The sequence below is a fragment of the Herbaspirillum sp. 1130 genome (assembly GCF_017833835.1).
Classification (GTDB): domain Bacteria; phylum Pseudomonadota; class Gammaproteobacteria; order Burkholderiales; family Burkholderiaceae_D; genus Herbaspirillum; species Herbaspirillum huttiense.
In genome coordinates this window covers 745,753-861,095 of record NZ_JAFICQ010000002.1, presented here as the reverse complement: position 1 = coordinate 861,095, position 115,343 = coordinate 745,753, and the positions used below count along the sequence as shown (strand labels likewise).

The 115,343-nt window shown below is 62.3% G+C and carries 101 protein-coding genes and 3 pseudogenes (2 of these 104 only partly in view); 32 read left to right on the top strand and 72 right to left on the bottom strand.

The window, feature by feature from the left end:
• The 11 genes from JOD78_RS12665 to JOD78_RS12615 all read left to right on the top strand — a co-directional run.
• Nucleotides 1-1,408: the 3' portion of an aldehyde dehydrogenase family protein gene (locus tag JOD78_RS12665; RefSeq protein ID WP_209567827.1), read on the top strand. It extends 974 nt beyond the left edge of the window; the window shows 1,408 of its 2,382 coding nt (coding positions 975-2,382); its start codon lies beyond the left edge, outside the window; it ends in the stop codon at nt 1,406-1,408.
• Nucleotides 1,409-1,598: 190 nt separating this feature from the next.
• Nucleotides 1,599-2,051: an RbsD/FucU family protein gene (locus JOD78_RS12660; RefSeq protein WP_039789135.1), complete on the top strand. Its 453-nt coding sequence runs from the start codon at nt 1,599-1,601 to the stop codon at nt 2,049-2,051.
• Nucleotides 2,052-2,053: 2 nt separating this feature from the next.
• Nucleotides 2,054-3,016, top strand: coding sequence for a ribokinase (gene rbsK / locus JOD78_RS12655; protein WP_034331986.1), 963 nt, complete (start codon nt 2,054-2,056; stop codon nt 3,014-3,016).
• Between the two features lie 25 nt (nt 3,017-3,041).
• A complete protein-coding gene (locus JOD78_RS12650) occupies nt 3,042-4,049 on the top strand; it encodes an ABC transporter permease (protein ID WP_134221499.1) in 1,008 nt (335 codons plus the stop codon).
• Between the two features lie 50 nt (nt 4,050-4,099).
• Complete coding sequence (locus JOD78_RS12645) at nt 4,100-5,107, top strand: substrate-binding domain-containing protein (RefSeq protein WP_034331985.1); 1,008 nt, start codon at nt 4,100-4,102, stop codon at nt 5,105-5,107.
• A 90-nt stretch (nt 5,108-5,197) separates the two neighbouring features.
• Complete coding sequence (locus JOD78_RS12640) at nt 5,198-6,760, top strand: sugar ABC transporter ATP-binding protein (RefSeq protein ID WP_209567829.1); 1,563 nt, start codon at nt 5,198-5,200, stop codon at nt 6,758-6,760.
• A 9-nt stretch (nt 6,761-6,769) separates the two neighbouring features.
• The gene (locus JOD78_RS12635) at nt 6,770-7,822 is read left to right on the top strand and encodes an ABC transporter permease (protein WP_204724950.1); all 1,053 of its coding nucleotides are present in this window, start codon (nt 6,770-6,772) and stop codon (nt 7,820-7,822) included.
• Nucleotides 7,823-7,999: 177 nt separating this feature from the next.
• On the top strand, nt 8,000-8,560 hold the full coding sequence (locus JOD78_RS12630; RefSeq protein WP_039789139.1) for a DUF3455 domain-containing protein: 561 nt from the start codon (nt 8,000-8,002) through the stop codon (nt 8,558-8,560).
• Nucleotides 8,561-8,654: 94 nt separating this feature from the next.
• Nucleotides 8,655-9,203, top strand: coding sequence for a sigma-70 family RNA polymerase sigma factor (locus JOD78_RS12625; RefSeq protein WP_209567831.1), 549 nt, complete (start codon nt 8,655-8,657; stop codon nt 9,201-9,203).
• Nucleotides 9,200-9,907 (top strand): anti-sigma factor, encoded by a 708-nt coding sequence (locus JOD78_RS12620; protein WP_134137231.1) that lies wholly within the window; start codon nt 9,200-9,202, stop codon nt 9,905-9,907. Before JOD78_RS12625 ends, JOD78_RS12620 begins: the two co-directional genes overlap by 4 nt.
• 212 nt (nt 9,908-10,119) lie before the next feature.
• The gene (locus tag JOD78_RS12615) at nt 10,120-11,676 is read left to right on the top strand and encodes an EAL domain-containing protein (protein WP_245202101.1); all 1,557 of its coding nucleotides are present in this window, start codon (nt 10,120-10,122) and stop codon (nt 11,674-11,676) included.
• Between the two features lie 15 nt (nt 11,677-11,691).
• Here JOD78_RS12615 and JOD78_RS12610 read toward each other — a convergent pair whose 3' ends face one another.
• The 12 genes from JOD78_RS12610 to JOD78_RS12555 form a co-directional block, all read right to left on the bottom strand.
• Nucleotides 11,692-12,186 carry an aspartyl/asparaginyl beta-hydroxylase domain-containing protein gene (locus JOD78_RS12610; protein ID WP_204724947.1) on the bottom strand — a complete coding sequence of 165 codons (495 nt, stop codon included), beginning with the start codon at nt 12,184-12,186 and terminating at the stop codon, nt 11,692-11,694.
• 70 nt (nt 12,187-12,256) lie between these two features.
• Nucleotides 12,257-12,712 carry a hypothetical protein gene (locus JOD78_RS12605; protein ID WP_209567833.1) on the bottom strand — a complete coding sequence of 152 codons (456 nt, stop codon included), beginning with the start codon at nt 12,710-12,712 and terminating at the stop codon, nt 12,257-12,259.
• A gap of 70 nt (nt 12,713-12,782) precedes the next feature.
• Entirely contained in the window at nt 12,783-13,259 is a 477-nt protein-coding gene (locus JOD78_RS12600; RefSeq protein ID WP_209567835.1) for a hypothetical protein, read from the bottom strand.
• 145 nt (nt 13,260-13,404) lie between these two features.
• A complete protein-coding gene (locus JOD78_RS12595; protein WP_209568289.1) occupies nt 13,405-13,680 on the bottom strand; it encodes a hypothetical protein in 276 nt (91 codons plus the stop codon).
• Nucleotides 13,681-14,047: 367 nt separating this feature from the next.
• Entirely contained in the window at nt 14,048-14,485 is a 438-nt protein-coding gene (locus JOD78_RS12590) for a hypothetical protein (protein WP_209567837.1), read from the bottom strand.
• Nucleotides 14,486-14,524: 39 nt separating this feature from the next.
• On the bottom strand, nt 14,525-14,845 hold the full coding sequence (gene imm45, locus JOD78_RS12585; RefSeq protein WP_209567839.1) for an Imm45 family immunity protein: 321 nt from the start codon (nt 14,843-14,845) through the stop codon (nt 14,525-14,527).
• A 166-nt stretch (nt 14,846-15,011) separates the two neighbouring features.
• Complete coding sequence (locus tag JOD78_RS12580) at nt 15,012-15,251, bottom strand: hypothetical protein (protein WP_209567842.1); 240 nt, start codon at nt 15,249-15,251, stop codon at nt 15,012-15,014.
• 214 nt (nt 15,252-15,465) lie between these two features.
• The gene (locus JOD78_RS12575; protein WP_209567843.1) at nt 15,466-15,945 is read right to left on the bottom strand and encodes a hypothetical protein; all 480 of its coding nucleotides are present in this window, start codon (nt 15,943-15,945) and stop codon (nt 15,466-15,468) included.
• A 663-nt stretch (nt 15,946-16,608) separates the two neighbouring features.
• Nucleotides 16,609-17,004 (bottom strand): hypothetical protein, encoded by a 396-nt coding sequence (locus tag JOD78_RS12570; RefSeq protein ID WP_209567846.1) that lies wholly within the window; start codon nt 17,002-17,004, stop codon nt 16,609-16,611.
• Between the two features lies 1 nt (nt 17,005).
• Nucleotides 17,006-17,302, bottom strand: coding sequence for a hypothetical protein (locus tag JOD78_RS12565; protein ID WP_209567848.1), 297 nt, complete (start codon nt 17,300-17,302; stop codon nt 17,006-17,008).
• A 68-nt stretch (nt 17,303-17,370) separates the two neighbouring features.
• A complete protein-coding gene (imm45, locus tag JOD78_RS12560) occupies nt 17,371-17,703 on the bottom strand; it encodes an Imm45 family immunity protein (RefSeq protein ID WP_209567850.1) in 333 nt (110 codons plus the stop codon).
• Nucleotides 17,704-17,765: 62 nt separating this feature from the next.
• Complete coding sequence (locus JOD78_RS12555; protein ID WP_245202100.1) at nt 17,766-17,921, bottom strand: hypothetical protein; 156 nt, start codon at nt 17,919-17,921, stop codon at nt 17,766-17,768.
• On the opposite strand from JOD78_RS12555, the pseudogene JOD78_RS12550 reads away from it, so the two are divergent.
• A pseudogene (locus JOD78_RS12550) lies at nt 17,911-18,305 on the top strand (transposase); the annotation flags it as partial. The gene JOD78_RS12555 and the pseudogene JOD78_RS12550 overlap by 11 nt on opposite strands.
• 319 nt (nt 18,306-18,624) lie before the next feature.
• On the opposite strand, the gene JOD78_RS12545 reads toward JOD78_RS12550, so the two are convergent.
• The 13 genes from JOD78_RS12545 to JOD78_RS12485 all read right to left on the bottom strand — a co-directional run bounded on the left by JOD78_RS12545 (nt 18,625) and on the right by JOD78_RS12485 (nt 38,333).
• Nucleotides 18,625-26,259 (bottom strand): hemagglutinin repeat-containing protein, encoded by a 7,635-nt coding sequence (locus JOD78_RS12545; protein WP_348534265.1) that lies wholly within the window; start codon nt 26,257-26,259, stop codon nt 18,625-18,627.
• A 168-nt stretch (nt 26,260-26,427) separates the two neighbouring features.
• A complete protein-coding gene (locus JOD78_RS12540) occupies nt 26,428-26,985 on the bottom strand; it encodes a toxin-activating lysine-acyltransferase (protein ID WP_209567854.1) in 558 nt (185 codons plus the stop codon).
• Between the two features lie 5 nt (nt 26,986-26,990).
• Complete coding sequence (locus JOD78_RS12535) at nt 26,991-28,679, bottom strand: ShlB/FhaC/HecB family hemolysin secretion/activation protein (protein WP_245202099.1); 1,689 nt, start codon at nt 28,677-28,679, stop codon at nt 26,991-26,993.
• 429 nt (nt 28,680-29,108) lie between these two features.
• On the bottom strand, nt 29,109-30,074 hold the full coding sequence (locus tag JOD78_RS12530) for an NAD-dependent epimerase/dehydratase family protein (RefSeq protein WP_209567858.1): 966 nt from the start codon (nt 30,072-30,074) through the stop codon (nt 29,109-29,111).
• Nucleotides 30,071-31,054 carry a fumarylacetoacetate hydrolase family protein gene (locus tag JOD78_RS12525; protein ID WP_209567860.1) on the bottom strand — a complete coding sequence of 328 codons (984 nt, stop codon included), beginning with the start codon at nt 31,052-31,054 and terminating at the stop codon, nt 30,071-30,073. The genes JOD78_RS12530 and JOD78_RS12525 overlap by 4 nt, the downstream gene beginning before the upstream one ends.
• A 3-nt stretch (nt 31,055-31,057) precedes the next feature.
• Complete coding sequence (locus tag JOD78_RS12520; RefSeq protein WP_121044800.1) at nt 31,058-31,639, bottom strand: cupin domain-containing protein; 582 nt, start codon at nt 31,637-31,639, stop codon at nt 31,058-31,060.
• 84 nt (nt 31,640-31,723) lie between these two features.
• On the bottom strand, nt 31,724-32,539 hold the full coding sequence (locus JOD78_RS12515) for a cyclase family protein (RefSeq protein ID WP_034331966.1): 816 nt from the start codon (nt 32,537-32,539) through the stop codon (nt 31,724-31,726).
• Nucleotides 32,536-33,690, bottom strand: coding sequence for an MFS transporter (locus JOD78_RS12510; RefSeq protein ID WP_204724936.1), 1,155 nt, complete (start codon nt 33,688-33,690; stop codon nt 32,536-32,538). The genes JOD78_RS12515 and JOD78_RS12510 overlap by 4 nt, the downstream gene beginning before the upstream one ends.
• 78 nt (nt 33,691-33,768) lie before the next feature.
• On the bottom strand, nt 33,769-34,899 hold the full coding sequence (locus JOD78_RS12505) for an FAD-dependent oxidoreductase (RefSeq protein ID WP_134221491.1): 1,131 nt from the start codon (nt 34,897-34,899) through the stop codon (nt 33,769-33,771).
• Nucleotides 34,896-35,267 carry a Rieske 2Fe-2S domain-containing protein gene (locus JOD78_RS12500; RefSeq protein ID WP_209567862.1) on the bottom strand — a complete coding sequence of 124 codons (372 nt, stop codon included), beginning with the start codon at nt 35,265-35,267 and terminating at the stop codon, nt 34,896-34,898. Before JOD78_RS12500 ends, JOD78_RS12505 begins: the two co-directional genes overlap by 4 nt.
• A gap of 27 nt (nt 35,268-35,294) precedes the next feature.
• Nucleotides 35,295-36,221, bottom strand: coding sequence for a VOC family protein (locus JOD78_RS12495; protein WP_209567863.1), 927 nt, complete (start codon nt 36,219-36,221; stop codon nt 35,295-35,297).
• Between the two features lie 47 nt (nt 36,222-36,268).
• The gene (locus tag JOD78_RS12490) at nt 36,269-37,429 is read right to left on the bottom strand and encodes a prolyl oligopeptidase family serine peptidase (RefSeq protein WP_034331960.1); all 1,161 of its coding nucleotides are present in this window, start codon (nt 37,427-37,429) and stop codon (nt 36,269-36,271) included.
• 49 nt (nt 37,430-37,478) lie between these two features.
• Nucleotides 37,479-38,333: a transporter gene (locus tag JOD78_RS12485; RefSeq protein ID WP_209568271.1), complete on the bottom strand. Its 855-nt coding sequence runs from the start codon at nt 38,331-38,333 to the stop codon at nt 37,479-37,481.
• A gap of 365 nt (nt 38,334-38,698) precedes the next feature.
• Here JOD78_RS12485 and JOD78_RS12480 point away from each other — a divergent pair, with 365 nt between their 5' ends.
• Nucleotides 38,699-39,622, top strand: coding sequence for a LysR family transcriptional regulator (locus tag JOD78_RS12480; RefSeq protein WP_209567865.1), 924 nt, complete (start codon nt 38,699-38,701; stop codon nt 39,620-39,622).
• Between the two features lie 92 nt (nt 39,623-39,714).
• On the opposite strand, the gene JOD78_RS12475 is transcribed toward JOD78_RS12480, so the two are convergent.
• The 8 genes from JOD78_RS12475 to JOD78_RS12440 form a co-directional block, all read right to left on the bottom strand.
• Entirely contained in the window at nt 39,715-41,460 is a 1,746-nt protein-coding gene (locus JOD78_RS12475) for a DUF2326 domain-containing protein (protein WP_209567867.1), read from the bottom strand.
• Complete coding sequence (locus tag JOD78_RS12470; protein ID WP_209567869.1) at nt 41,447-41,713, bottom strand: ABC-three component system middle component 6; 267 nt, start codon at nt 41,711-41,713, stop codon at nt 41,447-41,449. Before JOD78_RS12470 ends, JOD78_RS12475 begins: the two co-directional genes overlap by 14 nt.
• Nucleotides 41,697-42,629: an ABC-three component system protein gene (locus tag JOD78_RS12465; protein WP_245202132.1), complete on the bottom strand. Its 933-nt coding sequence runs from the start codon at nt 42,627-42,629 to the stop codon at nt 41,697-41,699. The genes JOD78_RS12470 and JOD78_RS12465 overlap by 17 nt, the downstream gene beginning before the upstream one ends.
• A gap of 269 nt (nt 42,630-42,898) precedes the next feature.
• On the bottom strand, nt 42,899-45,283 hold the full coding sequence (locus tag JOD78_RS12460; RefSeq protein ID WP_209567873.1) for a TonB-dependent receptor: 2,385 nt from the start codon (nt 45,281-45,283) through the stop codon (nt 42,899-42,901).
• Nucleotides 45,284-45,389: 106 nt separating this feature from the next.
• Nucleotides 45,390-46,373 (bottom strand): FecR domain-containing protein, encoded by a 984-nt coding sequence (locus tag JOD78_RS12455; RefSeq protein ID WP_209567875.1) that lies wholly within the window; start codon nt 46,371-46,373, stop codon nt 45,390-45,392.
• A complete protein-coding gene (locus tag JOD78_RS12450; protein ID WP_034331954.1) occupies nt 46,363-46,875 on the bottom strand; it encodes a sigma-70 family RNA polymerase sigma factor in 513 nt (170 codons plus the stop codon). The genes JOD78_RS12455 and JOD78_RS12450 overlap by 11 nt, the downstream gene beginning before the upstream one ends.
• 170 nt (nt 46,876-47,045) lie before the next feature.
• The gene (locus tag JOD78_RS12445) at nt 47,046-48,191 is read right to left on the bottom strand and encodes a branched-chain amino acid ABC transporter substrate-binding protein (RefSeq protein ID WP_121044503.1); all 1,146 of its coding nucleotides are present in this window, start codon (nt 48,189-48,191) and stop codon (nt 47,046-47,048) included.
• A 627-nt stretch (nt 48,192-48,818) separates the two neighbouring features.
• Nucleotides 48,819-50,930, bottom strand: coding sequence for a TonB-dependent siderophore receptor (locus JOD78_RS12440; protein ID WP_209567877.1), 2,112 nt, complete (start codon nt 50,928-50,930; stop codon nt 48,819-48,821).
• Between the two features lie 385 nt (nt 50,931-51,315).
• Between JOD78_RS12440 and groES the strand changes: the two genes are divergently transcribed.
• Together groES and groL are read left to right on the top strand one after the other, a co-directional pair.
• Complete coding sequence (groES, locus tag JOD78_RS12435; protein ID WP_008115200.1) at nt 51,316-51,606, top strand: co-chaperone GroES; 291 nt, start codon at nt 51,316-51,318, stop codon at nt 51,604-51,606.
• Nucleotides 51,607-51,749: 143 nt separating this feature from the next.
• Nucleotides 51,750-53,390: a chaperonin GroEL gene (gene groL / locus JOD78_RS12430; RefSeq protein ID WP_209567879.1), complete on the top strand. Its 1,641-nt coding sequence runs from the start codon at nt 51,750-51,752 to the stop codon at nt 53,388-53,390.
• A 253-nt stretch (nt 53,391-53,643) separates the two neighbouring features.
• Here groL and JOD78_RS12425 read toward each other — a convergent pair whose 3' ends face one another.
• The 3 genes from JOD78_RS12425 to JOD78_RS12415 form a co-directional block, all read right to left on the bottom strand.
• Nucleotides 53,644-54,852 carry a porin gene (locus JOD78_RS12425; RefSeq protein ID WP_204724929.1) on the bottom strand — a complete coding sequence of 403 codons (1,209 nt, stop codon included), beginning with the start codon at nt 54,850-54,852 and terminating at the stop codon, nt 53,644-53,646.
• Between the two features lie 227 nt (nt 54,853-55,079).
• On the bottom strand, nt 55,080-55,337 hold the full coding sequence (locus JOD78_RS12420; protein ID WP_121044516.1) for a type II toxin-antitoxin system YoeB family toxin: 258 nt from the start codon (nt 55,335-55,337) through the stop codon (nt 55,080-55,082).
• On the bottom strand, nt 55,334-55,576 hold the full coding sequence (locus JOD78_RS12415; protein ID WP_034333913.1) for a type II toxin-antitoxin system Phd/YefM family antitoxin: 243 nt from the start codon (nt 55,574-55,576) through the stop codon (nt 55,334-55,336). The genes JOD78_RS12420 and JOD78_RS12415 overlap by 4 nt, the downstream gene beginning before the upstream one ends.
• Nucleotides 55,577-55,996: 420 nt before the next feature.
• On the opposite strand from JOD78_RS12415, the gene JOD78_RS12410 reads away from it, so the two are divergent.
• The 3 genes from JOD78_RS12410 (at nt 55,997) to JOD78_RS12400 (ending at nt 58,538) form a co-directional block, all read left to right on the top strand.
• Complete coding sequence (locus tag JOD78_RS12410; protein ID WP_204724928.1) at nt 55,997-57,034, top strand: methionine ABC transporter ATP-binding protein; 1,038 nt, start codon at nt 55,997-55,999, stop codon at nt 57,032-57,034.
• Nucleotides 57,024-57,677 (top strand): methionine ABC transporter permease, encoded by a 654-nt coding sequence (locus JOD78_RS12405; RefSeq protein ID WP_209567880.1) that lies wholly within the window; start codon nt 57,024-57,026, stop codon nt 57,675-57,677. Before JOD78_RS12410 ends, JOD78_RS12405 begins: the two co-directional genes overlap by 11 nt.
• A 63-nt stretch (nt 57,678-57,740) precedes the next feature.
• Entirely contained in the window at nt 57,741-58,538 is a 798-nt protein-coding gene (locus JOD78_RS12400) for a MetQ/NlpA family ABC transporter substrate-binding protein (RefSeq protein WP_121044522.1), read from the top strand.
• 153 nt (nt 58,539-58,691) lie between these two features.
• On the opposite strand, the gene ylqF is transcribed toward JOD78_RS12400, so the two are convergent.
• Together ylqF and JOD78_RS12390 are read right to left on the bottom strand one after the other, a co-directional pair.
• Nucleotides 58,692-59,648, bottom strand: coding sequence for a ribosome biogenesis GTPase YlqF (ylqF, locus tag JOD78_RS12395; protein ID WP_083859647.1), 957 nt, complete (start codon nt 59,646-59,648; stop codon nt 58,692-58,694).
• A 140-nt stretch (nt 59,649-59,788) separates the two neighbouring features.
• Nucleotides 59,789-61,219: an MFS transporter gene (locus JOD78_RS12390; RefSeq protein WP_245202098.1), complete on the bottom strand. Its 1,431-nt coding sequence runs from the start codon at nt 61,217-61,219 to the stop codon at nt 59,789-59,791.
• A 190-nt stretch (nt 61,220-61,409) separates the two neighbouring features.
• Here JOD78_RS12390 and JOD78_RS12385 point away from each other — a divergent pair.
• Nucleotides 61,410-62,317, top strand: a pseudogene (locus JOD78_RS12385) (LysR family transcriptional regulator).
• A 115-nt stretch (nt 62,318-62,432) separates the two neighbouring features.
• On the opposite strand, the gene JOD78_RS12380 reads toward JOD78_RS12385, so the two are convergent.
• Nucleotides 62,433-63,374 carry a histone deacetylase family protein gene (locus JOD78_RS12380; protein ID WP_034333926.1) on the bottom strand — a complete coding sequence of 314 codons (942 nt, stop codon included), beginning with the start codon at nt 63,372-63,374 and terminating at the stop codon, nt 62,433-62,435.
• A gap of 215 nt (nt 63,375-63,589) precedes the next feature.
• Here JOD78_RS12380 and mltB point away from each other — a divergent pair, with 215 nt between their 5' ends.
• The 3 genes from mltB (at nt 63,590) to JOD78_RS12365 (ending at nt 68,219) form a co-directional block, all read left to right on the top strand.
• Complete coding sequence (gene mltB / locus JOD78_RS12375) at nt 63,590-64,753, top strand: lytic murein transglycosylase B (protein WP_209567882.1); 1,164 nt, start codon at nt 63,590-63,592, stop codon at nt 64,751-64,753.
• Between the two features lie 99 nt (nt 64,754-64,852).
• A complete protein-coding gene (locus JOD78_RS12370; RefSeq protein WP_209567884.1) occupies nt 64,853-67,024 on the top strand; it encodes a TonB-dependent siderophore receptor in 2,172 nt (723 codons plus the stop codon).
• A gap of 22 nt (nt 67,025-67,046) precedes the next feature.
• A complete protein-coding gene (locus JOD78_RS12365; RefSeq protein WP_209567885.1) occupies nt 67,047-68,219 on the top strand; it encodes a phosphotransferase in 1,173 nt (390 codons plus the stop codon).
• A gap of 125 nt (nt 68,220-68,344) precedes the next feature.
• Here the strand turns inward: JOD78_RS12365 and JOD78_RS12360 are convergent, their stop codons facing one another.
• Nucleotides 68,345-68,887 (bottom strand): YaeQ family protein, encoded by a 543-nt coding sequence (locus JOD78_RS12360; protein WP_034333929.1) that lies wholly within the window; start codon nt 68,885-68,887, stop codon nt 68,345-68,347.
• Nucleotides 68,888-69,053: 166 nt separating this feature from the next.
• Here JOD78_RS12360 and JOD78_RS12355 point away from each other — a divergent pair, with 166 nt between their 5' ends.
• On the top strand, nt 69,054-69,653 hold the full coding sequence (locus JOD78_RS12355; RefSeq protein WP_051156686.1) for a DUF1415 domain-containing protein: 600 nt from the start codon (nt 69,054-69,056) through the stop codon (nt 69,651-69,653).
• A 338-nt stretch (nt 69,654-69,991) separates the two neighbouring features.
• Nucleotides 69,992-70,342, top strand: a complete 351-nt coding sequence (locus JOD78_RS12350; protein WP_209567888.1) for a hypothetical protein — start codon at nt 69,992-69,994, stop codon at nt 70,340-70,342.
• A gap of 215 nt (nt 70,343-70,557) precedes the next feature.
• On the opposite strand, the gene cysM is transcribed toward JOD78_RS12350, so the two are convergent.
• Entirely contained in the window at nt 70,558-71,460 is a 903-nt protein-coding gene (gene cysM / locus JOD78_RS12345) for a cysteine synthase CysM (protein WP_209567889.1), read from the bottom strand.
• A gap of 263 nt (nt 71,461-71,723) precedes the next feature.
• On the opposite strand from cysM, the gene JOD78_RS12340 reads away from it, so the two are divergent.
• On the top strand, nt 71,724-73,376 hold the full coding sequence (locus JOD78_RS12340; protein WP_209567891.1) for an isovaleryl-CoA dehydrogenase: 1,653 nt from the start codon (nt 71,724-71,726) through the stop codon (nt 73,374-73,376).
• A gap of 10 nt (nt 73,377-73,386) precedes the next feature.
• Here the strand turns inward: JOD78_RS12340 and JOD78_RS12335 are convergent, their stop codons facing one another.
• Entirely contained in the window at nt 73,387-75,237 is a 1,851-nt protein-coding gene (locus tag JOD78_RS12335; protein WP_209567893.1) for a hypothetical protein, read from the bottom strand.
• A gap of 201 nt (nt 75,238-75,438) precedes the next feature.
• Here JOD78_RS12335 and JOD78_RS12330 point away from each other — a divergent pair, with 201 nt between their 5' ends.
• Nucleotides 75,439-75,807: a hypothetical protein gene (locus JOD78_RS12330; RefSeq protein ID WP_209567895.1), complete on the top strand. Its 369-nt coding sequence runs from the start codon at nt 75,439-75,441 to the stop codon at nt 75,805-75,807.
• Here JOD78_RS12330 and JOD78_RS12325 read toward each other — a convergent pair.
• Nucleotides 75,801-76,631, bottom strand: a complete 831-nt coding sequence (locus JOD78_RS12325) for a helix-turn-helix transcriptional regulator (RefSeq protein ID WP_209567897.1) — start codon at nt 76,629-76,631, stop codon at nt 75,801-75,803. The genes JOD78_RS12330 and JOD78_RS12325 overlap by 7 nt on opposite strands.
• 88 nt (nt 76,632-76,719) lie before the next feature.
• On the opposite strand from JOD78_RS12325, the gene JOD78_RS12320 reads away from it, so the two are divergent.
• The gene (locus tag JOD78_RS12320; protein WP_121044808.1) at nt 76,720-77,961 is read left to right on the top strand and encodes an MFS transporter; all 1,242 of its coding nucleotides are present in this window, start codon (nt 76,720-76,722) and stop codon (nt 77,959-77,961) included.
• Nucleotides 77,962-78,065: 104 nt separating this feature from the next.
• On the opposite strand, the gene JOD78_RS12315 is transcribed toward JOD78_RS12320, so the two are convergent.
• The 9 genes from JOD78_RS12315 to JOD78_RS12275 all read right to left on the bottom strand — a co-directional run bounded on the left by JOD78_RS12315 (nt 78,066) and on the right by JOD78_RS12275 (nt 87,417).
• Nucleotides 78,066-79,886: a methyl-accepting chemotaxis protein gene (locus JOD78_RS12315; protein WP_034338452.1), complete on the bottom strand. Its 1,821-nt coding sequence runs from the start codon at nt 79,884-79,886 to the stop codon at nt 78,066-78,068.
• A 541-nt stretch (nt 79,887-80,427) separates the two neighbouring features.
• Nucleotides 80,428-81,711, bottom strand: a complete 1,284-nt coding sequence (locus JOD78_RS12310; RefSeq protein WP_209567899.1) for an MSMEG_0569 family flavin-dependent oxidoreductase — start codon at nt 81,709-81,711, stop codon at nt 80,428-80,430.
• A gap of 49 nt (nt 81,712-81,760) precedes the next feature.
• Nucleotides 81,761-82,048, bottom strand: coding sequence for an MSMEG_0570 family nitrogen starvation response protein (locus JOD78_RS12305; RefSeq protein ID WP_121044553.1), 288 nt, complete (start codon nt 82,046-82,048; stop codon nt 81,761-81,763).
• Nucleotides 82,041-83,237 carry an MSMEG_0565 family glycosyltransferase gene (locus JOD78_RS12300; protein WP_209567901.1) on the bottom strand — a complete coding sequence of 399 codons (1,197 nt, stop codon included), beginning with the start codon at nt 83,235-83,237 and terminating at the stop codon, nt 82,041-82,043. The genes JOD78_RS12305 and JOD78_RS12300 overlap by 8 nt, the downstream gene beginning before the upstream one ends.
• Complete coding sequence (locus JOD78_RS12295; RefSeq protein WP_209567903.1) at nt 83,238-84,239, bottom strand: sll0787 family AIR synthase-like protein; 1,002 nt, start codon at nt 84,237-84,239, stop codon at nt 83,238-83,240.
• Nucleotides 84,236-84,796, bottom strand: a complete 561-nt coding sequence (locus JOD78_RS12290; protein ID WP_121044559.1) for an MSMEG_0567/Sll0786 family nitrogen starvation N-acetyltransferase — start codon at nt 84,794-84,796, stop codon at nt 84,236-84,238. The genes JOD78_RS12295 and JOD78_RS12290 overlap by 4 nt, the downstream gene beginning before the upstream one ends.
• 1 nt (nt 84,797) lies before the next feature.
• The gene (locus JOD78_RS12285; RefSeq protein WP_121044812.1) at nt 84,798-85,880 is read right to left on the bottom strand and encodes an MSMEG_0568 family radical SAM protein; all 1,083 of its coding nucleotides are present in this window, start codon (nt 85,878-85,880) and stop codon (nt 84,798-84,800) included.
• Nucleotides 85,837-86,919, bottom strand: coding sequence for a Nit6803 family nitrilase (locus JOD78_RS12280; protein WP_039790018.1), 1,083 nt, complete (start codon nt 86,917-86,919; stop codon nt 85,837-85,839). Before JOD78_RS12280 ends, JOD78_RS12285 begins: the two co-directional genes overlap by 44 nt.
• A gap of 15 nt (nt 86,920-86,934) precedes the next feature.
• Nucleotides 86,935-87,417, bottom strand: coding sequence for an MSMEG_0572/Sll0783 family nitrogen starvation response protein (locus JOD78_RS12275; protein WP_006463016.1), 483 nt, complete (start codon nt 87,415-87,417; stop codon nt 86,935-86,937).
• A 443-nt stretch (nt 87,418-87,860) separates the two neighbouring features.
• Here JOD78_RS12275 and JOD78_RS12270 point away from each other — a divergent pair, with 443 nt between their 5' ends.
• Together JOD78_RS12270 and JOD78_RS12265 are read left to right on the top strand one after the other, a co-directional pair.
• Nucleotides 87,861-89,255, top strand: a complete 1,395-nt coding sequence (locus JOD78_RS12270; RefSeq protein ID WP_121044561.1) for a PLP-dependent aminotransferase family protein — start codon at nt 87,861-87,863, stop codon at nt 89,253-89,255.
• Nucleotides 89,256-89,436: 181 nt separating this feature from the next.
• The gene (locus tag JOD78_RS12265; RefSeq protein ID WP_121044564.1) at nt 89,437-90,651 is read left to right on the top strand and encodes an HD-GYP domain-containing protein; all 1,215 of its coding nucleotides are present in this window, start codon (nt 89,437-89,439) and stop codon (nt 90,649-90,651) included.
• Nucleotides 90,652-90,698: 47 nt separating this feature from the next.
• Here the strand turns inward: JOD78_RS12265 and JOD78_RS12260 are convergent, their stop codons facing one another.
• From JOD78_RS12260 to glpD, 9 genes are all read right to left on the bottom strand, one after another.
• Nucleotides 90,699-90,848, bottom strand: a complete 150-nt coding sequence (locus tag JOD78_RS12260; protein ID WP_166675037.1) for a hypothetical protein — start codon at nt 90,846-90,848, stop codon at nt 90,699-90,701.
• Between the two features lie 146 nt (nt 90,849-90,994).
• The gene (glpK, locus tag JOD78_RS12255) at nt 90,995-92,476 is read right to left on the bottom strand and encodes a glycerol kinase GlpK (protein WP_209567905.1); all 1,482 of its coding nucleotides are present in this window, start codon (nt 92,474-92,476) and stop codon (nt 90,995-90,997) included.
• A 211-nt stretch (nt 92,477-92,687) separates the two neighbouring features.
• Nucleotides 92,688-94,433 (bottom strand): ABC transporter substrate-binding protein, encoded by a 1,746-nt coding sequence (locus JOD78_RS12250; RefSeq protein WP_199725120.1) that lies wholly within the window; start codon nt 94,431-94,433, stop codon nt 92,688-92,690.
• A 108-nt stretch (nt 94,434-94,541) separates the two neighbouring features.
• Nucleotides 94,542-94,826: a DUF2160 domain-containing protein gene (locus tag JOD78_RS12245; RefSeq protein ID WP_039790026.1), complete on the bottom strand. Its 285-nt coding sequence runs from the start codon at nt 94,824-94,826 to the stop codon at nt 94,542-94,544.
• A 2-nt stretch (nt 94,827-94,828) separates the two neighbouring features.
• Nucleotides 94,829-95,647, bottom strand: coding sequence for a carbohydrate ABC transporter permease (locus JOD78_RS12240; protein WP_088754752.1), 819 nt, complete (start codon nt 95,645-95,647; stop codon nt 94,829-94,831).
• Nucleotides 95,640-96,530, bottom strand: coding sequence for a sugar ABC transporter permease (locus JOD78_RS12235; RefSeq protein WP_121044573.1), 891 nt, complete (start codon nt 96,528-96,530; stop codon nt 95,640-95,642). Before JOD78_RS12235 ends, JOD78_RS12240 begins: the two co-directional genes overlap by 8 nt.
• Nucleotides 96,531-96,533: 3 nt before the next feature.
• Nucleotides 96,534-97,622, bottom strand: coding sequence for an ABC transporter ATP-binding protein (locus tag JOD78_RS12230; RefSeq protein WP_209567907.1), 1,089 nt, complete (start codon nt 97,620-97,622; stop codon nt 96,534-96,536).
• A gap of 1 nt (nt 97,623) precedes the next feature.
• A complete protein-coding gene (locus JOD78_RS12225; protein WP_209567909.1) occupies nt 97,624-98,724 on the bottom strand; it encodes an ABC transporter ATP-binding protein in 1,101 nt (366 codons plus the stop codon).
• 49 nt (nt 98,725-98,773) lie between these two features.
• Nucleotides 98,774-100,306 carry a glycerol-3-phosphate dehydrogenase gene (gene glpD / locus JOD78_RS12220; RefSeq protein WP_209567911.1) on the bottom strand — a complete coding sequence of 511 codons (1,533 nt, stop codon included), beginning with the start codon at nt 100,304-100,306 and terminating at the stop codon, nt 98,774-98,776.
• 402 nt (nt 100,307-100,708) lie between these two features.
• On the opposite strand from glpD, the gene JOD78_RS12215 reads away from it, so the two are divergent.
• The gene (locus JOD78_RS12215; RefSeq protein ID WP_034331224.1) at nt 100,709-101,467 is read left to right on the top strand and encodes a DeoR/GlpR family DNA-binding transcription regulator; all 759 of its coding nucleotides are present in this window, start codon (nt 100,709-100,711) and stop codon (nt 101,465-101,467) included.
• A 214-nt stretch (nt 101,468-101,681) separates the two neighbouring features.
• Nucleotides 101,682-102,707, top strand: coding sequence for an alcohol dehydrogenase AdhP (gene adhP / locus JOD78_RS12210; protein WP_121044585.1), 1,026 nt, complete (start codon nt 101,682-101,684; stop codon nt 102,705-102,707).
• Nucleotides 102,708-102,793: 86 nt separating this feature from the next.
• Here adhP and JOD78_RS12205 read toward each other — a convergent pair whose 3' ends face one another.
• The 5 genes and pseudogenes from JOD78_RS12205 to JOD78_RS12185 all read right to left on the bottom strand — a co-directional run.
• On the bottom strand, nt 102,794-103,102 hold the full coding sequence (locus JOD78_RS12205; RefSeq protein ID WP_134137283.1) for a HigA family addiction module antitoxin: 309 nt from the start codon (nt 103,100-103,102) through the stop codon (nt 102,794-102,796).
• A 119-nt stretch (nt 103,103-103,221) separates the two neighbouring features.
• The gene (locus JOD78_RS12200) at nt 103,222-104,727 is read right to left on the bottom strand and encodes a DASS family sodium-coupled anion symporter (RefSeq protein WP_134137285.1); all 1,506 of its coding nucleotides are present in this window, start codon (nt 104,725-104,727) and stop codon (nt 103,222-103,224) included.
• Between the two features lie 156 nt (nt 104,728-104,883).
• Nucleotides 104,884-106,218, bottom strand: coding sequence for a DUF3100 domain-containing protein (locus tag JOD78_RS12195; RefSeq protein ID WP_121044595.1), 1,335 nt, complete (start codon nt 106,216-106,218; stop codon nt 104,884-104,886).
• Between the two features lie 87 nt (nt 106,219-106,305).
• Nucleotides 106,306-107,820 carry an aldehyde dehydrogenase family protein gene (locus JOD78_RS12190; protein WP_121044598.1) on the bottom strand — a complete coding sequence of 505 codons (1,515 nt, stop codon included), beginning with the start codon at nt 107,818-107,820 and terminating at the stop codon, nt 106,306-106,308.
• A 14-nt stretch (nt 107,821-107,834) separates the two neighbouring features.
• Nucleotides 107,835-108,716: pseudogene (locus tag JOD78_RS12185) on the bottom strand (NAD(P)-dependent oxidoreductase); the annotation flags it as partial.
• 249 nt (nt 108,717-108,965) lie between these two features.
• Here JOD78_RS12185 and JOD78_RS12180 point away from each other — a divergent pair.
• Complete coding sequence (locus tag JOD78_RS12180; RefSeq protein ID WP_034341250.1) at nt 108,966-109,880, top strand: LysR family transcriptional regulator; 915 nt, start codon at nt 108,966-108,968, stop codon at nt 109,878-109,880.
• 16 nt (nt 109,881-109,896) lie between these two features.
• Here the strand turns inward: JOD78_RS12180 and JOD78_RS12175 are convergent, their stop codons facing one another.
• The 6 genes from JOD78_RS12175 to JOD78_RS12150 form a co-directional block, all read right to left on the bottom strand.
• The gene (locus tag JOD78_RS12175) at nt 109,897-110,658 is read right to left on the bottom strand and encodes an ABC transporter ATP-binding protein (RefSeq protein ID WP_121044605.1); all 762 of its coding nucleotides are present in this window, start codon (nt 110,656-110,658) and stop codon (nt 109,897-109,899) included.
• A gap of 1 nt (nt 110,659) precedes the next feature.
• The gene (locus JOD78_RS12170; RefSeq protein WP_051057714.1) at nt 110,660-111,919 is read right to left on the bottom strand and encodes an SfnB family sulfur acquisition oxidoreductase; all 1,260 of its coding nucleotides are present in this window, start codon (nt 111,917-111,919) and stop codon (nt 110,660-110,662) included.
• Between the two features lie 94 nt (nt 111,920-112,013).
• The gene (locus tag JOD78_RS12165) at nt 112,014-113,330 is read right to left on the bottom strand and encodes an ABC transporter substrate-binding protein (RefSeq protein ID WP_121044608.1); all 1,317 of its coding nucleotides are present in this window, start codon (nt 113,328-113,330) and stop codon (nt 112,014-112,016) included.
• A 46-nt stretch (nt 113,331-113,376) separates the two neighbouring features.
• A complete protein-coding gene (locus JOD78_RS12160; protein WP_121044610.1) occupies nt 113,377-114,432 on the bottom strand; it encodes a branched-chain amino acid ABC transporter permease in 1,056 nt (351 codons plus the stop codon).
• A 1-nt stretch (nt 114,433) separates the two neighbouring features.
• Complete coding sequence (locus tag JOD78_RS12155; RefSeq protein ID WP_121044613.1) at nt 114,434-115,330, bottom strand: branched-chain amino acid ABC transporter permease; 897 nt, start codon at nt 115,328-115,330, stop codon at nt 114,434-114,436.
• A protein-coding gene (locus JOD78_RS12150; protein WP_209567913.1) for an ABC transporter ATP-binding protein crosses the window boundary here: on the bottom strand, nt 115,330-115,343 show its 3' end. The gene runs 874 nt beyond the window's last position; 14 of the gene's 888 nt are visible here — the last part of the coding sequence; its start codon lies beyond the right edge, outside the window; the stop codon is at nt 115,330-115,332. Before JOD78_RS12150 ends, JOD78_RS12155 begins: the two co-directional genes overlap by 1 nt.

Below are 115,343 nucleotides of genomic sequence, written 5' to 3'. Positions count from 1 at the left end.
CAAGGTCGGCGCACCGCTGGACAAGTGCAGCGACATGGGTGCGCTGATTTCCCCGGTGCAGCTGGAACGCGTGCGGCGCCTGGTCGAACAGGGTGTGCGTGAAGGTGCGCAGTGCCATCAGGTGGCCCTCGATGTGCCGCCCGGCGGCTGCTTCTATCCGCCCACGCTGCTGACCGGCGTGCATCCCGCTGCCACCGTGGCCACCGAGGAAATCTTTGGCCCGGTGCTGGTAGCGATGAGTTTCCGCACCCCCGACGAAGCCGTGCAACTGGCCAACAACAGCCGCTATGGACTGGCCGCCAGCGTCTGGAGCGAGACCATCGGCCTGGCCCTGGGCGTGGCCCCGCAGCTGAAAGCGGGCGTGGTGTGGATCAACAGCACCAACCAGTTCGATGCGGCCGTCGGTTTTGGTGGCGTGCGCGAATCCGGCTATGGCCGCGAGGGCGGACGCGAAGGCTGCTACGAATACCTCAAACCGCGCCATCGCCTGAACCGCGCGCAACGCAATACTGCATCGGCCACGCCGGCCGGCGCACGCAAGGACTCTCCGCTGCAAGGCGGCCTGGTCGACCGCACTGCCAAGCTTTACATCGGCGGCAAGCAGGTCCGTCCGGATGGCGAAGTCTCGATGGCTTGCCACGCGGCCAGTGGCGAACGTCTGGAAGACGTGGGCCAGGGCAACCGCAAGGATATCCGCAACGCTGTCGCCGCTGCCGTCAAGGCCGGTGGCTGGAGCAGCGCGACTGCCCATCGCCGCGCCCAGGGGCTGTATTACATCGCGGAAAATCTGTCAGCGCGCGCCGATGAATTCGCGCGCCGCATTGCCCTCACCACCGGGGTCTCCACCGAGGCCGCGCGGGCTGAAGTGGACGCCGCGATCAAACGCCTCTTCAGCTATGGCGCCTGGGCCGACAAGTACGACGGTGCCGTGCACCAGCCACCCCTGCGTGGCGTGGCCCTGGCCATGCCGGAAGCCATCGGCGTGGTCGGCGTGGTCTGTCCGGAAGAACAGCCGCTGCTGTCCTTCATCAGCCTGGTGGCGCCGCTCATCGCCATGGGCAACCGCGTGGTGGTAGTCCCCGGCCAGCAGGCAGCGCTCGTGGCAACCGATCTGTATCAGGTGCTTGATACATCGGACCTGCCCGGCGGTGTCATCAACATCGTCACCGGCAAGAGCGCCGAGCTGCTCACCGTACTGGCCGAGCATGACGAGGTCGATGCCCTGTGGGTACGCGGACCGGCCGAGTTCTCGGCGACGGCCGAGCGGCTGTCCGTCGGCAATCTCAAGCGCTGCTTCGTGGATCACGGCGAGGTCACCGACTGGCACGATGCTGCGCAAGCTGAAGGCAGCGAATATCTGCGCCAGGCCACGCACGTCAAGAACATCTGGATTCCTTATGGCGAATGACAACCTTGTGCTTCAGCGCAATACGGTTTTCCTGACGAAGTCCTGACGATATGCTGACTAATAAACCGAAAGAAATTAAATCTTGAAATATTAGTTTTTTACGGTGAACAATCAAGCTGAACAAGGACTCCCAAGCAACAAGATTTAGATTTATTCTATAAGCATACTTATAAAATCCACAGGAGACGACATGCTTAAAAATCTGCATCCTTTATTGAACGCCGATGTGCTCTACGCCTTGCGCGCGATGGGCCACGGTGACGAACTGGTCTTGTGCGACGCCAATTTCCCGGCCGACTCGGTGGCCCGACAGACGGTGCTGGGCAAGGTGCTGCGCATCGATGGCGTGGGCACCACCGAAGCTGCGCGCGCCATCCTCTCGGTACTGCCGCTGGACAATGCCGTGGAGCAGCCGGTGCGGCGCATGGAGATCATGGGCGAACCTGCCACCATCCCGCCGGTACAGCAGGAACTGCAACAGGAAGTCAACCAGGCTGAAGGCCGCGAACGTCCGCTCGGGTCCATCGAGCGCTTCGCCTTTTACGAAGCGGCCAAGAAAGCGTATTGCGTGATCGCCACCGGCGAGCGCCGCTTCTACGGCTGCTTCCTGCTCAAAAAAGGTGTGTTGCCACCGGAGGCGTGAGCATGACTTCCCTCTCGCACAAGACCGGCGTGGCCGTGCTGGGCATCTACGTGGCCGACCTCGCTTTCCGCGCACCCGGCATGCCCGGCCTGGGCCAGACCATCGCCGGCACCGGCTTCGCCATGGGGCCCGGCGGCAAGGGCTCCAACCAGGCCGTGGCCGCTGCGCGCGTCGGTGCGCCGGTGCGCTTCATCTCGGCCATCGGCAAGGATTCCTTCGGTGACTTCGCGCTTTCGCTGTGGCGTCAGGAAACCATCGCCCCGCACGTGCGCGTGATCGAGGATGCCCCCACCGGGGCAGCCTTCATCTACGTCAACGATGCCAGCGGCGACAATGCCATCATCGTGGTGCCGGGTGCCGCCTCGCAACTGTCCACCCAGGATGTGGAACGCGAACACCAGGCCATCGAAGCGGCCAGTGTCTTCGTCACCCAGCTGGAGCAGCCGCCCGAGGCCGCACTCACCGGCCTGCAGATCGCCCGTGCGGCAGGCACCACCACCGTCTTCAACCCGGCCCCGGCACTGGACTTCCCGCCGCAGATCTATGGCCTGTGCGATTTCATCACCCCCAATGAGCATGAAGCGGCCCTGCTGACCGGTATCGAAATCCACACCGTCGACGATGCCCGCCGCGCTGCCGACGTGCTGCTGGAACGCGGCGTGGGCTGCGCCCTCATCACGCTGGGCGCGCAGGGTGCCTTGCTGCACAGCCGCTCGCAATCGCTGCATCTGCCGGCCCTGTGCGCAGGCACCGTGGTGGAGACCGCCGGCGCGGGCGATGCCTTCAACGGCGCGTTCGCCGCCGGACTGGCCGAAGGCATGAGCGCAGAGCAGGCCGCGCGGCTGGCCACGGCGGTGGCAGCCATTTCGGTCACCCGCCCCGGCACCGCCCCGTCCATGCCCAGCCGCCAGGAAGCGCTGGCGCTGCTGCAGGCCAACGCCGGTGCGCTGGCGCAGGCGCAATGACATTCCCCCGCAAGGTGAACCGACCATGAAACTGAAGATCTCCGACCCGCAACTGCTGTTCCTGCTGGTCATCAACCTGGCCATCCTGCTGGTGGCCACCGTGTTCTCGCGCGGCGACTTCCTGGACCTCTACAACTTCCAGTCCATGGCCAGCCAGCTGCCTGAACTGGGCCTGCTGGCCATCGGCGTGGCGCTGGCGATGATCTCGGGCAATGGCGGCATCGATCTCTCCGGCATTGGCCTGGCCAATCTGGCCGGGGTCGTGGCCGCAGCCACCATGCCGCTGCTGGTGGCCGCGCCCGATGCGGCACCGTGGACGTATACCCTGGGCTTCATCGCGGTGGCACTGGTCACCGGACTGGTGGGCGGTGCGCTCAACGGCTGGCTGATTTCGCGCGGCAATCTGACGCCGATCCTCTGCACGCTGGGCACGCAGATGATCTTCACCGGACTGGCCGTGGTGCTGACCAATGGCTCCAGCCTGCGCATCAGCGTGGTCGATCCGATCTCGGCCATCGGCAATGAATCGGTGCTGGGCGTGCCGATCCCCTTCATCATCTTCGTCGCGCTGCTGCTGGGCGTGGGCTGGCTGATGCGCTACAGCCTGTTCGGCATCAAGCTCTACCTGCTGGGCACCAATGCGCGCGCGGCACGTTACGCGGGCATCTCGCAGAATCGCCTGCGCTTTGCCACCTACACCTTGAGCGGCGTGCTGGCCTCGGTGGCCGGCGTCATCATCGCCGCACGCACTGCCAGCGTGAAGGCCGACTATGGCAACTCCTACCTGCTCATCGCCATCCTGATCGCGGTGATGGCCGGCATCCGTCCGCAAGGCGGCTACGGGCGCATGGTCTGCCTGTTCTTCTCGGCGCTGGCGCTGCAGCTGCTGTCCTCGACCTTCAACCTGCTGGAGATTTCCAACTTCTTCCGCGACTGCGCCTGGGGCTTGCTGCTGCTGTGTTTCCTGGCCTCGGCGCGGGTCAGCTGGCGTGATTTTTTCCCGAATTCAAAGGCGCAATTGCGCAAGTCTTGAACAGCACCCCGCCTGTCAAGATCCATCCACATAGTGGGGAAACTGGAGACATGATGAACAAGAAATCGGCTTGCGTACTGGGTTCGGCTCTGGCAGCCATCGGCTTTGCCAGCGCGCTGCAGGCGCAGAACAAACCCATCGATATCGTCACCGTGGTCAAGATCACCGGCATCAGCTGGTTCAACCGCATGGAAGTGGGCGTCAAGGAATTCGCTGCCGCCAATCCCGGCGTGACCACGCGCCAGATCGGCCCGGCCCAATCGGACGCCGCCCAGCAGCAACGCCTGGTGGAAGACCTGGTGGCCAAGAAGGTCGATGCCATCGCCGTGGTGTCGATGGATCCGCCCACTCTGGAGCCGGTCTTGAAGCGCGCCCTGGATCGTGGCATCAAGGTGGTCACCCATGAAGCCGACAACCAGAAGAACACTCTGGTCGATATCGAAGCCTTCGACAACACCGCCTATGGCGCCCGCCTGAATGACCGGCTGGCCGCCTGCATGGGCGAGACCGGCAAGTGGTCGTCGCTGGTCGGTTCGCTGGGCAGCCAGTCGCAGGTGCAATGGGCCGATGGCGGCGCTTCCAATGCCGCCAAGAAGTATCCCAAGATGACCCTGGTCGATGCCAAGAACGAATCGGCCAACGATGCCGAGAAGGCCTACGCCAAGGCCAAGGAAATCCTGCGCAAGCATCCTGACATCAAGGGCTTCCAGGGTTCGTCGTCGCTCGACGTGCTGGGTATCGGCCGCGCCGTGGAAGAGGCCGGCCTGCAGGGCAAGGTCTGTGTCTATGGCACCGGCCTGCCGAGCGAAGCGGCCAAGTTCCTGGAGTCGGGTGCCGTGGGTGGCATCGCCTTCTGGGATCCGAAGGATGCCGGCCTGGCCATGAACAAGGCCGCCATGATGCTGGTGCAGGGCAAGAAGATCACCGACGGCATGGACCTGGGCATTCCCGGCTACAACAAGGTCAGCGTCAAGAAGGGTCCGGGCGTGGGCGTGATCGTCACCGGCCAGGCCTGGGTCGAAGTGGACAAGAAGAACTACAAGCAGTACGCGTTCTGATCGCGGCCTGATCAGACCCACCGGACATCCGCCGCGCGCCCGCATCATCATCCCGGCCACGGCGGATGTCCTTCGTCATCGCGTTGGACTATGAGCACTCACGACACTTCCCGCCCCGACGGCGCGCCTGCCCAGGAATTCCTGCGGCTGCAGGGTATCCACAAGCGCTTTGCCGGGGTGCATGCCCTGCGCGGCATCGATCTGACCATCCACGCCGGCGAGATCTATCACCTGCTGGGCGAGAACGGCTGCGGCAAGAGCACCATGATCAAGATCATCGCCGGGGCCCAGCCGCCCAGCGAAGGAGAAATCTTCATCCAGGGCGAACGCGTGGCCGAGCTCACGCCACTGGCCTCGCTGTCGCTGGGCATCGAGACGGTGTATCAGGATCTCTCGCTGCTGCCCAACATGAGCGTGGCCGAGAACGTCGCCCTGAGCGCCCAGCTGGTGCGCCATCAGGGGCGGCTGGCACGCCTGTTCGATCGCGGCGCCCTCAACGACACGGCGGCGCGCGCCCTGCGCGCGGTCAACCTGCCGGCCACGGCGGCGTTTCTCGATACGCGCGTGGACGAGCTGCCCATCGCCACCCGCCAGTTGATCGCCATCGCCCGCGCGATTGCCACCAGCGCGCGCATGGTGATCATGGATGAACCGACTACCTCGCTCACCCAGAAGGAAGTCGATGCGCTGGTCAAGGTCATCAACGGCCTGCGCGCCAATGGCGTGGCCGTGCTGTTCGTGAGCCACAAGCTCGATGAATGCTTTGCCATCGGCGGCCAGGCCATCGTTTTCCGCGATGGAGAAAAAGTCGCGCAAGGACCGATCCAGACCTTCACCAAGGCCCAGTTGGGCCAGCTGATGACCGGCAAACAGTTGAGCGAGGAGCGCTATCGCGTCGACGCCCAATTGCAGAAGACCCGCCTGGAAGTCACGGCCCTCACGCGCCGCGCCACCTTCGAGGACGTCAGCTTCACGTTGCATGAAGGCGAGATCCTGGGCATCACCGGCCTGCTTGATTCAGGCCGCAATGAACTGGCCCTGGCGCTGGCCGGGGTCGAACCGGCGCATGGCGGACAGATCGTGCTGGACGGACAGCGACTGTCGCTGCGCGCGCCCGGCGATGCGATCACGCATGGCATCGGCTACGTACCCGAGGATCGCATCAGCGAAGGCCTGTTCCTCGACAAATCGATTCGCGACAACATCATCACCACCATCCTGCGCAAGATGCGCGGCAAGTTCGGCGCACTCGATGCGGCGGCCTGCCAGCGCTTCTCGGTGGACACGGTCCGGCAATTGCAGATCGCCACCCCGGACGTGGATCGTCCGGTGCAGTCGCTCTCCGGCGGCAACCAGCAGCGCGTGCTGATCGGCCGCTGGCTGGCCATCAATCCGCGCGTGCTGATCCTGCACGGGCCGACGGTGGGCGTGGATGTGGGTTCCAAGGACATCATCTACCGCATCATCCAGGACCTGGCAAAACAGGGCATGGGCGTCATCCTCATCAGCGACGACCTGCCCGAGCTGCTGCAGAACTGCGACAACCTGCTGCTGATGAAGCGCGGACGCATCGTGCGCCGCTTCGAGGTGGAGGGCTTGTCCGAGAGCGACCTCGCGCACGACCTGGTCTCCGAACAAAGCCACGAACATTGAGAACCGAGCATGGATGCAAGCACTTTGACCCGCCAGAACGCCCACACCGACACCAGTCCCGCCCTGCCCCCGCGCAGCGCGGCAGCCAGCCTGGGTGCGCTGCTCAAGAAAAACCCTTCGCTGTTCACCTTCGTCCTGATCCTGCTGGTGGTGGTGACGGTGGCCCTGATCAATCCCGCCTTCTTCCAGCTGGCGGTGCTGTTCGACATCGTGCGCGCCTGCACCACGCTGGGCCTGTTTGCGCTGGGCGTGATGATCGTGCTGGCCGCCGGTGGCATCGACGTCTCCTTCGCGGCCATCGCGGCGCTCACCATGTATTCCATCACCAAGGTGGTGATGACGTATTTCCCGGAGACGCACATTGCCGTCATCCTGCTGGCCGGTGCGGTTGGCGGCACCGCGCTGGGTGTGCTCAACGGGCTGCTGGTGGACTGGCTCAAGGCACCCTCGCTGATCGTCACCATCGGTACCCAGTATCTCTATCGCGGCATCCTGCTGACCTTCGTCGGGACCGTGTTCTTCATGAACGTGCCGCATGCCATGGATCAGTTCGGCAAGCTGGCCCTGGCGCGGCATGACACGGCCAGCGGCCTGCACGCCGTGCTGCCCGCCACCGTGCTGGTGCTGGTGCTGGCCAGTGCGCTGACCTGGTGGCTGCTCAACAAGACCCTGATGGGGCGCGCCGTCTACGCCGTGGGCGGCAGCCTGGCCATCGCCGAACGGCTGGGCTACAAATTGCGTTCGGTGCATCTGTTCGTGTTCGGCTATGCCGGTTTCCTGTCCGGACTGGCGGGCATCGTGCACGTCTCCAGCACGCGCCTGGCCAATCCCTTCGACCTGGTGGGCAGCGAGCTGGATGTGATCGCCGCCGTGGTCCTTGGCGGTGCGCGCATCACGGGCGGCCATGGCAGTGTGGTGGGTACCCTGCTGGGCGTGCTGCTGGTGACCCTGATCAACAACGTGCTGATCCTGGCCGGCGTGCCCAGTACCTGGCAGAAAGCCATCATCGGCGGCTTCATCGTGCTGGCGGGTGCGGTGTTCGCGCTGCGGCGGGAGAAGTAGAATTTCCCGTTAAAAATACTCACCAATTCTCCCGCCCATCTTTTTTAAAAAATATTTTCAGATCACTGCATCCAGATCGGCTCCTCGCGGGTAGTACCTCATGTCAGCCCCGTTGTCGCGCATGCGGCGGCGGGCTGCACGAGACGACCATTCATTTCAAGAAACAAGGAGCCCATCATGCAAACTGCCATCCTGTCTACCCGTTCCCTCCGTATCGCCCTGCCCCTGGCCGCGGCCCTCACGCTGGCGGCCTGCGCGCCCATGTCGACCATGTATTCGCAGGACAGCCTGCCGGACGCCGTCAAGGTCCCGGCCGGCAACAAGGTGGTCCTGCAGACCGTGGGCGTGGGTGAGATCCTCTATGAGTGCCGCGCCAAGAAGGACATGCCCGGCCAGTTCGAATGGACCTTCGTCGGCCCCGATGCCGTGCTCAAGGATCGCAGCGGCATGCAGGTCGGCCGCTACTACGGCCCGCCGGCCACCTGGGAGAGCAGCGACGGATCCAAGGTGACCGGTGCGCAGGTCGCGGTGGCCCCGGCTGGCACCGGCAATATCCCGCATCAGCTGGTCAAGGCCAATCCGGCTACCGGCATGGGTGCGATGACGCAGACGACCTATATCCAGCGCGTCGCCACCAAGGGTGGCGTGGCACCGGCTGATCGCTGCGACATGGGTTCGGCGGGTGCCAAGCAGAAGGTGGGCTATCAGGCCGACTATATCTTCTGGAAGGCTTCCTGATGCGAGCGTAATCCAGGCCATAACCTCGCTATAATCCAGGTCACCCCGGCCGGACGTTCCGGCCGGGCAACCTGCGCCCGGAGCCTGATTTCGCGTGACTGACGTCCCCGCCTCCTTCGATCATGAAGCCGCCCTGCTGGCCTGCGCGCGCGGCGAGCGCCGTGCATTGCAGGCGCTTTACGAACACGAGGGCCGCTATCTGCTGGGGGTGGCCTTGCGCATCGTGCGTGATCGCGCACTGGCCGAGGACGTCCTGCATGACGCCTTCCTCAATCTGTGGAACCGCGCCGCCAGCTTCGACCCGGCGCGCGGAGCGGCACGCGGGTGGATCTACACGGTAGTACGCCATACGGCACTCAATCGCATCCGCGCCATGCAGCACGAAGTCGCCGCCGGTGATGACATGGAAGAACTGGCCGACCGCGCCGAGCCCGCCGTGGATGCACCCGAGTGGCAAGCCGATCTCGGCCGGCTGGACGAGTGCCTGGGCCAGTTGAGCGATGCCAAACGCGCCAGCATCGTCTACGCCTATGTCGATGGCTGCACCCATGGCGAAATCGCCGAGCGCCTGCAAGCGCCGCTGGGATCGGTGAAGGCATGGATCAAGCGCGGCCTGGCCGCGCTGCGGGAGTGTATCGGATGAATGCATCACACGATGAACTGCAATGGCTGGCGGCCCAGTACGTGCTGGGGACGCTGCCGCACGCACAGCGCCAGGCGGTGGAGCAGCGCCTGGCCACGGACGGCGCACTGCGTGCCGCCGTCGATGAATGGGAAACCAAGCTGCATCCGCTGACCGCACTGGCCGAACCGGTGCAGCCCTCGGCCAGCCTGTGGCAGCGCATCGAGCGCAGCCTGCCCATGCCGGCCCCGGTACGTCAGCGTGGCGGCTGGCATGCATGGTGGGAGAGCGTGCAATTCTGGCGCTGGAGTACCGGCGCGGCGCTGGCCTGCTCGGTGCTGCTGGCCGTGCTCATGCTGCGTGCCGAGCCGCCGACGCGTGCGCCGGCCTACATGGTGGTACTGGTGGCGCCGCAGGACAAGGCCCCCGGCTGGGTGGTACAGACCGGTGGCAGCGGCCGCCTCAACCTGATCCCTCTGGGCGTGGCCACCGTGCCGCAGGAGAAGGCGCTGCAATTCTGGACCAAGGGGGCCAACTGGAACGGCCCGGTCTCGCTGGGCATCGTCAAGCCTGGCAAGACCCAGGAAGTCCCGTTGGACAAACTGCCACCGCTGCAGCCGGACCAGCTCTTCGAGATCACCCTGGAGCCGGGTACCGGCTCGCCCACGGGCCGTCCGACCGGCCCCATCCTCTACATCGGCCGCGCGGTCAAGGTCACTTCCTGAGACCGGCGCGATGGCGCATGGCGTGAGCCAATCCGCGTGGCAGCGAGGACTGGCGAGATTCGTGGATGGCGCGCATCAGTTGCGATGCGCGTTCGTACCGCGCGCTGGGAAATCGCCGCAAAACACGATGCAAAACAATCGCCAACGAAAAAAACCGAATAAGGAGACGCGGTTTTAAATTAAGCTTGCGCGAAATAATTACTGTCTCAGCAATGAATCGCAAAGTCTTCCGGCGCGTTTCCTCCTGGAAAATTCTCCTCTGGGCCTGCACCAGCATGGTCGGAGGCGTCTTTCTGGCGCAGCTCGCGCTGACCATTTCGGAGATCCGCCACATCGACGCCTCGTCGATGCAGGCCTTGCAGCGTGCGGAAGACGCCGGACGCGCCACCGCCGATGCGCTGCGCCGGGCCGAAGCGAGTCCCTTCGAGATGTGCTCGGAGGGCGACCTTACCATCCTGCGCAACATCACCTATGCCAACAGCTATGTGGCCGACCTGGGCCGCATCGAGCAGGGCGTGGTGCGTTGTACGGCGCTGTGGGGCAAACTGGACAAGCTCACCCGCCTGCCTGAGCCGCACTATCATGCGCGCGGCGGCTTCAGCGTGTGGAGCCATCAGGAAGTGCTGCAGACGCATTACCAGACCAACCTGGTGGCCCTGAACCGCAGCCTGGCCATCGCCTCGCCCTCGACCTTCGATCTCAATCGTTTCTATCAGGATGTATCGCTGCGCATCACCAACGGCAACGGCACGCACACCTATGCCGAGCGCGACGGCCTGCGCTACAACCCGGCCGGCGCGATGGACCTGCTGCCCGGCATCGACATCACCGAATGCAGCCGCGACATGGCCCTGTGCGCCCAGGCGAGCGCGCGCCTGCACTGGTTTGCGCTGGCCCAGCCCTTGAGTTTTGTGGCGCTGCTGGCGGGCAGTTTCCTGCTGGGTGCGCTGGCCTACCTGATGCATCTGCGCCTGCGCCGCAATCAGGGTGTGGTGGAGAAGCTGCGCGAGGGCATCGCCAATGACGAGATCGTGCTGCTGTACCAGCCCATCGTCTGCGTGCGCGACCTGAGCCTGAAGGGATACGAAGCGCTGGCGCGCTGGCGCCCGGCGGATGAACCCGAGATCGGCCCGGAAATCTTCGTCCCGCTGGCGGCGCAAAACCGGCTCAGCACGGCGCTCGCGAAGGTGGTACTGGCGCGTGCGCTGCGCGAGATGCAGGATCTGCTGCAGGCCGATCCGATGCTGGTGCTGGCGGTCAATACCGAGGTGGCCGACATCGAGGATGCGGACTTCATCGAGTTCGCGCTCGAACTGACGGCGGCCACGCCGGGCCTGCGTCCGCAATTGCATCTGGAAGTCACCGAGCGTGCCGACATCCGTTCGGCCACTTTCACACAGAACATCGAGCTGTTGCGCCAGGCGGGCTTTGCGATCTGGATCGATGACTTCGGTACCGGCAGTGCCAATCTGTCGCATCTGTCCTATGCGCAGTTCGACGGCATCAAGATCGACCGGCTTTTCACCAGTGCCTTGAGCACCGGTTCACCGCTGCGCTCGGTGGTCCCCAACCTGCTGCGCCTGGCCACCGAGCTGGAGCTGAAGGTGGTCATCGAGGGCATCGAGACGGAAGAGCAATTGCAGCTCATACGCAGCATCGCGCCGCAGATTCATGCACAGGGCTGGCTGTTCAGCAAGGCGATGGAATTGCGCGAAGTGCTGCAGCAGCGGCAGCCTTATACGCTGGAGGAGTTCGGCCTGGCGGCGTGAGCGGGATGCTTGCGCTCAAGGGCTGCGGCCGTCTTTCCAGACATCGACGATGAGCACGACGCGGTCGCTGTCATCCTGATTGGCGGCGGCGTGGATCCGCAGGTCATCGAACACCACGATCTTGCCTTCGCGCGCCACGTGGCGTTGTCCTTCCACTTCCAGCCAGGCACCCGGTGGGCAGATCAGGCCCAGGTGTACGCGCCAGACTCCCTCGACGGCTCCCCGGTGCGGCAGGATCATGGCCCCCGGCCGCAGCACGGAAAACCCGGCCATGAAGAGCCCGGGAATCTGGCGCACGATCGTGTGCGTAACGGGGCACAGCATTTCGCCGGGCATGCGCTGGTCGGGGTAATGCACGCCGAGCACATCCCAGAGGCCGTTGTGCAGATCTTTTTCCGGCCACTCGACGACGCGATGTGCGGCTTGCAGGTATTCGTCGCGGATGCTTTGCCAGTGTTCTTCAAGAGGGCGCAGGTGGGGGTGGGATGCGATGTACTGGAAGGGTGGCATGAGGGGGAAATGGACGGGTGTTGATTCGCGATCTGGGTGGGGTGAAGCGGATTCGTCGTGCAGGGATTGATCAGTCTGTTGAATCTCGGGGCAAGCGTCGCCTCTGCTTTTTGGACAGCTTCACCGGCGGGTAGAGCGCCTCAACGCGTGCGATTTCTGCCAGTTCCTCGGGGGTGTGGAAGGAAACTGGCTCTGCCCATTCACCATCCCGGATGATCGGAAACCAGCCGGGATAGCTCGTCTCAAAAAAGGATAGGTCAAGGATGTTGTAATTGTCCTTATCGATTCGCCGCAACGTCACCATCGCAAAGCCATAGTGCGTATAGGCGCCTCCCCCGCCTGCGGGTGCTCGCTGATCGATCTTCTCCGAATCCCAATCATGAATGAAGCCTGTGGCTTCCGGCAACGGATCGTGAAACGACAGTTCGAGCTTGCCGCCGCCCTTTTTGCAGAAGCAGGGGATATTCGGCTGGCGCAGCATCGATTCAGTGTTGAGGTTGTCAGGGAGGAGGATGGTGAGATACATGGTCTTTATCTGCAAGGACATGGCAAAACAGCAGTCGCTATCAATACGGCCGATGCTCGTCAGCTTTACGTTATAACGACGAATTCTGCTCAGGCATCAGGGTCACTGCGTAGACGCGCATATCGTCTGAAAACTCGAATCGGACAAGATGGTCCGGCATCTCGTAGCGCATCCACGGGCGAACAAATCCAATCAGGGAGTCCAGGTAGCCACCGCCATGCTGCTGGGGTCTGCCCCAGTGTGCCTTGACGGCGTTGTGGTCCAAAGATGCCGTATCAAATCCGGCGAGCTTTCCTTGATACGATTTGTATTCTTCATTGCCCTGGATAAGGAAATGGGCAAAAGCAAAAATCCCGCTCCGAAATCCACATTCCACTCCCGTCTCAAAAAATTGATAGTAGGTCGTCGCGCCGACGGGGTCGCTGTACTCTTCGGGCGTTGATGAGATCAATGGCTGATCGGGGAGTTTTTTGAACAGCGCCTGGACTTCGTGCGCGCGCTCCATTTTGCCGATGACGGCAATGAATTCTTCTAATGGCAGTGTCATTCAACTGCTCCTCAGGTACTGATTTTCTCTTGCATCTGCGTGCCCTTGGCATTGATGTCTCGCGCCGCCGTGGCCGTGAGCGTGCTGTCAGGATTGGCGACGTACAGCGCGGCGAAGCACTCTACGCTGTTCTGCGGCGCCAGTCTTAGGATTTACGTGTATTCAAATAAGCTTCGATCTCCCTCGCGTCTTCGGAAGACAGTGGTTCGTCTGAAAACATTTCGTGAACTTCCTTGTCCCCAACAAGCGGAAGTAGATTTTTTAGTCGACCGTAAACATCGATATCGATCACTCCCCACTCCAGCAGCCCTGCCAGATAGCCAAGCCAGAGCACTCCAACCACATCGCTGGAGGCATGCCAACTGAGCTGATTCAATATTCTGCGTCTAAGCTCTTCCTCCTCAGGATAGCCATTCAACATCTTTACCTCGCACCGATCTATGAAGGGACATCTTTCTGACAGCCCATCAACAACTGTTTATCTGAACGGACCCGCAAGATGCACTTTTGGATCTGCTTCGCCGCAGCAGTGGTGTTGGCCATTACTCTATTTAGCGTCCAATCGGCTGCGACGTTGGCACTATTGAGATGTGACTTGGGACTACTTTCTTTCTACGTTATCTAATTTTAAATCGGCCGAAAAACTAGTTCGCTTACCTGTTCAGCGTTTCCTCAGACTGATAAAAAATTTAGATGCGACAATTTATTATCGTTTGTAAATTCCATATGCAAGGCATAGTCATCAAACACGTACTTAATCCAAAGAGGAAACGTCATCTGAATTTTGTTCATGGTCGACGTCGAAAGACCGATATCGCGACAAGTCCAAATCCGATTAATGCGCCCAAAAATGCTGCACTCTTTAAACGGCGCTCAATATTTTCACTATCTATTTTTTTCCAGAATGCTGGTGAGGTGACGTGTTCAACGAAGGTGACTTGTATTTGACTGGCGCACCGTGTGAATACGCCGCACCAATCACGTGTCAGTGAGTCTTGCAAAAGTTCTTTTAGGATCGGCGCGACAACCAGATCAACAATTGCAACAAGACATGGCATTGCGCAGATAGAGATGACCATCACACACAAAACCGGAAAAATAATCTCTTTATAGTTTTTTCTCATTGCTTCGGATTGACGGGAAGGAGGCGTGACTATCGCTTGCTCCAAATGCCGCCCGGCCAGGGCGAACGGCAGTTTGAATGAATACCTCAGGTCAACGCTCACAAGCAGGAATCACGAACGGCTGCCGCTGTACATCACTCATCAGAAGGAAACCTCGTACCGTCGGGTGACAAGCACATCCTCTATCAGGCTGTCCGGATAGATCCATTCATTCCAATTTTCAACTATCCAGTCTTTCGAGATGGCACGTCCCCCACAATCAGAGACCAGAGGCAGCTTGACCAACACCCGACCTGCTTTCACTCCTGTGCAAACAATGAGTGCATGCGCGGTGTTTTCACCCGGAAGATAAACCAGCATGAGATCCACGAATTCCTCGTAAGGCCATTGTGCCTTCACGCGAAAAACCGATCCTGCAGCAATCTCTTCGAGATCGGCTGTTAGCAATTTCTGCCAACTCATCAAGCTTTTCTCATGGCTCTCAGAATCCACCAATCCCTCCAACACTCAAACATATCTGGTGCGAGCCGAATATTATTCTTCGCCAAATTGCTTCTTTGTCCAGCGCTCACGTGCGGCAATCACGTCCTTGTAGCCGCTCAATACTAAAGTGGCATTCGTGCTTTAATCACTCGATCTGATTCAATGGGTAGCGAGACCAACCGAAACTTTCAATCTCCGCCGAATTTGCGCGACGAATTTTCGCTCCTTCGAAACCATGATGACTTCGAACATCAATCTCCTCTGGCTTGCGCCAAGCTGACTCGCACTCTTCGCAGAGGAGGAAAAGCTCACCTGCATCGTCATTCAGCGTAATGAACAAACGCCCTTGATCACAAATGGGGCAGGTGCCATGCCAGTATTCCATACTCTATATCTGCTTTTTCAAAAAACATCGGTTGAGCAATTGATGTATAGCCCGCCAGCAAGATGATATGTCTTACTCGATCTCTAGCTTACTTCCAAACCTCTCGTCGGTTGCTTATAGCAACTTCCAGCACCTCATATCTATGACATCCTCGCGACTTAAACTAGTCCGTATTCGCGACGACGAGGGTTGACGGCAATTTATTGAATGCGATTTACAGGACAATATCTTGCGTTCCGACTTCTTCAACCTCTTCATTAACAAACTTAACGGCGAGGCCAATTTCCGGCTCCCAAGTGCATTGAAAAAGCACACCGACCACTCTATCTCCCATACCGAACGATTGCTGAATCACGATCTCCGTTGGCCTTATCAGAGATTTTAGCTGCAAAGAATTCTCGATTCTTGGACATCTCATGTCACAAAGTTCTGCGCCGACAATAGAGCGATACTCGTCGCAGATGCGTTGGTAATAATCGAACAGAGACTGTTCAGCCAACAACATCAATTGACTTTTCTTTTTATCGAAAATTAGAAATGCCTCCCGCTGCTCTTCTTCTATCTCAGCTCCAACTTCGCATGGAACGATCAACTTAACGTTAATCAAATCCCCAAAAAGAGGATAGGTATATGGACGAGTCCATCCATATCGATACTCCAAATCACCAAAGACATCATCTTGTAATCGCTGCATCTTAAATCTCACTTTTTAATCTTACCTTCTAAGGCTTTACGGACATGCTCAGCTAGGCCCAAAAAATCTGCATATGCGGCAGAAGCAAAATTTGGGTAGTGTTCTGCAACATATGCCCCCCAGATCCTGAGAACATCCACTCTCCATCTGTGAAATTAATTGCTCAACAAAGGTAGGTCGAATAATCCAATTTGTGCCAGGCAAGGTAAGCCTCTGATGGCTAAACATATGCCATTCCATGCCGCCCCTATAAGTCGCTATCGCAGATTTGAGTTTGGAAATGAATTCCGGATTTTCATTCTTGAATCGCACTGAAGTAAAAGGGGGAAATTTCGAATGATCCTCCTGATACATTTCGCCGTTCTTTAGCACAACGTTCGCCTCTCTCGCTTGAAACCGCCTCCATTCAAGCTCAGCAAATTGTTCGATTACTCGGCACAATTCGTCACCATTCACAAGCTGTAGATTTGTCATTCCCCGCCTTTAACTATAGAGATCGAAACTCCTCCTGGATTCGTGCCTTTTATCAGTTGTACCCAGTCGCCTTGAGGAATCGGCTGCAATGATATCCGTACCTGATTCAATAGTGAGCTTGTTACCCGCATCAACGTGTGTATTGATCTGCTTGACGTCACTGCCGTCTCCACGGCCAGTTCATTGTTTTCAAAAACCAGTAACACCGTAATGGTCGGGGAAATCGTAGTTTTCAGGAATTTCTGGCCAAGTAAATCTGGCATCCCTGAACAAGACTTTATCAATTTCATCCTCGATATTTTCAAAGAGATTCATTAACTTGTGGGCATACAACCTAGCCCCTAGCAAAGCAGCAAAGGCTGCCAAATCATCTTTTTCCATCTTTGCTCTTTTAGATAGGCTGAATAAGAAAATTAGTCTATCCAAATACTTACCGAACTGTTGATCAAGCGATATTCCATAGTCAAGAGCCCAGCTGCATTGTTTACCGCTCTCAGCCATCATTTCTTCCTTTGATAAACCTATATCTTTGGCCAGCGAGGTAAACAGCTCCTGCACTACATCCAAATTTTCTTCTTTTTTCATTTCAGCCTTCTTCCTTGTTTAATTTGCTGGCCGCACTCGCAACCGAAGCCCCCGATACCGACGATGCCAACGCGGGTACCGAATTCTGTCGAATAGGTCCGGCTCCGCTGGTCGGCGTGATGTCCAGCTGGAAGTTGGTGACGATGTCCTGAGACTGATACGGCGCATTGTCATAGCGACAATCATCTGCACTGAAGGTGTGGCTCTTGACGTAGGTGTAGCTGGCCGAACCGGTCGAGACCACGCGCTGGCGGCCCAGCGGACCGGTGTTGTTGAGATTGGTGCCGTGATTTCCCACTTTTTATGACGAACACGGAATTACCCCAGCAATTTGCAATGCTAAGGATTGCATTTTTAAGCCCGAACTCACTCAGGATCTTGAGCCTCGTAGCGTGGAAGAAAAAAAACATCTTGTACCGAGCATTGCGGATAAACCCATTTCCCCCAATTTTCGATGAGCCATTTTCTCGATAGAGTGTTCCCTGTAGGAGAACCTGAATCTAGGGGAAGTCGCACCAGAACCAAGCCGGCCTTCCTGCCAGACGAAACGACTAAAGCATGTCTAGTCCTATCATCCGCCATGTCCACCAACATGAAATCGACAAATTCTTCGTAAGGCCATACTCCTTTAACCCGAAAAATTGCACCATGCATGATGTACTCACAGTCTTCCAACGTAACTAATTTTTTCCACACCATTAGTTAATCCTCAAGTCGTGTCCGCCACTGGATTAGCCGGTGGCTACAAAATTCGTCTCAGGTCAGTACACCTGCGGCACCAGCACTTCCTGCGTGCTGCCATCGGCCAGCGTGACGGTCTGCTTGAGCAGCCAAACGATGTCCAACTTCAGTTCCGCAATCTGCGTATCGGCCAGCGCCACGCCTAGCGCATAGCACTGTGATTGCGCCCCCTGCAAGCCGCGTCACCGGCCTCAAGAGTTCCTGTCCTTCCTGCGCGAGATCGACAATGCTGTACCGGCCGAATTAGACGTTCACTGCATCTGCGACAACTACGCCACTCACAGCCACCCGAAAATCAAGACCTGGCTAGCCATCGGACCACGCTGGTATATGCATTTCATCCCGATATACAGTTCGTGGCTTAATCAAGTCGAACGGTTTTTCTCGCTAATCACCGATTAGGCCATCCACCGCAGATCCTTCACCAGCGCCAAGCAACTCGTGCAGCGTATCGCCCCCTACAACGCGAATTGCCAGCCGTTCAAGTGAACCGCTACCGCAGACTCGATCCTCGAAAAGCTCCATCGACTTGCTCACGTATCAGCGGGACAGGACACTAGTCTCTACGAAACGGATCAAATAAGATGCTTTTTCCTAACGACTTAGCATCGCGGATTACTTGCACCATTGAGTTAATTTGATCAGTGATGGATCGATCAGTAGCCGGAACATTCTGCAATTCTTGAATAAGCAATTCAAGCTGAGTATCAGAAAACAAATCGTAGTCGTCAAAACTTAGCTGAGAAAGGACTGGGAAACTTTCACTGTCCAATCGAAAAAAAAATTTCGCCAAGTCGATTGGAATCTCAAGTTTTCTCAGGCATCCATCTTGTCCTGTAGCGGCTAGCCGTTTATCCCAAATAATTAGGTAATACATATTTAAAAGGTCTTTCCGGGGAATACATTGACCAAATTGCCTTTAGAGTCAGTAATCACTGTCATAAAATTTGTAGGCTGTCCATCCGCCTTAGCATCAATTCCTATATTGCGCCCCATATCAACTGTTCGGATGTAATTACCACTTGTCGGCGACTGATATGCTGGCGTATTTACAACCAGAGGATCTTGTAGAGCGATCTTTAACTCCTCCTTAGGAATTGTAAATGCAGATTTATTCGCGCCCCAAGTACCGCCATGTTTTTTCCAAGCGTACTCGAGCCCACTACCGGTAATATTGGCATCCCCTGTTCTTACATTAATTCTTGATGCAACAACTCCATCTGCCGCCTTGATTTCAATATTCTTCCCTTGACTAGTCTGCGCGAACACCACATTGTCATCTAGGTCCACCGCAGTACGATTACCCGTCGTGGTTGGCAAACGTGGTCCAGTAGAGCTTCCCGGTATCCGAACGTTCGTATTTCCACTTCCTCCAAATGCCATTGCCGTGATGGCCGCCTGCAAGAACTGTTTAGAACCAATTACCTCCTGAGTACTCATCAAATTCTCGACCGCCGCTCGCTCGATCACGGACATCCATAGCGAGCTTAGATTCAAGGACTCTTGCGGAGAAAGGTCTTCTGAATCAACCAATACTTTGAGCTTAGCCAGTTCAGAGTCAACATCCTGCCGCGTCACGCTACCTTTAGGTTTACGTAGCATGTCTGCTGCACTTGTAGCGGCGACTTTAATTCTCTCGGTCGTTCCCTTGACGAAGGCTGTCGCGTTATTTTCTGTCTCGATAATAGCGGCGAGGGTTGATGTGACTACATCTCCTCCAAATACACTGGATGTACCCGCAACGATTGAAGCCACAAGGTCTTTCCTACTTTGTCTTTCCTCTTGCGACAGCGAGGAGGCAGTCTCTCCATTCAATCCATTGAGTAAATTGTTCAGAACCACGCTTGCTGCTGCGCCTGTTGCTCCGGCACCGCAACTATGGCCTTGTGCAGCGGCCCCTGCACAAGCCACCAGACCTTGCAAGGCAGCTCTTGCAGAGTCACTGTCGAGAAGATCGGCGATCCCTTTTACTTCCTGAGTGGCGAGACCTTGGAAATAGTAAGCGGCAGCACTCTTTAAGAATGATCCCGTTGACCCTGCAACATTACCGCCTATACCACCACTGACAGCCGTCAAGACTAGACGCCCTGTCCCAGCCATTTCCCATTTATCATTATCACTTAGTGTCTTTTCGAGCTTGGCAAGCTTAACAACATCTTGCTGATCCTTCGGTTTCGAAAGTTCGTTGTCCAGCTCCTTTTGCGCTTCCTTCGATTCTTTCGCTCGATTTTCAAGGAAGGCTCCCACCTCTCGAGTAAAAGCTCCAGCAATCGCCGTTCTATTCTCAATCTCTTCCTTATCAAAAATCGGCTTAAGCGAATTACTACCATCCTTGTCACTGCTCACATCCCGATTCACCGACGCCACGGTCTGCTCCGCCGTCTTGCCCGTCAGCTCCTGCTGCTTCTTGTCATCCGTGATCAAGATGATGCCGCCGCTGATGCCGCTTCTGGTCACGCTCGACGAGCTACCGCTAGCGCCCATCACTACCGGCGGCGTTGCCGAGAAACCGCCATCTTTACCGGTGGTGGGCAAGTCCGCTCCAGGCACTCTCGTACCACCTGTCTGCGTATTGCCCTGCTGATCCCGACCAACCGGATTGGACTTTCCGGTGCTATACCCAATGCCAATGCCCACACTCTGGGCGTCATATTCAGCACTATTCTTGATATCGCTCTGCGTCAGCGTCTGCGTACTCAAGTTGTTCTTGTTATCGGCGACCGCCTTGTCAGAGCTGGCAATCACCGCTCCCTTCAGATCAGTGTTGCCCCTTACGTTGATCTGGAATCCCCCATCGCCAGTCTTCACGCCAGATTGCTCCATGACGCTGGCATAGTTGCTGTTGGTGCTGGACTTGCTGTAGTTGATGCTACCGCTCATCTGCCCCATGCCCACCGAGATGCTGCCGCCCAGACTCTGCTGATTGCTCTTGTAGGTGCTGGTGTCTTGCAGGCTCTCGATATTCAGATTGCCTCTTCCGCTGGTGCCCACATCCATCACTACCTGCTTGCCGCTGACCACGGCACCCTTGATCGTGGTGTCCGTACCAGAAACGATGGTGAGCTTGTTGCCCGCGCCTACATGCGTGTTGACCTGCGTCACATCACTGCCATCACCGTGACCGCGACTTCCCGATGCGCTGGCTGTAAACAACAAGCCGCTGGTTCCAATCGAGACACCGATGGCACCCGACATGCCCTTGTTCGTACTATGTTGTTCGGTCGTGCTCTGTGCGGCTTCCAGCCTGACTTCGTTGTCTGCCTTCAGCGTGGCATTGACACCTGCCTTGATATCACTTCCTTGGACAACGATGTTGCTGGCAACGCCGCCGCCCGTGGCGGTGAGGTTGACGTTGCCACCTGCCGCGACGGTCGAACCGCGTGCAGTGCTGGCACTGGATTGAGCATGGCTTTCGTTTTTGCTCGCACCCAGGCTGATGGACAGGTTGATACCGCCCACCTTGTCAGCTGCATTGGCATCCCGGCTCTTGAGCGTGCCGTCCGGGTTCTCGCCTGTGACGATCTGACCATCCTTCTGATCGATGATGTTGCCTTGCGCATCCTTGGTGTAGATCGTCTGACCCTGTCCGGCCTTGACGGCGTCATAGGCGTTCGACGCGGCCAATCCTCCCGTGACGCCAGCCAGGGCCTGCATCCGTCCATCGGTGGTTTTTTCGGCCGCCTTCTTCATCTGCTGCACCGTCTGAATCGCCGACAACACCGGACTGGTGATCTGCAACGTCAACCCACTCTGCTTGAAGACCACATCCTGCGTATTACGCTCGCTGTCCGTCGCCGCCAGAATGCTGATCTGCCGCGCCAGGATATCGATGTCTCCCTTGGGAGCCATCACATTGCTGCCGACCTGCTTGTAGCCACTCCCCGCGCTGATGGACACATTGCCCTCGGTACTGCCGACCGTGGACGACACCGCCGTGCTGCTGACGGTGCGATTCTTGTTGTCCATCTCCTGTTTGCCGATGGTCACCCCGAAGCCCCCGCCGCTGAAGAGACCGCTGGTCACTTCATTGCGCACGTGCGTGCTGTCGGACTTGTCGCTGGCCGCTACGATATTCACATCACCCGCCGCCGCAATCTGCGTGCCGCGCGTGGAGACCACGTTGCTGCCTGTGACGTTCACATCCTTGCCCGCCGCCACGCTGACCGTATTGCCGGAAACCGTACTGCCCGAGGCTTGCGACTGGTCCACCTGATCGCGCGTGGTCACCGTCTTTTTTGACAGCCACCCGCTGCTGCCGCTGGTCTGGTGCCCTTCATCGACCTGCTGCCGTGATTCGGCAGTGCCGAGGTTGACGTTGTTGGCCGCTGCCAGATTGATGGCCCCCTTGTCGCTGGTGGCGTTCAATCCCCGCGCATTGATGTCGTTGCCTGCCATCACCCGCACATCGCCGGCGGCAGCGATGGTGCTGCCGACCTCGCTGCTCATCGCTTCCTTGCGATAGTTGTTGGCATCCCAGCGCAGTGACTGGGTGGATTTCTCCGTCACCGTGTCCACGTTGACGTTATTGCCCGCTGCCAGCGTGGTACTGCCGCCCTCGCCGCTGTTGGCAATCTGCGCACCCTTGGCATTGATGTCGCGCGCCGCCGTGGCCGTGAGCGTGCCGCCAGGATTGGTGACGTACAGGGCCGCCACCCGTTCCACGCTGGTGCGGGTCGCCTGGTCGGTGGCAGTGTCGCGCGTGGTCGTCACCAGGTTCAGGTCGCGCCCGGCGCTCACGCTGAGCTTGTCGCCGGCATCGATGGTCCCGCCGATGTTGTTCACATCCAGCGCCGCCACCACCGTTGCGTCCTTGGCGGTGAGACGGCCGCCATTGTTGTTGATGGTCGCCGCATCCAGGGTCAGCAGGTTGCGGCCGGCAATGGTGCCGCTGTTGTTGGCACTGTCGCTGATCTTGAGATTGATGCTGTCGGCCGCCAGCAGCGCACCGTGGCCGTTGATGTCGCCGTCTTTCAGGCGCACGTAGAGTTGCGGCACCAGCGCTCTGGTCGTGCTGCCATCCGGCAGGACCACGTCCTTCTCCACCAGCAGCACCACGTCGGCGGTGAGCGCGGCGATCTGGGCGGCGCTCAGTTCCACGCCGACCTTGAGGTTGTACTGCCTGGCCACGGTCACCCCCGCTTCCAGCAAGGCGCGGTATTGTGCCTCATCGGTGCTGTAGCCGTCGAGGAAGCGGCGGCCGGTCAGTTCAGCCACCTGTTCGCGTACCAGCTTCTGTTCATAGAAACCATCGCCCAGGCGCTTCTGCGTCAGGGTCGGGTCCACGTTCAGCTGCTGCAGCATGTAGTCCGACGAGAGCCAGGTGCGATAGTTGGTGAAGCGCGGATCGCTTTGCACCAGGTAGTGCAGGGCCGGGTTGGTGTTGATCGAGAACAGGCTGTTGTCGGGCAGACGGATCGCGCCTCCGCCACCAATGGCCAGCGCCACGCCCGGCACACGCACGCCATTGGCCATGGCGGCGTTGTTCAGCCGGCCCACCTGCGTGCCACTGCCGGCCACGGCCGTGTTCTGCTGGTAGACCGTGGGGGTGAGGCTGATCGCCTGCACGATCTGGCCCGGATAGTAGGCCGTGCTGGAGACGCCTTGTTCGTCGCGGCCTTTTTTCTCGATGTTGTAGAAGTGGAAGGCGGTGCCGCTGTCAGTGATGATGCGCTGGCCCGGCACTTCCGTATTGTTGAGCGTGCCGATGGCACCGGTCAGGGTGCCGCCGGCGATGATCTGGCTCTTGTCGTTGTTCAGGACGTCAGCACGGATGCGCAGGCCCTGCCCCGACCAGATCCGCGCCGGATCGCTCTGGCTGACGCGGCTTTCCTGGATGACGCGGGTGTAGTCATAACGGTTGAAGTCATTGCCCAGCTTTACCGACGGGTTGCCGTTGGCGTCGCGCAGCCACATGTCGTCGGCTTCATCGTTGATGATGGCGACCTGGCTGTTGTCATAGCGCGTGGCTGATCCGGAATACTGGAACTCGCGCTTCTGCTCGCGCGAGACCTCCACCACCTCGGTGCTGAAATGTTCATTGGTGTTGTTGATGGTACGCGCAGACAGGTCCAGTGCGCCCTGTGCTTCGATGGTGGCACTGTTGTTGTTGACCGTTCCCGCCTGGCCCGTAGCCCGGTTGCCGGCATCCAGCGCGCCGCCGATGGCCATGTCGCCACCAGCAAAGAGCATGGCGTGTTCGCGGTTGTTGACGTTTTCTGCACCGATGTCGAGGCGGTCACGAGCGGCGATCACCGGCGCGGATGTGCCGCCATTGACGGTTTCGGCTTCGTTGTCCACGGTGGTGGCAGCGATGGCGACGTGGTCACCGAAGATGCGTCCGGTTCCCAGGTTGCGCAGGGTCTGGGTGACGATCACCGTCTCCTGCGCGTCGATGAGGCCGCGATTGAGCAACGTGTGGGCATCAGTGGCATTGAGCTGCAGGCGATTGCCGACCAGCGTGCCGCCCGCACCGTTCATGATGGTAGGGGCCTTGATCCTGAGCAGCGTTGCCGCCTGCATCAGCCCATCGTTGGCAAGCGTGCCGCCACTGTCGATATCGATGCTGCCATTGCTGCGCACCGTGCCGCTGTTGCTGAAGCCTCCGGTCAGTTTGACGGTCGTGGCCTGCTGGCTCAATACCTGGCCATCACCGCCCAATGCAGCCGCATCGATGCTGGTGGTGCCGGCATCGAGCTTGCCCCCGGTATTGGTGATGGCGAGGCTGCGGCTGTTGCTGAGCGCACCGTTGCCGCTGGCGCTGTCGGCATTGCGGTCGGCGATGCGCAGCGCGCCGCCGGCCGAGACGGTGCCGGCACTGTTGTCGAGGCTGCCGCTGGCGCTGACGGTGGTGCTGTCATTGGCGAGGATGGCACCGCGCGTATTGTCGATGCGATCGGCATCGATGCTGATGCGGGTGGCACGCAGGCCCTGGCTGGTGCCGCCGGTGTCAGTGTTGGAAAGGCCGGCCGCCTTGATGTCCAGGGCGTTGGCGGTTTCGATCAGGCCGCCATCATTGCGCACGCTGAGGCGGCGCGCCGGGGGCGCATCCACGCGATCCTGAATGCTCACACCCGCACTGGCAGAAATTGCGCCGGCACTGTTGTCCACGGACGTGGCGGCACGGATGGCGAGCGCCTCCTCGGCGCGCAGCTTGCCACGGCGGTTGTCGATCACGTCTGCATCAAGCGTGAGGCGCTTGCCGAGCAGGCCTTGCGAAGCGCCGCTCGTCCCCGTATTGCTGATGCTGGCGGCCTGTACCTGCAATGCCGCATTGGTCTGGATCTGGCCGCCCGTATTGGTGAGCGCCAGATTGCTGCCGCTGATGGAGAGGTCACCAGCGGCGGAGATCACACCGCCGCTGTTGTCCAGGCTACGTTCGGTGCGCAGGGTCTGGCTCTGGCTGGCCAGCACGCTGCCGCGCTGGTTGTCGAGCGACTGTGCCTGCATGCTGATGGTCGCGCCATGGAGACCCTGGTCGCTGGCACCGGTGTCGCGGTTGTCAATGCCGGCCGCCTGCAGGCGCAGGTTGGCGCTGGTATCGAGCAGGCCGGCCCGGTTGTCCAGGGCACCGCTGCCCAGTGTCACGTCGAGATCGCTGGTGGCCTGCAGTTTGCCGCCACGGTTGTCCAGGCTGGTGGCCGCAATGCTGGCGGTTTGCGTGGACTGGATCTTGCCGGTGTTTTCGATATGGCCGGCGGCGCTGATACGCACCTCTCCTGCGGCTGCGCCGATGGTGCCGGCATTGCGCACGCCCACACCGGCTTCGGTGCCGACCAGCACGATCTTGTTGGCATACATGCCGCCCAGTTGCGCCACGTCGATGGAGAGTGAGGGCGTGTCACCTTCGCCGTCGAGTTTCTCGACGACCTGGTTGTCGGCATTGACGCGGTTGGCCCCGGTGGTGATGCGCAGGTCGCGGCTCCAGAGGCCGGCATTGATGCGGACGGCGCGCGCGATGATGTGGGTGTAGTCGGACTGGCTGCTGTCCAGTCCCTCGCCTTGCACCGTGACCGTGCCGCGCCGGACCACGAATCCATCCAGATTGCCATTGTTCATGATGGCCGTGCCGGTCGTCAGCGTAGTGCGGCTGGCATTGATGAAACCGCAGCCATCGCAGGTCACGCCGGACGGATTGGCGATGATGACCTGCGCACGGTCGCCAGCCACTTCCACGTATCCGCGCAGGAAACTGGGATTGGCCGAATTGACCTCGTTGAGGATCACCCCCGCAGTGCCGGTGGCCAGGTTGGGATTGCGCTGGATCCAGCCGCCCAGTCTGGTCTGCACGTCATTGCGCGCATTGTTGAGGATGGCCCCCGGCTTGTTGACGTCGAACTGGCTGTACGTATTGCGCGACACGCCTGCCGCGCTGGGCGTGGTGATGTTGACCTGCGGCAGGCCGTTGGCGGTGGTCACCACCACGGCCTGTTGCGAGCGCGGTGCCGACGGATCGGCCACGATCTGGGCCTGCGCGGCAGGGAGCGTCAGCAGCTGCGCGCCGGCCAGCACCAGCACCGCGAAGGCCAGCGGCTGCAGGCGCGCAGCGTTGAGCGGCGGCACGGCACTGGTGGCCATGCCGTCCGCACCGGGTGCCGCGCCATGGCTGCGGCCCAGTTCCGACACGGCCATGAGCAGGCCGCGAGTCTTGTTGAAGATGACGCGATAACAGAGCTTGTTCATGGTTCAGGCAGAGAGGGCAAGTGGATCGGCGGCGCTGGCAATGGCAGGCGTGGCAGGCGGATGCAACGCGAACCAGGCGCGCGCCTCGCGCGGATGAACGGCCATGCCGTGCAGCTCCATGATGCGCATGCCGCGCTCCGCGCCACGGTGATAGAGGGTGCGCATGATGCGGGTGGCCATCAGGCGCTTGCGTACCAGCTGCATCATCAGGTTGGTATGGCCGAAGGGCGCAATCCAGTCGAGGATCCACAGGCGCTCGCCGCTGCTCCAGTCTTCCTGCCGCATCTGTTCCGGCGAGTGCTGCAGGTAGCGCGCTTCCGCCGCCTCGTCGAGATCGGCCCAGCTCATGTAGAACACCGGCTGGCTGCGCTCGGAGACCAGCACGAAGCGGCCTTCCTTGATCGCCGGCAGCAACAGCGTGGAGAGCGTATGCAGCGGCACATTGCGGTGACGCGCTGAATGCAGCCACAGCCAGGCCGCCGAGCCGAAGGCGGTGGCTTCGTTGAATTCGCCCGCCAGCAGGCGCGGCGCGAGGATCTCGAAACGGGGAGCGGGTGTCATGAGCATCAGTAGGACCAGGTGAGGGAGAAGCCGGCCGTGAGGCGGGCCGTCTCAAGACGTTCAGGTTTGGAAACCGGTGTGCCGGCGAAGGCTTCCCACGACAGGCTCTTGTAGCCGCCGCGCAGGCCCGCTACCGCGCCCGCCAGGTGCTTGCCAACCAGCAGTTGCGCCGAGGGTCCGGCGACTTCGCCGTAGTCGAGGCCGATGAAGAACTCCTGGCCGCTGCTGCCCAGTGCGGCCGCCAGCTCATTGCGCACGAACCAGCCGTGATCGGCGAGCAGGGTCATCTCGCCATCGAAGCCGCGCACGGTGTAACGGCCGCCGATGGAGAAGCGTTCCTGCGGTGCCAGGGCGGTACCATTCCATTGGCCGCGTGCGGCCAGCGTGTAGCGCAGTGCCTGTCGTCCCCATGGCGCATCGAGGCTGAAGGGCTGGCTCAGGTTGAGGTCGAGCGTGGCCAGCGAGAAACGCGCGCTGCCTTCGCCGAAGACGTCTTCCGGTGCCGGCAAGGCCGAGAATGCACCGGTGCCGCGCCGGTAGGCCAGGCTCAGGTCGAGCGCGCCATCGGCGATGAATTCACGATGCGCCACGCCCAACTCCCAGCCGGCAGTGCGGCGGCGCTGGACCTCGATCTCGGTATCGTTGACGAAATTGCTGGCACGCCGCAGGAAGGCCTTGGCCGAGACCGACGTCTTGCGCGAGGCATCGCGATAGACCATGCGGGCGAGCTTGATTTCGCTGGTCTCGCTCTGGCCGCGATAGAGATAGGTCTGCGTCAGGCCGGCGATGGTCTGGTGGTAGTCGCTGCTGCTGGTGGTGAAGCCCAGGTTCCAGTAGCCGAAGGGCAGCGAGTAATGCACGGTGCTGCCGCGCGATCCGCGCGGGCCGGCATGGCCGCCGCCCAGATCATGGTTGACGCTGACGTAGAACAGGTCATTGAGGGTCCACCAATTGTCATAGGACAGGGTAATGCTGCCCTGGTATTTGCCGGTGGCATCGGAGCCGCTGTCGTCGACCGAGACCGCCAGCCGCAAGGGAAAGGCCTGCCGGTAACTGATGACCAGATCGCTCTGGCCGGGCAGTGCGCCTTCGCCCTGCGCAGGTTCAAGCTTGATGTCGGCTTCGGCGGTGGGGACCCGCTTGAGATTTTCCAGACCCTGTTCGATGTCGCGCAGGTTGAGCAGCTCACCGGGACGGACCGGCAAGGCATTCCATTGCGTGCCGCGTGGATCGGCATCGGCGGCGAAGCGTATCTGCCGCACGCGGCCCGGCAACAAGGTCAGCATCAGCACGCCGCTGTTGAGATCCTGCGGCTCGGCCAGCACCCGCGTGGTGATGTAGCCGCGCGCGACGATGGCGTTTTGCAGGCGTGTCATCAGGGCATTGATGCCTTGCACGCCCAGGCAGCGCCCGTCCACTGAGGCCTCGTCCCCGAGCAGCCAATCGAAACGCGCAGCCTCCTCACCCCGCAGTTCCACGCGCCGGATCGGATAGCACGGTGTCTCCTGCGCAGGCAGCGGCAGTGCGGGCGCGGCCGGCTCTGCGGGCAGGCGGACGTCCGGTGTGGTTTCCTGCTGGCGGCGCAGTGCGCGTTCGCGCTGCTGCTCGCGCTGATACTGCTGCGTGGCCGGATCGGTCTGTGCCTGCGCGTAGTGCGCCAGGCCCCACTGGCCAAGACTGAAAGCGAAGGACAAAGCGGTCGCCAGCCTGCGTGGGCGCGAAGGGCCCCGCAAGACTCCCTGAGGATCTTGTTTCATGATTTTTAGTTGTGGTTCGGGCGGTGCTGAACGGGTGCGGACCTGTCACCCCTGATGGTCCGTCTGCCTGTTTGCGGCGACATTTCCACAAGGAAAATATGCCGAGCGGCAATTTTACCCAACTTTACAGTCTCGCCAAACAAGAATTCGTTCGGCTGTTGCAAATCATGTTAATTGATGCAAAGTCACCAATAGTCCCTGAGATGTGAACTCAATGAATCTGTATGGCAACGAAAACGGACTGATTGTCCTCAATGGATCAGCGGGGAGCTATATGCCCTGAGGGCAGGAAGGAGGGCCGGCGTGCAAATAATTCAGCGCAGCACAAATGCCGGGACGCGCAGCACAACTGCGCGTCCGGAGAGATCAGGAATGGAGAGACAAGGCGCGCCGTACCAGTTCGGCAGGCGAACCATCATCACGCAAGCCAAGCCGGCGCGCGATGCGGTCATCAAGTACGGGATAGCGGCCAAACACCGCCTCCACCGGCTCTTGCGGGGCATAGCGCACAAGCGCAGGTCCATCCACGCGATACAAGGCCGAGAGCGTTGCGACCACTTCCTGCATGGATAGCCGCAATACGGGCAAGGCCCAGGTGCGTTCCATGTGGCACTCGGTATCCAGCATCGGATCCATGACCGCCGCATGCAGCAGGTTCTCCGCACAACGTTGTGCCGACATCCACCACGCAGTGGCCTGCGGTCCGACCGGCAGCGTCACGGACTCGCCCGCCGCCAGCGCATGCAACAGCTCGCTCATGAAGGCCGAGACCAATCCCGAGGCAGCACGCGGACGCGCCACGATGCCCGGCAGGCGCAGCGAACGGCCATCAAGCACACCACGGCGCGTGGCATCGGCCAGCAGGATTTCGCAAGCCCGTTTGTGCGCGCCATAAATCAGCGCCGGACGCGTGGGCGTGGCCGGGGTGACCGGGTCCGGCAGGGGCGTGCCATATACCGCGATGGTGCTGGCATACACCACCACCGGCGGCGCACTCCCCCTTGCCCTGCCTTCGGCCAGCAAGTTGAACAGATCCAGCGTGGCATCCAGATTGACGCGGCGGCTCAAGGCCGGATCGGCTTCGGCCGCACCGCCCGGCACCGCTGCCAGATGAAAGCAGAGATCGGCACCGAACTGTGACAGGCGTGACTGCACCTGCGCATCCTGCAATTCACCCTCGATGCATTCGACGGACTCGGGCAGCAAAGGCAAGGTGCGATCCATCGCCGCCAGCCGCGTAATACGCTGTTGGCCGACCTGCCCCACCTGTTGCAGCAGCTGCAGCAGGATCGCGCCGATGAAGCCGCCCGCGCCAGTGACCAGGACCCTCATGCTGCCTGCACCACGCGTTGCTGAACGATACCGAAGGGACCGGGACGGCCATCCTCGTAATGCGCCTGCATGCGCACCTCATCGCCGAAATGCATGAAGCCGGTACGGATCTCGCCGTGATCGATCTTCTCGATCACGCGCCGCTCGGCGATGCAGGCTGAACCGGCCGCGCGCGCCACATTGGAGACCGTACCCGAGCCAATGATGCAGCCCGCGGTGAGGCGACGGCTGTGCGCCGCATGCGCGATCAGCTGTCCGAAGGAAAAATTCATTTCACCGCCGTGCGGTTCGCCAAAGCGCGCGCCATTCCACTGCACCTGCAAGCGCATCTGCACGCGGCCATCGTGCCAGGCATCGCCCAGTTCATCGGGGGTGACGGCAATCGGGGCAAAGGCCGTCGAGGGCTTGGCCTGCAGGAAGCCGAAACCGGTCTTCATCTCATGCGGGCCGAGTGCGCGCAGGCTCCAGTCATTGAGCTGCACGACCAGGCGCACGGCCTGCAGGGCTGCGTCCGGTGTCGCGCCCATGGCGACCGGCCCGACCACCACACCGAACTCGCCTTCGAAATCGATGCCTTCGGCTTCCGACCGCAGCGGCACGTCCTGATGCGGTCCGAGGAAATCATCGCTGGCCCCCTGGTACATCACGGGCACGGTATCGAAATACGGAATCGGCGGTGTCTTGAAGGCTTCTTCCATCAAACGTCCGTGATTGAGGAAGGCAGACGCGTCCAGCCATTGCGGTGCGCGCGGCAGCGGCGCCATGCACAGCTGCGCATCGAAGGCGATGGCACCATCGGCACGGCCTTCATTGAGGGCCTGATAGCGCTCGGCCAGGGCGGGTGTGACCTCGTCCCAGCGCGCCAGCGCATCGATCAGAGTGCGCGCGATCCGCGGCACCGGCAAGGCGGTGGCGGCATTGCGCGCGACCAGTACCAGCGCGCCATCAGGCGTACCGTCGCGCAGGGTGGCGAACTTCATGGCTTACGCTCCCTTGGCGAGTTGGGCGGCAATGGCCGGGTCAACCTCGCCATCGACCAGGATGAACAGCATGCGGCAAGGCTTGCCGGAACGATTGGCCCAGGCGTGATTGGTACCACGCTGCACGACCACGCTGCCGGGTTTCAGGGCGACTTCGCCACGGTCCAGCACCAGCGTCATCTCGCCGTCGATGACGATGCCGTAGTCCACCGATTCAGTACGGTGCATCAGCGGATGGGGCGAGTCGGTCTGCACGGTGGATGCCGAAGCTTCGCCGATCTGGCTGAAGGCCTCGTGCATCTTGCTGTTGGCGCTGGCGAGAAACTCCTCGGTGTCGGGCGGGATGTCGACGAAGCGCATGCGTGTGCCGCGCGCCGGGGGCGACAGCACCAGTGCTCCCAGGCTGGGATCAGGGCCATTGTCCACGCGCGCGGGCGTGGCGCTGGTGCTCCAGACTTCATGGAACAGCGTGCCGGGAATGGCGGCCACTTCGACCACGGTCGGCAGCGGACCGTCGCTGCTGATGATGGATCGGCCTTGCGCATCGTGGCCGGTGACGACGCGGTGTATCGGGGGGAAGGACATCATGGGCTCCATTGAATCGCTTGTATCGTCTGAATCGCTTGCATTGCGTGAATCTGCTGATGGCTGTCCGTGCGGCGGCGGGTATCAGGTTTCGTCGAAGATCGCGACCGCGCGCGTCCAGCCGGCACTGGCCCCACGGATCTTGTGCGGGAAGCAGCTGATGGTAAAGCCATGCGCCGGCAAGGCTTCGAGGTTGTGCAGTTTTTCCAGGTGGCAGTAGCCGATGTCGCGGCCGGCCTTGTGGCCTTCCCAGATCAGGGACTTGTCGCCGGTCTCGGCTACCCGTTGCGCGGTATAGGAGAACGGTGCGTCCCAGCTCCAGGCATCAGTGCCGGTCAGGCGCACGCCGCGTTCGAGCAAGTACATGGTGGCTTCGTAACCCATGCCGCAGCCGGCACCGAGATAGTCACGATGACCGTAGCGCGAGCCGGCGCGGGTATTGACCACGACGATGTCGAGTGGCTGCAGCACGTGGCCGATGCGCTTGAGTTCGGCTTCCACATCGGCGGCGGTGGCTACATAACCATCGGGGAAGTGACGGAAGTCCAGTTTCACGCCCGCCTGGAAGCACCATTCCAGCGGCACTTCATCGATGGTGATGGAGGGGCGCGCGCCGCCATTCTTTGCGTCTTGCGTGGAATGGAAATGCCACGGAGCATCCAGATGCGTGCCGTTGTGCGTGGTCAGCGTGACCCATTCGGCCGCTGCGGCCTCGCCATCGGGATAATCCTCGGGCTGCGTGCCGGGCAGCATGGCCATGAATTCGGGCAAGGTGTCGGCATGCTTCTGGTAAGTGATCTTCGGGGCCAGCGGGGGCGGGTCGGAGAGCACGTCGTTTTCAAGATAGATGGACAGGTCGACGAAACGATGACGGCGACGCGTCTGCAGGGATGCGGTCATGCCAGAGCCTCTTGAGGTTGAACGGCGACTGCACGCGGCAGCCGCGAGAAACAGATCGATGCCCCCACGCCCAGCACCACCGCCACCGGACCCAGGCTGCCATAGCCCCAGCCCTGCACCAGCGTGCCGCCGAGGATGGGGCCGATGGCCGCACCCGTCATCAGCATGGCGGGCGTGGCAGCCATGGCACGGCCGCTGCGGTCCAGACGGGCCATGAGGCCGAAGGCGAAGGTGTGCGTGAAGATCATCACGGCAGCAAACACTGACGCCGCTGCCGCATAAGGTGCAAAACGCAACGAACTCATGATCACCACCACCAGCAGCGCTTGCACCAGCGGGCCGGCCATCAGTACGCTGCGGGCGGGCAGCCGCTTCTCCAGCAGTGCGGCCAGCGGTGCGGGCAGCAGGTTGACGAAGCCCAGCGCGATGAGCACACCGGTGACCGCTTCCAGTCCGAAGCCGCGATCACTGCCCACGCGCTCCAGGAAACTGAAGGTCATCGATTGCACCAGCCCCATGCAGGCGATGCCGGCAATGCCGTACCAGACCTGGCGCGGCACCGGCTCGCGCGGCTTGGCGACACGCGGCAGGCCATCCGTCTCCGGACGGGGAAACGCCAGGGCACAAGCCAGCGCACCCATGGCCATCACCCCCGCGAAGAGATAGAACAAGGCAGGACCACCCACGCTGGCGATGATCGGCGGCGCACTGCCCAGGAACAGGATGGCAAACAAGCCCAGCGCGATACCCACCAGCGCAAAGCCGCGATGCGGATTGCTGCCGCGCGCGATGGTGCCATGCGTGACACTGAGCGAGAGCCCGGTGGTGATGCCGCACGCCGCATGCAGCAAGGCCAGCAGCAGGTAGTGCTGGGTCTGCGCCGCCACGGCGAACAACAGGGCCGAGAGGCCGAAGCCGATTGCCGCCTTCCAGCGCGCCGTCTCGGGATCGAAGCGAGGTGCCAGCACGGCACTGGCCAGCACCGCGCCGCCCAGGAAGAGCGAGGCCAAGAGGCCAGCCTGGCGGGCATCGAAGTGGTAATGCGCCACCAGCGTGCCGACCCAGACCGGCAGCGCCACCAGGTCGATCATGCCGGCGCAGTGCGCCAGCATCAGCGCAGCCAGGGCGCGCTTGGAATAGGTCGTGATCATCTTGTCTCCTCGCGTCGTACGCAGGTTGCTGAAGCGTTAAGCGTTAATCGTTTATATTTTTTATATTGATGAAAAAAATCAGATCGGCTGGACCAGCGCCGCGTGCGATTCGCGCATGATGCGCGAGTGCTCGTCCTTGTCGCCGCCCCCGACCTCGATCTCGCCCAGCCGGGCCGAGTTCTCCACCACCATGCGGCAACGTTCCCAGCGGCGTTCCTCGAAGGCCGACAAGGCCAGCGCTACGTTGCCGTTGCGCGCCAGTTCGTCGGCCAGTACCAGCGCATCCTCGATGCCGATGCAGGCACCGGAAGCCAGGTGCGGCGTGGTGGCATGCACCGCATCACCGATCAGCACGACGCGGCCCTGATACCACGGACGCGGCAGCAGCAAGCCTTCCAGCGGGCGGAAGATGATGCGGGCGTTGTCGTCGAGCTGGCCGCGGATGGTCTTCAAGACCGGGGCGCTGAAGTCTTCCAGCAGGCCGCGCAGGCGCGCCACGAAGGTGGCCGGATCGACGTGGTCGTTGACCGGACGCGGCTCGGTGACGAAGAGGTACATCTCGTCTTTGGACACCGGATTGACGCCGGGCTTGATTTGCGGCCCCATCCACATGGTGCAGGTGGTGATCTCCGCCGGACGCGGCAGGATGGCGCGCCACACGGCCTGGCCGCTGTAGCGCGGCTTGGGTGCGTTGGGGAAAAGATGGGCCCGCAGCTTGGAATAGAGGCCATCGGCACCGATCACCAGATCATAGCGGCGGGTCTGGCCATCGGTGAAGTCGACCTCGACCTCGTCGCCGATCTCACGCAGCGCCGTGAAAGTGCAGCCCAGGCGCACGTCGGTGCCCGAGGCGCGGGTGGCATCGGCCAGGATGCGCGCCAGTACCGGACGCAGGATGGCACCGCCGCCGGGTACGTCGGGCGAGGCCAGGCGAGGGGTGGGCAGCTCGGCGATCTGCGGGCCGTGCGGCAGGCACAGGCGCACCCCATCACCGGCCGCGCCTTCGCGCAGGAAGGCATCGAGCACCCCGAGTTGCTTGAGCGCACGCAGCGTGGCCGGGCCGAGGCTGATGCCGGCACCATAGTTGCGCCACTGAGGATCGAGTTCCACCAGGTCGACCTGGGCGCCACGGCGGCGCAGGTCAATGGCGGCCGATGCGCCGGAAAAACCGCCGCCGATGATGAGGATGCGTTGGGCTGCGAGTGTCATGGTGTCTCCTGAATCTTTTTCTTGATGAGTGGATCGTCTTCGCCGGTGGCCAGGTGCAGGCCGCCGTCGTCATCGATGCGCAGCGCCACCGGCGTGAGCGAGTCGCCCAGGCAAGGGCCTAGCGTACACACGCCGGTGAGCGGATCGAACAATGCGCCATGGGCGGCACAGACCACGTGCTGCCCGCTGGCATCGAGATAGGCATCGCGCCGCCATGGCAGCGGTGTGCCGTGGTGCGGGCAGCTGTCTTGCCAGGCCCGTACCTGGTCTCCCCGGCGCAGCAGGAAGATGGTGGCCTGCCCTGCCCCATCGGTATCAAAACCGCGTGCGCCGTCCTCAGGCAATTGCGTGACATGGCACAGGTACATGGCTGTCTCTCCCGCTATGCCCGGCAATCAGTGTGCTGCGCCCGGCGGCGGCGGGCCGCCCGGTGCCCACTTCTCGCGGTACTGGAACAGGAACAATTGCGAGGCATCGGCACCCATCGGTGCTTCGCGCGCGGCCCATTGATCGTCGTGCAGGTCCATGTCGGCGTCGTATTCGACGTGGCAGCCCAGCGGCGAATTGAAATACCAGAACCAGTTGCTGCCGAAGCGATGGCGGCCCGGTCCCCAGAAGCTTTGATAACCCTTTTCGACGAAACGGGTGCCGGCCAGCAGCACCTCGGTCGGGCCGCCCATGTGGAAGGTGAAGTGTTCGCAGCCCTTCATGAAGGGCGGGGTCTGGATCATGAACAGCGTGTGGTGATCCAGGGTCCCGGCCGGACGCAGGAAGGGACCCACGCCAGTGAAGCGGTCAGTGCAGACGAAACCCAGGCGCTGATAGAAGGCCTCGGCCTTGGCCGCATCCGGCACGAAATACACCACGTGCGACAGCGTGCGCGGCAGGGCTTCGCCCTCGGCGGGCAGGCCCATCTGGTTCGGTGCGCGCTGGGCATCGCCGGGGCCGTTGACGCGTTCCGACTTGATGTCGAGCGCACGGCGCACGGTGACCTGGAAGGCCAGCGCAAAGCCCATGTCGTCAACACTGCGCACCACGCCATCGCGGCGGCTGACTTCGCGGTCACGGCGCAGTTCGGTTTCGATGGCATCCAGCGTGGCGACGTCGGCCACGCCATAGACGGTTTCGCGCAGCAGGCTGGCGGTGCCCATGGGTGGCGGCAGCGTGGCGTCGTCCTTGGCGCGCAGTACGATGGCGGTACCGTCGAGGGCTTCGTAACGGTCGTTACCACCCTCCTTGAGGCCATAGTCGAGCAGGTACTGGCGGCAGGCGGGCAGATCGTCCACGCCAAAGACCAGGGCATCGGGTCCAATGATGTTCATGCGGATTTCCTTGTGATTGACTCGGTGTTTCGTTGGCGCCGTGCGCCTCAGCGTTTGGTGCGACCGCCCAGGGTCTCGGCCACCCAGTCGGCGATGACGTGGCCGGCGTTGATGGAATTATCGAAGCTGGCGTGCTGCGCGCCGCCTTCGCGGTCGGTGAAGATCTTCAATTCGCGCTTGGGGCTGTTGACCAGTTGTTCGTAGGTACGGTGCGCCCACTTGAGGGGAATCTGCGTGTCCTTCTCGCCGTGGGTGACCAGGAAGGGCACGCGGATCTTCTCGACCACGCCATCCAGATGCACGTCTTCGGCGATGCGCATGAAATCGTCGATATCCTTGGCACCCCACACCCAGCAGACGTGCTGCCAGTAATGCGGTACGGGGAAATCGCCCTCTTTTTCCAGGCGCTTTTTCTGTACATCGCGCCAGTCGTGATTGGCCCCCCACACCACGCCACAGGCAAAGCGCGGCTCCATGGCCACCACGCGCGGGCAGTAGTAGCCGCCCAGCGAGACGCCTTCACAGCCGATGCGGCTGGCATCGACATCGTCGCGCTGCTCCAGCCAGTCCACCACGTGGCGCGCCCAGTGCTCGGCATCGAAACGCGCGGTCATGCCATGCAGGCGCAGGGCTTCGCCGGTGCCGGGCTGGTCGATCACCAGCGACGAGACCCCGCGCTCGGCCAGCCAGCCGGGCAGGCCGACCAGGTATTTCATTTCCTTGGTCGAATCCAGGCCATTGAGCTGGACCAGAATCGGGGCAGGACCCTGTACATTGTTCGCGCGGGTATAAAGGCCGGAGATGACCTTGCCTTCGTAAGGAATCTCGACGCGCTCGCAGTTGTCACCGGCCAGCGTGATGCCGCGCTGGAACACTTCCAGGAAGCGGCGATACAGCTCCAGCCGGCCCGGTGCGCCGTGACCCTGCAGGCGTTCGCAGGTCAGCAGGTAGCTGGCCGCGCGCTTGTACTTGGCACCGGCCGAGAGCAGCCGGCCGCGCGCTTCATCCTCGGCGGCCAGGCTGCAGAGCTTTTCTGCCATGTCCGCCCAGGTGGCGCGGAAGGCGGCGGTGCCTTCGGCGTCAGGCTGTTTGGCCGCCTCCTGCAGGGGGGCGCACATGGCTTCGATTTCGCCGATGCGTGCGCCCATCTCGATGGCGAGATCGACGGAAAGATTCCAGACATAGTTCGTCGGGAAGTAACGGAACATGGTGTAACTCCTTTGATGATGAGTGATACGGATGGACGGCTGCGTGGCCTCAGTGCGGGCCGCCCATCCACAGCGGCATGGCGAAGTTGATCCAGATGGCATCGCTCTTGGCCGTGTTGGCGGCGTACAGGCCGCGCTGCACGTTCATGTTGATGCTGTAGGTGCCGGCGTTGTAGGCCACGGTCGGCCCCATGGCAAAGCTGCGCATGCGGTTGCCGGTGATGTCGGCGCCGTTCTGGCGGTCATCGGTGAACTGGTTCAGATAGGAACCGGTGACGCCGACTTTCCACTTGCCGAAGTTCCAGCCACCGATGAAGTCCGCCACGTAGGGAGTGCCGGAGCGGTAATTGGTATCGCTGTTCTTGTCGTTGAAGAGCAGGCGGTTGGAGATGCCCAGGTCCAGCCCGTTGGGATCGTTGTGACGGATCGCCAGCACCGGCTGATAGGAGGTGTAGCCGACCGCCACACTGGTGCGATTGGGGTCGTAGGAACCGGTCTTGAGCGCGAAGTCGAAGCCGAAGGTGACGTTGGTATGCGCGGCCACATCCCAGCGCAGCAGCAGCGGCGTGACAGTGACGTTGGAGAGGCCGTTGTGGTTCTCGCCGTGGCCCATCACTTCGGTATGCAGCGAGACCACCGGCAACACCAGTTGCGAATAGACCTTGGCGCCCATCCATTCGACGCCATAGGAAGCCAGCAGGCGCGTGGTGGCCGAGAACACATCGGTCTTGAAGGGGATGGGGCGCTTGTTGCCCTTGTTGTCGTACAGGCCGTCGGCACTGCTGTAGTTGAACTGCTCTACCGCGAACAGGCCCGGGATGGGCGGCAGCGCGGCGATGTATTCACTGGTGGACCCGGTGGGGAATGGCGAAACGCCCCCTTCGAAAGCTTGCGCGGACTGCATGCTGGCACTCCCGATCATGGCCACAACGGCCAGGACGGCACGATTCCCCAGCCGCCGGGCTGGTACGGTTCCTCTCTTCACTTCTGTCTCCTTGTCTCCTACCCTGCCTGGCTTGTTGTCTCGCCATCGCGGCGTCTTCTCGGGGCCAGGCCGATCAATGGCGCAGGGCGCCACCGGCTTGCCGTGCCGGCCTTTTCTTGGATGCTTCTGCGAGGCCGTGCAGCGGATGGATGAAGGTTAAGGTCGAGGTTGATATTGATCAAATGGATTGTTTTGATTCATGATATGGACGGGATCAATACATGACCGGCCCTGCAACCCTTGCACAAAAGACAGGCCGGCACCCGACAACGGAGACTTATCCAATGCGTTTCAACAAGCTCGACCTCAATCTGCTGGTCGCGCTCGACGCGCTGCTGACCGAACTCAACATCAGCCGCGCCGCCGAGAAGATCCACCTGAGCCAGTCCGCCATGAGCAATGCGCTGGCGCGCTTGCGCGAATATTTCGATGACGAATTGCTGATCCAGGTCGGCCGCCGCATGGAAGCCACGCCGCGCGCCGAAGTGCTGCGCGATGCGGTCAATGACGTATTGCGGCGTATCGAAGGATCGATCGCGGCCAAGCCCGCTTTCGTCCCGGCGGAGTCACATCGGGAATTCCGCATCTCGGTCTCCGACTTCAGCCTCAACGTGCTGATCCCGCGCGTGATCGCACGCGCGCATGCCGAAGGGCCGCAGATCCGATTTGCGCTGATGCCGCAGGTGCAGGATCCGACCCGTTCGCTGGATCGCGCAGAGGTCGATCTGCTGGTGCTGCCGCAGGAATTCTGTACGCCCGATCATCCGGCGGAGGAAGTGTTTCGCGAACGTCACGTCTGCGTGGTGTGGCGCGACAGTCCGCTGGCCAAGGGCAAACTGACGCTGGAGCGCTACATGGAGGCCGGTCATGTGGTCATGGTGCCGCCCGGTGCCAACGCCTCCTCGGTGGAGGCGTGGATGGCCAGCAAGCTGGGCTTTGCGCGGCGGGTGGAGATCACCAGCTTCAGCTTTGCCTCCTGTGTGGCGCTGGTGCAGGGGACCGACCGCATCGCCACCGTGCATGGCCGGCTGGCGCGCAAGCTGGCCACGCAATTGCCGGTGGTACTCAAGGAAAGTCCGCTGCCGCTGGCGGAGATGCATCAGATGATGCAGTGGCATCGCTATCGCACCAATGATCCAGGGATCGAATGGCTGCGTCGCGTGTTTCTGGAAAGTGCGCGCGAGATGGACAAGGAAAAAAGCAAATAAAGCCGTCCGGGAAAACTAAAAATACAAACGATCAATATCGAATACCTTAAAAAAATGCCCGACAAAACGGGCATTTCATAAGCAATGCAAAATCAGTTGTAATGCATATCCACTTGAATCCCCAGGAGCTTGCTAGCATCCCCATCGTCTTTTAGTGTAAGAACTCGCTTGTCATCGCCGAAGAGTTTCTCAAATTCATCAGGAGCAAGAAACTGCTCCATTGCATCAATTTGATCTTGATTTACTGTAGCGATGTATTGCTTTCCGTGTCGCGCTGTGTACTCATGCGCGACCTTAAACAAAACAGCACGCTGCCGGGGATCGATATCGCTGTACAAGCGACTATCGTGCCATATGAAATCCATCCTATGATTTCCGTTCAGAAGCAACACAGCCAAGTCGTAGCAAAAGATTTTTACTGCATTAATCCCATCCGAGCCATCAGCCTCAATACGCACATCAAAGTCATATCGGATTTTATTTTCCCCATCATTTACGTCTAACGTAATACCTGCGGGTGCCTCCGGATAAAAAAGCTTTGCCAGACTAGAGAATAGAGAAATATTTCGCTCTCTCTCTCCTGTACTTTCCAATAAATAGACGGTTGTCTTTATTGTTTCTTCGTTGAGATCTTTTCTAATGTGAATGAGCTCTTCGCGACTCTTTTGCAAAAGGCGCTGATAATCCTGAAGCTTGTGCAACCTACCCAACAGTTCGGAACGTTGAGAGCTTACTGCGACGTACTGATCTAGGGCGCGCTTATCCGATAAATAGGCCAGTTTTTCATCGACCTGAAGATTCAACTCCGCTATCTGCTGAGTCAAGATTTGCAACTCAGCATTAAGTCTCATACGCTCCTGACCAAATCTCGCAATACGGTTTTCTACCAGTTGCTTATGGAATTCCTGAACATCATCCAGTCTTTGTAATGTTTCCGATCTAAACGCCGCCATAAGCTCGCTATAGAGAGCAATAATTTTTTCCTTGGAGATATCTGAGCGCATCTGCAAACTCTTTTCGACGTTGCGCAGAGCTGTTTCAGCAATAACTCTTTTATTCTTAAGTTCTCGCAGCCGCTTATTCAAATCGTTTGCTTCGCGCTCAATTGCATAAAAGTCCTCTGCGACTTTGAATTTCGAGAGATCCGCATCAAGTCTATTTATCTGCTCTTCCAAGTATTTGGTTTGCAGCGAGGCGTCTTTATTCCCTGTGTAATATTCGCGAATAAATGGATCATTCTTAAAGTTCTTTTCAAATTCCTCTATTTCAACCTGTCGACGCCGCAGCTGATATTTCTTTGTGACGAGATCGATATCAAGATCCAGCAAAAAAAGATTTCGTAGAAGAACGGTATAGGGCTCCCTGTCGCCGGATGTAACTTTTGGGTCGTTATAGTCATGCACGTTGCGACGAATAAAGCGAGGAATAAGGGCGCGAAAAGAGAGTGACGGATCCGCGATATCAGGAATGACAAAAGAGAACTTTTCTAATTGCTGATTTAGCGCTGAAACTTTGTAGGGTTTTCCGTTGAAAAGAGGCTGGCTTTGCTTGCCCGTTTCCCGACTGATAACGTGCGACTGACCATTCGCTTCAAACTCAACCGTAAATACCCAATCAATTAGATGCTGCTGAAACGCCTTATTCGTCGATGAGCCTAAGCAGAAATGTAAGATCTCAACCAACAAAGATTTGCCGACCCCGTTGTAGGATCGATCGTCTTTAGAGTCCTCGCCAGTCGGTACATCAGTGCGCACGCCCACAATTAAAGACAACCCGGTTTTGTTGAAACGGACTGTCTTGAAACTATTCTGATTGGCGGAAATTTTAATTAGTCGCATGTCGCTTGCTAACTTCGTATCGCGATAATTTGCCGTCCTCGTTAAGAGAGAGAATTCCTAATGCATATAACGAATCGACAGCCAAAACCAAATTATCAAATGAATGAAAGGCAGGATAATCAGCACCTCGAGACTTTTCAAAACTCCGCCACACTTGATCGATAGTCATAGGGGTGGACAGCGTTTCAAGAACATACGCACCAAGCCCAAGCAACGATTCCGCAAATGTGATGTGTTTATCCGGCAGCAGCATTGCGCGGCTCCTCGAAAATATCGCAAGTTTCAAAATATTTAGCCATGATCACCAAAGCGACATCGCGCCTAACTCGATCCACTGCCGGCCTCCCAGTCGATGGGGCTATATGCTGCAAAATGGCCGCAAACCTCACGTCTCCAAGCTCTTCCTCTGTTTGTCCTTCAATGCTCGGAAAGTCCCGAAGACTAGAGGCATAGAGGCTTGCCAGATAATCCCGCAAGTCTTGTTTTGTAAAGCTGCTATTTACAGAGAAATACTCATCCAATTGCCAAGTTTCCGCCTGTTTGGCCTTTAACCAATGACCATTTCGCTCCAATCCATTGAACCAAATCTTCTCGTCAATATCGGGCACCACTAGTTTGCCGCGTCCTGAGACGCAGGGCGGACTATCTTGAATATGCTGCATTACCTCAGCAATTACGGAATAATCGAGTGCTGCGATCGCATCTTCGTCGGGCAATCCACCGATGATCGACATGATCTGATCCTCGGCCAGCAACATAAATTCATCTTCAAGGTCTCTCGCTCGAAAGACCTCCGCCGCGACAAGACCATGCTGTTTCTGTAATTCTGTCAGTGATTTTTCTAACGGGAAAACTGTTCCGCGATATTTGTCGTTGAAAACAAAGAAATATTCTTTCACTGCGCAGAACTGCCCCCAATAGGGAAGAAGCTTCGCAACAAAATCAGTCTCAACTTTATTGATCGCTTCCTGAAGACTGTGCGATGGATCATTAGGCGCAAAAACTTGAAAGTAACGGCCGTGGGCTTTTTCGTATCCGTCGTTGCCTCGGTCACCCTGATTACCGTATGGCTTAATCTTCAAAAATCCAGGACGAGATGCCTCCAGCACTGCTGCAAAAAGATGCTCAAATGCAAATCCCTCGGATTGGTACACCTTCAACTTGAACATCGTTCGGGCGAAGTATTTGACGTTAGGTGTCATGACTGGAAAGGATGGGTACAAAAGATACGCAAAGTTTACCCGTCATTATGCGCTCTTCAGGAAGCTGGAAAGTTACACTGTAAATAAAAACAGTGTTTTTATACAATTAAAACTTTCCAGCAGAACAACATTTACAACTGACGCCTGCGTCAAAACACATCCTTTTGATTTCCCATCATTTGGGATTGGGTAGCTGCGAAAGCTCTTATCGCCTTACAACACGATTTATGATCGAATCAAAAATCAACCTGCGCCGACAGCACCAGTGTCCGACCCGATGACGTGCCCACATAACCGTTCTGCATCAGCCAGTAATTCTTGTCGAACAGGTTCTCGATGTTGGCACGATAGGTCACGACCTGCCCTGCCGCCCGGGTGATGTAGCGCGCACCGATATCGACACGGGTCCAGCCCGGCACCTTGAGCTTGTTCTCGTTGCTGTACCACATCGAACCTGTGCGGGTGACACGCGTATTCAAGGCCAGGCCCTGCAGCCACGGCGCATCCCAATCCAGTCCGAGGTTGAAGTTGCTGTTGGGGATCGCGCCGACATCCTTGCCGTCATTGGTGCCATTGTCGGTGTGGTACTGCTTGGCATTGAAGAAGGTGCCGCTGGCATTGAAACGCAGGCCGCGCTGCAGTTCGCCATAGGCCGCCAGTTCCAGTCCGCGCACGCGATTGCGGCCATCCTGGGTGGTGGTGCTCACGCCATTGACCAGCGTGGTGCTGGCATTGGCCTGCTCGATCTGAAATACGGCCGCCGTGGTCGTGATACGGCCCCAGTCAATCTTGGCACCCGTCTCCACCTGCTTGGACTTGTAGGGCGGGAAGAGCTGGTTGGGATTGCCGTCGCTGGCCGAAGTGAACCCACCGGCGCTCAGGGCCGCCGTGTAGTTGGCATACAGCGAAACGTTCTGCACCGGCTTGACAACCACGCCCAGCACCGGCGAGATGGCGGTCTTGTTGGAGGTCTGCGTGGCATCCACCAGGCTGTGCGAATACACCTGCTGGCGACGCAAGCCGGCGGTGATGCGCAGGCGGTCATCGGCCAGCGACAGAGTATCGGTCAGCGCCACGCTGGTCAGGCGGATCTGGCTTTGCGGCGTGGGTTCGCCACGTGCGCCGCTGACCGCGGGCAAGGCGACCGGACGATACAGATTGGAGGTGACGCTGCTGCTCTCGGAGAGGTAGAAGTAATCGGTCTGCTGATCCAGCATGTTCACGCCCAGCATCACGGTGTGCTTGATGCCGCCGGTGTTGAAGCGCGCACGCATGCCGACGTCGGCCGAAGTGGAAACGACCTTCTGGTCGTAGTAACCGTTGTAGAGCGCCGCCGTATCACCGGCCGCATTGAGGATGGTGGCGCTGGGCCAGCTCTGGGAAGACGTGGCCTCGTGATAACCGACGGCACCGTAGGCGGTCAGGTGGTCGTTGATGTCGTATTCCAGGCGGGTGGCGACGGCCTTGTCATCCGATTGCAGGGTGGTGCCGGGATAGAGGTTGGTCTTACCCGAGGGCGCTTCCGGCATCACCAGGCTGCTGATGCTGAATTGCGGACGGAAGTTGCGGGTATCTTCGTGCTGGGTGTAGGCGTCCAGGCTCCAGCGCACGCGGCCGCCGTTGTAGTCGAGTCCGACCGAGCCCATGTTCTGCTGCTGGTTGCTGCCGGACAGGCCGGTGTTGCCATCGGCATAGAGCGCGTTCACGCGGATGCCCCACTCCTGCTGCTCACCGAAGCGGCGGCCGAGGTCGGCCTTCAATCCGAACTGCGAATTGGAAAGATAGGTGGCCGTAACGCTGGAGATCGGATCTTCGTGCGCACGCTTGGGAATCAGGTTGACCGCCCCGCCCACGCCGCCGGCCGGGCCCATGCCATACATCAGCGTGCCCGGTCCCTTGAGCACTTCGATGCGCTCGACCATGGAGATGGGCATGCGCGTGAGCGGCACCATCCCATACAAGCCATTGAAGGCCACGTCATTGGCCGACATGGTGAAGCCGCGAATCTGGTAGCTGTCGCCGAAACCGCCATTGCCATTGGTGTTGCGCACCGAGGCATCGTTGGCGATGACGTCGCCGATGGCGCGCGCCTGTACATCCTCGATGCCTTGCGAGGTGTAGTTGGTGGTGCTGAAGGGCGTGTCCATCACGCTGGCCGTACCCAGCACGCCGAGACTGCCGCCGCGCGCGACCAGTCCACCCGCGTAGGGCGCGGTGGGGTCGGCACTTTCGGTGATCGTGACGGTGGGCAGAACGGCATTGGCATTGCTGCCGGTGGTGGCCGTCGGTGCAGCCACCGTGTAGCCGCCGTCTGCGTTGCGGATCGCTTGCAGCGGGGTGCCGTTGAGCAGCGCGGCAAACCCTTCCGCTACCGTATAGCGGCCGGAAAGACCCGCGCTCTGGCGGTCGCGCGTGATGGCCGGATCGAAGGAGAGCAGCACGCCCGCACGGCGGGCGAAGCTGTTGAGGCTTTGGTCGAGAGGACCAGCGGGGATGTCGTAGGCCTGGCGCTGGGCATCGGTGGCCTGCGCCTGCACACCTGCCACGGGGCTGGCGAAGGCGGCCAGGATGGCCAGTCGGGACAGGGTCGGACGCGAGGGGAAGCGGGTTCGGATGGTCATGGATGTCGTTCGATGGTGAGCTTCAGAGGGCTTGCTATCTGGTAAACCGAACGAGATCCAAAAACCTGCAGAGAAATTTTAAAAATGTTTTATATCCATGCCGGCCTCAGGTGGCGGTCCGTGGCCGCAAGGTGATCCAGTAATCCGTGAAGGTATCCACCCGCACCGGCAAGGTCCGCGCAATCGCGGCCAGGATGCGTGCCGGCTGGTCGAGCGGAAACACGCCCGAGATGGGCAATCCGGCCACCGCCGGATCGCAGCGCAGCTTGCCGGGGAGATAGCGATCCAGCTCGGCCACCAGTTGGCCCAGCGGCATGCGGTCGGCCACGATGACACCATCGGTCCAGGCGATGGCCTGTTCATTGGCGGCAAAGAGGCGGCCGACAAGCCCTTGCGCATCGAACAGCCCTTGACGCCCCGCATCCACGCGCACAGGTGCATTCTCATTTTGCGAATGGAATTCCACCGCGCCCTCATAAACGGCAAGGCGCATGCCCTCCTCCGCATCGCGCAGCTGGAAGCGGGTGCCCAGTGCGCGCGCCTGCCCCAGCCGTGTCTGCACGAGGAAGGGACGATAGGAAGGGCGCTCTTCATGTCCCGTGGTGATGAGCACTTCGCCGCGATGCAGGCGGATCAGGCGCTGCCGCTCATCGAAACTGACGTCCACGGCAGTGGCGCTGTTGAGTTGCAGCAGGGTGCCATCGGCGAGCGTGATCCGGCGCCGCTCTCCGGTGCGGGTGGTGTAGCCGGCCATCCAGGCCTGCCACGGTGTCCATCGTGCTGCGCTGGCCGCCAGCAGCCCCGCGCCGGTCGCCACGCACAAGGTCTTGAGCGCAAAGCGGCGGTTGTTGCGCGTGCGGGCTTCGCTGGCACCGATGCTGCCGTGGGCCAGCGCGCGCGGCAGCGTGGCGACGCGCTCGCTGAGCGATTGCAGCCGCTGCCAGGCCAGCTCGTGCTGCGGCTGTTCGGCGCGCCAGCGGCGGCAGGCTTCGTGCTCATGATCGGTGGCGTTGCCCGATTGCAGCCGCACCATCCAGTCGATGGCGGCCATGACGATGTCGTCATTGGGGGCCGTGCGCTCAGAGCCCATATTGCAGCCGGTAGCAGGCGGTGAAGGCGCGCTTCATGTATTGCTGCACCGAACTCAGCGACACCTCCAGCCGCACCGCGATCTCGGCATAGGCCAGGCCATCGAGCTGCGACAGCAGGAAGGCGCTGCGCACCTTGGGCGGCAAGCCGGCCAGCATGGCGTCGACTTCGTTGAGGGTTTCCAGCACCAGCAGCTGCGCTTCGGGCGATGGCAGGTGCTCGGGCGGCATCTGCGCCAGCATTTCCAGGAAGGCGGCCTCCAGCGCGCAGCGACGGAAATGGTCGATCATCAGGCCGCGCGCGATGGTGGCCAGCAGGGTGCGCACTTCATCGACGATGAAATCGCGGCGCGAGACCATCATCCGCACGAAGGTATCCTGCGCCAGGTCGGCCGCCAGCTCGGCATTGTCGGTACGGCGGCGCAGCCAGCCCAGCAGCCACCGGTGATGCCCGGTGTATATGCCAGCGATGTCGTGAGGACGGGAAGGAGCGAGGTCGGCCATGACCGCAAGATGTAATGAGAACGTGTCTCATTATAATCTGTAAATGCGGTGGCGGGTCGCCCCGGTTTTTGGTCGATATGAAAGAAAAAGCCCCGGCACGAAGGCCGGGGCTTGTCATTGCTGCTCCCGCCGGAACCGTGACGGTCCCGGAGGTGAAGCTTGATGCAAAATTACTTGACCACGCTCAGCAGGGTACGCTTGCCGCCCTTGTAGGTGTACAGGGTCAGGGTACCGTTCAGGATGTCGCCCTTGGCGTCGAAGGCGATTTCACCGGTGACGCCCTTGTGCTTGATCTTGGCCAGGACCGGCAGGTAGACCTTGGGGTCGGACGAGCCGGCCTGCTTCATGGCGTCAGCCAGGGTCATCAGCGCATCGTAGGTGTACGGTGCGTAGATCACGACGTCCTGGTTGAACTTCTTCTTGTAGGCAGCCTTGAAGTCTTCCAGCGGCTTCTTGCCTGCTTCGGTCACGCCACCGGCTTCGGCACAGACCACTTCGCTGTCCTTCAGGCCAGCACCGGCCAGGCTCGGCAGTTCGGTGGTGCAGATACCGTCACCGCCCATGAACTTGGCAGACACGCCCAGCTGATCCATCTGGCGCAGCATCGGGCCGGCCACGGCATCCATGCCGCCGAAGAAGACCAGGTCCGGCTTCTTGGACTTGACCGAGGTCAGGATGGCGTTGAAGTCGGTAGCCTTGTCGGTGGTGTACTGGGTAGCCACGATGGTGGCACCGGCAGCCAGGGCGCTCTTGCGGAATTCTTCGGCCACGCCTTGACCGTAGGCAGTGCGGTCGTCGATGACGGCCACGTTCTTGCCCTTCAGTTCATTGACGGCATAGCGGCCCAGGACGCCACCGAGCTGGCCATCGTTGGCCACCACGCGGAAGGCGGTGTTGAAGCCTTGCTGGGTGTACTTGGGGTTGGTCGCCGACGGCGAGATTTGCGGGATGCCGGCGTCGAAGTAGATCTTGGAAGCCGGGATGGTGGTGCCGGAGTTCATGTGGCCGACCACGCCCTTGACCTTGGCATCGACCAGGGCCTGGGCCACGGTGGTGGCTTGCTTCGGATCGGAAGCGTCATCCTGGGGGACCAGCTGGAAGGTGACCTTCTTGCCGCCGATCTCGAAGCCCTTGGCGTTGAGTTCGTCCACGGCCATGCGGGCACCGTTTTCATTGTCCTTGCCGATGTGCGCGTTGGGACCGGTCAGAGGAGCGACGTGACCGATCTTGATGACTTCTTGTGCCTGCGCTGCCCCTGCGAACGAGAACGCTGCCACCAGTGCCGTAGCGACAGGAATCATTTTGATTTTTTGCATGAATTGCTCCTATTACTTCCAATGAAAGATTGAAAACGCAGTTCGTTGTGCCATTTGTTATGTGCGCTGACCGATTCTGACCACCGTGTGGACGGCAACCTGATCGGAAAGCACCGCAGCGCCTCCCAGTCGCTGACCGGTTCTTGCTTGCGGACTCTGCTACTGCAAAAACCGAGCCATGCCTTGCAGCATCGCCACTCGGGCGCTTTCCCCAGGGGCATCCCCGGATAAAAAGGGACGGAGCCACAGCAGGCAAGCGGCCCGGCCGCAGCGCCAGGCCAGGCGGGGCAGTTCCTCCATTACACCGCCCCGCCGGGCAGAATACACCGTAATGGTGCGGCTGGGAGAGCGAGTTCCGTGCCAACGCGGCGCTTCATTCATATCGCACGTTTTATGCACTTTTTTGAATCGGGATGCGAAGGAGTGCACCAATTAGGGTGGGGAAATAGCAGAAAGCTGCACTTGTAACGAGGCTGGATTGGGGTGCCAGCCTCATTCCCGGGGATCAATTCTCGTATTGCGGGAATTATTCTTCATTTGACCCCGGATCCGGGACCCTGCTTGCGGAAGGGCCAGATGAACGATGGCCGCGGTGGCCTGTGCGCGATTTCATTCATCCCGGCACGGTCAGAATGTGTAACGTCCTTGGACATACAAGGTCCGCGGCGCACCGACCAGCTTTCCCAGATTGCCATCCACGGTACGGGTGAAGTAGCGCCGGTCCAGCAGGTTGTTGACGCCCGCGGTGAGGTCGAATCCCTTCTTGCCCGGCACCTTCCAGCTCGCCTGCGCATTCCAGAGACGCACGCCCGGGATTTCTCCGATGCTGCCGTCGGCGCTTTCGGCGACGGTGTTGGCTTCATCGGCAAACTGTCGGCCCTGGTGCGTGGTCGACAGGTTGAGCGTCCAGGGACCGGTTTGCATGCGCACCCCGAGCGTATCGGTCGTGCGTGCATAGAACGGCAAGTCCTTGCCTGGATTGCTGCCTGACTTCTGCAGGGCGCGGGTGTAGGTGTAGTTGGCGAAGACCGACCAGCCTTTCAGGGGGCTGTCCGGAGCGAAGGCATAGTCCATCGCCAGTTCGACGCCATCATGCTGGGTGCGGCCGATGTTGCGGAAGACGTTGGGCGTCGTTCCCTGCACCGACACGATCTGGTTGTCAAAATTGATGTGGAACACCGTGGCTTCGGCGGAGGCCTGTGCGCTCTTCCAGCGCATGCCGCCTTCCATCGTCCGGGCCAGTTCGGGCGACAGCGGATTGGCGGAAGACATGGTGTTGAGTTGCGAATTCTGCACCACGCCGAAGGAGGTGTTGTAGTTGCTGAACAGGGTCAATTGCTCCGTGAGCAGATACGCCAGGTTGATCGAGGGCAGCAGCTTGTCGTTGGCCACTTCATAAGGATCCTTCTTGCCCATTTCGTAGCGGCTTGACCGCACCTGTTCGAAACGCAGGCCCGGCGTGATGCGCCATCTGCCGAATGCAATCTTGTCGTCGATGCAGCCGGCATGGGCATCGGTACTGTTCTGGAACTGGGTGAATCCGCTCAGCGCGCCGGTGCGGACCGCTTCGTTGTAGATGTTGTCATTCCCGCGCTCGCGGATGGTGCGGTAACCCACGGTGACATCGTGCGTAGTGCCGCCCCAGGCGAATCGCTGCGTGTAGCGGGGTTCGATGCCCAGCGTTTCATAGTTGCGCGGCTGATGCGAGAGGCGCACGCCGGTCACGTTGATCAAGCTGCTCTGGCGGGTCGCCTGGTTGAAGTAGGTCCGGATCTCCAGCTCCTGATGATCCGACAGCGTATTGAGGTAGCCCACGTCGAAGCCTTTGCGGGTACCGCTCCAGTTGTCGCGCTGGCGGGTGTTCTGGAACGGGTCGGCGGCGTACTGCGCGGTGGTGAGGCCGCCCGGCGTGCGGCTCAGCACGTCGTAGTAATTGAACTTGGCGTGGAGTTCGGAACGCGGGGAAATTTCGTAGCGTATCTTCAGCGCAAAATCGTTGAGATGTTCATCGCTCTTGTCGCGCCATCCGCTGCCGTCCTGGCCCGAGTACAGGAAGGCCATGCCCAGGCCATTGTCGCTCTGGCCGCCGGCAAAGGCGGTGTACTGCGCATTGCCACCACCCTTGCCGTAGCTGTTGTAGCGCACCGAGGCATCACCCGAAATGCCCTCGCTGGCGGGAATGGAGCGCGTCTTGAAATTGATGATGCCGCCCACGTTCTGCGGGCCGAAGCGCACCGCGCCGCCGCCACGGATGACGTCGATCGATTCGATGTTGTTCAGGCTCAGGGGCGCAAACGAAAGCTGGGGCTGGCCATAGGGCGCCACCGACAAGGGGATGCCATCCAGCAGGACGGTGGAGCGCGGCGAAAAGCGTCCGGTCAGACCGCGCACGCCGATGTTCAAGGCGATCGCGCTGCCGGAGCTACCGGCGCTGTCGCTGGACTGCACGCCGGGAATGCGGCGCATCACCTCGCCGATGCTGACGGCGCCGGTGCTGTCGATCTCCTGCTTCTTGACCACGGTGCGGGCACCGGGATAGGTCTTCACGCTGCTCTCGAAGCCAGTGCCGAGCCAATCGCTGCTGACCTGGATCGGTTCCAGCCCCGCCGGCCCGTCGGGCGCCGCGGACTGCTGCGCCATGCCGGCCAGCGGGAAGCCGAGCATCACGAGCGAGGCAAGGGTTGAAGTGGCGATACGCAGATCGCGTGCATGGTTGAATGGGGCCTGATTGTTCTTCATTGCATTTCGGTCCAATAAAAATACTGGCGAACCTCCGCCGTTCATTTCTTATAAAAAAAGGCTCTTCCGGACTGATCCGAAAGAGCCGCAATAATAATGATTCGCATTCTATTTTTTACATATTCAGAGCCATGCCTGCATTTCTCTTAACTGACCTCGAATTTTTTTGAGTGCCGCTGCGCAGACCAGGCGCGCAAACACGGCAATTGACGCCTTGAAAATTCCCCAACCCATCCCTATACTTAGCACTCGTCACGGCAGAGTGCTAACAGCGCCGCCGGGCGCAATCCCCTTTTTCATGCGGTGACGTCTGCTGCATTTGGAAGAAAACCGTTGCAGGCATCGCCGCAATCAATGCTAACTTATTGAAAATTAAGGAGTTCTCATGAATCTTCGCCCTTTGCACGATCGCGTTATCGTCAAGCGCCTCGACCAGGAAACCAAGACTGCTTCCGGTATCGTTCTGCCTGACGCAGCGACCGAAAAGCCGGACCAAGGCGAAGTCCTGGCCGTCGGCAACGGCAAGATCCTGGAAGATGGCAAGGTCCGCCAACTGGCCGTGAAGGTCGGCGACCGCGTTCTGTTCGGCAAGTACTCCGGCCAGGCCGTGAAGATCGATGGCCAGGAACTGCTGGTCATGCGCGAAGAAGACCTGTTCGCCGTCGTCGAGAAGTAATTCGGCATCCGGCCTTCCTTTTCCTTCTATATAGATAGAGAAAACGTGAAGGCCATCGGCAACAAGACAGCAGCCGGTGCTCCCTGAATCTTCAGGCCCGAGCCCGGCGACATGAACTGAACCGAATTTCTGGAGAATCCAACATGGCAGCAAAGCAAGTTATTTTCGGCGATGAAGCACGCGCCAAGGTCGTCAACGGCGTCAACATCCTGGCCAACGCAGTCAAGGTCACCCTGGGTCCCAAGGGCCGCAACGTCGTGCTGGAGCGCAGCTTCGGCGCCCCGACCGTGACCAAGGACGGCGTTTCCGTCGCCAAGGAAATCGAACTGAAGGACAAGCTGGAAAACATGGGTGCCCAGCTGGTCAAGGAAGTCGCTTCCAAGACCTCCGACAACGCCGGTGACGGTACCACCACCGCCACCGTGCTGGCTCAAGCCATCGTGCGCGAAGGCTTCAAGTACGTCGCCGCCGGCTTCAACCCGACCGACCTGAAGCGCGGTATCGACAAGGCTGTCACCGCCATCGTCGGTGAAGTGAAGAACCTGGCCAAGCCCACCACCACCTCCAAGGAAATCGCTCAAGTCGGCTCGATCTCGGCCAACTCCGACGCGGACATCGGCGACATCATCGCCAAGGCCATGGAAAAGGTCGGCAAGGAAGGCGTCATCACCGTGGAAGACGGCAAGTCGCTGGAAAACGAACTGGACATCGTCGAAGGTATGCAATTCGACCGTGGCTACCTGTCGCCGTACTTCATCAACAACCAAGAGAAGCAGATCGTCGCTCTGGACAATCCCTTCATCCTGCTGTTCGACAAGAAGATCTCCAACATCCGTGACCTGCTGCCGGTGCTGGAACAAGTCGCCAAGGCTGGCCGTCCGCTGCTGATCGTGGCTGAAGACGTCGAAGGCGAAGCCCTGGCTACCCTGGTGGTCAACAACATCCGTGGCATCCTGAAGACCGCTGCCGTCAAGGCTCCTGGTTTCGGCGACCGCCGCAAGGCCATGCTGGAAGACATCGCCATCCTGACCGGCGGCCAAGTGATCGCCGAAGAAGTCGGCCTGACCCTGGAGAAGGCTACCCTGGCTGAACTGGGCCAAGCCAAGCGCGTTGAAATCGGCAAGGAAAACACCACCATCATCGACGGCAACGGCGAAGCCGCTGGCATCGAAGCTCGCGTGGCAATGATCCGCACCCAGATCGGCGAAGCGACCTCCGACTACGACCGTGAAAAGCTGCAAGAGCGCGTGGCCAAGCTGGCCGGCGGTGTTGCACTGATCAAGGTTGGCGCTGCCACCGAAGTCGAAATGAAGGAAAAGAAGGCCCGCGTCGAAGACGCCCTGCACGCTACCCGCGCTGCTGTTGAAGAAGGCGTCGTGCCTGGCGGTGGCGTGGCCCTGCTGCGCGCTCGCGCCAACGTCAAGGACTTGAAGGGCGACAACGCCGATCAGGAAGCCGGTATCAAGATCGTGCTGCGCGCCATCGAAGAGCCGCTGCGCCAGATCGTCTTCAACGCCGGCGACGAGCCGTCGGTGGTGGTGAACAAGGTGCTGGAAGGTTCGGGCAACTTCGGCTACAACGCCTCCAACGGCACCTACGGTGACCTGGTGGAACTGGGCGTGCTGGATCCGGCCAAGGTGACCCGTTCGGCCCTGCAAAACGCTGCCTCCGTGGCCAGCCTGATCCTGACCACCGACGCCCTGGTGGCCGAAGTGACCGAGGACAAGCCGGCCGGCCTGCCTGGCGGCATGGGTGGTATGGGCGGCATGGACGGCATGATGTAATTGGCCTTCCGGCTGCAGGCCATGCATCGCATGGCCTGTGCTGCAAGCAAAAAACCCGCATCAGCGATGATGCGGGTTTTTTGTTGGGCGGCGATCGGAGCGGATCCGGAGTGCAAGGCCTCCTCTCCGAGCTGGCGCAGCTGAGTTGACCGAGCATCGACCTCACAAAGGTTTCTGCATAAAAAAAGACCCGCATCCTTGCAGATGCGGGCCAAAACATCGGGCTCCCACGAGCCCGATGCAGTGCCAGAACTTAGAAGGTGTGGCTCAGGCCGGCGTTGATGCCGGTCTGACTGCGATCACTACCCGGTACGCGGTCGCTGGCCAGGCCAACGCTGTACATGTCCGACGTACGCAGGTTGCGGATGACGGCATAGGTAGAAGTGCGCTTGGACAGGTCATACTTGGCACCCAGGTTGATCTGCACCATGCGGCCATCGCTGGTGCGGACAAACTTGGCACGGGTGTATTGCAGGCTGCTGATCAAAGACAGCGACGGCGAGATCCGATAGTTCACGCCCAGGTCCAGCGTCTGGCTCGACTCGTTGTTGGCACCGCCGATGGTGTAGTCGCCCTTCTCGACAGCGTCGTAGCGCTCGATCTTCTTGTTCGGGTCGGTCCAGGCGGCAAAGCTGTCGAACTTCGGATCGAAGCTGCGACGCGCTGCCGTCAGCGGCAGCTTCACGCGCGAATACGAACCATACACACGCGCCGGGCCGAACTGATAGGCAGCAGCCAGGGTCCAGGTCTTCAGGCAGGTATCGCCGTACTTGCCGCCACCGTTGCAGGCTGCCGCGCCGTTGACATCGCTGGCGGACTTGCCGCCCATCTTGCTCTGGAAGTAGCCCAGACCGATGTTCAGCGGACCGTTGGCATAGGTACCGCCCAGGCCGAAGGACTGACCGGCACCGGTATTGCCGGCTTGCTCACCGAAGCCATAGATGACGCTACCGGTGAAACCGTTGAAGTTCGGGGTGTTGTAGCGGATGGAGTTGTTGACGCGCTCGCCGTTGGTACGATCCAGGTTCAGCGAATGAACACGGCTGACCACGCCACCGAAGTCGCCCGGGGAGGTAATGCTGCCCACGTCATCCAACACATCCTTCTGGCGACCGGCCAGCACCGTACCGAAGTTGCCCGACAGGCCCACGGTCGCCTGACGCCCCCACAGCACGCCCTTCTGACCGGCGTCGCCGGTATCGACACTGAAACCGTTCTCGATGGTGAACAGCGCCTTGATACCGCCGCCCAGGTCTTCCACGCCCTTGACGCCCAGGCGCGAACCCTTCATCAGGCCGGAATCGAGCGCCATCTGGCCGCCCGTATCCTTGCCGCCGGTGGAGATCTTGTTGGTGTAGGACAGGCTGGCGTCGACCGCACCGTAGATGGTCACGCTGCTCTGCGCGTGCGCCGCGCCGCCGAAGGCAGCCAGCACGGCCAGGGCCAGGATGGACTTTTTCATAGAGTACTCCGTAGTGGTTTGATTGCTGTTGATTGGAGGGTGGACATCACCTTGCGACGAGGGCACCACCCAGGCTTCCGAAAGAAACATCAAGAAGTCACGGCAAATCTAAACCGACTTTTATTCCTCAAATGAATTATTCCTTGAATTGATAGGCTTTATAAGACTTTTCTGTAGCTTTATAGCAACCCATGTCACACATAGAGGTCAGCGCATTTTGTTGTCCATCAGTAATGAAACCGGCACTGATGAATCACCAGCCTGCCCGCCACCAACTCAATGACGAGCCGGTGTTCACCCTGCACGCGTACCGCGTAAAGTCCGGGCAAGCGCAGGGGCAAGGCCACCCGGCGGGCCGATGGAATGCAAGCTCCTTCACTTAGTCGTCGCATCAAATGAAGTAATTGACGTGCAACCCGGCGGTCATGGCGACGCCACCAGGCCAGGTCCTCGCGCGCCAGCGGGGTCATCCAGAGCGGGGTCAAGGCTGCTCCTTCAGCGGCAGCAGTTCGGCGCGCAGCTGCAACAGGCTGCACAGCAGGCGTTCGGCATTGAGATCGTTGCCCAGCAGGTGCAGGGCTTCCTGCACTCCGCGCCAGACCGGTTCGCGCACCAGCACCAGGTTGTCGGCACCCGCTCGGGTGAGGATGACTTCATCGATATCGGCCAGCTCCAGCAGCGCGTCGAGGCGCTCGGCCAGGTCAGTGACAGGAAAGGCATACATGGGGAGGATTCCGGGGCTGGATCCGGCGCGCTGCAGCACGCCGGACAAAAAATTCAGGAAGATAAGCCCTGGCACCGTCACGGACGGCATTCAGTGAAAAAATGAGGTGAACGACAAAACTTATTCGACACCTTTCTCGCTCAACATCGAGTCAAGGTCGTCTCCCGGGACCGGGCCCACTGTGCAAATCGCCCCGCAAAGCCGCTCTGCACGCGGGTTCCCGCCGCATGCTAAGACGCGCCGGTTATATGCATAGGCGAAAATTTATTTTCCCTATATAACCTTGCCGCCTTAAAATAGCGCCTTCTTATAAAAATATTGATGGCAGTGGAGACCTGAGGTCCTGACCCGCCCGCAGCGTCCCACGATGCCGCGCTGGCGTCGGCACCCGGGGGCCCGCTGCCATTCTTCTTTTCCATCATGATCGAAATACAAGCTGTCACCCAGCGGTTCGGCAATGTCGAAGCGGTGCGCAATGTCGATTTGTCGATCCGCAAGGGCGAGATCTTCGGCATCATCGGCCGCAGCGGCGCGGGCAAGAGCACCCTGGTGCGCACCCTGAACCTGCTGAATCGTCCCACTTCCGGGCGCATCGTCCTCGATGGCCAGGACCTGACCTCGCTATCGTCCTCCCAGCTGCGCGAAGCGCGCCGTGGCATCGGCATGATCTTCCAGCACTTCAACCTGCTCTCCTCGCGCAGCGTCTACGACAACATCGCGCTGCCGCTGGAACTGGCCGGCAAGAGCAAGTCGGAGATCGCCGCCAAGGTCGAACCCTTGCTGGAGCTGGTGGGCCTGACCGCCCTGCGCGATCGCTATCCGGCACAGATCTCCGGCGGCCAGAAGCAGCGCGTGGGCATTGCCCGCGCCCTGGCCAACGATCCCAAGGTCCTGCTCTCGGACGAAGCCACCTCGGCGCTGGACCCGGAAACCACCCGCTCCATCCTCGAACTGCTGCGCAAGATCAACAAGGAGCTGGGCCTGACCATCGTGCTGATCACGCACCAGATGGAAGTCATCAAGCAGATCTGCGACCGCGTGGCCGTGATGGAAGCCGGCCAGGTGATCGAACAGGGCGAAGTGCTGGAGGTGTTCCGCCAGCCGCGCCATGAAGTCACCCGCGCGCTGATCGGCGACGTCATCGCCCACGAGCTGCCCAAGGGCGTGCTGGCCCGCCTGCGCGAGCGCCTGGCGCGTGCCGACGTCGGCCAGGGCACCGACCACCTGTTCCGCTTCGCCTTCACCGGCAACGATGTGGACCAGCCGCACCTGTCGGAAGCGGTGCGCCGCTTCAACCTGAATTTCAACATCCTGCACGGCCAGATCGACGAGATCCAGGGCCAGGCATTCGGTTCGCTGGCGATCCTCGCCAACGGTACCCAGGACAACATCAACCAGGCCATGCAATACCTGCGCGAGCAGGGCGTGGTCGTCGAGGAGCTCAACCATGTCATCTGAACTGATCGATCTGTTCGTCAGCTCCTTCGGCGAGACGCTGATGATGGTGGTGATCTCGGGCGTGGTCGGCTCACTGCTCGGCATTCCGCTCGGCATCGCCCTGCACATCACCGAATCCAAGGGCGTGCTGCCCAACGTCGCCTTCAACCGCATCGCCGGCCTGCTGGTCAATGCGGTGCGCTCGACGCCCTTCATCATCCTGCTGGTGGCGGTGATCCCGATGACGCGCTTCTTCGTGGGCACCTCCATCGGCACGGCCGCTGCCATCGTGCCGCTGACCATTGCCGCCGGGCCCTTCATTGCGCGCCTGGTCGAGACCGCCCTGCGCGAAGTCGATCACGGCCTGGTGGAAGCGGCGCAAGCCATGGGTGCGACCACCTGGCAAATCATTTACAAGGTCTTGGTGCCTGAAGCATTTGCTGGTATCGTCGCCGGTCTCACGATCACCTTCGTCAGCCTGGTCGGTTATTCGGCCATGGCCGGTGCCATCGGTGGCGGCGGCCTGGGCGACCTGGGCATCCGCTACGGCTACCAGCGCTTCCTGCCGGAAGTGATGCTGGCCGTGGTGCTGATCCTGATCGTGTTCGTCCAGCTGGTGCAATCCCTGGGAGACCTGCTGGTCCGCAAGCTCAGCCACCGCTGAGCGCATTCACTACAAAAAAACGGCAGCTATCCGCTGCCCACCTCAAAGCTCGAAAGGAAAGTCATGAAGCGTCGTCAGTTGATTCAATTCATCGCAGGCCTGGGCCTGGCCGCCGGCCTGGCCTGTGCTCCCGCCATGGCCGAAGACCAGATCAAGATGGGCGTGACCGCCGGTCCGCACGCCGAGATCATGGAACAGGTCAAGAAGCTGCTGGAAAAAGACGGCGTGCAGATGAAGGTCATCGAATTCACCGACTACATCCAGCCCAACGCCGCGCTGGCCGCCGGCGACCTGGACGCCAACTCCTACCAGCACCAGCCCTACCTGGATGCGCAGATCAAGGACCGTGGCTACAAGTTCGTGAGCGTGGGCAGCACCATCACCTTCCCGATGGGCGTGTACTCCAAGAAGATCAAGTCGCTCAACGACCTGAAACAAGGTGCACGCGTGGGCGTGCCCAACGATCCGACCAACGGCGGCCGCGCCCTGCTGGTGCTGCAAGCCAAGGGCGTGATCAAGCTGAAAGCCGATGCCGGCCTGAAGGCAACCCCGCTGGACATCGTGGAAAACCCCAAGAAGATCAAGATCGTCGAACTGGACGCCGCCCAGCTGCCGCGTTCGCTGGATGACTTCGATGCTGCCGTCATCAACGGCAACTACGCCGAATCGGCCGGCCTGTCGCCGACCAAGGATGCGATTGCCGTGGAAGCCTCCACCGGTCCCTACGCCAACGTCATCGCCGTGCGTATCGCCGACAAGGACAAGCCTTGGGTCGCCAAGCTGGTCAAGGCTTACCACAGCCCGGAAGTGAAGAAGTTCGTGCTGGAAAAGTACAAGGGTTCCGTGATCACCTCCTGGTAATCCGCAACGCCTGACTTGCCTGCATCAACGAAAAGGCCAGCTCATCGAGCTGGCCTTTTTCATTGGGCGGGAATTTTTCGCTTGCCGGTAATCCCTCAAAAACTTAGTTTTTGACCTCCGGTTTCTAAGTTTTCCGGAAAGCAAAACTTAGATTCAACGCCCCCGGTGATCCGGAGCGTCTCGCCAGTCGTAGTCCTCGTCGTCTTCCTCGTCATCCTCGGCCTGCAGGGCATCGGGATTGTCGGTGGACTGATAGGTCGCCAGCAGTTCGGCACGCGATTGCGGCGTTTCCAGCGAGATGCGGCCCAGTGCGCCGCTGCGGTAATCCTGCAGGAAGGTGTGCGCGGCCTTCTCGAAATCGTACTCGCCGCCCTTGAGACGGAAGCCGCGCTTGGCTGCCACGCCCTCCACCACCGCCACGCCATCCATGCCTTCGGTATTGAAGCCATAGCGCGCCTTGAGCAACTGCGGATAGCGCTGCAGCAGCAGGTCGGCCAGGAAGGTCGCCACTTCCTCTTCGATCAGCGCATTGCTGCCCACCGCATGGCTGGCCGCCAGCATCAGGCCATCGCTGGGATGCTCGATCTTGGGCCAGAGCATGCCGGGGGTATCGGTGAGCACCATGTTGTTGCCCAGATAGAGACGCTGCTGGGTCTTGGTCACGGCCGGTTCATCACCGACGGCGGCCACGCGCTTTTTCAGCAGCGCATTCATCAGGGTCGACTTGCCCACGTTGGGGATGCCCATGATCATCATGCGCAGCGGTTTCAGGGCAGTGCCGCGATGCGGTGCCACCTGAATCGCCAGCTTGGGCACGCGCGCCACATCGGACGGCTTCTTGCAGGACAGGGCCACGGCCGTGACGCCCTTCTGGCTGTTGTAGTAGTCGATCCAGGCTTGGGTGGCCACCGGATCGGCCATGTCGGTCTTGTTCAGGATCTTCAGGCAAGGACGCTGGCGGGCATTGCGCAGCTGCTCGATCATGGGATTGCAGCTGGCCTGCGGCAGGCGGGCATCGACCACTTCGATGACCATATCGACTTTTTCCATGCTCTCCGCGGCCTTGCGGCGGGCGGAGTTCATGTGACCGGGGAACCATTGGATGGACATGCGGAGCTTCTTTCTGATGCGTATTTCGTTGAAGGCGCTATTTTACGGCCCTGCCCCGCCAATCCCTAACAAATCCCCAAGAAAACGGCCTGCCGCGCACAAGTCGGGGCAGGCCGTTGGACGGGGAACAACACCCGCGCTCACGCGCGGCGCGTCACCCATTGCTCCTTGACAACACCCACGAAGCGCCACACCAGCCACAGGGCGACGCCATAAGCCAGCGCCATCACGCCGAACGCCAGCGGATTGCGCAGGCTCCAGCCCGCCACGCTGTGCAGGATCGCGCCCATCAGGGCCACGCCGACCAGGGCACCGATCTGGCGATTGGCATTGAGCGCCGCCGCCGCACTGTTGGCGTGGGCCTTGCCGGCCACCTGCATGACCACCGTGGTCATGGAAGGAATGGCGGTACTGATGCCCAGGTTGGCCGCCGCGCACACCAGGGCCAGCAGCCAGTACGGCGTCTCGGGACGGAAACTCATGGCCACGGCGGTAAAGACGGTCCCCACCGACAGGCCCAGCAGCAGCGGCACGCGCGGCCCCCAGTGCGCGGCCATGCGGCCTGACATCAGGTTGCCGAAGAAGACCACGGCCATCATCGGTACCAGTTGCAGCCCGGTCTGCAGGGCATCCGCGCCGCGTCCCTGCTGCAGGAACAGCGCCAGGTAGAACAGGTTGCCATAGACGCCGAAGTTGATGAGAAAGCCAATGCCATTGGCCGCCGCAAACTGCGGCGTGGCAAACAGCGCCTTGGGCAACAGCGGCGCAATGCCGCGCAGTTCATGGCGCACCAGCGCCACGGCGGCCAGCACCGCCACTGCCAGCGCCGCCAGGATGCGCGGAGAAGCCCAGCCATACACCGGCCCCTGGATCAGCACGAAGGAAATCCCGGCCAGCATCACCACCCCGGCCAGGTGGCTGAACAGATGCAGCGCACGGGCGTGTCCGGCAACTTGGGGAATGAGCTTGCGCGCCATCAGCAAACCCAGAAGACCGACCGGCACGTTGATGAGGAACACGCTGCGCCAGCCCAGCCAGTGGATCAGCACCCCGCCCAGCAGCGGTCCGGCAGCAGCGGCCAGGCCGACGGTGGCCGACCAGACGCCCAGCATGCGGGCACGCACGCGGTCATCCTCATACACGTGCGTGAGCAGGCTCAGCGAACTGGGCATGAAGAAGGCCGCGCCCAAACCCTGCAGCAGGCGTGCCGCGATCAGGAAGGGCCCGTTGGGTGCAGCCCCGCACAGCAGCGAGGCCACTACGAACAGGAACAGCCCGGTCAGATAAAGGCGCCGCGCACCGAAGCGGTCGGCCAGCGCGCCGCCCACCAGCAGCATGGCGGCGAAGGTCAGCGTATAGCCATCGACGATCCACACCAGCATCGACAAGGGCGCATCCAGGCTGGTGGAGATATTGGACAGCCCGACGTTGACCACCGTCACATCCAGCATGGCCATGACGAAACCGATGGCCAAGGCCACCAGCGGCAGCATGCCGGCATGCGGGGCTGCATCGGCAAGGGGAGGGGCCAGCACCGAGGCTGGCGCACGAGGGCATTGTGTGGAAGACATGGCAACAGGACTTTCTGCACGCAGGGTGCGAGGGAGAACCGCAATCCCGCGACCGGAGAAGACCGGGGCGGGTTGAATGGGGCAGATTCTAGGCTTGGGCAGTGATGCAATAAAGAGGTATAAAATCAGCGCGCTGATGCAAATTTGCATCACGACCTCTCTGACTCCTTTCTTGCAGCAAAGGCACATCATGGATTGGGACAACGCCCGCATCTTCCTGGCCATCTATCGCGTAGGCACCTTGCGCGGGGCCGCCGAACATCTGGAGATCGACCAGGCCACCGCAGGCCGCCGCCTGGCCGCACTGGAAAGCTCGCTGGGTGCGCGCCTGTTCCTGGCACGCCCAGTGGCTATGTGCCGACCCCGGCGGGCGAGATGGCGGCAGCTGCCGCTACGCAGATGGAGCAAGGCGCGGAACAGCTGCAACGCCAGATGCAGGGCATGGATGAACGCCTGTGCGGCGTGGTACGGCTGGCGGCCACCGACATCACGGCGCGCCATTTTCTGTTACCGGCCTTGCACCGGCTGCGCCAGGAACATCCGAAAATCCGCGTGGTGCTCTCGACCTCCACCCAGATCACCAACCTCACCAAGCGCGAGGCCGACATCGCCGTGCGCACCGTGCGCCCGGATGCGCCGGACCTGATCGCGCGCCATCTCAAGCGGCTGCATAAGGGCATGTATGCCTCAAAAGCCTATGTGAAAAAGCGCGGACTGCCCGACCCCGGCACCGGCCTGAAGGGACATGACGTGGTGATCTATCCGCGCAGCGTCTCGCCCAGCAAGTCCGAGCAGATCTGCGGCGAATCCATCGCCCACGCCAACGTGGCCATGGAAGTGAGTACCGGGCTGGTCATGGTCGACAGCCTGCAGGCGGGTTTCGGCATCGGCGAACTGCCCACGCATGTGGGCGACAAGGCCAGCGGCCTGGTGCGCATCTGGCCGCAGCGGGCCGTGCCTTACGACATGTGGCTGGTACTGCACAGCGACCTGAACCGCACGGCACGGGTGCGGGCGGTGGCCGATGCGATCATTGCGGCCTATGAGGCCCATAAGACCCATGAGGCCCATGAGGCAAATGCGCCTGCAGAGGTTTGAGGAAGCATGCAGCGGGCGGCGGACAAACTGCCCCCTGTGCATAAAAACAAGGCGCGACAAAAACCTTAGTTTTTATCGCGCCATTACTTAAAAACGCCTGTGGAAAACCTAACTCTCATTCCAGGTCGGCCAGCACCTTCAGGTGAGCCACCACACTGCGCCCCAGCGCAGAGAGGTTGTAGCCGCCCTCCAGGCAACTGACGATGCGGCCCTTGGCGTACTGGTCGGCGATCTTCATGATCTGCCGCGTCATCCAGGCGTAATCGGCTTCCACCAGGCCCATCTGGCCCATGTCATCCTCGCGGTGGGCATCGAAACCGGCCGAGATGAAGATCATCTGCGGCTGGTGCGCATGCAGCGCCGGCAGCCATTTCTCGGTCACCAGCTGGCGCACCGCACTGCCATCGGAATAGGCCGGCACCGGCACGTTGACGATGTGCGATTCGGTCGGCCCGTCACCCGAGAAGGGATAGAAGGGATGCTGGAAGAAACTCACCATCAGCACCCGCGGATCATGGGCAAAGATGTCTTCGGTGCCATTGCCGTGATGCACGTCGAAATCGATCACCGCCACCCGTTCCAGCCCGTGCACGTCGATGGCATGGCGCGCCGCCACCGCCACGTTGTTGAACAGGCAGAAGCCCATGGCCTTGGCGGGCGTGGCGTGATGGCCCGGCGGACGCACCGCGCAGAAGGCATTGTCCAGTTCGCCGGCCAGCACCGCATCGGTTGCGGCCACCGCCGCGCCGGCCGCGCGCAGGGCGGCTTTCCAGCTGTGCTTGTTGAGCAGGGTGTCGCCATCGACGGAGTGATACGACTGCCCCGACAGGCTCAGGGCATGGCTGTGCTCGCGCACGTAATCGACGGCGGCGGCAGTATGCACGCGCTCCAGTTCGGCCGGATCGGCCAGCGGGGCTTCGCGGCGGTCGAGGAACTGATCGATGCGGCTCAGGATCAGTTGGTCTTCGATCGCCTCGAGACGAGCGGGCGTCTCAGGGTGCCAGTCACCCATTTCATGGCGCTGGCAATCGGCGTGCGTATAGATGGCGGTAGTCATTCTTGCTCTTGTTGCAATCTCGTTGCGATCTTGTTGCGATGATATTGCCACCCGGCAAACACCAGGCTGGCCGGGTTGTCTCCTCGGACTAGTGTACATTGGCTGTCGCCTATCGTGGTCAAAGCCGCGTCGGCATCATGCACCAGCGCAGGGCGCGGCGGCCGATGCGGTATACTTGCACGCTTGTCTGGCCTCCCCTGCTGCTCATCCTGCTCATGCCCATCTCCCTGCCTCGCCTGACCGCCCTCGCCTCCACCCTGCTGATCTCCACACTGTGTGCCTTGCCGATGACCGTGCAGGCGCAGGACGGCAAGCCTGTGGAAAAGAAAACCCAGAAAAAGGCGGTGGACAACAAAGACAAGAAGGCAACCGAGAAGAAAGCCAAGCCGCAGGCCAAGAAGAAAGTGGCCGCTGATGACCAGGGCGAGTTCGTCAACTTCAACGAGTGGAAGGACGTCGCCCGCTTCATGGACGAGATGGCCGAACGCAACCAGTTCCAGCGCAGTGATCTCAACGCCCTCTTCGCCCGGACCCGCTACGTGGACAGCGCCATCCAGCTCATCAAGCCGGCCCCCAGCACCAAGCCCAAGAACTGGGCGGCCTACCGCGCGCGCTTCGTGGAACCGGTGCGCATCAATGCCGGTGTCGATTTCTGGAACACCTATGGCGTCGCGCTGGCCCGCGCCGAGGCGCAATACGGCGTGCCCATGGACATCATCGTCGGCATCATCGGCGTGGAAACCGTCTACGGCCGCAACACCGGCAACTTCCGCGTGATGGATGTGCTGACCACGCTGGCCTTCGACTACCCCAACACCCCCAACCGTGACGCGCGCATGGCCTTCTTCCGGGGCGAACTGGAAAACACCCTGCTGCTGGCGCGCGAGGCCGGCATCGATCCGATGTCCTTGCGCGGTTCCTATGCCGGGGCCATCGGCTGGCCGCAGTTCATGCCGGGCAGCATCCGCGAATACGCGGTGGACTTCGATGGCGATGGCAAGATCGACCTGCGCAATTCGCCGGTGGACGCCATTGGCAGCGTGGCCCACTACCTGGCCGTGCACGGCTGGCAGCGCGGCGAACCGGTGGCCTTCCCGGTCACGGTCTCGAATGACAACCGCCAGTGGGAAGCCATGCTCAACCAGGGCCTGGAAGCCAAGTACACCGTCGAGGAACTGCAAGCGGCCGGCATCTCCACGTCCGCCCTGCCGGCCGGCCTGCGCTATGGCCTGGTCGACCTGCAGAACGGCACCGGCCCGACCGAGTACTGGGTGGCCACCAACAACTTCTACGCCATCACGGAGTACAATCGCAGCTACTTCTATGCGATGTCGGTGGCCGATCTTGGCCGTGCGGTCGCGGCGGCACGCAACCGCTGACCTGCCGTCTCGCCCACCCGGATTCACCCTTGATGGCACTGTTGATGAGGGAGCGCGCACTGCGTGCTCCTGCTCCTTTCTTTCCACGATAGAACCACGATGAAACGCATTGCACCCCTGGCCTCCACGCTCATGCTGACGCTGGCCGGCACCTCGCTCGGCCTGCCGGCCATCGCCCGTGCGGCCGACGCCGCCGACGACAAGGGCGAGTCCCTGCCCACGGTCAACGTCACCGCCAGCGGTACCGGCCGCGACGCCGGCCGCGTGCGCTCGGCGGGCGTGGCCGGTTTCGACGATGCGCCGCTGATCGATACGCCGGCCTCGGTGGCGGTGGTCACTGCCGCGCAGATGCAGGACCAGCAATCGCGCCTGCTCTCGGATGTGGTCAAGAACGATGCGTCCATCAACGAGAACTATGCGCCGGTCGGTTACTACGAAAACTTCAGCATCCGCGGCATCACGCTGGACCCGGCCAGCGCCTATCGCATCGATGGCCTCACCGTGGCCGGCGAACAGACCATCGCGCTGGAAAACAAGGAGCGCGTCGAATTCCTCAAGGGGGTGGCCGGCCTGCAGGCCGGTGTGAGCAGCGCGGGCGGCATCGTCAACTACGTGACCAAGCGTCCGGCCGATGTGCGTTCGATCACGCTGGGGACCGACTCCTATGGATCGCGCTACCTGGCCACCGACCTGGGCACGCTCTTCGGTGAACAGAAACAGTTCGGCCTGCGCATCAATGCCGCGCATGAAGACATCCACTCCTACGTCAACAATGGCGATGGCTGGCGTGACTTCGCTTCGGTCTCGGCAAGCTGGGCGCTGTCGTCGAAGACGCTGGTGCAGTTCGATGCCGAATACCAGCAGAAGGCCCAGCACTCTGTGGCCGGGTACCAGCTGCTGGGCGGCACCACGCTGCCCTCGGGCGTCTCGCCCAGGACCATGCTGACGCCCCAATCGTGGGCGCAGCCGGTGCGTGACAGCTCGCTCAACTATCGCCTGCGCGTGGACACGGATTTCACTGCCAACTGGCATGGTTACGTGCAGGCGGGCCGCAGCCGGGCCGTCATCGATGATTACCTGGCCTTCCCTTATGGCAGCGGTGGCGGGGCATCCTCGACCTTTGCGGCCAATGGCGATTTCGATGTGTATGACTATCGCGTGCCCAATGACGAACGCCGCAATGATGAAGCGCAGGCGGTCATGATCGGCAAGTTCGCGACGGGCTGGCTCAAGCATGAGCTGACCATGGGCGTGGCCATGTCGCGCCGGGTGGTGGATAAATCGGATGGCATCAGCGTGCTGGTCGGCAGTGGCAACATATACAGCGGCACGCCGGCACTGGCGCCGGCCACCGATGTCCCCGGCCCGGCGTATCGCAATCTGGACAGCCGCCAGAAAGCCCTGTTCTTCAGCGACCGCCTGCAATTCTCCGAGCGCTGGCAAGCCATTGCCGGGGGCCGACAGGTGTGGCTCAACGAGCAGGCCTTCGCTTCGGACGGCAGCGTCACCCGTGCGACTTCGCGCAACCTGTTCCTGCCGCAACTGGCGCTGATCTTCAAGCCGATGCAGAACGTCTCGCTCTACGGCAGCTATGCCGAGACGCTGACGCTGGGCACGTCTGCCCCCTTCTGGGTCAGCAACTTCCCGACCACGCTGCCGCCCTCCGTGGCACGTCAACTGGAAGCCGGCGTGAAATATGACGTCTCGCCGGACATGGCGCTGACCGCTGCCGTATTCCGCATTCGCAAGGCCTACGAGTACCAGCAACCGGACAACAGCAGCAGCGGCTTCACCTATGTCCAGCAAGGCCAGCAAACCAACACCGGCCTCGAACTCGGTGCCAGCGGCAAGCTCACCCCGCGCCTGGCCGTCGGTGCCAGCGTGACGGCCACCCGCGCGCGCGCCAGCGATACCGGCACTGCTGCCTACGATGGCCAGCAAGTGGTCAACGTACCGCGCCTGCGCAGCAGCGTCCATGCCGACTATGCCCTGCCGGGCGTGGAAGGCGTGAACCTGATGGGCAGCTGGCTCTACAGCGCCAGCAAGCCCGCTACCCGCGACGGTAGCGTGAGCCTGCCGGCGGTGCATGTGTTCAATGCCGGCCTGCGCTACAAGCTGCGCATCAGCGGCCACACCGCCACCTTGCGCGCCAACCTCGACAACGTCTTCGACAAGCGTTACTGGAAGGATGCCGGCCAGTACCTGGGCGACGGCTACGTGCACCTCGGCGCGCCGCGTACCGCGCGGCTGTCGCTGCAATATGATTTCTGATCTGCCGCCCTGCTGAGTCACCATGGACGCCGCTTCCCATCATCTCACCCGCGTCATCAGCCACGGCATGGGCGTGGAGCCGGTCATCTCCGACTGGCCCGCGCTGACCTCGGCCGAGGTGGCGCGCGTGCTGCGCCACTATCCCGACGTGGGCCAGCCGCTGCGACTGGAGTGGCACAGCCCGCGCCCGTTCTCGGCGGCCTGCGTGATGCAGACCGAGAGCGGCCCCATCATCGTCAAGCGCCATCATGCGCGCGTGCGCGATGTGGCGGCGCTGGCCGAAGAACATCGCTTCGTCGCCCACCTGCAGGCGCGCGGGCTGCCGGTCAGCAGCGCGCTGGCCACCCGTGAGGGCGCGACGGCACTGGCCGATGAGTACTGGACCTATGAGGTCTTCCCGCTGGCGCCGGGGGTCGACCTGTATCGCGAGGCGATGTCGTGGACGCCCTTCACCAGTTGCACCCATGCCCGCTCAGCGGGACAGATGCTGGGCCGCCTGCACCTGGCCTCGGCAGGTTACGATGCGCCGGCACGTCCGGCGCGCCCGCTGGTGTCGAGCTTCACCATCTTCTCGCAGGAAGATCCGGTCCGTCCGCTGCAGCATTACATCGAGCAGCGCCCGGCCATTGCCGACTATCTGGAAAACCGTCCGTGGCGCGGCGAAGTGGCACAGCACCTGCTGCCCTGGCACGCCGCGCTCAAGCCCTATCTGGATGAATTCGTCCCGCTGTGGACGCACAATGACTGGCACGCCTCCAACCTGCTGTGGAGCGATGCCACGCACGAAGCACAGGTGCAGACCGTGCTCGATTTCGGATTGTGTGACCGCACCTGCGCCTTGCACGACCTGGCCACGGCGATCGAGCGCAACATCGTCGAGTGGCTGGCCATTCCGCAGCGTGCCGTGCAGCTGGTGCATCTGGATCTGCTGGATGCGATGCTCGATGGCTATGCCGCCACCTTACCCCTGACGGCACGCCAGATGCGCGCCCTGGCGGCATTGCTGCCGCTGGTGCATGCCGAGTTCGCACTGGCCGAGCTGGATTATTTCCACGGCGTCACGCAGTCGCCGCAGAATGCCTCGCTGGCTTATGACACCTACTTCCTCGGCCATGCCGACTGGTTCCATTCCGAAGAAGGGCAGCGACTGCTGGGGCATCTGGAACAACGCGCGCAGGCGCTGGAAAAAAACTAAGTTTTTGCTTGCTGCAGATTAAAAAAACGCGTCCGGAAAACTAAGTTTTCGGACGCGTTTTTTTCTGCCGAGACTGCCGTGCTACTTGCTGACCCGTTGCATCAGGCAAGGTATCAGGCAAGGTATCAGGCAAAGTCCTTCACCGTTTCCGGCTCGATCAACACCATGTTCTCATTGGCACCGAGCCAGATTTGTCCATCCTGGATCGTGCATTGCAGCTGCATGGTGCGCTGGGCCAGCGCCGCCAGGGCCTGGCTGGCTTCGGCCGGGATATTGATGACCTTGAGGTTCTTGGCGCGGTCGACGCGGCTGCCGGTCTGGCCCCACCAGATGTGCGAGGTGCTGCTGTAGCTGTAGACCAGCACCTTGTCGGCACGGCCACAGGCCTTGAGGATGGCGCGGTCGTCCGGCTGGCCGACTTCCACCCACACTTCGATGGCGCCGGTCAGGTCCTTCTGCCACAGGTCCGGCTCGTCGGTATCGGACAAGCCCTTGCCGAAGGCCAGCGCCTCGCTGGCATTGAGGGCGAAGGCCAGCACGCGGATCATCATGCGCTCGTCGGTCTCGGAGGGATGGCGGGCGATGGTCAGTGCGTGCTGCTGGTAATAGTGCCGATCCATATCGGAAATCTGCAGGTCGGCCTTGAAGATGGTGGATTTGAGCGCCATGGGAATCTGTTCGTGCAAGGGAAAGGCGGCCCGGCGTGGCGGGCTGCCGTCAAAGGTTGGCAAGCATAGCCGATCTGGCGCCGCTGTGGGCGTTTGTGATGGGACAGATCAAGCCGGTGGCCTGTCACCGTGGCTGCCCCCGCCATGGCCGTGCGACAATGCCTGTATGAGCACTTCTTCACCTTCCCTTGCCCCTTCCCCGACAACTCCGAGCGACGACGCTGTCGTGGCGCTGACACGCGCCTGGCTGGAACAGGCCGTGATCGGCCTGAATCTCTGTCCATTTGCCAAGTCCGTGCATGTGAAGAATCAGGTCAGATACCACGTCAGCCGGCAGCAGGATTGGAATGATCTTTCTGTCGAGCTGGAACAAGAACTGAGCTTTCTGGCAAAAGCCGACCCGGAACAGGTCGACACCACCCTCTTCATCCTGCCGCTCGCATTAGCCGATTTTCACGAGTACAACGATTTCCTGGACTGGGCCGATCGCCTGCTGGAAAGAATGGAGCTGGACGGGGAATTGCAGATCGCCAGCTTCCATCCGGATTACCAGTTTGCCGACGCAGGACCGGACGATATCGAGAATTACAGCAATCGCTCGCCTTTTCCCATCCTCCATCTGTTGCGAGAAAGCAGCATCGACCGGGCGGTGGCAGCCTACCCCGACGCGGCCGCCATCTTTGAGAAAAACATGGCTACCTTGCGCAATCTGGGGCTAAGTGGCTGGAATATGCTTCCATTTGTCGTATCAAAAGAACAACAATAGCAACTGCGCAAAAAATCCTGTTAATATCTGTTACAAATTCGAAAATGAGTTTCTGCAACTATTGTGGAATAGAATTTTCTGACTGCATGAAAAATGTGCAATTATTTCTATATAGACATAGAATTATTGTTGTGCTGCTGCTTCAGGCGCACTAGGTCAGAGAACAGAGAACTTGAACCGTGTTGTTTTGAAGCCGTTCTTTGATAGGGCTTTCGATATCTTGCAGAAAGAGGCAACGCCTTCTCGGATAACGTCAGTCGCGTTTTGCAGTTTTACAAACAATTAATGCATAGGCGCAATGCCTTCCACAAACATCTGCATAATGGAACGTCCCGATCATGAATACCCACGATACTGCTGAATCCAACTCGATCACCGATCACGTCAACTACGATCCCAACAATCTGCTCGATGCGCTGATCGAAAAGCTGCATCTGAAGAATGATGCCGCCCTGTCGCGCGCGCTGGAAGTGGCACCGCCGGTGATCAGCAAGATCCGTCACCGTCGCCTGCCGGTGGGCGCATCGCTGCTGATCCGCATGCACGAGGTGAGCGAACTGTCGATCCGCGAACTGCGCGAACTGATGGGCGACCGCCGCGAAAAATTCCGCATCAGCGACAAGCAGTTCAAGCCGAAGCCAGGTGCAGCGCCCGGCGCACCGGCACCGACTGGCGGCACCCCCGAGTAATCCGCTTCTGTCCGGCAGCATTGCCCCTGCGGTGCTGTTGCTGAGGCAGAGCTTCAGGAAAAACTTAGTTTCCGTACGAAAAAAACTAAGTTTTCCTTGCACCCGACCATATAAAAAAACGGAGCCATCGGCTCCGTTTTTCATTGCATCCTGTTGTGCGCATCGTGCGCATCGTGCGCGTCCGCTGCTGCGGACCACGCACTGCCTTCACCGCCTCAAGCCGGGAATACCCCAGTGGACAGATAACGATCCCCGCGATCGCACACGATGAAGACGATGGTCGCATTCTCCAGCTGATGCGACAGGCGCACCGCAACTTCACAGGCCCCTGCGGCGGAGATGCCGCAGAACAGGCCTTCCGTCACGGCCAGCTTGCGCGCCATGTTCTCGGCATCGGCCTGGCTGACGGATTCCACCTGGTCCACGCGGAAACGGTCAAAGATCTTGGGCAGGTAGGCTTCCGGCCACTTGCGGATGCCGGGAATGGACGAGCCCTCTTCCGGCTGCGCGCCCACGATCTGCACCTGGGCATTCTGTTCCTTGAGGTACTGCGACACGCCCATGATGGTGCCGGTGGTGCCCATGGCGCTGACGAAGTGGGTGATGCTGCCCTTGGTGTCGCGCCAGATTTCCGGACCGGTGGTCTCATAGTGCGCCAGCGGATTGTCGGCATTGGCGAACTGGTCGAGGATCAGGCCTTCGCCGTTCTTCTGCATCTGCTCGGCCAGGTCGCGAGCGTATTCCATGCCGCCGCTCTTGGGTGTCAGCACGATCTTCGCACCATAGGCGGCCATGCTCTGGCGACGTTCTTCGGAAAGATTTTCCGGCATCAGCAACACCATCTTGTAGCCGCGCATGGCCGCCACCATCGCCAGGGCGATGCCGGTATTGCCGCTGGTGGCTTCGATGAGAGTATCGCCGGGCTTGATCTGACCGCGCGCTTCGGCGCGGGTGATCATCGAGTAGGCGGCACGGTCCTTGACCGAACCGGCGGGATTGTTGCCTTCGAGCTTGCCGAGGATGAGGTTGTTGCGGCGCTTGGCTTCTTCGCCGCCGATGCGCGGCAGCTGGATCAGCGGAGTATTGCCGATGGTGGATTCGATGGTCGGATAAGACATCTGCTTGGCTTCCTTGCGCAGCCGTGCGCAGGCACGGGGCGATCTTTGGTCGAAAGGGGCATTCTAATATGACTCCACCGCATGTGCCGGCGGCGCGGCCTAACAAGATGCTTATAAGGATATAGCCAAATCATTTAAAGGAATGTTGCCCTGCCTGCCCATCGACGATGCCCTACACTGTAGTGAACGGTAGTGAACACGTCCCATCACAACTCCAACAGGGCGTACTCATCGGCAAGCGGCTGCGCAACCATGGAGACGACATGCACACCCATGACATCACCAATCAGGTCCCCGACCTGTGCGACTACAACCTCTACCGCAGTGACCTCGCCCTGAGCGAAGCGGTGCAGCGCGAAGGCGCACACTGGCACGACTGCACCCTGGCCAGCCAGGGCGAGCTGCTGGGCCGGGCCGAGATGCGTGAACTGGCCACGCTGGCCAACACGCAGCCGCCGGTGCTGCACACGCATGACCGCACCGGCCATCGCATCGACGTGGTGGAATTCCACCCGGCCTGGCATACGCTGCTGGAACAGCTGCGCCGCGCCGGCCTGCATGCGCTGCCGTGGATGCAGCCGGGCGATGGTGCCCACGCCGCGCGCGCCGCCGGCTACTTCCTGCATGCGCAGATCGAAGCCGGTTCGCTCTGCCCGACCACCATGACCTTCGCCGCCATCCCGGTGCTGCAGCAGGAACCGGCGCTGTTCGAACAATTGCGCAGCCGCCTCTTCTCGCGCGAGCACGACGGGCGCGACCTGCCGATCACGCAGAAGCGCTCCATCCTGATCGGGATGGGCATGACCGAAAAACAGGGGGGTTCCGACGTGCGCAGCAATGCCTCCATCGCCATGCCGGCCGATCCGCTGGAAGACGGGCGCGGCAAGGCTTACCTGCTCTCCGGTCACAAGTGGTTCTTCTCGGCACCGATGTGCGATGCGCACCTGATGCTGGCGCGCACCGAGAACGGCCTGTCCTGTTTCTTCGTGCCGCGCTGGCTGCCGGATGGCACGCGCAATCCCATCCTGATACAGCGCCTCAAGGACAAGCTCGGCAACCGCTCCAACAGCAGCAGCGAAGTGGAATTCGAGGAAGCCATGGGCATCATGGTCGGCGAGGATGGGCGCGGCATTCCGACCATCATCGAGATGGCCAACCACACGCGCCTGGATTGCATCATCGGCAGCGCCGCGCTGATGCGGCAGGCCCTGGTGCAGGCCCTCCACCATGCGCGCCACCGCAGTGCCTTCGGCCGCCGGCTGGCCGAACAGCCCATCATGCGCGCCGTACTGGCCGACCTGGCGCTGGAGAGCGAGGCCGCCACCCTGCTGATGCTGCGCGTGGCGCATGCCTTCGATGCGCCCGATGATCCCTTGCAACGCGCGTGGAAGCGCATCGTCACGCCCGCCGCCAAGTTCTGGATCTGCAAGCGCGCGCTGGAATTCACCGGTGAATGCATGGAAGTCTGGGGCGGCAACGGCTACGTGGAAACCGGTCCGATGGCGCGGCTCTATCGCGAAGCGCCGGTCAATTCGATCTGGGAAGGCTCGGGCAATGTGATGTGCCTGGACGTGCTGCGTGCCATCAGCCGCGAGACCGAAGGCTTCGCGCAACTGCTGATGGCACTGGACGATGCGGCCAGCACCCATCCTGCGCTGGCGCAGCGGGTGCGCTCACTCAAGCAGATGCTGTCGGCAGCAGAGGAAGAACGGGAAGCCTGTGCCCGGCGTCTGGTACAGCAACTGGTGCTGGCCCTGCAGGGCATGCTGATGGCGTGCCATGCCCCGGGCGGATCGGCCGATGCCTTCCTGGCCAGCCGCGCCGACGGCGATGGCGGACGTGTCTACGGTACCCTCGGCGGCACCAGCCTGGCGGCGCAGGAAGCCATCCTGCAGCGCGCCTGGCCCGATGCATGAGGCGACTGTCTCAGCCCGGCAGCGAGGGCATCAACGGACTGCGCTCGGCCCATGCCACGAAGAGTTTTCCACGGCGTGCGCGCACGCGGCGCTTTTTCATGGCGGAGTAGACCAGCTCGGCCAGCGTGCGCTGTTCGGCCGGGCTCATGGTCAATGACATGCGATACATGCGCAGCAGCATCAGGGCATTGTTCATGAAGGCATTGTCGGCAGCATCGCTGCGCGCCAGCGCCGCCATCTGCGCAGCCAGCGTGAGCGTACGCGTGCCGTCGGCGGCGGCTTGCGCGGGCTGGCGCAGCCACTGCGGTTCCTGATCCTGCAAGGCGATGCGTTCGAGCACCATGCGATAGGAGGCTTCCAGCTCGCCGGACTCGCCCAGGCTGTCGCCGATGGCCACCCCGGCCAGACCGGCCAGCAATTTCTCCAGCGCGCTGAAATTGCTGGCATGGCCGCTCAGTTCGCCATCGCGCCAGCCGCCGCCGGCGGGGTCCAACAGCCAGGCCAGGAAACCATGATCGAGTTGCGTCTGGCTGGCCGCGCGGCTGGCCAGCAGGCGGCGCGCGATCACGGCCTCTTCGCTGCTCATGCGCGCGGCATGCGACAAAACCTGCTCCACCGCCTCCATGCCAGCGTCTCCCGACTGGCCCACGGCCGTCAGGCCCGCCGCTGCGGCACGCCAGCGGCGATAGGCCGCCAGGTCGCGCGCCAGGGCATCGATGTCTTCCAGCGCCATTGCATGCGACTGCGCATAGGCGTAGGCCTCGGCCAACAGGCGGCGATCCCCATAGGCGAGGAAGTCACGTGGATTGGTCCCTGCCGCAGCACGGCGCACCGGGGACGGCTCGTCCTCGCGGCGCGTGACGCCGAAGACGCGTTGCAGCAGCACCAGATAGGCGCTGTCCTGCGCCGCATGGGCGCTGTTGCTGATCTGAACCAGATCGGCCAGGCGCGGTGCGGCGGCGATCAGTTCGGCCAGCGAGGGGCCGAGACGGGGCAGCATCAGTCCGCGAATCACGCCGCCGGCCAGCGCCAGCGGACCGAGCGGCAGCACCAGGGTTTCCAGCATGCGCGCCAGGTCGGCTTGTTGTTGCGGCGGTAAAGCATTCGGCGAGGAAGGCGACTGCAACTGGTAGAGATCGAGATACTGCTGCAGCAGTTGCGCGTAGTTGTCCGGATAAGCGGTCTGCTCCAATGCAGACAAGCTGGCATAGAACACCAGCGCCGCCGTGATGACCGGCTTCCAGTCACCGCTCTCCAACGCGCGCTGGAACACCGGTGCCCAGTACTTCTGATCCAGCGCAGTGCGCTGGTTGGCCGCTGCGTAGCGCTCGTTGGTGGTGTAGGCGCCGCTCTCGTCATAGACGATGGCCGACAGCTCGGCGCGCGACATGTAGGTAAACGGATTGTCCGCACGTCCATACAAGGACTCGGTGGCCTGGCGTGCCTGGCGCAGCCGCTGCGGATCATTCGACGGTGGCAGCTCGGCATCGGCGGCCGCAATCGCATCGGCCCCGCGGCGCGCGGCCACCAGCCGTGCTTCGATGGCAAAGAGCGTGTCACGCGTGATCGGGCGCGCGGCATCGATGAGGGTCTTCACCACGCCTTGCATGGGACTGGCCTGGGCCGCCTCGGTCGAATCGACCGCCGCCGTGGTCACGCTATCGACCGCCGTGGCCAGGGCCGCCATCAATTTGCCCTGGGCCGACAGCGACAGCGTCACGCCTTCTTCGGGCAGCGCGGTGACGGTCGCCACGGGCGCTCCCGGCGGCGCAGCGTTGGCCTCGTTGCGCGGCTGTTGTTGCTGGGCCAGTTGCGTGAGCGCATCGCGCGCCGTGATGGCCAGATCGGTTTCCATTGCCATGTCCACTCTCCTGGTTCGGAGTTCTCATGACTTGATTACGGTAAAAGATCGGCAATCTTTACACTTGCAAACCGGCATCATCCAGGCGGGACGCGGCGTCTCGGGCGATTGAGACGATTGCGGCGAACGTGGCGGCTCAGGATTTCTCCGATGCGCAGGGGCATGGCGAAGCGCTACATTAGGGCGGAACAGGAGAATCCCATGAACAAGACCCATGCCGTCGTCGCGCTGCTGGCGCTGATGCTGACCTGGCAAGCGGCCCGCACCGAGCGGGCCCTGGCCGCCAATGCCGGTGCGCTTGATATCTCGGTAGTGGTGGCGGAGAAATGCCGCGTCGATTTTTCCGAGGGCAGCGCCGATTTCTTCCAGGTCTGCTCCGTCGGCGAGGGCGTAGCCAATGAACGCGCCCAGCAGATCATGGGGGCCATCACGGCCCTCGCCCCGCAGGATGATCCCTACTTCCTGGAGCGTGACCCGCAGCGTCCCGAGCGCGCCGCAGGGGCAGACCGCGCGCAGGCTTCCGCACCGGCGGACCGGCGTGGCCCCAAGGTGGTGGTCATCAACTACTGAGCGGTTGAGGCCAGCGTGATGCGCCGCCGGTCCTGGCGCGGCAGGTAGTGATTGGGCGAGCTGCGCAGGGCCTTGCGGAACATGTTGGAAAACGCGCTCTGGCTGCGATAGCCCAGTGCCTGCGCCACCACCCCCACGGCATCCCCGCGCGCCAGCCGCACCAGCGCTTCGCTCAGGTGCACCTGCTGCACCCAGTGGCGAAACTGCAAACCCGTTTCCTTCGGAAACAGCCGGATCACCGTGCGCACGCTGGCCCCGCCCATCCCGGCCCAGTCGGCCAGCGAAAACTGCCGCCCGGGATCGTCCAGAATGGCTTCGCAGATGGCCTGCAGGCGGCGGTCGCGCGGCCACGGGATGGCCACCGGAATGGCCGGCGCACGGGCCAGTTCCGACAGGATCAGTTCGGCCACATGGCCGGCCCGGCTGCGCGGCGCATACTCGCGCGGCTCGGCCAGCAAGGCCAGAATCAATTCGCGCAGCAGCACCGACACTTCCAGCAGCCGGCATTGCGCGCCCAGCGCCTGGCCCTGCCGCTCCTCGATGTAGAGGGTGCGCATGCTCACGCGCGTGAGCATCAGGATCTCGTGCTCCACCTGTGGCGGCACCCACAACGCCCGCTGCGGCGGTACCAGCCACACGCCTTGCGGGGTGCGCACCTGCATCACCCCGTCCACTGCATAGAGCAGCTGGCCACGCCGGTGCGAGTGCGCCGTCAGCAGGTCGCGCGCCGACAGCTCGCGGGCAAAGGCCACCACGCTGCTGGGCAGGTGCTGGAAGGCATCCACTTCGGCGCTGGGGCAGACGGAAGTCAGGTGGGCACGCATGGCATTTATTCGACAACAAGTGTCATCAGCATGAATAGGTGCCAATGATACGCTTCGAGTCTTCCTCGTGCTTGCCATCCCCGACACCATGACCAGTGCCACCGACTCCAATGCCACCCTGCCTTCCGGCGCGACGGCCTCCACCGATTCTCCTGCGGCCATCGCCGCCCAGCCGCTGGTGATGAGCATCATCCTGGCCTGCGGCGGCGCCCACCTGATCAATGACATGATTCAGGCGCTGCTGCCCTCGATCTATCCCATGCTCAAGACCGGCTACGGGCTCACCTTTACCCAGGTCGGGCTGATCACGCTGACCTTCCAGGTCACCGCCTCCCTGCTGCAACCCTGGATCGGCATGTATACCGACCGCCATCCCCAGCCCTGGCTGCTGCCCACCGGTGCCGTGGCCACCCTGGTCGGCATCGTGCTGCTGGCGCTGGCGGGCAGCTTCACTGCCTTCCTGCTGGCCGCCGCCCTGATCGGCATCGGCTCCTCGACCTTCCACCCGGAAGCCTCGCGCATCGCGCGCATGGCCTCCGGTGGCCGCTTCGGCCTGGCCCAGTCGACCTTCCAGGTCGGCGGCAATGCCGGTTCGGCCTTCGGCCCGCTGCTGGCGGCGGCCATCGTGGTGCCGTATGGCCAAGGCAACGTGGCCTGGTTCGTGCTGCTGTCGGTGCTGGCCATCGTGGTGCTGTCGCGGGTGTCGGCCTGGTATCGCGGCCATCTCGCCGCCAACAAGGGCAAGGCCAGGCCGCGTGCGGCGCAGGCACTGCCGGCGGCTACCGTGCGCCGCGCGCTGGTGGTGCTGGCGCTGCTGGTGTTTTCCAAATACTTCTACATGGCCAGCTTCACCAGTTACTTCACCTTCTACCTGATCGAACGCTTCCAGATGTCGGTGGCCTCCTCGCAGCTGTATCTGTTCCTGTTCCTGGGCGCGGTGGCGGTGGGCACCTTCGTCGGCGGCCCGATTGGCGACCGCATCGGCCGCAAGCTGGTGATCTGGATCTCGATCCTGGGCGCCGCGCCCTTCGCCCTGATGCTGCCGCACGCCAACCTGTTCTGGACGGCCGTACTGTCGGTGGTGATCGGACTGGTCATCTCCTCGGCCTTCGCCGCCATCGTGGTCTATGCGCAGGAACTGGTGCCGGGCAAGGTCGGCATGATCGCCGGCGTGTTCTTCGGTCTCATGTTCGGCTTCGGCGGGATCGGCGCGGCCCTGCTGGGCCATCTGGCCGACCTCTACGGCATCGCCTGGGTCTATGGCCTGTGCGCTTTCCTGCCGCTGGCGGGCGTGCTGACGGTGCTGCTGCCGGATGTGCGCGAGCGCTGACAGGGAGTTGACCTTTTACCCAAAGAAAAACCGCGCTGGCCTGTCAGGCCAGCGCGGTTTTTTCATCAAGATGACTTCGGTGTCGAACCGGCCTGCAGCGTGAATCACTGCCGCGCGGCATCCCGCAAGCGGAACAAGGCCACCACTTCAGCCAGGCGCGCTGCCTGCTCCTGCAGTTGCTGCGCCCCGGCGGCGGCCTCTTCCACCAGTGCTGCGTTCTGCTGCGTGGCCTGATCCATGTGGGCCACGGCGTCGTTGGTCTGCTGGATGCCCTGGCTCTGCTCGCGGCTGGCGGAGGTGATCTCGGCCACCACGTCGCTGACCTTGCGCACGCTTTCCACCACGCTGCGGATGGTGCTGCCCGCTTCGCTGACGGTCTGCTCGCCGGCGCGTACCTGCTCCACCGAATCGCCGATCAGGACCTTGATCTCCTTGGCGGCCGTGGCCGAACGCTGGGCCAGCGAGCGCACTTCCGAGGCCACCACTGCAAAGCCGCGTCCCTGCTCGCCGGCGCGGGCCGCTTCCACCGCTGCATTCAGGGCCAGGATATTGGTCTGAAAGGCGATGCCGTCGATCACGCTGATGATGTCCACGATTTTCTGCGAGGAGGCATTGATGGCGCTCATGGTCTGCACCACCTGCTCCACCATGGCACCGCCACGGCCGGCGATCTCGGAGGCGGACTGCGAGAGCGTATTGGCTTCCTGGGCGTTGTCGGCGTTCTGGCGCACGCTGGAGGTCAGTTGCTCCATGGCGGCCGCGGTCTGCTCCAGCGAGCTGGCCTGCGATTCGGTACGCTGCGACAGGTCCATGTTGCCGCTGGCGATGTCGCGCGTGGCGGCATGGATGGTGTGGCTGGCTTCGCGGATGTCGAGCATGACGTGCTCGACCTTGTCGACGAAGCGATTGAAGGCGGCACTGATGCGGCCCAGCTCATCGGTACTGCCGTGGGTATCGAGGCGGCGGGTCAGGTCGCCATCGCCATCGGCGATTTCTTCCAGCGCACGCTGCACCACCGACAGGCGGCGCAACACGCGCGAGATCAGGGCACCCAGCACCAGCGCCGCGAGGATGGTCACCAGCACGGCCATGACGCCCGAGCTGGCCAGCATGGCGGTCAGCGAAGCCAGCGCATCGGCGCGGTCCACCGCCACCACCAGCAGCCAGTCGGTGCCGGCCACACGGGCAGCGAACAGCATCTGCTGGCGGCCATCCAGGGCCAGTTCCTGATGGCTGTTGGCGGCCATGGCGGCGGCCAGCGATTGCGGGGTGATGGCGGCATCCAGGTCCGACAGCGGCTTCAGCCGCAGCTTGTCATTGGGGTGGGCGATGATCTTGCCGCCCAGATCGACCAGGAAGGCGTAGCTGTTGGGGGTCGGCTTGATGGCCACCACGTCGGCCACCACGCTGTCGAGCAGCACGTCGGCTGCGGCCACGGCAGTGACCTGGCCATCCTTGCTGATGGCTTCGGCAAAGGTCACCAGCAGCTTGCCGGTACTGGCGCTGGTGTAGGGCGCGGTCAGCACCGGTCCTTTGCTGGAGGCGGCCAGCTGGTACCAGGGACGCTTGGTCGGATCGTAATCGGGGGCCCGGTTGCGCTGCTGCGAGAACACGGCGTGCTTGTCGGCATAGCCGATGTAGGCCAGGTCGAAGCCACCGGCGGTCTCGGCCGCCTTCACGAAGGGCAAGGGCTCGGCGGCATCGGCCGCCTGCTTGATGGAAGACACCACCAGTTTGCGGGCGTCGGACCATTCGGCAATGGCAGACGCCTGGCTTTGCGCCAGCTGGGCCATCTGGCCATCCAGCGCGCTCATGGTGCGCGATCGCGCCGTGAGGAAGTTGGTCAGCACGATGGCCAGCATGGCCAGCACGACGATGCCCGCACAGAGGGCGATGAGTCGGGTACGCAGGGAGGAAGATGTCATGATGTGTGGATCTGGAAAAACTGTGGATGATCGGCAAACGCCGGCCCCGGCCACAGCAAGGCTGTGGTCGGACCTGAAGGCGGATGGAATGTCGTTATGACCCCGGTCTGGCCGGAGTGCAGGGAATGGTGTCGTCCGCAGTCATGAGCCCGGCCGCTGCCGTGGCTCGCCCCGTTCTGATGCGGATGACGCCATGTCGGATCCTTCCCCCGTTGTAGTCACGCGATGCGATTGATTGCAAGCGTAACAGCGGGCGATGCGGGCGTTTCACAAAATCGTGAAGTTCCCGGCACATGCAGATGAAGTGATGCGCGCATGCCACGTTGCCATGCGGAAACGCCCACCCTGCTTGCCGCACGGCGGGCGCTGCACTTTTCTTGCGATTTAAGTCTGGCTTAATTTTCGGGGCCTAAAGTACGCACATCGGGATCTCCTCTTTCCCCTTGTCCGCTGCGACGACATCCAGCGGATCTTTCAGCCCGTCCCTCCCCCGGACGGGCTTTTTTTCGTGACGGCGCGCTTGGCCGGTGTTCCAGGGCTCTCAGGCCGCCTGCGACAGATCCGGCTGACCGGCCTGCGCCCGCAGCGCACTGATGTGCTCGAACAGATGGCGGGCATCGCGGTCGATGCCCGAGAAGCGGCCCGAGCCCCAGGTGTATTGCCAGGGCAGGGCGAGGAAATACAGACCCGGTGCAGCCGTCACGCCGCGCACATGGCCGGGGTAGCCGCGCCCGTCGAAGATGGGTTCGGCGATCCAGCTGAAGTCGGTACGGAATCCGATGCACCACACCACGGCCGAGATACCCCGTGCGCGCAGGTCGAGCGTGCGCACTTCCTCAGCGGGCGGCTGCCAGACGGGCACATAGCGGGCCTCCGTCGGGGCCTCGATCTGCTGCGCGGCGATGAACTTGTCGATGCTGTCCTTGATGCTTTCGGAGACTGCATCGGCCTCGTCGAGATAGCCCTTGAGGCCGCCACCGAAACGCACCACCTCGCCCTCCAGCGTGTCGAACTTGCCGTAGAGCTGCATGCCTTCCAGGGCGAACTTGCGCAGGTCGATGTCGCGCCCGCCATCCCGGCCCGTGACGTAGTGATTGGTCTTCTCGCGCACCCCGGTGCCCAGCGGATGCTGGTCGACCGGAAGGTCGTAATACTTCATCTTGTCCAGCCACTCCACCACATCCTTGCCGCGATAGGTGCGCGCCACGCGCGGAGCTTCACCCACGCCCAGATGCACGCGCCGGCCGGCCAGGTGCAGGTCCTCGGCGATCTGGCAGCCGGACTGGCCGGTGCCGACCACCAGCACTTCGCCCTCGGGCAGCGACTGCGGATTGAGATACTGGCTGGAATGGATCTGCACGATATCGGCCGGCAGGCGCTCGGCCGCGCGCGGCACCACCGGGATGTGGTAACCGCCGACGGCCACCACCACCTGGTCCGCCGTGTAGGCGCCATCGCTGGCGCTGAGATGCCAGCGCTCCCCCGCGCGCCACAGCTTCCCGACCGTCACGCCTTCGCGCACCGGTGGCTTGAAGCTGGCCACGAAACCATCGAGGTAGGCCACGATCTCGTCCTTCTTCATGAAGCCATAGGGATCGTCGCCGCGATACGGATAGCCGGGCAGGTTGCATTGCCAGTTGGGCGTGACCAGGCAAAAGGTATCCCAGCGTTCATGCCGCCAGGCGTGGCCGACCTGGTGTTTTTCCAGTACCACGTGATCGATGCCGGCTTGCTTCAGGTACCAGCTGATCGACAGGCCAGCCTGGCCGCCGCCGATGATGATGACGCTATGGTGGCGCGCCGCGCCTGAGACTTGGTTGGACATGGTGTACCTCGTGCAGTGATGTCGTGTTGGATAAGGCGTGATGGAGCAATCAGGGCATGAAGGACTCGACCCTGACCACCGGATCGGCACTGGCCTCGAAACGGGCCGCCATCTCCTCGATGCGGCGCAGCTGGTCCAGCGCCGAGGAACAGGCGAAGCCGTATTTCGCCCGGACTCGTTCGCTGCCGATGTTCAAGGCCGTGGCGCTGCGCTGGACAAAGTCGGCCAGCGCGTAGCTGCGTCCCTCCTCCAGATGTTCCTTGACCACCAGCGAGGGGGAATAGCAGTCGGTGACGGTGTCGTCCGGCCAGCGGACACGAAAGTGCATTTCAGGCATGGTGTTCCTCTTGGAATGACGCTGCCACGGGCTGGCAGCGGATGAAATCTGCATACAGCTCCACATGCCGGCGTGCCGAGCGCTGCCACGAGAAACGCGCACAGACTTCCAGGCCTGCCGCGATCAGGCCAGGCCGCGCCGCCGGCGCCAGCGCATGCGCGATGCCGGCGGCCATCGAGGCCGGATCGTGCGGATCGACCCAGGCACAGCAATCGCCATCGAGATACTCGGTAAAGGGCGCGATGCGCGACACCACCACCGGCACGCCACTGGCCATAGCTTCCAGCACCACCAGCCCGAAGCCTTCCTTCAGGGAAGGAAAGACCAGCACATCGGCGCAACGGAACAGGGACGGCATGTCGGCGTCGTCCACTTGCCCGAGGATGCGCACGGCGTCGGCCGGCAAGGCGGCGGCCGCCAGCTCGGCCTGGAAAGCGCGCTGATAACCGGCGTGATCCAGCACGCTCGCGCCCCCGGCGATGACCAGTTGCGCCTGCGGATAAACGCGGCGCAGGCGCACGAATGCCTGCAGGATGCCCAGCGTATTCTTGCGTGGCTCCACGCCGCCCACGGCCAGCAACAGCGGCTTGCCGGTCAGGCTTTGCGCGCGCCGCACGGCCTGGTCGCGCGGTTCCGGCCGGGGCGAATGGCGCAGCATGTCGACGCCGTTGGACACCAGTTCGGCGCGCACCCCATGCTCGCGCTGCAGGATGTCCTGCCAGGTGCGGCTGACGCACAGCACACGGTCGGCCATGCGATAGCCGCGTTCCTGCCAGGCATGCAACTGCGGATCATCGAACTGGTCGAGGTGATGGACGGTGCGCACGTAGCCCCGGATCACGCCCCGCTCCACCAGCGTGGCCAGTGCATTGGCGCTGATGGAATCCTGGGCGTGACAAAGATCGAAGGCGTGCATATCGGTCTGCTCAAAGCAGCGCAGGTAGTCCTCGATACGCTGGCGCACCATGCCGACGACACCCTCGCACTGCACCGGCCCGGGCACCGGATGGAAGGTGCAGGCTGCCGCACGGAACAAGCCCTTGCCGCGCGCATCCGGCGCAAACAGGCTGACCTCATGGCCGAGCGCCTGCAGGCCCTCGGCCAGTTGCAGGGCATGCACCACGCCGCCGCGCGGATTGACGGAGTGGGTCAGCATGGCGATGCGCAGCGGTGTGCGTGACGTCTCCATTCAGGCCTCCCGGCGCGGACCGCAACCGATCAGCGCTTCCTCAGCCAGGTTCCAGAAGGGCAAACGCTGTCCGTGCCAGCACAGATCGAGCTGGCAGCTGTCATCGATGCGGCCGATGGACGCTGCCGCAATCCCGCGCGCAGCAAAGCGGGCCAGCACCTCCGGCAGGTCATCATCGGCCACGCTCAACAGGAATCCATAACTGGGAAAGGCGCTCAGCCAGCGCTGGAAATCGACACCAGGCGGACACGGTATGGCCTCCAGATCGATCACCGCGCCCTTGGCGGAGCACTCCAGCAGCATCAAGGCGGTGCCGATCACGCCGGCCATGCTGATGTCCTTGGCGGCACGCGCCAGACCCGCTTCGGCCAGAGCGGGCAACACTTCGAGGTCGCCACGCAATCGTTCGGCAGGAGCGCCGGTACTGGCATTCCAGTAGGCATACGGTTCCTGGAAGCGCCCGCGCAGATCGATGGCGGCCACCAGGTGTTCACCGCTGCGCGCATCAAAACTGGTCAGCAGGCGCGTGGCCCGGCCGATGATGGAGACGGAGAGCTGTTCGCGGTCGTTGCGGCGATTGCTGTGGCCGCCCACCAGCGGCACTCCATAGACGCGCGCGCCCTCGGCCAGTCCGTCGAGGATGGGCCGCGCGGCTTCGCCACCACGGCTCCACAGGGCATCGACCACCGCCAGCGGACGTCCGCCCATGGCGTAGATGTCGCTGACGTTGACCATCACGCCGCAGTAGCCGGCAAACCAGGGTTGCTGTTCGACGAACTCGTTGAGGAAACCTTCGATGGCAAACAGCAGATAGCCGTCGCCATCCGGAATGGCCGCGCAGTCGTCGCCTACGGCCAGCGTATGGCCCTGGTGCTGCATGGCCGGGGCCGGCGGCAGCGCCTGCATCACGGCATCGATATCGCGCTTGTGCGCGATGCCGCGCGAGGCACGCAGGGTCTCGATGATCTGCGCCAGCGTGGGCGAACTGTCGCGCGCATTCATGGCGTGCGCTCCTCGCGGCCCACGACGAAACCGACATCGCCATCGCTGATCGGTGGATAGAACGACAGGTCGGCCTGCATCAGGTGATGCGGCAGGCCGTGGACTTCGATCTCTGCCAGCGTATGCCAGTGCAGGCGGTGGAACAGCGGCGCATTCTGGCTCTGCACCTGGGCCAGGAAGGTGTGGCAGCCATGCGCATGCGCGGTGCAGACGGCCAGCCGGATGAGACCGCTGCCGACCGACCCGACGCGGCGCGCCTGCCGTGCCACGGCCAGCCGCGAGCCATGCCACACGCCTGGCGAAGATTCATGGATTCGCACCGTTCCTATGATTTCCCGCCAACCCTCATCGCGCTCCAGAACGGCCACGATGGGCATGGCGATGGCATCGGTAGCGTCGCCATCGTCCTCCTGAAATACCTTCTGTTCGGCGCAAAATACGGCACGGCGCAGGCGGCGCGCTGCTTCGCGCTCCACTGTCTCCAGCGCCAGCTTGATGCGCACGCCCCGTGCCAGGATCTCGGGGGCCAGCGATGCGTGTTCGGCGACGTCGCTCATCTCACTTCCTTTCGAACGAAGACAGCGAAGAGCAGGCACCGCACTTGCCGCACCCGGCCTTGGCATCGCCCGATCGCATGCCGGCGTGCTCCAGCATGGCCGCCAGCGGTGCCAGCAGGCGGCGCATGGCGACGGCATCCGGCGAGGGATGGTCTTCCAGCGGCGTGCCCGAGATCGGTACAAACGGCACCACGAAGGGATACACGCCCAGCGCGATGAGCTGCTCGCTCATTTTCAGGATGGCCTCGTCGCTGTCCCCCAGGCCGGCCAGGATGTAGGTGCTGACCTGCCCGCGCCCGAAGACCTCGACGGCAGCGGCGAAGGCTTCCATGTAGCGCTCGACAGGTACGGTGGCCTTGCCGGGCATGATGCGTTTGCGCACTTCCGGCGTGACCGCTTCCAGATGCATGCCCAGGGTATCGATGCCGGCATCGGCCATGCGGCGGAACCAGGCATTGTCGTCCGGCGGCTCGCACTGGCCCTGGATCGGCAGGTTCACCGCCGACTTCACGCCGAAGGCGCTTTCGCACAGCAGCTGCGCGCCGCGATCGGTGGCATTGGGCGTGCCAGTGGTCATGACCATATGCTTGACGCCATCGAGCAGCACCGCCGCGCGCGCCACCTCGCCCAATTGCTCGGGGGTCTTGCGCAGGATGGTGCGGCCGGCCGCCAGCGACTGGCCGATGGCGCAGAACTGGCAGGACTTGCGGCGGCTCTCGTAACGGATGCAGCTCTGCAGGATGGTGGTGGCCAGCACATCGGCGCCATGCAGCGTGGCGATCTTGCCGTAGGGGATGCCATCGAAGGTCTGCATCTTGTAGAAGCGCGGCTGATGCGGGAAGGACACCACGCCCACCTCGACGCCATCGCGCAGGATGCGGGCAGCGCCATCGGCACCCGGCTGCGTGGCCACGTAGGGCGAGGACCAGGCCCCGGCGGTATGCACCGGGATCATCACGGTGTGGCCATCGACGGTCACCGCCTTGTGATCCGACGGCCCTGCCCCGCCCCGGCGGCTCTGCGCGCCGGCAGCGGGATCGTCAAGACGCAGTCCCAGGGACTGCAGTTCCGAGATCAGCTCCACGGCCGCCTTGCGGCTCGGGCGCTGGGGATGCAACTGGATGACGGCTGTCTGCATGAGGGAACCTCGCGGAAGGATGAGTGACGGGAGCAGGCTGTTCGGCCGGGAACAGCGAGGACATGGGAGACGTGCGGCGATCATCGATCACCAGGTGCAGCAGTTCCGGGCGCGCATAGTGGCCCACCGAATCCATCATGCGCTTGCGCTTGGTGACCAGCTCCATGTCGAGGTCGGCCACCAGGATGCCTTCGCCGCTGCGCAGGGGCTCGGCCAGCAGCTTGCCTTCGGGCGACACGATGGCGGTACAGCAGCCACCGCGCAGCGCCTTCTGCGCCTGGGGATCGGGCTCGATGGCGGCGATCTGTTCATCGCTGAGCCAGCCGGTGGCATTGATGACGAAGCAGCCCGATTCGAGGGCGTGATGGCGGATGGTCACCTCCATCTGGTCGGCAAAGATCTGCCCCACCATGGAGCCGGGGAATTGCGCACAGTGGATTTCCTCGTGCTGCGCCATCAGGCTGTAGCGCGCCAGCGGGTTGTAGTGTTCCCAGCAGGCCAGTGCACCGAGACGGCCGACGGCGGTCGGCACCACCTTCAGGCCGCTGGCATCGCCCTGGCCCCAGATCATGCGTTCGTGATAGGTCGGCGTGATCTTGCGGCGCTTCAGCACCAGCGTGCCATCGGCATCGAAGACCAGCTGCGCGTTGTAGAGCGTGCCGTGGTCGCGTTCATTGACGCCCAGTACCACCACCGTCCCGTGTTGGCGAGCGGCGGCGGATACGGCCTGGGTCACGGGACCGGGCACCGTCACGGCGCGCTCGTAGAGCAGCAGGTGTTCCGGCCCCGAAGCGAAGGGCGGCCGCACGAACGAGAAGTACGGATAGTAGGGAACGAAGGTCTCCGGAAAGACCACCAGTTGCGCACCTTGGGCCGCAGCATCGGCGATGGCCTGGCACACCTTGGCCACGGTGCCGTGTTCGCTGTCGAGGTCGGGCGCGATCTGCACCGCCGCCGCCCGTACCGTTCTCTTGTGCATGCTCATGGGCCGCCCTTCCGCTTACAGGGTCCAGGTGTCGAGGATGAAGGCGTTGTCGCGACGATGCAGCAGCACCAGGTCCAGCACGTCCAGCGGATTGATGGGACGGATGCCCGGGATCAGCGAGGGCTCGCCATGGCCGTACAAAGCCTGCAGCGCGAAGCGGCAGGCGTAGACCTTGCCGCCCTCTTCCATGAACTTGACGATCTGCTTGTTGAAGTTCTGGTGACCGGGAAAAGCCTCATCCCCCAGGGTCGGGAAACCGCGCTGCACGCCCAGGGTCACGCCGGGGCCATAGAGCAGGATCGAGGTCTCGAAACCCTTGCGCTTCAGGCGCGTGGCCTGCAACAGATTGACGAAACCGATCGAGCCTTCGAATGCCACGGTGTGGAAGGTCACCAGCGCTTTTTCGCCCGGCTGGGCTTTGACGTCTTCGAATACCTTCTCTTCATAATCCACCAGGAAATCGCCGGGGGCGTGGGCTGCTTTGGTGACTGCGGGCATGGTGATACTCCTCTCGATTGCTGTGGGTCGGCACTTGGGGAAGTGGTCCGGCGACCTCGCCGCGACGCTGGCATTGAATGCATCAGGCGTGCCATCGGCACCCCGTCAATGCAGGAATTGACTGCATAAAAATCCCGTCAATCTCTCCACGCGAAGGCGCAGGCCAGCATCGGTGCGGCTTGGCGAATCATGATCGGCGAGGTGTTTTTTGACCCTGGCGAAGCAATCCATTCAATCGCTCCATACAATTCGCCAACACCGCGCAAACCCGCTTGCACTCTGGCGCGGCGAGATGTGTTGAGTTGGTGCGCAAGGGTGCGCGACGTGATGCACGACGGTGCAATTGGCGACAACCGCGGCGGCGATTGGATGGAATGCAACTTGCATTCAATGAGATGTTTCGATGCAGTCAATATTGAACGCCGGCAATCAAGGAAAGCACCATGTCCAAGCACAGCAGCGTGTGGGTTCCCAAGTTGAAGAAGGGCGGCGGCCCGCTCTATCTGGCCATCGCCAATGCGATTGCCGAGGATGTCGCCACCGGCCACCTGCAACCCGAACAGCGTCTGCCGCCGCAGCGCAAGCTGGCCGAGTTGCTGGACCTGGACTTCACCACCGTGGCCCGCGCCTATACGGAAGCGCATCGGCGCGGCCTGGTGGATTCGGTAGTGGGACGCGGCACCTTCGTCTGCGGCAAGCGCCGGCCGCGCATTCCGCGCGTGACCGAAGGCCGGCCCAACGTCGACATGTCGATGAACATGCCGCCCGAGCCGGAGTCGCCGGAGCTGATGGAGTTGATGCAGGCGGGCTGGAACAAGGTCAACGGGCGCCTCCGTGATCTGCTGCGCTATCAGGATTTCGGCGGCTCGACTGAGGATCGTGAGGCCGGCGCGCTCTGGCTGCGCCGGCGCGCGCTGGTGGTGGAACCGGAACGGGTGCTGGTGACGCCGGGCGCACAATGTGCGCTGCTGGCCATCCTGACCATGCTGGTCGGACCGGGCGGCGTGCTCTGTTGCGAGGACGTGACCTATCCCGGCCTGCGGGCGCTGGCCGGCCATCTCAACATCAAGCTGGTCGGCTTGCCGATGGACAACGAGGGCATCGATGCCGTGGCCTTCGCCGGTGCCTGCGCGCAATATGCGCCCAAGGCGCTGTACTGCAATCCCACCCTGCTCAATCCGACCACCTGCACCACCTCGCTGTCACGCCGCCAGGCGCTGGTGGACATTGCACGCCACTATGAAGTGGCCATCATCGAGGATGACGCCTATGGGTTCCTGCCCCGCGCAGCGCCGCCGGCCATCGCCAGCATCGGCAGCGAGCTGACTTACTATGTGACCGGCCTGGCCAAGAGCGTAGGCGCGGGCCTGCGCATTGCCTACATGGTGGCCCCCGACGCTGCCGCCGCCGCGCGCCTGACCGCAGCCCTGCGCGCCACCACGGTGATGGCCTCGCCGCTCACCTCGACCCTGGCCACGCACTGGATCCGCGACGGCGTGGCCGACCTGGCGCTGGCCAACATCCGCAAGGAATCGATGGCGCGGCAGAAGATCGTGGCCCGCATCCTCCCCGAGCACAGCTATGCCTCGGAAGCGGAGGCCTTCCATCTGTGGCTCAAGCTGCCCGGCGGCTGGCAGGCCAGCAGCTTTTCGGCGCAGATGCGCAGCAACGGCGTGGCCGTGGTGGGCGTGGACGCCTTCTCGGTGACGGCGCCCCCGCTGCAGGCGGTACGGGTGTGCATCGGCGGCATCGCCAGCCGCAGCGACCTGCAGCACGCCCTGGGCCTGATCCGCAGCACCCTGGCCGAGCAGCCGCTGATCAAGCCGGCGGTAGTCTGAGCGGCCCGTCCGGGACGAAATTAGCGAAATTGCAACAAGCAGAATCGTTCACATATGGTCATGCATATGAGATCATTAACGACCGGCAATCCTGACCGCACTGCCCTCGGCGCTCCACCGCCTGCGGCCCAGGGATGCCACGCCAACCCGTTCCCCGGTGCGCCGGAAAGATGTTCGAGAAATGTTGAAAAAAATTAAAACGGAGGATCTGGTCCTCGGGATGTATTTCTGCGGCTTCGAAGCGGCCTGGCTGGACCATCCGTTCTGGAAGAACAAGTTCCTGCTCAAGAACGAAGCTGACCTCAAGCAGGCGCATGCCAGCGGCATCGAGCACTGCTGGATCGATCCGGAGCGCGGCCTGGATGTGGCCGAAGCGCCTGCCGAGACCGGGCAGGATGAAGCCGCAGCGCCCGCCGAGCCTAGCCCCGAACTGCCGCCCGGCCCCGACATCGACACCACCCTGATGGAAGCCGAAGCCTTGCGCGAGAACGCCAAGAAGGCGACCAAGGCCATGTTCAGCGAAGCCCGGCTGGGCAAGGCGCTGGACATGGAGCGCTGCGTCACGGTGGTGGAAGAAATTGCCGGTGCCGTCCTGCAAAGCCCGAATGGCACGCTCAGCGTGTTGCGCCTGAAGCTGGCCGATGAATATACCTACCTGCACTCGGTGGCGGTTTGCGCCCTGATGGTGGCCCTGGGCCGCACCCTCGGCCTGGATGAGAAGGCCTGCCGCGAAGCCGGGCTGGGCGGCTTCCTGCACGATGTGGGCAAGGCCTTCCTGCCGCATGAACTGCTCAACAAGCCGGGCAAGCTGACCGACGAAGAATTCACCCAGATCAAGAAGCACCCCGAGCTGGGCTACAAATACCTGAGCCAGGACCCCAACGTGCCCGATTACGCGCGCGATGTCTGCCTGCACCATCACGAGAAGATGGATGGCCACGGCTATCCGGAACTGCTGCGCAGTGGCCAGATCAGCCTGTATGCGCGCATGGCGGCGATCTGCGACGTGTATGACGCGCTCACCTCGGACCGTCCCTACAAGCGAGCCTGGGACCCGGCCGAAGCGATTTCCAGCATGGCGTCCTGGACAGGCCACTTCGACCGCGCCATGTTCCTGGCCTTCGTCAAGACCCTCGGCATCTATCCGGTGGGTTCCATCGTCAAGCTGGAATCCGGCCGCTCCGGCTTCGTGATCCGCCAGAATGCGCAGGACCTGACGCGGCCGGTACTGAAGGTGTTCCGCTACAACGACGACATGGAAATGAGCGACACCGAGATCCTCGACCTCATGGCCACGCCCGAAGCCGATACCATCGTTGCCCGTGGCGGCGAGGAATGGGCGCGCCTGAGCCATCTCGATACCATGCGCATGCTCAGTACGGGCACGCCCTCCTGAGTCTGAGTCTGAGTCTGAGCCTGAGCCCGCTGACCGGTCCGGCCTGATCAGGCCATCCCCAGCACCGTCATGAAGTGACGCCCGTGTGCCTCGTGCGAGGCCGCGGGCACGCTGATGTCACATGCCATCAGGAAGGTGGTGGCAGCCTCGATGAAGCCATCGGCCAGTTGCATCGCGTCCAGCAGCAGGTGTTCCATGATCCGCTCCTTGTCTCATGCCCGGCAGCGGGATGCGCCGGGCTTGAGAGGATCATGGCGCAGTGTTGTTATCGTCCTGTGTCAAAAGGCGTGCGCCCTGTTTCAATTGAAACCGGCGGAACCAACGCCCCCGTTCCGAGAGCGCCTCAGCCTGCACTGACCTGCCGAATCGCCGCTTCCCACGCGTGGATACGCTCCTGCGCCTGCTCGCGCGTGAAGCGCGGCTCGAAGGTGCGCTCCATGCGCCACTGCGCGGACAGCTCCGACAAATCACGATAGACACCGGTGGCCACTCCGGCCAGATAGGCCGCACCCAGCGCGGTGGTTTCGGTGACCTGGGGACGGATCACCGGAATGCCCAGCAGATCGGCCTGGAACTGCAGCAGCAGATTGTTGGCCGCCGCCCCGCCATCCACGCGCAATTCGGTGATGGGCGAGACCGCATCCTTGACCATCGCATTGAGCAGGGCAGTACTCTGGAAGGCAATCGATTCCAGCGCCGCACGGGCGATGTGGGCCACCGTGCTGCCCCGGCTCAAGCCGACGATGGCGCCCTTGGCACCCGGGTTCCAGTAAGGCGCCCCCAGTCCGGTGAAGGACGGCACGAACACCACGCCCCCCGAATCTTCCACCGTGCAGGCCAGTCCCTCGACGTCGGTGGAGGTCTTGATGGCCTTGAGGCCATCGCGCAGCCACTGCACCACGGCACCGCCGATGAAGACACTGCCTTCGAGCGCATATTGTTTGCGTTCATCGACCTGGCAGGCAGCGGTACTGATGAGGCCGTTGTGCGAAGTGGCGCACTGGTCGCCGGTATGCAGCAGCATGAAGCAGCCGGTACCGTAGGTATTCTTGGCCATGCCGGGACGCACGCAGGCCTGGCCGAACAGGGCCGACTGCTGGTCGCCGGCGATGCCGCCGATCTTGACCGCCGCGCCCAGATGCTGCGCATCGATCTCGCCATAAATGTGGGCCGAGGCATGCACCTGCGGCAGCATCGCGGCGGGAATATCGAGCCATTGCAGCAGCTCTTCATCCCAGGCCCCGGTGTGGATATTCCACAGCATGGTGCGCGAGGCATTGGACACATCGCTCACGTGCAGGCGGCCCCCGGTCAGGTTCCAGACCAGCCACGAATCGACGGTGCCGAACAGCAGTTCGCCCCGTTCGGCACGCGCACGCAGGCCGTCGACATTGTCGAGGATCCAGCGCAGCTTGGTGCCGGAGAAATACGGATCGAGCACCAGCCCGGTCTTCTTCTGGATGGCCTCGCCCAGGCCACGGTCACGCAGCGCCGCGCAGACCACTTCAGCGCGGCGGTCCTGCCAGACCACGGCGTTGCAGACCGGCTTGCCGGTGGCGCGCTCCCACACCACGGTGGTCTCGCGCTGGTTGGTGATGCCCAGGGCGGTCAGTTCTTCGGCCTTGATGCCGCTTTGCGCCAGCACCTTCTGTGCCGTCTGCAACTGGCTCTGCCACAGGTCCATGGGGTCGTGCTCGACCCAGCCCGGCTGCGGGAAGATCTGCGGGAATTCCTGCTGGGCCGTGGCGACGATGGCGCCACTCTGGTCGAAGATGATGCTGCGCGAGCTGGAGGTACCCTGGTCGAGGGCGAGCAGATAGGCCATGATGATTCCTTGCAGACGACTGAAATACTAAAGTTTGAAAATGGAATAACACATTCCTGCGGGCCGCAACCGCAATCCACATGCGGCCATTCTCGGGAGAGACTAAGGTTCAACCCGAAACCAAGTCAACACGCACCCGATCAACGTGAAGACGCCACCCCGACACCGGCCGGGATGGCGTCATCTCACGCGTGATGGCGATCAGGCTGCATCAGCGGACGCGGCCATCCTTCCAGGCTTGCAGCAGCTTGTCGTAGGGGATGGTCTCGCCCTTCGGCTTTTCGTTGGCCAGCTTGGCCCACGGTGCGCCCTTGTCGGACAGCCAGGTGGCCGGATCCTTCTTCGGGTTCAGCTTGGGCGCGCACTGCTTCATGCCGGCGCGCTGCAGGCGGGCCATGATACCGTCCATTTCATCGGCCAGATTGTCCATGGCGCCTTGCGGGGTCTTCTCGCCGGAGATGGCCGAGGAGATGTTCTTCCACCAGATCTGCGCCATCTTCGGATAGTCAGGCACGTTGGTACCGGTCGGGGTCCACGCCACCCGGGCCGGGCTGCGGTAGAACTCGATCAGGCCACCGTACTTGGCAGCGTTCTTGGTGAAGTAGTCGGAGCGGATGTCGGAGTCACGGATGAAGGTCACGCCGACGATGGACTTCTTCAGCGAGACAGTCTTGGAGGTCGTGAACTGCGCATACAGCCAGGCGGCGGCCATCTGGTCCGGCGGGGTGCTCTTGAGGAAGGTCCACGAGCCGACGTCCTGGTAGCCGTTCTGCATGCCGTCCTTCCAGTACGGACCGTGCGGGCCAGGGGCCATGCGCCACTTGGGCGAACCGTCGGCGTTGACCACCGGCAGGCCCTGCTTGGTCATGCTGGCGGTGAAGGCGCTGTACCAGAAGATCTGCTGCGCGATGTGGCCTTGGGCGGGCACCGGGCCGGCTTCGGAGAAGGTCATGCCCAGTGCTTCGGGCGGAGCGTACTTCTTCATCCAGTCCAGGTACTTGGTCAGGGCGTAGACCGCTGCAGGCGAGTTGGTGGCACCGCCGCGCGAGGTCGAGGCACCGACCGGGGTGCACTTGTCATCGGCCACGCGGATACCCCACTCATCGACCGGCAAGCCGTTGGGCAGGCCCTTGTCGGCGGCACCGGCCATGGACAGCCAGGCATCGGTGAAGCGCCAGCCCAGCGACGGGTCCTTCTTGCCGTAATCCATGTGGCCGAAGACCTTCTTGCCGTCCAGTTCCTTGACGTCATTGGTGAAGAAGGCGGCGATGTCTTCGTAAGCCGACCAGTTCTGCGGCACGCCCAGTTCATAGCCGTACTTGGCCTTGAACTTGTCCTGCAGGTCCTTGCGCGCGAACCAGTCGGCGCGGAACCAGTACAGGTTGGCGAACTGCTGGTCGGGCAGCTGGTAGAGCTTGCCGTCCGGCGCGGTGGTGAAGCTGGTACCGATGAAGTCCTTCAGGTCCAGGCCGGGGTTGGTGTATTCCTTGCCGGGGCCGGCCATGTAGTCGCTCAGCACCACGGTCTGGCCGTTGCGGTAGTGAGTACCGATCAGGTCGGAGTCGTTGACCCAGCCGTCATAGATGGACTTGCCCGATTGCAGCGAGGTCTGCATCTTCTCGACCACGTCGCCTTCCTGGATCACGTCGTGGATGACCTTGATGCCGGTGATTTCCTCGAAGGCCTTGGCCAGGGTCTTGGATTCATAGGCGTGCGTATCCAGGGTCTCGGAGACCACGTGGATTTCCTTGACGCCCTTGGCCTTGAGCTTGGCGGCGGCGTCGATGAACCATTGCATCTCGGTGACCTGCTGTGGACGCGACAGCGTGCTGGGCTGGAATTCGGCATCCACCCACTTCTCGGCGGCCTTGATGTCGGCCCAGGCATTGCCCGCGATACCGGCCATGGCCATGGCGGCGGCCAGCACGGTCAGTTTGATTTTCCGCATGTTCTGCATCATGTCTCCTCGTCACCTTCCCCTGAGTTGGCGTGCCGGGTAGGGAAGGAGAATCCCCGGACGTCCATTGTGATGACAGATCTGTTGCCTGCTGCCTGAAAACTCGTCTTAGCCCTTGCGCATGATCAGCACCAGCGCCACGAAGCCCAGCGCCGCCGCATACCACTGTTCCATATCGGTCAGTCCGACCCAGGCCAGGTTGATGTAAGCGGCCGTGAGCAGCCCGATGAACAGGCGGTCACCGCGCGTGGTGCGCATGGGCAAAAAGCCCTTGCGCTCGATGGTCGGCGAGCGGATCTCCCACACCGTCATGCCGATCAGCATCAGCACCACGCAGACGAAAAAGATCGCAACCGGTGGCGTCCACGACATCCACGACAAAGCATTTCCCATGATCACACTCTCCCCATTGCGAAGCCCTTGGCGATGTGGTTGCGCACGAACCAGATCACCAGGGCTCCCGGAACAATCGTCAGCACGCCGGCCGCGGCCAGGATGCCCCAATCCATGCCCGCCGCCGATGCGGTACGCGTCATGATGGCGCTGATGGGCTTGGCGTTGACGGAGGTGAGCGTACGGGCCAGCAGCAGTTCCACCCAGCTGAACATGAAGCAGAAGAAGGCCGTCACGCCCACGCCTGACTTGATCAGCGGCAGGAAGATGCGCAGGAAGAAACGCGGGAAGGAGAAGCCGTCGATATAGGCCGTCTCATCGATCTCGCGCGGCACGCCCGACATGAAGCCTTCCAGGATCCACACCGCCAGCGGCACGTTGAAGAGCATGTGCGCCAGCGCCACCGCGATGTGCGTGTCCGACAGCCCGATAGTGGAATAGAGCTGGAAGAACGGCAGCAGGAACACCGCCGGCGGTGTCATGCGGTTGGTCAGCAGCCAGAAGAACATGTGCTTGTCGCCCAGGAAGCGATAGCGCGAGAAGGCATACGCGGCCGGCAAGGCCACCAGCAGCGACATGACCGTGTTCATGGCCACGTAGATGATGGAGTTGATGTAGCCCGAATACCAGGACGGATCGGTGAAGATCGTCTTGTAGTTGTTCAGCGTCGGCGCATTGGGCCAGAGCGTGAAGACCGACAGCGTCTCCTCGTTGGTCTTCAGCGACGTGTTCAGCAGCCAGTACAGCGGCACCAGCGTGAAGGCGATGTAGACCAGCATCACCAGGGTGCGGGTGAAGGTCTTGTCCTGGGTCTTATTCATGTTGGCCACCCGAAGCATTGGCGTTGTTGCCGGCGCTCTGCATCCAGTTGTAGAGCACGAAGGACAACAGCAGGATGATGAGGAAGTAGATCAGCGAGAAGGCGGCAGCCGGACCAAGGTCGAACTGGCCCACGGCTTTCTGCGTGAGGTACTGGCTCAGGAAGGTGGTCGAGTTGCCGGGGCCGCCGCCGGTGAGCACGAAGGGCTCGGTGTAGATCATGAAGCTGTCCATGAAACGCAGCAGCACCGCAATGACCAGCACGCCGCGCATCTTGGGCAGCTGGATGAAACGGAATACCGCCCAGCGGCTGGCACCGTCGATCTGCGCCGCCTGGTAATACGCGTCCGGAATCGAACGCAGACCGGCGAAGGCCAGCAGCGCCACCAGCGGCGTCCAGTGCCACACGTCCATGAGCAGCACGGTCAGCCAGGCGTCCAGCGGATTGGATGCGTAGTTGTAATCGATGCCCAGCACGTTCAGCAGGTGGCCACCCAGCCCGATGTCGCCACGGCCGAAGATCTGCCAGATGGTGCCGACCACGTTCCATGGAATGAGCAGCGGCATGGCCAGGATCACCAGCGTGGCCGAGGATTTCCAGCCCTTGTGCGGCATGGCCAGCGCCAGGCCGATGCCCAGCGGCAGCTGCACCAGCAGCACGCAGAAGGAGAAGATCAGCTGGCGCAGCAGGGCCGCATGCAGCTCGCTGTCGCGCATGACGTCGCGGAACCAGTCCAGGCCCACGAAGACTTTCTGTTCGGGGCTGATGATGTCCTGCACCGAATAGTTGACCACCGTCATCAGCGGAATGATGGCCGAGAAGGCCACCGTCAGGAAGACCGGGAGGATGAAGAACCAGGCCTTGTTGTTGTAGGGCTTGTTCATGGCTTAGCGTCCAATTCTCTCGTCGTTGCTGAAGTAGATCGTCTCCGGCTTGGCCAGTCGCAGCCACTGTGCGCCGGTGGCGATCTTCAGTTCGGGCGCCACGCGCGCCTTCACGCTCATGCCCTCGAACTGCGCGGTCACCAGCTGGCTGGTGCCCAGATGTTGCACCTGGGTGACCTCGGCGCTGACGGCACCGGCCGTACCGGGTGCGGCCAGTTCGACAAATTCGGGACGGATGCCCAGCTTGAGGTCACCGCGGCTGTTCTTCAGGGCCTGCAATTGCGCGGCCTCGACCTGCAGGCGCTGCTGGCCCAGCAGGACCGCATCGCCCTCCACGCGCACCGGGCAGAAGTTCATGCCGGGGCTGCCGATGAAGTAACCGACGAAGGTGTGATCCGGGCGCAGGAACAGCGCCTCCGGCTTGCCCTGCTGCACCACCTTGCCCTCGGTCATGACCACCACTTCATCGGCGAAGGTCAGCGCCTCGACCTGGTCGTGGGTGACGTAGATGAGGGTCAGCTTCAACTGGTGATGGATTTCCTTCAACTTCTGGCGCAGCTCCCACTTCATGTGCGGATCGATCACCGTCAGCGGTTCATCGAAGAGGATCGCCGCAACATCCTTGCGCACCAGGCCACGGCCCAGCGAAATCTTTTGCTTGGCGTCGGCCGAGAGGCCGGCGGCGCGCTGCTTGAGGTCGCGGGTCAGGTCGAGCATCTCGGCGATCTCGCGCACGCGGGCCTGCACTTCGCGCTCGGCGATCTTGCGGTTGCGCAGCGGGAAGGCCAGGTTGTCGAACACGCTCATGGTGTCGTAGAGGACCGGGAACTGGAACACCTGCGCGATGTTGCGATCGCGGGTGGCCATGCGGGTCATGTCGCGGCCATCGAAGAGCACCTGCCCTTCGGAAGGCTGCAGCAGGCCGGAAATGATGTTCAACAGCGTGGACTTGCCGCAGCCCGAGGGGCCCAGCAGCGCATAGGCGCCACCGTCTTCCCACACCATGTTCATGGGTTGCAGGGCATAGTCCTTGAGGCTGGCCGGGTTGCCACTGTAGGCGTGGCCCAGGTTCTTGAATTCGATGCGGGCCATGTCAGCGGGTCTCCAGCGGGGCGCTCAGCAGGCGTCCCTGTGTATCGAACAGGAAGGCCTTGGCGGCGGCGATGCTCACTTGCACCGTGCTGCCGATGGCCACTTCATGCACGCCCGACAGCTGCGCCACCAGGGGCACGTCGCCATGGCGCAGGTGCAGGTAGGTTTCGGAACCGGAGAGTTCGGCCAGCGTCACGCTGCAGCCCAGGCTCACGCCGGGCGCAGCGAGCGCTTCCAGGCGCACGTCGTTGCAGCGGATGCCCAGCTTGCAGAGCTGGCCTTCGGACAGGGACAAGGTGCGTCCGGCGATTTCCAGCACGCTGCCATCGTTCATGCGGATGGCGGCCACGCCGTGGCCGGTGGAGATGGCCGTGGCGTCCAGCAGGTTCATCGGCGGATCATTGAAGATCGCTGCCACGCGGGTGGAGGCCGGGCTGTTGAACAGTTCCAGGGTCGGCGCGAATTGCAGCAGGCGGCCCTCGTGCATCACGGCGGTGTGGCCGCCCAGCAGCAGCGCTTCCTGCGGCTCGGTGGTGGCGTAGACCACGGTGGTGTCGCCGGTGGCGAAGAGCGAGATCAGTTCGCTGCGCAATTCCTCGCGCAGCTTGTAGTCGAGGTTGACCAGCGGTTCATCGAGCAGCACCAGCGGGGCGCGCTTGATGAGCGCACGCGCCAGTGCGCAGCGTTGCTGCTGGCCACCGGAGAGCTCCAGCGGCAGGCGCTGCAGCAGGTGCGTGATGTGCAGCTTGTCGGCGATTTCCTTGACGCGCTTGTTGATCTCCTGCTCGGGTTGCTTCTGCAGGCGCAGCGGCGCTGCGATGTTCTCGAACACCGTCAGGCCGGGGTAGTTGATGAATTGCTGGTACACCATCGCCAGGTTGCGCTCGCGCACGCCCACGCCGGTGACGTCCTGGCCATCGACCAGCACGCGCCCTGCGGTGGGCTTGTCGAGCCCGGCGATGATGCGCATCAGGGACGTCTTGCCGGCCTGGGTCGGGCCCAGCAGGACGTTGATGCCGCCTTTGGCAAGATTGAGGTCAAGCGGGTACAGGTGCGTTTCGGCACCGACCGTCTTGGCCACTTGTTTCAATTCCAGGGTCACGCTGTCTCCTCGCTACATTTTTGATTGATCTGCTGTGCGGTGACCTGGCTCAGTGAGGCGCGGCGTCCGGCAGATTCGCCAGCCACGCCTCCAGCCGTCCTCTGTGCTGCGGCCCGCAGTGCAGGCCCAGCTTGCTTCGCCGCCACAGGATGTCATCCGCACCGCGCGCCCACTCGTGTTGCACCAGGTAGCGCGCCTCGGCCTCGTAGAGGCCCGGTGTCAGTTCTTCGCCCAGCGCCGCCAGGCTGTCGGCCTGGCCGATGATCTGGTCCACGCGTGAACCATAGCTGCGCGCATAGCGATGGGCAAGCCCGGCCGGCAGCCAAGGAGTGCGTGCCTGCAGCTTGCGCAGGTAGGCTTCGAAGTCGTAGCGCGCCACCATCTTGCCGGGCTGTTCCAGGTCGCCGCCGGGCAGCGGCGCACCGGCCGTCCACGGCTGGCTCGATGCGCCCAGGTGCGGGGCCAGCATGGACAGCGCTTCTTCGGCCAGCTTGCGATAGGTGGTGATCTTGCCGCCCCAGACGTTCAACATGGGCGCGCCGGCATCGTCGCATTCGAGCAGGTAGTCGCGCGTGATGGCCGAGGCATTCTCGGCGCTGTCGTCCAGCAAGGGACGCACGCCGGAGTAGGTCCAGACCACGTCTTCCTTGCCGATCTGGCGCTTGAAGTAACGGTTGGCCATCTCGCAGAGATAATCGATTTCTTCCGCATCGATCTCGACCTTGCCGGCATCGCCGTGGTATTCGAGGTCGGTGGTGCCGATGAGGGTGAATTCTTCCTGATAGGGGATGGCGAAGATGATGCGCTTGTCCGGGTTCTGGAAGATGTAGGCGTAGGGGTGGTCGAACAGGCGCTTGACCACGATGTGGCTGCCCTTGATCAGGCGCAGGCTGCGCCCGGTCTTGGCCTGCGGCACCGACTGCGCAAAGCGCGCGGCCCAAGGACCGGCGGCGTTGACGATGGCGCGGGCGCGCACTTCTTCCTGCTGTACGCCGCTGGCGTGCTGGTGTTCCAGCACCGCATGCCAGGTATCGCCTTCGCGGCGGGCGCTGATGCACTTGGTGCGGGTGAGGATGCGGGCACCGCGTTCCTGGGCATCCATGGCGTTCAAGACCACCAGGCGCGCATCGTCGACCCAGCCATCGGAATAGACGAAGCCCTTGCGATAGTCGCCCTTCAACGGCTGCCCGCCCGGATGGCGGGCGAGGTTCGCGCCTTCGGAGGCGGGCAGGATCTCGCGCTTGGCGAGGTAGTCGTACATGAACAGGCCGGCGCGGATCATCCAGGCCGGACGCTGGTTGGCGTCGTGCGGCATGACGAAGCGCAGCGGCCAGATGATGTGCGGTGCCGAGCGCAGCAGGACTTCGCGTTCCTGCAGGGCCTTGCGCACCAGCTTGAATTCGTAATATTCGAGGTAGCGCAAGCCGCCGTGGATGAGCTTGGTGCTGGCCGAGGAGGTATGTTGGGCCAGGTCATGCTGCTCGCACAGCAGCACGCGCAGGCCGCGCCCGGCCGCATCGCGCGCAATGCCTGCGCCGTTGATGCCGCCGCCTACCACCAAGAGATCATATTCGAGCGTCATTCGCCGCTTCTCCGTATTGGATCCGTATGGGTTCCGGGTTGTAACTGTATTGGTGCCGCAGCAAAACTGTACTGGCCGCGCCAATGACACCGTACTGCTGTCGGGGCTGCCACTGTATTGCTGTCGTGTTTCCGCTGTATTACTGCCGTATTGGTGCCGTATTGGTGCCGTGTTGCTTGTGTGCGGTAACCGTATTGCCGTCTCAGCGGTTCCGCTGTGTTTGCGTGCAACAGCTGCCGGGGCAACCCCGCACTTTCCCGGGAGTTGCCAATGCACCGTAAGATAAGCGACATCCCGAAAGTAAATCAACAATTATTTGTTGTTTTATGTTCGTTTATGTTTTTTAATGTTCATATCCAATCAAAAGTGTTTCCCAAAAATCAACGGATTTCGATCACCTCCATGCTCAATCCCAGGCAACAGACGCTGCTGGAATGCGTTCGCAAGCACGGCACCATTTCGGTGGAAGAGCTGGCCCAGCAGTTGAACGTGACCACCCAGACCGTGCGCCGCGACGTCAAGGCGATGGTTGATGCCAGTTTGCTGGCGCGTTATCACGGCGGGGTCGGGCTGCTGTCCTCGACCGAGAACATTGCCTATCCCGAGCGCCAGGTCATGCATGCCGACGCCAAGCGCCGCATCGGCCGCACGGTGGCGGCGCGGGTGCCGGATGGCTGTTCGCTGATCCTGAACCTGGGCACGACTACGGAAGAGGTGGCGCGCGCCCTGCAGCAGCACAAGAACCTGCACGTGGTGACCAACAACCTGAACGTGGCCAATTCGCTGGCCAGCAATCCGGCGCTCGAGGTCATCATTGCCGGCGGCGTGGTGCGCGCGCGCGATCGCGGCATCGTGGGCGAGGCCACCATCGATTTCATCCGGCAGTTCAAGGTGGACATCGGCATCATCGGCATTTCCAGCATCGAGATGGATGGCGTCTTGCGTGACTTCGATGCCCGTGAAGTCAAGGTCGCCCAGACCATCATCGAGCAGTCGCGCCAGGTCTGGCTGGTGGCCGATGCCAGCAAGTTCGGGCGGCAGGCGCTGGTGAAGATGGCGCACCTGTCGCAGATCGACGTGCTCTTCACCGATGCCCCGCCCCCGCCGGAACTGGCGACCCTGCTGGCGGAAACCGATGTGGAAGTGGTGATCGCAAAGTAAGCGCGTCAGGCACGCATGCGACAAAGGCATGCGCAACTGCACTCACCTTGTTTTTCAACGATGGGCGACATGGATCAATCCATGCGCAATCATCGATTGTCGTCGTGCGGCACGCGGAGGATATTGACGCTTGCAGGCAGGAACAACAGTTGGCCATTGCAGCACAAGGCCGCGTCCTGCCCTGGCATCCCGTTGATCCCCCCGAGGAGTGCATATGACGCAAATGATGAAAGCGGCCGTCGTCCGCGAATTCGGCAAGCCCCTGTCGATTGAACAAGTGCCCGTCCCCACGCCTGGTCCGGGCCAGATCCTGGTCAAGTTCGAAGCCAGCGGTGTCTGCCATACCGACCTGCATGCGGCCCATGGCGACTGGCCCGTCAAACCCACACCCCCGTTCATTCCCGGCCACGAAGGCACGGGCTACGTCGCAGCACTGGGCGCGGGCGTGAAGCACGTCAAGGAAGGCGACCGCGTCGGCGTGCCCTGGCTGCATACGGCCTGTGGCTGCTGCTCGCCCTGCCGCACCGGCTGGGAAACCCTGTGCGCCGAACAACAGAACACCGGCTATTCGGTCAACGGCAGCTTTGCCGAATATGGCCTGGCCGATCCCAACTTCGTCGGCCACCTGCCCGCTGGCCTGGACTTCGGCCCGGCCGCCCCCGTGCTGTGCGCGGGCGTGACCGTCTACAAGGGCTTGAAGGAAACCGAGGTGCGCCCCGGTGAGTGGGTGGTGATCTCCGGCATCGGCGGCCTGGGCCACATGGCCGTGCAATACGCCAAGGCCATGGGCATGCACGTAGTCGCTGCCGACATCCACGAAGACAAACTGGCGCTGGCCAAAAAACTGGGCGCCGACCTGACCGTCGATGGCCGCGACCACAATGCGGTGGCCGAAGTCCAGCGCATCATCGGTGGCGCGCATGGTGCGCTGGTAACGGCGGTGTCGCCCAAGGCGATGGAACAGGCGTTCGGTTTCCTGCGTGCACGCGGCACCATGGCGCTGGTGGGCCTGCCACCGGGCGACATCAGCCTGCCGGTGTTCAATACGGTGTTGAAGCGCATCACCGTGCGCGGCTCCATCGTCGGCACGCGCCAGGATCTGGAAGAGTCGCTGGTCTTTGCGGCCGAAGGCAAGGTGGCGGCGCACTTTACCTGGGACAAGCTGGACAACATCAATGCCATCTTTGCGCGCATGGAAGAGGGCAAGATTGATGGGCGGATTGTGCTGGACTTGAAGTAAGCAGTCCCGGCGTACGCAGAACTTTGACGCAATAAAAAATGACGGCTTCTCGGGAAGCCGTCATTTTCGTTGAAGCCGCTGCCTGCTCAAACCCGGCTCGGCTCCTTGGGTTGCCACTGCTTGATACCAGCGAGCACATCACGCATCTTTTCACGCGCGACTTCTGTGTCATACGTGACTTGCGCGCGCAGCCAGTATCCGTCGGAGAGGCCGAAGAAGCGTGCAAGCCGCAAATCGGTATCGGGTGTTACGGCACGCTTGCCATTGACGATCTCGCTGATGCGCAATTGCGATACGCCGATTTCCTTGGCCAAGCGGTATTGGGTAATACCGCAGGGCTTCAGAAATTCGATCTTGAGCAATTCGCCGGGCGATACAGCCCTGATCTCTCGCATGATGCCTGTCTCTCGGAAGTAACAAAGGGAGCAGCATTCTGCCCGAGCCGAATCACGAAGCGAAGCAGCATCGCGAACAACTGATGACAATCTGGCTTCGCTTCGATCTCACCGCACTCTTACCAATACCCCAACACCTTCCACCACACCATCCCCACCGTCGCAAACACCAGCAATTCCACCACCGCCATCACGAAACCCACGCCCCACCACTTGCCCATGGACACGTAACCGCTACCAAAGATGATCGGCGAAGTGCCGGTAGCGTAATGCGTCAGCGTCATCATCACGCCCGAGCCCGCGGTCATCATCAGCATGAAGGGGACCACGTACTGCGGCGGCAGCAATTGCGCGCCCACAGTGAGGAAGGCCAGCATCATCGCGCTGATGTGCGCGGTGGTGCTGGCGAAGAAGTAATGCGACAGGACGAACACCAGCAGCAGCACTGCAGCCACCGCGATCCAGCCCATGCCGCTGGCCACGATGGCGGCCTTCATGCCTTCCGAGAACCAGGCCACCACGCCGGTCTTGTTCAACTGCTCGGCCAGCATCACCAGGGCACCGAACCACACCAGCGTATCCCACGCGCTCTTTTCCGAGAGCACGTCCTCCCAGTCAATCGTGCCGGTGATGATGAGCACGAACAATCCAACGAACGCCACCACCGTGGGATCGAGCGTGAAGGCCGCCCCCAGCAGCATGGCCGGGACGTTGGCCCACAGCAGCAGCAACAGCGCAAAGGTCCCCAGCATCACCTTCTCGCTGGCCCCGAGGCGACCCATCTTGTCCAGCTCGCTGCGGGCGTAGTCCACCGCATTGGGCGTGGACTTCAGCTCCGGCGGCGAGAGCAGGTAGATCACCATCGGCATGATCAGCAGGCACACCAGGCCCGGCAGCAGCATGCACAGCGCCCAGGTGGTCCATGAGAGTTGCAGCGCATGGCCGGTGGCCTTGGCCACATAGTTGACCACCAGCGGATTGGGCGCGGTGGCGGTGAGGAACATGGCCGAGGTGATCGGATTGGCGTGATAGTTGACCAGCGCCAGATAGGTGCCGACCTTGTTCTGCGTGCCCTTGGCCGGATCGGAATCGAAGGCATTGGCAATCGACTTCATGATGGGATGCACAATGCCGCCGCCACGCGCCGTATTGCTGGGCGTGAAAGGAGCCAGCACCAGTTCGCAGATGGCCAGCCCGTAGCCGATGCCCACCGTGCGCTTGCCCAGCAGCGCAATGAACATCAGCCCCACACGGCGACCCAGACCAGTCTTCTTCAAGCCGCGCGAAATCAGGATGGCCACCACGATGAGCCAGATCAGCGGATTGGAAAAACTCGCCAGCGCATCGGCAATCGCGCCTTTGGAGGAAGTCGAGGTGACCTGCGACAGCGAGACGATGACGATGGCCATCATCGCCATCACGCCGATGGGCATGACCTTCAGGATGATGGCCACGATGGTGGTGAGGAAGATCGCCACCAGTGCCCAGGCCTTGGGCTCCAGCCCCGCCGGGCAGGGTGTGAGCAGCAGCAGGATCAGGACCGCCGTGGCGATCAGGGCCGGACCCAGCTTGAACGGGACGGCATCGTTGAAATACTTGAAGGTGGCTTTGAGTTGATTGAACATCGCATCATCCTGGAAGACTTGTAAAAGCAAGATGGCCGCACAGCCTGTTGCCGTGCGGCCATCCTGGTGCCAAGTATAGTCAGCCGGGTGAGTGCGCTGTTGCGCTCATTGCCGATGTTTTGATCTGGGCCAGCCAAGCGCCAGTTTTATGGTCCCTCAGTGGAAGATCTCGGCCACCAGTGTGGCACCGATGAAGGTACCGGCGTTGGCGGCGAAGGACACCAGCACGATGCGCCAGCCCAGGCGGCGGAACGCCGGGATATCCTTGGCCAGCGACAGACCGGCGAAGGTCAGCATCACCGGTGTCACCGACAGGAAATTGATCTTGCCGGTCAGCGCCACCAGTTGTGCGGCCCACGGACAGAGCGGCGAAGTCAGCGCCATGGCCACGATGGAGACCCAGCACACCGCCGGCACCTTGCGGCCGGTCAGGCGGCACAGCATGTCGCCCACGGCCACTGCGGCCACGATCACCAGCATGCCCGGCAAGGTCTCGACGGGCTTGCTGCCATACAGGATCCAGTCGCTCACCAGCGTCAGTACTGCGGCCACGCCCCAGGCTCCCCACTTCTGCAGTTCGCTCAGTTCCGGAACTTCGGCATGATCGCTGGCCGTGACCTGGCTCTGCTCGGTCGAGGCACGCGTGGTGCGGCCCAGGATGGGCTCCAGAATCCGATAGCCATACACCGCCAGCGGCAGCGAGATGAACAGCGTGAAGTAAGTCCCCAGCGTGGTGGTGATCAGGTTGCTGGCGGCGGCGAAGGTCATGACATCCTTGGCCACTTCCGCGGTCTGCTGGGCAGCCACGGCGCCGGCGGCGGCGGCCATCATGCTGCCCGATCCGACACCTGCGCCCATGGCCAGCGCGTAGGGATGGAAGATGTTGAGGCTGGCCAGGAAACCGGCCAGGATGGCGATGAACACGGCACCGAACAGGGTGCCGGTCAGATACTCGGCCAGCACGCCGCGTCCCTCGGGAGAATCCATGCCATAGCGCTCGCCGATGATGGCCAGGCTGGGTTCGCGCCCCACCGAGAAGGTCGCACCGATGGCTTCGCGCTTGATGCCCAGCAGCAGTGCCAGGGGCAGGCCGATCAGGATGGTGCCGACGAAGTGGCCCAGCTCCTGGAAGGCCAGCGCCCAGCCGGCGGCGGCCAGCTTGGGCAGCGAACTGCCGACCATCAGACCGAGTTTGGCGATGAACAGCAGCAGCGCCGGCTGCAGCACCGACGCGGCACGAAACTGCAGGGACGTATCCAGGCGCAAGGGCGCGGGCATGGACTTGTGCAGCAAGCCCAGCAACCCGCCCATGATGATGGCCCACACCATCGGCAGCAACACCACCTTGCCCGGACCGACATTGAGCGTGACCGAACCGATCCAGTCGGCCAGCAACATCACGATGGCCGTGAAGAAGTACAGCTTCAGGAAGGGAAAGCGGGTCCGCTCTCCCTGTGGTTGCGCGACATGGCTTGCGTAGCTTGCTTGCATCTTGCTTCTCCCTCGTGACGTTGGCCGCCCGGCATCGGCCGGGCAGCCCTCTGTGATGGTGGATCGGTCGGTGTGGTGCTGCCATCGTCAGCCGGCGTAGCCGAAGGGCGTGGCCGGATTGGCTGCGGTCTCGACCCACACGCTCTTGGTCTGCGTGTAGTCGTAGAGCGCTTCCATGCCGCTGGAGCGCCCGTAGCCGCTGCGATTGAAACCGCCGAAGGGCGAGGCTACGTTGATGGTCTTGTAGCTGTTGACCCAGAAGGTACCGGCGTTCACGCCCGCAGCCACCCGATGCGCACGTGCCACGTCGCGCGTCCACACCGCACCGGCCAGACCGAATTCGCTGTCGTTGGCAATGGCGATGGCCTCGGCCTCATCCTCGAAAGGAATGGCCACGGCCACCGGACCGAAGATCTCCGCGCGCGCCACCTCCATTGCATTGTTGGCCTGCGCCAGCAAGGTCGGCCGCACGAAATAGCCCTCATCGCCATAACGCGTATGACCGGCGGCCAGGGTCGCGCCTGCTTCCAGTCCGCTGGCCACCATGCGCTGGATGTGTTCGTACTGGCGGCGGTTGTTGATGGGCCCGACTTCGGTGCTGTCCTCCAGCGGTGCGCCGAGCCGGATCTTTTCCGCGCCGGCCGCAACCGTCTCGACGAACTGCTCATACACCTTGCGCTGGACCAGCAGGCGCGAACCCGCCACGCAACTCTGTCCGGCCCCCGAGAAGATGGCCGCCTGCGCACCGAAGGCGGCCAGGCGCAGGTCGGCATCATCGAAGATGATGTTGGCCGACTTGCCGCCCAATTCCAGCACGCAGGGCATCACGCGTTCGGCGGCGGCCTTGGCGATGAGCGCACCGGTGGCGGGCGAGCCGACGAAGATCACCTTCTTCACCGACCAGGTCGCCATGGCCTGCGGCACCATGCTCTGGCCGAGGCCGGCCAGCACGTTGACCAGCCCGACCGGCAGACCGGCCTGCTCACCGAGGCGCGCGATGGCCAGCGACGAGAACGGCGTCAGCTCCGAGGGCTTGAGCAGTACCGCATTGCCGGTGGCCAGCGCCGGACCGAGCTGCCAGCCACAGGTAAAGGCCGGGGCATTCCACGGCGTCATCTGCAGCACCGTGCCGTAAGGTTCGCGGCGGGTGTAGTTCAGGTGCGAACTGGGGACCGGAATGACTTCGCCATAGAACTTGTCGGCCCATCCGGCGTAATACTCGAACATCTCGGCAACCTTCTGCATCTCGGCACGGCAGTCGCGAATCGGCTTGCCGGAGGAGATCGCTTCCAGCCGCGCCAGGGCTTCGGCCTCGGCCCGGATGACCGCGCCCACCGCGTACAGCGCGCGGCCACGGGCCGCATGGCTCAGTGCCCACCACTGGCGTTGCGCAAGCTGGGCGGCCGCTGCAGCGGCCTCCACTGCAGCGGCACCGCCATCGCGGTAACTCAGCGAAGGACGGCCGGTCGCCGGGTTGTAGAGCTGGATGCTCTCGCCCTGCCCGGCCACCAGCTCGCCGTTGATCCAGGAGCCGATTTCCTTGGCTGCGGGGAAGAAATGGCCGAAGGCCAGCATCAGTTGGTCTGTGTCATGGGGCTGCATGCGTGCTCCGGCAATCAATGTTGGGAAGGTTCGATGTAAGTCACGATGCGGTTGAAATCTTCCGCATCAGCCAGGCGCTCCACGCTCCTGGCCCACAGCCGCCCGGCTTCCTGCGCCAGCGGCGTGGCACTCCCGGTCTGTTCGATCAGGTTCATGGCCAGGCGCAGGTCCTTGCGCATCAGTTTCATGGTGAAGCCGGAATCGAAGGCTTCATTGAAGATCCAGGTCGGATAGAAATGCTCGATCACCTTGCTGTTGGCCGAGCCGGCGGCCAGCCCCTGGAAGATCTGGCGCGCATCCAGTCCGGCAGCCGCAGCGATGCGCGCGGCCTCACCGGCGATGAGCAGATGGGTGCCGGTGACCAGGTTGTTGAGCAGCTTGGCCACATGGCCGGCACCCACCGGACCGACGTGCACGCGCTTGGCGCTCATCACGGCCAGCACCGGTTCGATGCGCGCCACGATCTCGGCGCTGCCGCCGATGACCATGCCCATGGTGGCCGTGGCCGCGCCCTTGGGGCCGCCGCTGACCGGCGCATCGACCAGTTCCATCCCCGCTGCCTGCAACTCGGCCGCCAGGCGGCGCGTGCTGTTGGGGTCGGCGGTAGTGGTATCGACGATCACCAGTCCGGCCTTGCCACTGTGCAACAGCCCGCCCTCGCCCAGCACGACCTGCTCCACGATGTCCGAGGTCGGCAGCGACAGCACCACCAGTTCCACCGCCGCAGCCAAAGCCGCAATCGTCTCCACGCAATGCAATCCCCGCTGCGCCAGCTCCGTGCGGGTCGCTGCGAGGGCGTCATAGCCGGTCACCTCATAGCCCCCGCGCTGCAGGGAAAATGCCATCCCGCGGCCCATGTTGCCCAGGCCAATCACTCCGATTTTCTTCATCCTTGTCCTCTGCGTTCTCTTGCGATCAACTCATCTTCACCAAATCGAGGCAGGCTTGCGCCAGCGTGATGCGCGGCTCGCACCGATTTTGCGCATCGCAGCAAAATCACCGAAATACACCACAAGATGCACGGTGTTCACTGTGTTTTGCACGAACTTGCCTTTGATGGACGTTGAGTTTGGCGGCTTTGATCACTACAATCAATCCGCACAGATCATGTTTATTGTTCTAATTTCGAGAACACGGAGAATCCGATGGGCGAGACCCTCAACGACCACCGCATCGCCTATCTGCACGAGGCAGTACGCAGCGGCAGCGTGCGCGCTGCGGCCGACGCGCTGGACATCGCGCCTTCGGCGGTGAGCCGCCAGATCAGCCTGCTGGAACAGGAGCTGGCGGTGCCGCTGATCGAACGCCACAAACGCGGCGTCAGTCCGACCGAGGCCGGGGCCCTGCTGCTGGAGTATTACCGCGAACAGCGTTCGCACCAGTCCGACGTGCTGGCCAAGCTGCAGGAGATCCGCGGACTCAAGCGCGGATCGATCAACATCATCATGGGGGAAGGATTCATCTCGGACATGGTGAGCGGACCCATCAAGCAGTTCTGCAAGAAGTATCCGGAGATCTCACTGGTGCTGGATCTGGCAGGCACCAACGAAGTCGTCAGTGCGGTCGCGGCCGATGAGGCGGAAATCGGGTTGGTCTTCAATCCGCCGGTGGAAGCCAAGATCGTCAGCCGCGCGGTGGCGCGCCAGCCCATGTATGCCATCGTGGGACGGCAGTTTCCCTTGCTGGGCAAGGTGGAATCGGTGACGCTGCGCGAGCTGGCGGCCTATCCGATGGCGCTCACGCATCTGGCCTATGGCACGCGGCAACTGGTGGAAGCCGCCACGCTGATCGAGAAGACCCGCCTGACGCCGACCATCACCACCAACTCGATTGCCATCCTCAAGCATTTCGTGAAGTCCGAGCTGGGCTTCACGCTCTTGCCCCTCTTCGCGGTCACTACCGAACTGGCGGCGCGTGAACTGTACGCAATCCCGGTGCGCAATACGCTGCTGACACGCTCGGAGGCGCATCTCATCACGCGCACCGGACGGCAATTGTCGACGGCCGCCAACCGGCTGCTGCAGCACCTGAGTACGCGCATGAAGGCCTTTCAGGATTAGGGCCTGTTCACGCAGGTCAGGCGGCCTGCGCGACATCGCCCTCGCCGAAATAGAAGGCCTGGATATCGGCGCGCTCCCGCAGCGCCCGGGCGTCGCCGCTCAACACGCTGTGCCCGTGCTCCAGCACCGTGGCGCGATGCGCGTACTGCAGCGCCACCGCCGAATTCTGTTCGGCCACCAGCAGGGCCACGCCCTCCTCGCGGTTGAGCCGGCTCAGTTGCGCAAAGATGTCCGCCACCACCTTCGGTGCCAGCCCCATCGAGGGCTCATCCAGCACCAGCAGCCGCGGCCGCGAGATCAGCGCGCGGCCGATGGCCAGCATCTGCTGCTCGCCGCCCGAGCACAGCCCGGCCAGGCTGCGGCGACGCTGATGCAGCAGCGGAAAGAAGGCATAGATGCGATCCAGTGCCTCCCGCAGCACGGCACGCCGCGTGAAGTGCGCAGGCCAGCCGGTCAGCAGATTCTCTTCCACGCTGAGGGACGAAAAACAATGCCGTCCTTCCAGCACCTGCGCCAGTCCCTGCCGCACCAAGTCGGCAGGACTGCTGCGCGCCACCTCCCGCCCCTCGAACAGGATGCGTCCGCCGCGTACCTGCCCGCGCTGCGCCGCCAGCAGATTGGAGACCGCCTTGAGCGTGGTCGACTTGCCCGCGCCATTGGCCCCCAGCAGGGCGTGGATCTCGCCCGCCTGTACGTCCAGGCTCACATCCTGCAAGGCCAGCAGCGCGCCCTGATAACGCACCTCGATGGACTCGATCTGCAACAGCGGCGCACTCATCTCAGCTCCATGCGTGGAAAGGCGGCTTGACGCCATTGAGGTAGTAATTGCCGACGATGGCGTATTTCCAGCGCACCGGATCATGCAGCGTGTGCGTGCGCGCATTGCGCCAATGACGGTCCAGGTTGTACTGGCCCAGCGTGGAACGCGTGCCCGCCAGTTCGAACAGCTTGTTGGTGGCGTGGATGGCGATCTCGGTGGAGAGCACCTTGGCTTCCGCCGTCAGGATCTGCGCACGCGCCACGTTCTCGGCATCAGGAGCGGCGACGGCCGCATCGATGGCGCGGCCCGCGCGTTCCAGCAGCGCTTCGCTGGCATGCAGGCGGATCTGCAGGTCGCCCACGGCCTGGATGGAATACGGATCTTCCCAGGCGTGATCGCGCTGGCTGTCGATCCACGGGCGCGACTTGGTGCGCACGAAGTCCTGGGTATCGGCAATCGCGGCGCGGGCAATGCCCACGTCCACCGCAGCCTGGATGATCTGGAAGATGGCCCCGTCGGCGGAGGGTTCGAGGTAGCCCTTGTAGGCCGGGATCAGATGCGTCTTCGGCACTTTCACCTGATCGATGATGACGGTGCCGCTCAGGGTAGTGCGCTGGCCGAAGGCTGACCAGTCGTCGATGACGGTCAAGCCCGGTGCATTGCGCTCGGCCACCACGTACCAGGTGCGGTTCTCTTCATCATTGGCGACGATGGGCACGTAATGCGCCAGCAGCGCGCCGGTGGAGTAAAACTTCTTGCCGCTTACGATGACGTGGTCACCGGCATCGACGAAGCGCGTCTCGAAGTCCGCAGCCCGCTTGGATCCCGACTCGGAGAAGGCATTGCCCCACCGCACGCCGCGCAGGAAATCGGCAAAGAAACGCTGTTGCTGTTCCGGATCGGAAACGGTGCGCACCGCCGCCACGAAGCCCAGGTGATTCTGCGTGATCTGGCCCAGCGACGGGTCGGCCGCGGAAATGATGGCGATCACTTCGGCCAGCGTGGCATAGGAGACTTCGGCCCCGCCGAAGGCACGCGGCACGTTGATGGCCCACAGGCCGCTTTGCGAATAGGCCTCGATCTCTTCCACCGGCCAGCGGCGCAGCTGGTCGCGTTCGGAAGCGCCTTGCGCCAGGCGCTTGGCCAGCGTGTGGGCGACGGCGATGGCTTCGGCGTCATCACGGATCACGTGCGCCGGTTGCGCCGCGCGCGGCAAGCCGGGTACCGGGCCGCTGGCGGGAGAATAAGACTGTGTGGAGGGGGCGAGCACGGCAGACATGGTCGGACCTTTCAGAAAAAATGGGGAAGTGGAAGAAGACGGCAGGTGGTCCCGCATCAGCGCATCACTGCATCACCGCAGGACCGCCCTGCCCTCAGTCATCGATGCTCTTGCGCACCTTGATGTTCTTTTCCTTGGCATAGGCCAGGGCGGACTTTTCGATGATGGGACGCAGCAGTTTCCAGTCCGGGGCGATCCAGTCGGAGACCACGTTCCACTGCTTGCCATCCCATTGCTGGAAGGCCACCAGGCCATCGCCTTCGTGGTTGTCCCAGGTCACGTGGATGGAGTGGAACAGGCCCTTGGCACCGAGTGCAGCCGTACGGGCCTGGTCGATATTGAGGTTCTCCAGACCCCAGCGGATTTCATCCCCGGTGAGCGTGCGCTTGCCGAATTTGGCCTGGGCGATGCGGATCGCTTCCACGTTGAGGATGCCGTTGAGCACGCCGAGATTGTGATAGACGCTGCCGATGCGCTTGGGATCCTGCAGGTTGCCCTTGCCAGCGCCGTAGACGGTCTTCTGGATTTCCTGCAGCACCGGATACTGCGCGCCTGCGGCCACGGTGGTGATGGCCACATAGCCCTTGGCAGCGTCACCGGCCGGGATCACGTCTTCCTCCGAATTGGACCAGACGTTGCCGATGATGTGATCCGCCGGGAAGCCCGACTTCTGCGCCGTCTTCAGCGCCACCGGGTTCATCACGCCCCAGCCGCGCAGCACCACATAGTCGGGCTTGGCGCGGCGGACCGCCAGCCATTGCGCCTGCTGGTCATTGCCGGGGTGCGGCACTTCGATCTGCTGCAGCGAGAAACCATATTTTTCCGACAGCAGCTTGTAGATCGGGATGGTCTCCTTGCCATAGGGCGAGCCGTGATACAGCACCACGATCTTCTTGCCCTTGAGCTTGTCGCTGCCGCCTTCCTTGCTGGCGATGTAGTTGACGATGCCCGAAGTCTCGCTGTAAGGGTTGAGCAGCAGCGGGAAGATGTACTTGAACACGCGCCCATCGGTGGTATCGGTGCGGCCGTGGTTGATGGTCAGCAGCGGTACCTTGTCGGCCGTGACGCGGTCCAGCAGCGCATAGGCGATGCCGACCGAGAGCGGATTCCAGGTGGCGATGTTGGGACGCTGCTTGAGGCGCTCGTAGACTTCCACGCCGCGCTCCACTTCGTACTGGGTCTCGCCTTCTTCCCAGGTCAGCTTGACGCCACCCACGCCGCCATCGCGCAGGTTGACCAGGTTCAGGTAATCGATGAAGCCGCCAAAGAAGCCGGTCCCGCCAGCCGCATACGGACCCACCCGGTAACTCTGCAGGGGGAAGAATTGTTCATCGGCATGGGCATGTTGCAGGCCTGCAGACAGGAGGGCTGCGGAGAGAATGAAGGTTTTTAATAATTTTGCGTGCAGCATGGTGAGAGAGCTTCTCCGTGGTGAGGGTGGATGTGAAGGTAAAAAGTTATGACGAGGACGGGCGCGCATGAAGGCGACGCCGTGCGCGTTCCCACAGGGCCGCCAGGCCCTGTGGCTCGACAATGAGGAAGAAGATGATCAGCGCCCCCAGCACGATGCGCTGGCTCATTTCCAGCACGCCGGAGTCGAACCACTGCCCCAGCAGCAGGCTGCCCAGGCGCGACAGCAGCAGCGGAAACACCACGATCAGCGCCGCCCCCAGGAAGGCCCCGCGAATGGTCGCCAGCCCGCCGATGATGACGATGAAGAGAATCTGCAACGAACGATCCAGATTGAAGCCGGCCGGCTCCACCGTGCGCAGGTAGACGAAGCCCCACAGCACACCGGCCACGCCGATGACGAAGGACGACACGGCAAAGGCCAGCAGCTTGGTGCGCAGCACCGGCACGCCGATCACGCGGGCGGCCTGTTCGTTGTCGCGCACGGCGATGAAGTGATGGCCGGTCTGGCTCTGCACCAGCCGCCAGCACAGCAAGGTCAGCACCGTGACGATGGCCAGCGCGAACAGGTAGCGGCCCGCCGGCGTATCGAAGGCCAGCCCGCCCACCACCAGCGGCGGCGCATCGATCACGCCGGACGGATTGTCATTGCTGAACCAGCTGAACTTGACCAGCACCCACTGCACGAAGAACTGCGCCGCCAGCGTCGAGACGGCCAGATAGAAACCGCGCAGGCGCAGACTGGGCAAGCCGAACACCAAACCGATGGCGGTCGCCGCCACGCCGGCCAGCGCGATGGAGACCAGCAGCGGCAGGCCCTCCACGCGCAAGTTGAGGTTGTAGGCAGCGAAGGCACCCACCGCCATGAAGGCCGAACTGCCCAGCGAGAGCTGGCCCGCGTAACCAGTCAGCAGATTGAGTCCGACCGCCGCCAGCGAGAGTGCCAGGAAAGGAATCAGCAAGGCATCGATGACATAGGGCGAGGCGAACCAGGGAAGAATGACCCAGGCCACCAGCAGCAACAGCAGCCAGGGTGCGGCACGCCGCCACGAGAGGCCACGCAGGGGCAGCACGCGCGGCGAAGAAGCGAGAGAAGTCGTCATGTCAGGCCCTTTGCCATGCACGCTGGCCGAACAGGCCACTGGGCCTGACCAGCAGGAAGGCCAAGGCGGCCACGTAAGCGAACCAGCCTTCGATGCCGCTGCCCACCAGCGGACCGAGATAGACCTCCGCCAGTTTTTCCAGCGCACCGATGAGCAGGCCACCGACGATGGCCCCCAGCACCGAATCGAAACCGCCCAGCACCAGGACCGGCAAGGCCTTCAGCACCACCAGCGACAGCGAGAACTGCACGCCCAGGCGCGCGCCCCACAAGAGACCGGCGATCAGTGCGATCAATCCTGCCGTGGCCCACACGGCGGCAAGAATGCGCGGCAGGCGCAAACCCACTGCCAATGCGGCAAAGCCGTCATCGGCCAGCGCGCGGAATTCCAGTCCGAGGCGGGTGTAGCGGAAGAAGGCCGACAGCAGCGCCACCATCACGGCCGCCGTGGCGGCGGCAAAGAGATCGAAGGAAGAGATCATCATCCCGCCCAGTTGCAGGGGCGTATCGGCGATGCCCAGCTCCAGCGCATGCACCTGCGTGCCCCACAACAATTGCGCCGCGCCCTCGATCACGTAGGACAGACCCAGCGTGGCCATGAACAGCGTCATCGGCGACTGGTTCTGCAAGGGCCGCAACACCACCCGTTCGATCGACAGGCCCAGCAGGATCATCGCCGCCAGCGTCAGCAGCAAGGCCAGCGCGAAGGGGACACCGCGCTCCACCAGGCTCACGAAAGTCAGCGCGGCAAACAGCAGTTGCGCGCCCTGCGCAAAGTTGAGCACGCCCGAGGTCTTGTAGATCAGCACGAAGCCGATCGCCACCAGCGAATACATCACCCCCGAGAGCAGGCCACCGGTCAGCACTTCGGCGAAGAACACCCAATCGAAGTCAGCCATCACGCGGCCTCCT

Bases quoted from the DNA above. Each gene is read 5' to 3' on its own strand.
- JOD78_RS12660 (WP_039789135.1), top strand. From the start codon at position 1,599: ATGCTTAAAAATCTGCATCCTTTATTGAACGCCGATGTGCTCTACGCC.
- rbsK (WP_034331986.1), top strand. From the start codon at position 2,054: ATGACTTCCCTCTCGCACAAGACCGGCGTGGCCGTGCTGGGCATCTAC.
- JOD78_RS12650 (WP_134221499.1), top strand. From the start codon at position 3,042: ATGAAACTGAAGATCTCCGACCCGCAACTGCTGTTCCTGCTGGTCATC.
- JOD78_RS12645 (WP_034331985.1), top strand. From the start codon at position 4,100: ATGATGAACAAGAAATCGGCTTGCGTACTGGGTTCGGCTCTGGCAGCC.
- JOD78_RS12640 (WP_209567829.1), top strand. From the start codon at position 5,198: ATGAGCACTCACGACACTTCCCGCCCCGACGGCGCGCCTGCCCAGGAA.
- JOD78_RS12635 (WP_204724950.1), top strand. From the start codon at position 6,770: ATGGATGCAAGCACTTTGACCCGCCAGAACGCCCACACCGACACCAGT.
- JOD78_RS12630 (WP_039789139.1), top strand. From the start codon at position 8,000: ATGCAAACTGCCATCCTGTCTACCCGTTCCCTCCGTATCGCCCTGCCC.
- JOD78_RS12620 (WP_134137231.1), top strand. From the start codon at position 9,200: ATGAATGCATCACACGATGAACTGCAATGGCTGGCGGCCCAGTACGTG.
- JOD78_RS12615 (WP_245202101.1), top strand. From the start codon at position 10,120: ATGAATCGCAAAGTCTTCCGGCGCGTTTCCTCCTGGAAAATTCTCCTC.
- JOD78_RS12610 (WP_204724947.1), bottom strand. From the start codon at position 12,186: ATGCCACCCTTCCAGTACATCGCATCCCACCCCCACCTGCGCCCTCTT.
- JOD78_RS12605 (WP_209567833.1), bottom strand. From the start codon at position 12,712: ATGTATCTCACCATCCTCCTCCCTGACAACCTCAACACTGAATCGATG.
- JOD78_RS12600 (WP_209567835.1), bottom strand. From the start codon at position 13,259: ATGACACTGCCATTAGAAGAATTCATTGCCGTCATCGGCAAAATGGAG.
- JOD78_RS12595 (WP_209568289.1), bottom strand. From the start codon at position 13,680: ATGTTGAATGGCTATCCTGAGGAGGAAGAGCTTAGACGCAGAATATTG.
- imm45 (WP_209567839.1), bottom strand. From the start codon at position 14,845: ATGAGTTGGCAGAAATTGCTAACAGCCGATCTCGAAGAGATTGCTGCA.
- JOD78_RS12580 (WP_209567842.1), bottom strand. From the start codon at position 15,251: ATGGAATACTGGCATGGCACCTGCCCCATTTGTGATCAAGGGCGTTTG.
- JOD78_RS12575 (WP_209567843.1), bottom strand. From the start codon at position 15,945: ATGCAGCGATTACAAGATGATGTCTTTGGTGATTTGGAGTATCGATAT.
- JOD78_RS12570 (WP_209567846.1), bottom strand. From the start codon at position 17,004: ATGAAAAAAGAAGAAAATTTGGATGTAGTGCAGGAGCTGTTTACCTCG.
- imm45 (WP_209567850.1), bottom strand. From the start codon at position 17,703: ATGGTGTGGAAAAAATTAGTTACGTTGGAAGACTGTGAGTACATCATG.
- JOD78_RS12540 (WP_209567854.1), bottom strand. From the start codon at position 26,985: ATGACACCCGCTCCCCGTTTCGAGATCCTCGCGCCGCGCCTGCTGGCG.
- JOD78_RS12530 (WP_209567858.1), bottom strand. From the start codon at position 30,074: ATGAGGGTCCTGGTCACTGGCGCGGGCGGCTTCATCGGCGCGATCCTG.
- JOD78_RS12525 (WP_209567860.1), bottom strand. From the start codon at position 31,054: ATGAAGTTCGCCACCCTGCGCGACGGTACGCCTGATGGCGCGCTGGTA.
- JOD78_RS12520 (WP_121044800.1), bottom strand. From the start codon at position 31,639: ATGTCCTTCCCCCCGATACACCGCGTCGTCACCGGCCACGATGCGCAA.
- JOD78_RS12515 (WP_034331966.1), bottom strand. From the start codon at position 32,539: ATGACCGCATCCCTGCAGACGCGTCGCCGTCATCGTTTCGTCGACCTG.
- JOD78_RS12510 (WP_204724936.1), bottom strand. From the start codon at position 33,690: ATGATCACGACCTATTCCAAGCGCGCCCTGGCTGCGCTGATGCTGGCG.
- JOD78_RS12505 (WP_134221491.1), bottom strand. From the start codon at position 34,899: ATGACACTCGCAGCCCAACGCATCCTCATCATCGGCGGCGGTTTTTCC.
- JOD78_RS12500 (WP_209567862.1), bottom strand. From the start codon at position 35,267: ATGTACCTGTGCCATGTCACGCAATTGCCTGAGGACGGCGCACGCGGT.
- JOD78_RS12495 (WP_209567863.1), bottom strand. From the start codon at position 36,221: ATGAACATCATTGGACCCGATGCCCTGGTCTTTGGCGTGGACGATCTG.
- JOD78_RS12490 (WP_034331960.1), bottom strand. From the start codon at position 37,429: ATGTTCCGTTACTTCCCGACGAACTATGTCTGGAATCTTTCCGTCGAT.
- JOD78_RS12485 (WP_209568271.1), bottom strand. From the start codon at position 38,333: ATGCAGTCCGCGCAAGCTTTCGAAGGGGGCGTTTCGCCATTCCCCACC.
- JOD78_RS12480 (WP_209567865.1), top strand. From the start codon at position 38,699: ATGCGTTTCAACAAGCTCGACCTCAATCTGCTGGTCGCGCTCGACGCG.
- JOD78_RS12475 (WP_209567867.1), bottom strand. From the start codon at position 41,460: ATGCGACTAATTAAAATTTCCGCCAATCAGAATAGTTTCAAGACAGTC.
- JOD78_RS12470 (WP_209567869.1), bottom strand. From the start codon at position 41,713: ATGCTGCTGCCGGATAAACACATCACATTTGCGGAATCGTTGCTTGGG.
- JOD78_RS12465 (WP_245202132.1), bottom strand. From the start codon at position 42,629: ATGTTCAAGTTGAAGGTGTACCAATCCGAGGGATTTGCATTTGAGCAT.
- JOD78_RS12460 (WP_209567873.1), bottom strand. From the start codon at position 45,283: ATGACCATCCGAACCCGCTTCCCCTCGCGTCCGACCCTGTCCCGACTG.
- JOD78_RS12455 (WP_209567875.1), bottom strand. From the start codon at position 46,373: ATGGGCTCTGAGCGCACGGCCCCCAATGACGACATCGTCATGGCCGCC.
- JOD78_RS12450 (WP_034331954.1), bottom strand. From the start codon at position 46,875: ATGGCCGACCTCGCTCCTTCCCGTCCTCACGACATCGCTGGCATATAC.
- JOD78_RS12445 (WP_121044503.1), bottom strand. From the start codon at position 48,191: ATGCAAAAAATCAAAATGATTCCTGTCGCTACGGCACTGGTGGCAGCG.
- JOD78_RS12440 (WP_209567877.1), bottom strand. From the start codon at position 50,930: ATGAAGAACAATCAGGCCCCATTCAACCATGCACGCGATCTGCGTATC.
- groES (WP_008115200.1), top strand. From the start codon at position 51,316: ATGAATCTTCGCCCTTTGCACGATCGCGTTATCGTCAAGCGCCTCGAC.
- groL (WP_209567879.1), top strand. From the start codon at position 51,750: ATGGCAGCAAAGCAAGTTATTTTCGGCGATGAAGCACGCGCCAAGGTC.
- JOD78_RS12425 (WP_204724929.1), bottom strand. From the start codon at position 54,852: ATGAAAAAGTCCATCCTGGCCCTGGCCGTGCTGGCTGCCTTCGGCGGC.
- JOD78_RS12415 (WP_034333913.1), bottom strand. From the start codon at position 55,576: ATGTATGCCTTTCCTGTCACTGACCTGGCCGAGCGCCTCGACGCGCTG.
- JOD78_RS12410 (WP_204724928.1), top strand. From the start codon at position 55,997: ATGATCGAAATACAAGCTGTCACCCAGCGGTTCGGCAATGTCGAAGCG.
- JOD78_RS12405 (WP_209567880.1), top strand. From the start codon at position 57,024: ATGTCATCTGAACTGATCGATCTGTTCGTCAGCTCCTTCGGCGAGACG.
- JOD78_RS12400 (WP_121044522.1), top strand. From the start codon at position 57,741: ATGAAGCGTCGTCAGTTGATTCAATTCATCGCAGGCCTGGGCCTGGCC.
- ylqF (WP_083859647.1), bottom strand. From the start codon at position 59,648: ATGTCCATCCAATGGTTCCCCGGTCACATGAACTCCGCCCGCCGCAAG.
- JOD78_RS12390 (WP_245202098.1), bottom strand. From the start codon at position 61,219: ATGTCTTCCACACAATGCCCTCGTGCGCCAGCCTCGGTGCTGGCCCCT.
- JOD78_RS12380 (WP_034333926.1), bottom strand. From the start codon at position 63,374: ATGACTACCGCCATCTATACGCACGCCGATTGCCAGCGCCATGAAATG.
- mltB (WP_209567882.1), top strand. From the start codon at position 63,590: ATGCCCATCTCCCTGCCTCGCCTGACCGCCCTCGCCTCCACCCTGCTG.
- JOD78_RS12370 (WP_209567884.1), top strand. From the start codon at position 64,853: ATGAAACGCATTGCACCCCTGGCCTCCACGCTCATGCTGACGCTGGCC.
- JOD78_RS12365 (WP_209567885.1), top strand. From the start codon at position 67,047: ATGGACGCCGCTTCCCATCATCTCACCCGCGTCATCAGCCACGGCATG.
- JOD78_RS12360 (WP_034333929.1), bottom strand. From the start codon at position 68,887: ATGGCGCTCAAATCCACCATCTTCAAGGCCGACCTGCAGATTTCCGAT.
- JOD78_RS12355 (WP_051156686.1), top strand. From the start codon at position 69,054: ATGAGCACTTCTTCACCTTCCCTTGCCCCTTCCCCGACAACTCCGAGC.
- JOD78_RS12350 (WP_209567888.1), top strand. From the start codon at position 69,992: ATGAATACCCACGATACTGCTGAATCCAACTCGATCACCGATCACGTC.
- cysM (WP_209567889.1), bottom strand. From the start codon at position 71,460: ATGTCTTATCCGACCATCGAATCCACCATCGGCAATACTCCGCTGATC.
- JOD78_RS12340 (WP_209567891.1), top strand. From the start codon at position 71,724: ATGCACACCCATGACATCACCAATCAGGTCCCCGACCTGTGCGACTAC.
- JOD78_RS12335 (WP_209567893.1), bottom strand. From the start codon at position 75,237: ATGGCAATGGAAACCGATCTGGCCATCACGGCGCGCGATGCGCTCACG.
- JOD78_RS12330 (WP_209567895.1), top strand. From the start codon at position 75,439: ATGAACAAGACCCATGCCGTCGTCGCGCTGCTGGCGCTGATGCTGACC.
- JOD78_RS12325 (WP_209567897.1), bottom strand. From the start codon at position 76,631: ATGCGTGCCCACCTGACTTCCGTCTGCCCCAGCGCCGAAGTGGATGCC.
- JOD78_RS12320 (WP_121044808.1), top strand. From the start codon at position 76,720: ATGACCAGTGCCACCGACTCCAATGCCACCCTGCCTTCCGGCGCGACG.
- JOD78_RS12315 (WP_034338452.1), bottom strand. From the start codon at position 79,886: ATGACATCTTCCTCCCTGCGTACCCGACTCATCGCCCTCTGTGCGGGC.
- JOD78_RS12310 (WP_209567899.1), bottom strand. From the start codon at position 81,711: ATGTCCAACCAAGTCTCAGGCGCGGCGCGCCACCATAGCGTCATCATC.
- JOD78_RS12305 (WP_121044553.1), bottom strand. From the start codon at position 82,048: ATGCCTGAAATGCACTTTCGTGTCCGCTGGCCGGACGACACCGTCACC.
- JOD78_RS12300 (WP_209567901.1), bottom strand. From the start codon at position 83,237: ATGGAGACGTCACGCACACCGCTGCGCATCGCCATGCTGACCCACTCC.
- JOD78_RS12295 (WP_209567903.1), bottom strand. From the start codon at position 84,239: ATGAATGCGCGCGACAGTTCGCCCACGCTGGCGCAGATCATCGAGACC.
- JOD78_RS12290 (WP_121044559.1), bottom strand. From the start codon at position 84,796: ATGAGCGACGTCGCCGAACACGCATCGCTGGCCCCCGAGATCCTGGCA.
- JOD78_RS12280 (WP_039790018.1), bottom strand. From the start codon at position 86,919: ATGAGCATGCACAAGAGAACGGTACGGGCGGCGGCGGTGCAGATCGCG.
- JOD78_RS12275 (WP_006463016.1), bottom strand. From the start codon at position 87,417: ATGCCCGCAGTCACCAAAGCAGCCCACGCCCCCGGCGATTTCCTGGTG.
- JOD78_RS12270 (WP_121044561.1), top strand. From the start codon at position 87,861: ATGTCCAAGCACAGCAGCGTGTGGGTTCCCAAGTTGAAGAAGGGCGGC.
- JOD78_RS12265 (WP_121044564.1), top strand. From the start codon at position 89,437: ATGTTGAAAAAAATTAAAACGGAGGATCTGGTCCTCGGGATGTATTTC.
- JOD78_RS12260 (WP_166675037.1), bottom strand. From the start codon at position 90,848: ATGGAACACCTGCTGCTGGACGCGATGCAACTGGCCGATGGCTTCATC.
- glpK (WP_209567905.1), bottom strand. From the start codon at position 92,476: ATGGCCTATCTGCTCGCCCTCGACCAGGGTACCTCCAGCTCGCGCAGC.
- JOD78_RS12250 (WP_199725120.1), bottom strand. From the start codon at position 94,433: ATGCAGAACATGCGGAAAATCAAACTGACCGTGCTGGCCGCCGCCATG.
- JOD78_RS12245 (WP_039790026.1), bottom strand. From the start codon at position 94,826: ATGGGAAATGCTTTGTCGTGGATGTCGTGGACGCCACCGGTTGCGATC.
- JOD78_RS12240 (WP_088754752.1), bottom strand. From the start codon at position 95,647: ATGAATAAGACCCAGGACAAGACCTTCACCCGCACCCTGGTGATGCTG.
- JOD78_RS12235 (WP_121044573.1), bottom strand. From the start codon at position 96,530: ATGAACAAGCCCTACAACAACAAGGCCTGGTTCTTCATCCTCCCGGTC.
- JOD78_RS12230 (WP_209567907.1), bottom strand. From the start codon at position 97,622: ATGGCCCGCATCGAATTCAAGAACCTGGGCCACGCCTACAGTGGCAAC.
- glpD (WP_209567911.1), bottom strand. From the start codon at position 100,306: ATGACGCTCGAATATGATCTCTTGGTGGTAGGCGGCGGCATCAACGGC.
- JOD78_RS12215 (WP_034331224.1), top strand. From the start codon at position 100,709: ATGCTCAATCCCAGGCAACAGACGCTGCTGGAATGCGTTCGCAAGCAC.
- adhP (WP_121044585.1), top strand. From the start codon at position 101,682: ATGACGCAAATGATGAAAGCGGCCGTCGTCCGCGAATTCGGCAAGCCC.
- JOD78_RS12205 (WP_134137283.1), bottom strand. From the start codon at position 103,102: ATGCGAGAGATCAGGGCTGTATCGCCCGGCGAATTGCTCAAGATCGAA.
- JOD78_RS12200 (WP_134137285.1), bottom strand. From the start codon at position 104,727: ATGTTCAATCAACTCAAAGCCACCTTCAAGTATTTCAACGATGCCGTC.
- JOD78_RS12195 (WP_121044595.1), bottom strand. From the start codon at position 106,218: ATGCAAGCAAGCTACGCAAGCCATGTCGCGCAACCACAGGGAGAGCGG.
- JOD78_RS12190 (WP_121044598.1), bottom strand. From the start codon at position 107,820: ATGCAGCCCCATGACACAGACCAACTGATGCTGGCCTTCGGCCATTTC.
- JOD78_RS12180 (WP_034341250.1), top strand. From the start codon at position 108,966: ATGGGCGAGACCCTCAACGACCACCGCATCGCCTATCTGCACGAGGCA.
- JOD78_RS12175 (WP_121044605.1), bottom strand. From the start codon at position 110,658: ATGAGTGCGCCGCTGTTGCAGATCGAGTCCATCGAGGTGCGTTATCAG.
- JOD78_RS12170 (WP_051057714.1), bottom strand. From the start codon at position 111,919: ATGTCTGCCGTGCTCGCCCCCTCCACACAGTCTTATTCTCCCGCCAGC.
- JOD78_RS12165 (WP_121044608.1), bottom strand. From the start codon at position 113,330: ATGCTGCACGCAAAATTATTAAAAACCTTCATTCTCTCCGCAGCCCTC.
- JOD78_RS12160 (WP_121044610.1), bottom strand. From the start codon at position 114,432: ATGACGACTTCTCTCGCTTCTTCGCCGCGCGTGCTGCCCCTGCGTGGC.
- JOD78_RS12155 (WP_121044613.1), bottom strand. From the start codon at position 115,330: ATGGCTGACTTCGATTGGGTGTTCTTCGCCGAAGTGCTGACCGGTGGC.